Source organism: Aminobacter sp. NyZ550, assembly GCF_025628925.2.
GTDB classification, from domain to species: domain Bacteria; phylum Pseudomonadota; class Alphaproteobacteria; order Rhizobiales; family Rhizobiaceae; genus Aminobacter; species Aminobacter ciceronei.
Genome location: NZ_CP114190.1, coordinates 5,352,765 through 5,463,566 on the forward strand (window position 1 = coordinate 5,352,765; position 110,802 = coordinate 5,463,566).

The window sequence follows — 110,802 nt, forward strand, 5'->3', positions numbered from 1 at the left end:
TGACGGCGAGCGGAATGGTGCCCAGCACGATGGTCGGCAGGATCAGGTGGCTGACGGCCGACTTGAAGGCGCCTGCCTGGCCTGAAAGCAGCGAGTCGATCAGCATGAAGCCGGTGACGGGCGGGAAATAGAACATCAGCGAGATGCGACCGGAGACGGGCGTCCAGCCGAGCATGCCCGAAACAAGCATGATCAGCAGCAGGCCCCACCAGAAGATCGGCATCGAGAAGCCGACAAGGGCGGTGCCCATCATCGCCTGGTCGGCGAAGGAGCCGCGCTTGATCGCAGCGACGATGCCCGCGGGCACGCCGAGAACGATGGCGAAGACGATCGCGCAGAGCGAAAGCTCGACGGTCGCCGGGAACAGTTCGAAGAACTGGTCGACAACAGGCTTCTTGGTGACGATCGAGGTGCCGAAATCGCCGCGCACAACACCCCAGAGATAATCGAGATACTGGATGACGATGGGCCGGTCGAAGCCGAGCTCAGCGGAGATTTCCGCGTGGCGCTCCGGCGACATGACGCGTTCGCCGGAAAGCAGGGCGACAGGATCGCCGGGCAGAAGTCGGATGAATGAGAATGCGATGATGGAGACCCCGATGAATGTCGGGATCAGGACGGCGAGCCGTCCCAACAGGAACCGGAGCATGTCGAACCTTTAAGTGAATGTTCCGAGAAAAGGTAAGGGTAGCACAAAAAGTGCATTGGGGCGCTTGTGATCCAAGCGCCCCAACCCAAGGCTGGCCTGTTTAGGCAACCTTACTCCGTGATGTCAACACCGTCGAAAGCGAAGTCGCCGAGCGGACTCTGGACGAAGCCTTCGACGCCCTTGCGCATCGGAACGATCGACAGCGAGTGGTCGATGGTTGCCCAAGGAGCGTCCTTCTTGAACACGACCTGCGCCTGCTCATAGAGCTTTGTGCGCTCGGCGATATCCGAGGTTTCCTTGGCCTTCGTCACCAGATCGTCGAACTCCTTGTTGCACCACTGGGCGCGGTTGTTGCCGCCGACAGCGTCGCAACCGAGCAGGGTGTCAAGGAAGTTGTCCGGATCGCCATTGTCGCCGGTCCAGCCGAGCATGACGGCGCCGTCACGATCCTTGGCCTTCGACTTGTCGAGGTACTCGGCCCACTCGTAGGAGACGATCTCGACCGTCACGCCAACCTTGGCGAAATCGGACTGGATCAGCTCCGCCGCGCGGCGGGCGTTGAGCATGTAGGGACGCGAAACCGGCATCGCCCAGACCTTCATCTTGAGGTCCTTGACGCCAGCGGCTTCAAGGCCCTTCTTCGATGCTTCCGGATCATACTTGTCGTCTTCGACGGCCTTGTTATACGACCACATCGTCGGCGGGATCGGATTGGTTGCCGGCGTTGCAGCACCCTGGAACACGGCGTCGACGATGGCCTGCTTGTTGATGGCCTGGTTGAGCGCCTTGCGGACTTCCGGCTTGTCGAACGGAGCCTGGGTGGTGTTGTAGGCGAGGTAGGCGACGTTCAGGCCTTCCTGTTCCACGACCTTCAGGTTCGTATCGGCCTTCATCGCAGCCACGTCGGCAGCGTTCGGGAACGGCATCAGGTGGCATTCGCCGGCCTTCAGCTTCTGATAGCGAACCGATGCGTCAGGGGTGATCGCAAAGACCAGGTCGTCGATCTTCTGCTTGCCGCCCCAGTAATCCGGGTTGGCCTTGTAGCGGATGATGGCGTCCTGCTGGTAGGCGACGAAGGCGAACGGGCCAGTGCCGAGCGGCATCTGGTTCATCTGATTCATCTTGCCGTCAGCCTGCAGCTTGTCGGCATATTCCTTCGACACGATCGATGCGAACGGCATCGCGACGTTGGCGAGGAACGGAGCCTCCTTGCGGGTCAGGGTGATCTTGACGGTCAGGTCGTCGACCTTCTCGACCGACTTGATCACTTCCGGGAAGCCCATGCCGGCAGCGTATTCCCACGAAGCGCCGGTCACGTACTTGTTCCAGGGATTGTCGGCCTTCAGCTGACGGTCGAACGAGAACACGACGTCGTCGGCGTTGAAGTCGCGGGTCGGCGTGAAGAACTCGGTCGTCTGGTACTTGACCCCCGGACGCAGCTTGAAGGTGTACTCGAGGCCGTCGTCGGAAACCGTGTAGCTCTCGGCCAGGCCCGGCTCGGTCTCGGTGGTGCCCTTCTTGAACTCAAGCAGGCGATTATAGACGGTGTGCGCAGCGGCGTCGAAGGTCGTACCGGCGGTATAAAGGCCCGGATCGAAGCCTTCCGGCGAACCTTCCGAGCAGTAGACGAACGTCTTAGCGCTCGCCGCACCGCTGAGGACGGTTGCAGCCAGCAACGCGGCCGCAAAGGTCGTTTTTTTCAACATTGAACACTCCCTATGATTTTTCCCAAGCCCTACCCGTCAGGCTCGCAGGCGCGCATATAAGCACCGTTTATCCAGCTTTGGAACTCCCCGCCTACCTGCCCTTTGGTAAGCAGAATATTTTACCCACAGATGACTTCGAAATAGTCGAAAATTCGCAATTTCCATTGGCTGGCCAGCCATTTGCACTTCGCGTTAGATTCGACGGCGACAGGTTTTGTCATCGCGGCCGATGGCAATTGCGGCGCTGTTGCTGGACCGGGCCGATATAACTGCGAAACCTAAAATTCGTTCTGCGAGGTGACGTTGGGTGATACTTGCCGTTAACGTCAGGTGGCAATACAAACAACTACAACATGCCCCGACGCGGCACTGTTCTTGCGGCGCTGCGACGTGGACGAGGGCGAAAGCCGGCGGATCGTTGCCGCCGGAAACAAGAACAACAAGGGAGGATGCATTGGCCAAATCTACCGGCAAGGCGAGCACGGCGAAGTCCGCAACCACCATGGCGGCGGCCAAGCCAGCCGATACGACCAAGCCCGAAACCAAACCCGCAGCCAAGGCGACCGCCGCCAAGCCGGCACCTGCCAAGGCAGCGGCTCCAAAGCCGGCAAAGGCGGCCGCAGCGCCGAAGTCCGTGGCCCCAGTGAGCAAGCCGGCCGCCAAGCCGGCTCAGAAATCCGAAGCGAAGCCAGCCGCATCCAAGCCAGTAACCGCGAAGACCGAAGCCGTAGCGGCCAAGCCAAAGGCGGCAGCGCCAAAGCCTGTTGCAGCAAAGCCAGCGGCATCAAAGCCTGCGGCCACGAAGCCCGCAACCAAGACCGAAGCCAAGCCAAAAGCCACAGCGCCGAAAGCGGCTGCAAAGGCCGCTCCGGCCAAGGCGAAAAGCGCCGCCAAACCTGCCGCATCGAAGATCGCGGCATCGGCGCCTGCGGTCGCCGCACCGGCAAAAGTTGCTGAAACGCCCAGGCCTGTTGCCGAGGCGAAGCCTGCTGCAAAGTCAGCAGCGGCAAAACCTGCCGCCAAGGCTGCAGCAGCCCCCACCGCGAAGCCGACGCCAGCAGCCAAGCCTGCGGCACCTGCCAAGGCAGCAGCGAGGTCCGGCGACAAGCCGTGGCTGAAGAGCTACCCGGCCAACGTTCCGGCCGAGATGCCGCCGCTCACATACAGCTCGATCGGCGATCTGTTGACCGAAGCCTGCCGCCAATATGCCGGCCGCCCGGCGTTTTCGTGCATGGGCAAATCGCTGAGCTATGGCGAGCTCGAGCGCATGTCGACGGCGTTCGGCGCATGGCTTCAGTCGAAGGGCCTCGCAAAGGGCGCCCGCGTCGCCATCATGATGCCGAACGTGCTGCAGTACCCGGTCGCCATGATGGCTGTCCTGCGCGCCGGCTACACTGTGGTGAACGTCAACCCGCTCTACACACCGCGCGAACTCCAGCACCAGCTCAAGGATTCCGGCGCCCAGGCCATCATCATCCTCGAAAACTTCGCCACCACGCTGCAGGCCGTCATCGCCAAGACCGAGGTCAAGCATGTCGTCGTGGCCTCGATGGGCGAGATGCTCGGCCTCAAGGGCCTGCTGGTCAATCTCGTCGTGCGCAAGGTCAAGAAGCTGGTGCCGGCCTGGTCGCTGCCCGGCCATGTCAAGTTCATGGCGGCGCTCAAGGAAGGTGCAAGCCTCAGCTTCAAGCCGGCCACTGTCGCTGCCTCCGACATCGCCTTCCTGCAATATACCGGCGGCACCACCGGCGTCTCAAAGGGCGCGATGCTGATCCACTCCAACGTGCTCGCCAACGTCGCCCAGTTGGCGCTGTGGGTGGAGGACGCCTACACGGTGCGTCCGAAGCCGCCGCACCTGACCTTCGTCTGTGCGCTGCCGCTCTATCATATCTTCGCACTCACCGTGAACGCGCTGATGGGCATGCAGCAGGGCGCGCTCAACGTGCTGATCCCCAACCCGCGCGACATTCCCGGCTTCGTCAAGGAACTGGGCAAGTTCCAGTTCAACATCTTCCCCGGACTCAACACGCTGTTCAACGCGCTGACCAACAACGAGGACTTCCGCAAGCTCGACTTCTCGGGCCTGATCCTGTCGCTCGGCGGCGGCATGGCGGTTCAGCGGCCGGTGGCCGAGCGCTGGAAGAAGGCGACCGGCAACCACATCACCGAAGGTTATGGCCTGTCGGAAACCTCGCCGGTGGCGACCGCCAACAAGTGCTCGTCGCCCGACTTCACCGGCACCATCGGCCTGCCCCTGCCCTCGACCGACATCGCCATCCGCGACGAGAATGACAACGACATGCCGCTCGGCGAGGTCGGCGAGATCTGCATCAGGGGCCCGCAAGTCATGGCCGGCTACTGGAACCGCCCCGACGAGACCGCCAAGGTGATGACCTCGGACGGCTTCTTCAAGTCGGGTGACATGGGCTTCATGGACGAGCGCGGCTTCACCAAGATCGTCGACCGCAAGAAGGACATGATCCTGGTCTCGGGCTTCAACGTCTATCCCAATGAGCTCGAGGACGTCGTCGCCCAGCATCCCGGCGTGCTCGAGGTCGCCGCCGTCGGCGTGCCGGACGAGCATTCGGGCGAAGTGCCGAAGCTGTTCGTCGTGCGCAAGGATCCCGACCTCACCGTCGAGACGCTGATCGCCTACTGCCGCGAAAACCTGACCGGCTACAAGCGGCCCAAATACATCGAGTTCCGCACCGAACTGCCGAAGACCAATGTCGGCAAGATCCTACGGAGAGAACTCAGGGGCTGAGGCTCCGCTCGATCCGAACGACAACGGCCATCGTGGGAACACGGTGGCCGTTTTTGTGCCCCCGGCGGCTCGACGTGCCGATCGCATGCCAATCGGGGCGTATCGGTGCATCAGGCGACCAGCAGTGCCGCAACCCGATCAGCCGGTCAGCTTTGCAACCAGATCGGCATAGTCGTCAAACACCAGATCCGGCCCGTGGGCGCGCAAGGTGGCGCCCGCATTGTAGCCGAAGGTCACGGCGCCGGCCGCGATGCCTGCGCCTCGGGCCGCCTCGATGTCGCGAACCTCGTCGCCGATGGCAATGGCGCGCCGCCTGTCGGCGCCAATGCGCTTGATAACGGCCTTGAACATCGCGCTTTTGCCCCACAGCGACGCGCCGCACTGGAAGTGACTGACATGAGTCGCAGCCGGCCCAAGTGTCCGGCGAATGGTGTCTTCGTTGTTGGAACTGACGATGGCAACACTGATGTTGCTTGCGGCAAGGCTCGCAAGCATCGGCTCAACTCCGGGGAACAGTGCAACCGCATCGCCGCTTTCAGCGCTCAGCTTGCGCATGTGCATGGCTATGGCCGGCAGCTTCCATTTGGCGACGCCCAGGCGGGCAACGATCTCACGCGTTCCGAGCGCGCGCAATTCGTCGATCTCGTCCTCCGCCACCTCGCGAAAGCCAAACTGCCGCGCCGTCTGGTTGAGCACCGAGCAGAACCACGGAAAGCTGTCGGCCAGCGTTCCGTCATAGTCGAAGATCGCAAGGGAGAAGGAAGACATCGCACCGCCGCCGTAAACGCAGCGTCACTGCCCCAGTGTCATTGCGGCGTCAATGCGGGCCGGTCCGGCATCGGCCCCGGTCACGCCGGCATAAATGCTGGTTCCCTATCGATTCAGGCCCAGCCACCCGCCTACGTCCCCCGGCAGATGTCGACCAGCTATCACGCCCGGCCTGCCATCATCCGCGCCTCGTCGCGACGCAGCGTCAGCACTTCGACGCCGGTCGCGGTTACCGCGACCGTATGCTCGAACTGGGCCGAAAGCTTGCGGTCACCCGTCATCACTGTCCAGCCGTCGCTCTCGGTTACAACCCTGCGAGTGCCCTGGTTGACCATCGGCTCTATGGTGAAGACCATGCCCTCGCGCAGTTCCAGGCCGGTTCCCGGGCGTCCGAAATTCAGCACCTGCGGCTCCTCGTGCATCTCGCGGCCGATGCCGTGGCCGCAATATTCCCGCACCACCGAATAGCCGTTCCGCTTGGCATGTCGCTCGATGGCGAAACCGATGTCGCCGAGATGCGCTCCGGGCCGGACCTGCCTGATGCCTTTCCACATCGCCTCCTGCGCCACCCGCACCAGCCGCGTCGCCGTCGGCGCAGCATCGCCGACGAGATAGGTCTTGCTCGAATCGGCGATGTAGCCGCCCTTTTCCAGCGTGATGTCGAAGTTGACGATGTCGCCATCCCGGATGATTTCGTGGCCGTCGGGCACACCGTGGCAGACGACATGGTTGATCGAACAGTTCAGCACATGCTGGAAGCCATACTGCCCCTTGCTCGCCGGACGCGCGGCGAGGTCGACGGTGATGAAGCGCTCGACAAGATCATTGACCTGCAAGGTTGACATGCCGGCCAGTTCCTGCCCGTCCAGCATCTCGAATACCGACGCCAGCATCCTGCCCGCGACCCGCATCAGCGCCAGCTCGTCCGGTGTCTTGACCATGTCAGGCGACCGCCAGGTCCCTGATATGCACTTGTGCTGCCGCAAACTGCATCCTGACGATCTCGTTGAACGACAGCGTCGGATTGGCCTCCGCCAGCATGCCGACCTTCATCCAGAACTCGGCCTGGGCATTGATCGACCGGCACATCACCGTGCTCGCCCGCCTGACTTCCTCATGCAGCTCCTCGTCGATCTTTACGATGCCCATGAATGTCTCCTGAACTGAATATACGCATCATATACGTTTCATATATTCTTAGGTCAATTGGACTCGGCGACATGAGGGCCAGCGAGGCACGTCGCAAAGGACACCCTTGCCCGGCGCCGTCACGTAACGTAAAGGGAACCCGTCGCGAAAAGCGACCGCTTCCCTTGATCCGCCCAGTGGCGGAGTAAACAGGTGGACGAATAGTCGTCCAGGCGGTCAAGCATAAATACCCATGCCGTTTCGGGCGTGGGTCGCCAGCGTCTTCCGAAAATCATCCCGCCTGACATCGATCAGGCCCATCGCAAGCACCCCATCGGCGCCAGGCACCGCTGCACGCTTGCATCGATTGGAGTCCGCCATGAGCAAGCCGCTCATCGTCATCTTCGTTGCCATAGTCCTCGACGCCATCGGCATCGGGCTCATCTTTCCGATCCTGCCCGCGCTTTTGCGCGACGTCACCCATGCCGACAATGTCGCCGCCTATATCGGCATCATGACGGCACTCTACGCCGCGATGCAGTTCGTCTTCGCTCCAGTCCTCGGTTCGCTGAGCGACCGGCTCGGCCGGCGCCCGGTGTTCTTGATCTCGCTCGCCGGGGCGGCGGTCAACTACCTGTTCCTGGCCATTGCCCCCAGCCTCTGGATGCTGCTGCTCGGCCGCGCCATTGCCGGGCTGACCAGCGCCAACTTGTCGGTGGCGACTGCCTACATCACCAACATCTCCGCCGAGCATAAACGTGCCCGCCGCTTTGGCCTGTTCAACGCCATGTTCGGCATTGGCTTCATCATCGGGCCGGTGCTGGGGGGCGTGCTCGGCGACCACTGGCTGCGCCTGCCCTCATCGCGGCAGCGGTGCTCAACGCCTGCAACCTCCTGCTGGCATTTTTCGTCCTGCCGGAATCGCGAGAACCCAGCCGGGCGAAGATCGACCTCGCCGCGCTCAATCCGCTTAGGCCGCTGCGCTGGCTGTTTTCGATGAAGCACCTTTTGCCCGTCATTTCCGTCTTCCTCATCTTCAGCGCCACCGGCGAGGCCTACGGCACCTCCTGGGCGCTGTGGGGCAGCGATGCCTTTCAGTGGAACGGGCTGTGGATCGGCCTGTCGCTGGGCAGCTTCGGCGTCTGCCAGGCGCTTGCCCAGGCTTTTCTACCCGGTCCCGCAGTCAGGCTGCTCGGCGAGCGCACCGCCATCCTCGTCGGCATCGCCTGCGCCTGCACTGCACTGGTCGTCATGGCATTCGCCACCGCGAGCTGGATGATCTTCGCCATCATGCCGCTCTTCGCCCTCGGCGGCATCGGCGTGCCCGCCCTTCAGTCGCTCGCCACCCGGCAGGTCGACGAGAGCCAGCAAGGCCAGTTCCAGGGCGTGCTCGCCTCGGCGCTCAGCCTCGCCTCGATCGCAGCCCCGCTCGCCTTCTCCAGCTTCTACTTTGTCGTCCGCGCCCAATGGCCCGGCGCGATCTGGCTGTCCGTCATCGCCCTCTACGCGCTTAGCGTGCCGCTGGTGCTTGGCCTGAGATTTCGCGAGGCGGTGCCGGCAGCGGCGACGTGAAGGTGGTGGGTGGGTAGGGTGCGAGACGTGGAGGGCTTTTCCACTCTTTTCCTAGTTTTTCTGAACCGGAGCCGCCAAGCGGAACTCCCGCAGACCGCCTCCGTCTCATTCCTTCCCACCCCCCTCTGCCCTGCCGGGCATCTCCCCCACAAGGGGGGAGATCAGGCCTGCATCTACCCCGCGCCCAATCGCCAACGTCGCAAGCATGACAGTGCGGGATAGGCGCCGCCGGCGACGCGACTAATCTCCCTCCTTGTGGGGGAGATGGCCGGCAGGCCAGAGGGGGGTGGGAAGGATCGCGACGCCAAAGGTTGGCCTCGTAAAGAACGACCGCCAGCGCCACTGTCACCACTCCCCCGCGGACAGTCGCCAAGGGGAGAAGGAAAATTGCGCCTTACGCTCCGCCTACCTTCTCGCCAAAGGTCGAGAAGAACTGGCCGGCCAGCTTCTTCGAAGTCGAGGTGATCAGGCGGCTGCCGAGCTGGGCGATCTTGCCGCCGACATCGGCCTTGGCCTCGTATTTGAGGATCGTCGAACCGGGCCCATCCTCGGTCAGCGTCACGTCGGCGCCGCCCTTGGCGAAGCCGGCGATGCCGCCCTTGCCCTCGCCTTCGATGGTGTAGGAGTGCGGCGGCTTGAGGTTCTTCAGCGTCACCTCGCCGGAAAAGGTCGCCTTGATCGGACCGATCTTGAGCACCACCTTGGCGGCCATCTCGGTCGGCGAGGTCATCTCCAGGCTCTCGCAGCCGGGAATGCTCTCCTTGAGCACATTGGGATCGTTGAGCGCCTTCCACACCACCTCGATGGGGGCGGCGATCTTTTCCTCGCCTTCGATCACCAGGGCCATGCGTTATCCTCCCGAATGCCGATCCGATCGAGGCGTAACGCAGCGCCCGGCGATTGTCCATCGCCGCAGTTTTTGTCAGACCCCGTGGCCGATCGGGATCAGGCCTTGCGGCCGATCGGGATGATCTCGCCCGTGTCGGGCGCGTAGGGCGCGCCCTGCCAGCTGCCGAGCCAGCGGTCGACGACAAGCCCTGCCGCGGCTATCATCTCGGCGAGCGCCTGCTGCGCCGGAAAGGCGATGCGCGACTGGGCATGGAACTGCCGCCCGCCGGCCGGCACTCGATAGAAGGTGTCGTAGGTGACAATGCCCGTTACCGCGTCCTGGACGGCGTCGTTCCAGGCCTCGACGGCGCCGAGAGTGGGATGCGCAACGGTGCGCCTCGAGTCGTCGGGTCCCCACTCCTGCCACTCCCGGGCCAGCGGATTGCGGCTGTCGAAGATGAAGCGGCCGTCTGATGCCAGGTGGGCAGCGATGGTGTCGAGCACGGCGCGCTGGTCATCGGCGGTCAGGAACACCTGGAAGGCGTGGCCGGTCAGGATAACCAGGTCGAAGCTTTTGCCGAGGCGCAGCGACCGGGCATCGCCCTCGACCCATTCGACGCGATCGCCGCCGCGGCGCTTGCGGGCGACATCGAGCATGGCCGGCGCCGGATCGGCACCGGTGACCGCTCTGCCGTCGGCCAACATCGCCGTCAGCGCGCCGGTGCCGCAGCCGAGGTCGAGCACGCTCTTGGCGTCGCCAACGAAGCCCATGATGAAGTCGACATCGTCGCCGCCTTCGTTCTCGAGGTCGTAGAACTGGACAAGCTCGGGGTCGATGTAAAGGCGGTCGTCGATCAAGGCATTGCTCGCTCTGCTTGTTGAAGTCGCGCATCTTTGCGAAAGCCGGTTTCGGCTTTCCGACCGACGCGCCGGCGGCGCATTCTTATCACTTGAGCGTCACGAGAAAAGCCTCGCTGGCCGGATCAGAGGCCGTCGAAAGTTGCACCAGGGCATCGCCCAACGGCATCCCGCGCGTTGCGCCCTTCGTCGCTCTTGCAGCGCTTTGGTCCTTGCCATAACGATGCAGGTCCGGATTTCGGGAGGAATTGATGGCCGGCACAAAGACGACGAAGAAGCTCCGTTCGCAGGAGTGGTTCGACAATCCCGACAATCCCGGCATGACCGCGCTCTATCTCGAGCGCTACCTGAATTTCGGCCTGACGCGCGAGGAGCTGCAGTCGGGCAAGCCGCTGATCGGCATCGCCCAGACCGGCTCTGACCTGTCGCCGTGCAACCGCCACCACATCGAGTTGGCCAAGCGCGTGCGCGACGGCATCGTTGCCGCCGGCGGCGTGCCGTTCGAGTTTCCCTGCCACCCGATCCAGGAAACCGGCAAGCGCCCAACCGCCTCGCTCGACCGCAACCTCGCCTATCTCAGCCTCGTCGAAGTGCTCTATGGCTATCCGCTCGACGGCGTGGTGTTGACCATCGGCTGCGACAAGACTGCCCCCGCGCTTTTGATGGCGGCGGCCACCGTCAACATCCCGGCGATCGCGTTGTCGGTCGGCCCCATGCTCAATGGCTGGCACAAGGGCGAACGCACCGGCTCGGGCACCATCGTGTGGAAGTCGCGCGAGCGCCTGTCGTCGGGCGAGATCGACTACAACCAGTTCATGGACATCGTCGCCTCGTCGGCGCCGTCGGTCGGCTATTGCAACACCATGGGCACGGCGACGACGATGAACAGCCTGGCCGAGGCGCTCGGCATGCAGTTGCCCGGAGCGGCTGCGATCCCCGCGCCCTATCGCGAGCGCGGCCAGATCTCCTACGAGACCGGCAAGCGCATCGTCGACATGGTACGCGAGGATCTGAAGCCGTCCGACATCATGACCCGCGAAGCCTTCGAAAACGCCATCGTCATCAATTCGGCGATCGGCGGCTCGACCAATGCGCCGATCCACCTCAATGCCATTGCCCGTCATCTCGACGTGCCGCTCGACAATGACGACTGGCAGAGGGTCGGCCACCATGTGCCGCTGCTGGTCAATTTGCAGCCGGCCGGCGAATATCTCGGCGAGGACTATCACCACGCCGGCGGCGTGCCGGCGGTCGTCGCCGAACTGATGAAGGCCGGCCTGCTGCCGCACCCCGACGCGATCACCGCCAACGGCAAGTCGATGGGCGAGAACTGCGGCGCCACCGAGAACATGGACCCCAAGGTCATCAGGTCGGTTGCCGACCCGTTGAAGAAGGACGCCGGCTTCATCAACCTCAGGGGCAATCTGTTCGACAGCGCGATCATGAAGACCAGCGTGATCTCGCCAGAGTTCCGTGACCGCTATCTGTCAAACCCCAAAGACCCGGAAGCCTTCGAAGGCACGGCAAAGGTGTTCGACGGACCGGAGGACTATCACGCCCGCATCGACGACCCCGCCGAGAACATCGACGAGCATACGGTGCTGTTCATGCGAGGTGCTGGGCCTGTCGGCTATCCCGGCGGCGCCGAGGTGGTGAACATGCAGCCGCCAGCCTATCTGCTCAAGCGTGGCATCCACTCGCTGCCCTGCATCGGCGATGGCCGTCAGTCGGGCACATCGGGATCGCCCTCGATCCTCAACGCCTCTCCGGAAGCCGCCGTCGGCGGCGGGCTGGCGCTGCTGAAATCGGGCGACCGGGTGCGCATCGACCTGAGGAAGGGCACCGCCGACATCCTGGTGAGCGACGACGAGATCGCCCGCCGCCGCGCCGAGCTGCAGAACGATGGCGGCTATCACTTCCCGGCGCACCAGACGCCATGGCAGGAAATCCAGCGCGGCATGGTCGACCAGTTGGCGCAAGGCATGGTGCTGAAGCCGGCTGTCAAATACCAGCGTGTCGCCCAGACCAAAGGCCTGCCGCGCGACAATCACTAGGTACCCCCGGGAGCATCGTTGCCTAGGCACAATCACGCCTCGGGCACGGTCAGCCCGAGACGCAGTCAGTCGAGGCGGATCGCCGTTTGCTCGCCCGCCACATTTGCGGCTTCGCCGGAGCAGATCGGCTGCGCCAGCATCTCGGCGAGAATGCTGCGCTGGTTGATCTCGGCGCGCGCGACGTAATGACCGAGATGCTGCGCGGCGGCAGCTGTCCCGATACCTACGGCCAAGGCCGTGCCAACAACTGCACCCCAGCGCACGCCGTGATGCCAACCGGACGCCGCTCTCCACAAGCGGCGCCAGGCTGCCATCACGGCGAAGAGCAATGCTGTCAGGGCGCAGCACATCACCCGCTCAACCGTGCTTGCCGCAGCCGCAATCGGCCGGGTGGTAGCGGCCCGTCATCTCGACCATGCCGCCCTTGCCATACATGTCGTGCGGCCTGACCCAGTCGGCGAGCAGGTGGAACGGACCGTTCTCGGCACGGCCCTTGGGCATCACGTCGAGAAAACCATAGATGCCGAGAAACTGCTCCGCGCCGCGGCCGAAGGTCGAATAGGTCAGATAGATCTGGCCGTCGTCGTCCTTGTAGAAGACGCTGTCGCCGGAGAGATCCTCGATAGGGAAATCGAGTGGCTCGAAATTGTAGATGGCCTGCTTCGCCGCCAATTGCTCGGGCGTGTAGGAGACGTTGAAGTCGTAGTTGAAGTCGCTGCGGAAGGACGAGACGAAGCGCGCCTTCCAGCCCATGCGCGCCTTCAGCGCCTCGGCTTCGGCCAGCGGCGCACGGGTGACCGCAACGTAGCTGACGTCGTGGTTTTCGAGGTGGACGAGCACGCTGTCGACATTGTCCATCTCGAACGAGCAGCCGACGCAATGGTGCTGCTGGCCCGGCGCCATCATGAAGTGCTTGATGAACAGCTGGCTGCGCCCGTCGAACAGGTCGGACAGCGACAGCTGTCCTCCGGGGCCGTCGAAATAATATTGCTTGTCGATCCTGACCCAAGGCAGTTCGCGCCGCTCGGCGCTCAGCGCGTCGCGCGCCCTGGTCATTGCCTTTTCCTTGGCAAGCAGCGTCCGGCGCGCCGCAACCCACTCGTCTCGTGATACGGTTTCATGCTGCATGTCACTCTCCATCTTTTGGACACAGGCTTCCAATCGGCCGCCCCGTGGCGGCCGTCATGCACGGCTCGAAGGTCCGATGCTCGCTGCTAGAGGTAGGCGGTCACCACAGGTGGCCGGTCCCAGGCGTCGTTCTTGCCGTCCTCATAGGTGATTGGCACGGCAGCCAGTTCGTCGGCCGAGATGTCGTCGAGACAGGCGACGTTCACCGCAAAGAAGTCGCCGCCCATGATGTCGAAGCTGGCCGACGCAAAGGGATGGACGCCGCAGCGGCTGCAGAAAGTGTGGCGGATGGCTGACGAGTTGAAGCGGTACTCGGTCAGCATGTCGGCACCCGCGGTGACGCGGAAGCCGGCAGGCCGGGCAAAATTCTTCCAGAAACGGGTCTTGGCGCACCAGGAGCAGTTGCAGCGGAAGCTCGACGTCCACCAGACGCCGTCGAGCTCAGGCGTCGAGCGTTGGCCTTTGGGTGCCAGATCGAGCTGGCATTCGAAATGCACGGCCCCGCAATGGCAACTGCCGCGATAGGATTTCAGCATCTTCGTTTCTCCTCGCATGGCGTGTCGTTCCGATGATCGACAACGATCATCGGGGACAGCGGTTTCAATCGGGCAGTCGGCGCGCCGGCGGCTTCAGCCGGCGCGAAGCTTCACAGCACGGGTCGGCCGGCAAGCGCGTCGGCCAGGCGATCGAGGCATTCGCCCCAGCCGCCCAGATGCGAGTCGCGCGTTTCGACGTCGAGGAACGGCTCCTGGCGGAAGGTCAGCCGCGTGCGGTCTCCTTCAGGCTTCAACGTCACCGTCACCAGCGTCTGCCAGTCGGGGTCGTGATCCCAGGCAAAGGTGAAGACGATCCTTTCGTTCTCGACGACCTCGCGGAAGGTGCCGGTCATGCCATCCTCGACGTGGCCATGAATGAGCAGATGGTAGCTGCCGCCGTTACGGAACTCGTGCGTCTCGCAGCTCGACGTAAAGCCCTTCGGCCCCCACCAGCGGCAGAGATGCTCGGGGCTCGACCACATGCGGAAGACGAGCGCCGGCGGCGCATCGAAGACACGTGAAAATTCGAGGACGAGCGACTGGGCGGCGACGGTGTCAGTTCTTGCGGTCATCCTGGTTTCCCCTGGGCGTCTGCAGTTCCTTGAGATAGTCAGCCATGCGGTCGAAGCTCTGATCCCAGAAGCGGCGGTAGCGCTCGACCCAGTTGGCGATGTCCTTGAGCGGCCCGGCCTCCAGCCGGCACGGGCGCCACTGCGCCTCGCGGCCGCGGCTGATCAGACCGGCGCGCTCCAGCACCTTCAGGTGGCGCGAGATCGCCGGCAGGCTCATCTCAAACGGCTCGGCCAGCTCGTTGACGGTCGCCTCGCCCTGCGCAAGCCGGGCAAGGATGGCCCGCCGGGTCGGGTCGGCGAGGCTGGCGAATGTGGCGTCGAGGTGATCTTCGGTCATCTATTTAGCAGACTTGTTAATTAACTTATCTGTTAAGTACAACCGGAAAGCCACGCTGTCAAGCGAGGCCGAAAATAGCGGCCGGAAGGGTTGCATGACCACGCCATGGAATAGACGCCCTGCCCGCCCGTTCTCCCTGCCATCATCAAGGAGATGCAAGAATGTTCCTGACGCCCAAGACGCGCGCGATACGCTTTCTCTGCCGCCCCGAAGACGACGGCGTGATCCCGCCGCCGGTGTCGGCCAAGACCTTCATGCCCGACTGGTTTCGCAAGCTGCCGGCGGTCGATCCCGAGAAGCTGTCGACCGGCGACAGCGGGCTGACGGTCAAACGATGCATGCCGTTTCTCGACGCCATGACGGCCGGCTGGATCATCCGGCTGGCGGCAACCGTGCGCATGGAAATTTCGGACGGCGGCAAGAAGGTCGATACCGCCTGGGACTTCGACCGCACTCTGGTCAGCAATCATGGTGCCCATCAGGTGGCCGGCAATCCGCGCGCGCCGCTGCCGCCGTGCAAGTTCCATAACTACTGGAGCATCCGTACCCCACCGGGCTGGAGCTGCCTGTTCGTGCAGCCGCTGAACCGCCTCAATGGCATCTTCGAGATCATCTCGGGCGTCGTCGACACCGACAGCTATGCGGCCGAGATCCACTTCCCGTTCTTCGCCACCGGCGCGGACGGGCTGCACATCATCGAGAAGGGCGCGCCGATCGCGCAGGTCATCCCTTTCGAGCGCAAGGCGCTGGAGCTGTCAGCAGACATTCGGGCCGAGAGGGAAGACGAAAAGAAGGACCGCAGCCGCGTCTTCCGCAACACCATCTCCACCGACGGCTGGTATCGCCGCTTCGCCCGCAGCCAGCGCTGAGGCGCATGTTTTCAATGCACACAAAAAAGGGCCGGTGGTGAACCACCGGCCCTTTTTCTGCGTTTCCGTCGGGGTCAATCGTCGTCGGACGACGAGTTCGACGAGCTGTTGGAGCTCGAGTTGTTGGACGAGTTCGACGACCGGTTGAAACGCGAATTGCTCGATGCGTTCGACGAGCTGTTCGACCAGCTCTTGCCGTCGGATTTCTTGCCGCCGGCAATGACCGTCTTGAAGAAGCGGCTGATGTCGTCGTCGGCATGTGCAGGCGTCTGCGCCAGCGGTGCGGCGAAGATCAGGGCACCAAGAATGGCGAGGGTCTTTTTCATCTGTCATCTCCTGTTCGACAATCTTGCTGATTGCCGGGGAGGAACGGGAGACATCGGTGACTATTCCACAGCCGCCGGGAAATTCTGCCGATGAACGTCCGACGATGTTTGAATTCCCCCCTCGCCTCGCCTAACTGGAAACCGACGCAACGGACGCAAGCCATGGCCAGACGACGCTCATCCCTCGGTTTCCTCGGCCTGTTCGGCCGCTCCAGCGACCTGCGCGAACTTGATGGCGCATTGCGCGCGGTCGACCTGCATCCGGCGCTGGTGCCGGAGGGGGTGAAGCTCACCATCGTCAACCTGATGAAGGACCATTGGCCCGACGAGCCGCCTTCTTCAGCCTATCCGCCCATCGCCCAGTTGTTCGGCTACTGCATTGCTGGCGCCGACGCCTTTGCCGGCGCCAATGGCGGCGACATGGCCGTGCGGGCGGAACAGCGCATCGAGATCGCGCTCGATGCCGAGGACAGTTTCGACGCCCAGATCATCCTGCTGGCGCTGCATGCCAAGCTGATCAATCCCGACGTCGTCGAACGCTTCGGGTTGTCGTCCGACTAATCGGCAGCCTGCTCGACCAAAGGTTCCTTCATCAAGGTCGCCGGGTCCGGGCTGGTCAGCGCGAGCAGCGGCAGGGCCGCGGCGCCGATCAGGGCGCAGCTCTGGCCGAGACCGCTGACCTCGACTCGTGCCTCTGCCATATCCGAACGAACCGACGGGCCGGGATCACCCATTTTTTCTACCAGCCTATGCAACAGCCAGGCAGGTGCAGTGCCGCCGAGCACGATCGCCTGGGGATCGAAGATGTTCTCGAGGCTGACGAGCGCTCGAGACAGTGCCGAAGCTGCGCCATCCAGCCAGGATTGCGGAACGGTCTCCGGCGCGAGCGCAGCACCTACCGGCAACAGCCGCCTGAGGCCATCGAGCGCCAGAGAGCCATGCAGGCAACCGCGATTGCCGCAGTGGCACTTCGGTCCCTTGGGGTCGATGAGCATGTGGCCGAACTCGCCGGCATTTCCGCGTCCGCCATGCACCGGCACCCCGCCCTGCACGATCGCGCCACCCACGCCCTCACCGAGGAAAAGATAGAGGAAGTCGCCGCGCCCCTTGGCCCGGCCATGCGTGTACTCGGCCATGGCGGCGGCATTGGCGTCATTCTCGAACACCAGCGGGGTCGACGCAAACAGGGCCTCGAAGGGCTTGGCGAAGTCCGCCTGCGCCTCGGCCGACCCGCCCGTCGCCGACCAGCGGCTGGCAAGCGGACGCGAGACCACGACACCTGTGCCGAGCCGAGACAGCCCGTCGGCCGCGGAAGCCACCTCGCGCGCGATCGCCCCCAATGCGTCCAGTTGCTGGCCGTGATCGCCGCCGAAGGCGCGCGCCTCCGGCCGCGCCAGGACGTTGCCGGCGAGGTCGGTGGCGATGGCGTGGCAGGCGCCCGCCGCGACATGCAGGCCGAGGCAATAGCCGGCGCCTGGGCTGATCTCGATGTCGATCTGCGGCTGGCCGCGCTGGCCGCGCCGGCGGCCGGTCTCGCGCACCAGCCCGGTGTCGATCAAATCCTCGATGATGTTGCGGATGCCTTGCGGCGTGAGGCCTGAAAGCCGCGCCAGCTCGATGCGCGACAGGCTGCCGTGGCGGCGCAGCGCGTCGAGCACGACTGTGCGGTTGTAGCGCCGGGTCAGCGTCGCCGAATTGCCGTTGGCCATGTTTCCACCCTCGATTCCAGTCTCGCTAGCATATAAAAGTAAAACAACGAAATTTCTTTATTGACTCCAAACCAGCTTTCGCTAGCCTCGCGGCGGATCGAACAGGCCCGCCATGGATATGGGTCGCAAGCAAGGGAGATCAGTCGATGCAGTCGATCGACCGCGTGAAGCTGAGGGAGATGTTTCCGCCGCCCGGCGACCTGGTGGTGCAGAAGGTGCTCGATCGGCTCGACCAGCATTGCCTGCATTTCCTGTCCCTGTCGCCGTTCCTGTTGATCGCGACCCAAGGTCACAACGGCGCCGACGTGTCGCCGCGCGGCGACCCCGCCGGCTTCGTCAAGGCGATCGACAGGCAAACGATCCTGATCCCAGACCGGCCCGGCAACAACCGGCTCGATACGATGGAGAACATCCTCGACAACCCGCGCGTCGGCTGCCTGTTCCTGGTGCCGGGGCTGGGCGAGATCCTGCGCATCAATGGCGAGGCCGACCTCGTCGTCGGGCCGGAGCTGGAGCAGCTTGCCTTCCAGGGCAAGACGCCACCGGTCGCCATCCGCATCCGGATCGGCGAGGCGCTGTTCCACTGCGCCAAGGCGGTCATCCGCTCCAAGGTCTGGAACCCGGCGACCTTTGCCAGGCGCGAGGATTTTCCGCCGCTGGGCGCCGTTCTGGCCGACCAGATCGCCGGGCTCGACAAGGACGAGATGATCGAATGGATCCGCGTGGGCGACCAGCGGACGCTCTACTGAGGGTGTGACATGATCGAAATCAACTTCACCGAAGCCGACGGCAACAGGCGCATCCTGAGCGCCGATCCCGGCAGCACGCTGCTGAACGCCATCCTCGCCGCCGGCATCAAGGGCATCGTCGCCGAATGCGGCGGCGGCTGCTCATGCGGCACCTGCCACGTCCATGTCGCTCTGGACTGGACAGGCAGGCTGCCGGCGCCGGCCGACGACGAGACCGACATGCTTTCGCTGGCCGAGGACGTGACCGAACAGAGCCGCCTTGCGTGCCAAATCAGGCTCGCGCCCGAACTGAATGGCCTGAGCGTGGCGATCCCGGGAGCCGCCTGATGGAGTGCATTGTCATTGTCGGTGCCGGTCACGCCGGCGTGCAGGCGGCTGCCTCGCTGCGCGACGAGGGTTTTGACGGGGACATCGAGCTGGTCAGTGCAGAAAGCACCCTGCCCTATCATCGCCCGCCGCTGTCGAAGCGCTTTGCCGAGGGGCTGACCGACGAGGCGATCGCGCTCAGGCCGGCGGCGTTCTACGCGACGCAGGACATCGGGCTGCGGCGCGGTACGGCGGTGGAAGAAATTGACGCCAGGAGGCAGCGTTTGACGCTGGGAAGCGGCGAACAGCTTGCCTATGACCAGTTGATCCTCGCTACCGGCGCGCGCAACCGCCGGCTTGCGGTTCCCGGCGAGGAGCTGAACGGCATCGTCTCGATCCGCGATCTCGGCGACGCCTACCGGCTGGCCTCGTCTGTCGTCATCGGCACGAGGGCCTTCGTCGTTGGTGCGGGTTATCTCGGCCTCGAGGTGGCCGCCGTACTGGCGAGGCGCGGCGTGAAGGTGACCATCGCCGCGTCGCGTCCGCTGCCTCTGAGCCGCTCGGTGTCCGAGGGGACGGCCAAGGTGTTAGCGACGGCGCTGCGGGAGATGGGCATCGAGATCATCGTCGGCGCCGATGTTGCCGGTTTCGAAGGCAGCAGGCATCGCGTGACCGGCGTTCGGCTGGGCGACGGCAGGTTGTGCGCGACGGAGCTTGTTGTCATCGGCATCGGCGCCGTGCCCAGTATCAAGCTCGCCGACCATGCCGGGCTCGACGTCGACGACGGCATTCTGGTCGACGAAGCGTTGGCGACATCGGCTGCCAACATCTCGGCCATTGGCGACTGTGCGCGGCTGCGTGGCGGCGCCCGGCTGGAGAGCGTGGCCAATGCCACCTTCCAGGCACGCCGCATCGCGGCCCAGTTCTGCGGCAAGCCCGATCTGACACCGGAGACGCCCTGGTTCTGGAGCGATATCGGCGAGCTCAAGCTGAAAATGGTGGGAGTGAGGCAGCCTGACGATGTGGTGCAAACACTGGCAGTCAATGACGGTCATGTCGCGCTATGCTTCCGCGACCAGCAGTTGGCTGCCGTCGAGACGATCAACGCCAACCGCGTCCATGTCGCGGCGCGGCGTATTCTCGACGCGGGTGTCCCGCTCGGAATGGATGTGGCCAACGCGCCCGGCTTCGACATTGTGGCTCATGCGAAGGCACTTGCCGCGCGAGTGGCCGAGTCTTCACGCGCAGCCTAGGCCGCACAGCAGGTCTGTTGAAACACCGCCAGGAGTTTCTGGCGTTACCCGCCCATGCCCGAGCGCGGCAACTTGATCAGTTCGCCGAATTGGGCGCGCAGCCTGTCGTCGAGGGTGCGCGGGATATGTCGCGGAAAACGCTCGGCAAGGATGCGTCTCTTCTCCGCGATCGCCTTGCCCAGCAGATCCGGCTTGCCCTTTTCGTTCCATTCCTTGGGCGAGAAGCGGTCGGCCACGGCGGGATAGAAATATTCGGTCTGCATCAGCCGGAGCGTCTGCTCGTTGCCGAGATAATGGCCGGGGCCGTTGAGGCAGACTTCGGAGATGGTGGCGATGGAGAGTGCCTCATCGGAGACCTCGATGCCGCGCACGCAGCGCAAGCATTGGCCCAGCATGTCGTTGTCGATGATCAGGCTTTCCAGGCAAAAGCCGAGCAACGAGGCATGCATGCCGGCGGATTCATAGACCAGATTGAGCCCGGACAGCCCGGCCATGACATTGGTGATGCCCTTTTCGTAGCCGGACTGGATGTCGGGCAGCTTGGAGTCGGCCATGCCGGCGGCCGAGCCACCGGGCAGGTCATAGAACTGGGCCATCTGGGCGCAGGCTGAAGTCAGCAGCGCCTGCTCGGCCGAGCCGCCGGACATGGCGCCGGTGCGCAGGTCGGAGACGAAGGGCCAGGTGCCGAAGATGGCGGGGTGGGCGGGTTTCAGCGCGTTGACATAGACGAGGCCGGCCAGCACTTCGGCGACCGCCTGGACGACGGCGCCGGCGATGGCTGCAGGTGCGGTGGCGCCGGCCTGACCGGCGGAGAGCAGCAGGATCGGAATGCCGCCCTCGACGCAGGCTTCGAGCACGCCGCAGGCATCCTCGGCGAATTTCATCGGCGGCACGACGAAGCAATTGGAGTTGGAGACAAAGGGGCGGGCGCGGAAATTTTCCTCGCCGCCTGATATCTCGTAGAGCATCTGCAAGGCAGGCGCCACGTTCTCGCGCACGGTGAAGCTGGTGCCGACATGTTTGGAGGTGCCCGAGACACAGGCATAAAGCGTGTTGAAGTCCATCTCCAGCGGGTCTGGGATGTCGCGCGGCACCATCGGACGCTGGAAGAAGTGAATGTTGTCGAGCCCGTCGACGATGCGGGCGGCGTCGTAGATGTCCTGCAGCAGGCTTTCGCGGTATTCGCGCTTCTCGACGTCGACGAGGTGAACAGCGGCACCTGCGGTGCCGTAGTGGACCCGCCTGCCCTGAATCACCATGTCGTGCCTCGGGTCCTGGCCGCAGAGCGTGAAGTTGCGGGCGGCGTTCCTGATGGTCGACAGCACCAATTCCCTGGGGAAGCGGATGCGGCCGTCGTCGCCGTAGCTGGCGCCGACCCGCTTCAGCGCCTCGATGCAGCTCGGGATGGCGTTGGCGAAGCCGACGGTTTCGAGCAGGGTCAGGACCGCCTCGTGGATGCGTTCGAGATCGTTCTGGCCCAATGCCTTGAACGTGCCGCCTTCGAGACCGGCCCGCACGGGGCGGATGTCGTCGGCCAGCGGAGCGGCGCGCATCGCCCGTCGCGCCTCCCTGCCACCGGACCTTCGTGAGCGTTGTTCCGCAGACAGGTCATGGCTTTCGACGGCAACTGACATGCAGGTCCTCCGAATTCGTGTGAGGCTGGCCCGCAGTGATTATGCCACCGTCGTGTCGCCTCGTTCCCTTTGCGCGACTATGCAACGTCCATTGGCCCAGACTATGGGCCAGCAGATTGCGCCGGATATGCCAGAGCGCTCATATATGCGCGGCGGCACGAAGCGGCGGCCGGCATGGGCGACAGGCCTGAAATCGGAGCCGAAATCAGGCAGGGATCGGAAGCTTGGAAAAAGTGGTGCAACGCTACGCGCCAGGAGGGCGGGCAGCGCTGCTGAGGGATCACGCAGCCGCGGGCCGACGGCCGGCAGCGGTTGCCAGTTCGCGGATTCCAGGTTCGATGTGCTGGAGCGCGATCGAGGAGATGCCCAGCCGCATGAAGCGTGTCGGCTTGTCGGAATGCTCGAAGAAACGCTCACCCGGCTCGATGATGACCGAGCGCGCCGCTGCCGCTGCCGCAAGACCGCGCGAGTCGGTGCCGCGGGGGCCTTCCAGCCACAAAGACGTGCCGCCGGCCGAGTCGGTCGACTGCCATTCTGGCAGAAAAGCCGAGATCGCCTGGACCAATCGCTTGCGCCTCTCGCCAAAGGCGGTGGAGAGACGGCGCACCAGCGCCTCGTGGTGGCCTAGCGACAGGAACAGCGCGACGGCGCGCTGGTTGTTGGCCGGCGGGTGCCGCAGCATGAAACGGCGCAATGCGCGCAGTTCGGCGATCAGATCGGCCGAAGCGACGATGTAGCCAAGGCGCAGGCCTGGCGCGAGTGTCTTCGACATCGAGCCGACATAAACGACGCGGCCCGAGCGATCGAGGCTCTTCAAGGCCTGCTGCGGCGCTTCGTCGAGCAGTTGGCTGTCATAGCCATCCTCGATGATGATCTGGTTGTTGCGCGCCGCGCGCGCCAGCAGGTCCTGCCGGCGCTCGGCACTCAGCGGCACCATGGTCGGGCACTGGTGGCTCGGCGTGACGAAGACAAAGCCGGCGTCCGACGGGACCGCCGAGGTGACGATGCCCGAATGGTCGACCGGCACGGGCTCGATGTCGGCGCCGGCGAGGCGGAAGATCGAGCGCGCGTCGGGGTAACCCGGGTCTTCCATCGCCACCTTGGAGCCCTTGCTCATCAAGAGCGTGGCCAACATGTAGAGCGCGTTCTGGGCGCCGAGCGTGACGATGATCTCATCCGGATTGGCGAAGATGCCGCGCCGCGGCAGCAGACGCGCCTGGATCTGCTCGATCAGCAGCGGATCGTCGCGGTCGACCATGTCGGCCGCCCAGTTGCGAATCTCGAGCACGGCCAGCGCCATGCGGTTGCACTCACGCCATTCGGCGGTCGGGAACAAAGTCGGGTCGAACTGGCCATAGACGAAGGGATAGGACGACTTGATCCAGTTATCGAGCTTGGCCGGCGGCTGCATGTCGGAGGCGGCGATCTGGCGGCGCGCCTTCCAATCGATTTCATTGGCCTGATCGGGGCTCTTCTGCTGCGGCTTGGCCGGTGTCGCCAGAACTTCGGGATTGACGAAGTGGCCACGGCGCTCGCGCGCGACGAGGAACCCCTGGTCGACAAGCTGCTGAAACGCCAGCACCACCGTGCCACGCGCGACGCCGAGCTTTTCGGCAAGGATGCGGCAGGACGGCAGCGGCATCGACGCCGCGATCTGGCGGTCGAGAATGGCGGCAACGATCGCCTGTCGGATCTGGGCCTGGAGCGTCTGACCTGATTCCGCCGAAATTCTGAACAAGCCTGACCAGATAGCCGTATCGTTTCGCTGTGGCATGGGGACGTTTCCTGCATGTCCAGTCTTTTGACTTCGCTGGACCATAGAAAGCTATCCTTGGCACAAGCAGTTGCACCAATCAATTTTTCTAATCTTATAGATTTATGCCAGTGAACCTTTCCAGCGGCGGTTGCAAATGACACCGATTAAATCGATTGAAAGACATCTATTGAATCGATTGAAATTTGCGGCGATAGTCCACCGCGACGCCTCTCAATCAGCCCCAAGGTCTGCTAGGATGATGCCAGCAGCTGACATTTCCGGAGTTCCCAGGTGATCGACCAACCTTTCAAGGCGGCACTGGCCGCGCTTCGCAGCCACCATCAGGACGCACCCAGAAATCTCCGGGCGGCATTCGCTTCCGACCCGAAGCGGTTCCAGCATTTTTCCGCCTCCGACGACGACCTTTTGCTCGACTGGTCGAAATGTGCTGTCGACGCCGAGACCATGACGCTGCTGGAAAAGCTGGCACACTCGGTCGATCTCGAAGGCCGGCGCGCCGCGATGTTCGCCGGCGAGCGCATTAACGTCACCGAAGACCGCGCCGTGCTGCACACGGCTCTGCGCAATCCACGCGGCGAGCCGGTCATGCTCGACGGCCACGATGTGACGGCTGACGTGCACGCCGTGCTCGATGCCATGGCGGCCTTCGCCGACGACGTCCGCTCGGGCAAGGCGTCAGGTGCCACCGGCAAGAAGATCACCGACATCGTCAATATCGGCATCGGCGGTTCCGACCTTGGTCCGGCCATGGCGACGCTGGCGCTGGCGCCCTATCATGACGGGCCGCGCGCGCATTTCGTCTCCAACATCGACGGCGCCCATATCCACGACACGCTGAAGGGGCTCGACGCCGGCACGACGCTGTTCATCATCGCGTCGAAGACCTTCAGCACGGTCGAGACCATGACCAATGCCGCCACTGCGCGGCGCTGGGTGGAGGAGAAGCTGGGGGCCAAGGCGGTGGGCCACCATTTCGCCGCCGTATCGACGGCTCTCGACAAGGTTGCCGCCTTCGGCATCGAGCCGTCACGCGTGTTCGGCTTCTGGGACTGGGTCGGCGGGCGTTATTCGCTATGGTCGGCGATCGGCCTGCCGATCATGATCGCCATCGGACCGAAGAACTTCCGCGAATTCCTGGCCGGCGCGCATGCCATGGACAAGCATTTCGCCACGGCGCCGCTGCTCAAGAACATTCCGGTGCTGATGGGGCTGATCGGCTTCTGGCACCGGGTGGTGTGCAGCTATCCGGCCCGCGCCGTCATCCCCTACGACCAGCGCCTGTCGCGCCTGCCAGCCTATCTGCAGCAGCTCGACATGGAATCGAACGGCAAGAGCGTGACGATATCGGGCGGCGGCGTGGTGACGCCGACGGGTCCGCTGGTGTGGGGCGAGCCGGGCACCAACGGCCAGCACGCCTTCTTCCAGTTGCTGCACCAGGGCACCGACTTCATCCCCGTCGAGTTTCTCGCGGCGGCGGAAGGCCATGAACCTGAGTTGCAGGAACACCATGACCTGCTGCTCGCCAACTGCCTGGCGCAGTCGGAAGCGCTGATGAAGGGCCGTACGCTCGAGGAAGCACGGCGGCAGATGCTGACCAAGGGCATCAAGCCGGAGGAGGTCGACAAGATCGCGCCGCACCGCGTTTTCTCGGGCAATCGCCCGTCGGTGACGATCCTCTACCGTAAGCTCGACCCCTACATGCTCGGCCGGCTGATCGCGCTATATGAGCACCGCGTCTTCGTCGAGGCGCAGCTGTTCGGCATCAATGCCTTCGACCAATGGGGCGTCGAACTCGGCAAGGAACTGGCCACCGGCTTGTTGCCTGTCGTGGATGGGCGAGAAAATGCCGCGCGTCATGACTCCTCGACAGCCGGCCTCGTGGAGCATATCCACCGCCTCAGAGCGCCGCGCGGGCAATAGAAGCGGACGGCGCCCCTGGCATTGCACCTGCGCATTCGGCCTTCCGCCGGGGCGCATGGTCGGAGGAGTGAGTGATTTGAGGGGCATCAAGGGCATACTTTTCGACAAGGACGGGACCCTTGTCGATTTCCAGGCGACGTGGTTCGCCATCGGCGAAATGATGGCGCTGAAGGCGGCGGATGGCGACCAGGCGCAGGCAACCGCGCTGATGGAAGCAGCCGGCTACGATTTCAGCGCCCATTGCTTCAAGGCCGATTCGGTTTTTGCCGCCGGCACCAACGCCGATATCGTCGCGCTCTGGTATCCCGGCGCGACCGACAGCGAGCGCTCTGACCTGATCAGGATGTTCGACCAGGTATCGGCCGAGCAGGGCTCGGCCAAGGCCGTGCCGCTGCCGGGCAGCAAGGATGCGCTGGCGAGCCTGCACAGCGCCGGCTTCCGCCTCGGCGTCGCCACCAACGATTCGACCGGCGGCGCGGAGAAGACGCTGCTGTCGCTCGGCATCGCCCAGTTGTTCGACGCGGCCTATGGCTACGACGCCGTCGCCAACCCCAAGCCGGCGCCCGATGCGATCCATGCCTTTTCCGACCTCACCGGCCTCAAGCCGAAGGAGATCGCCATGGTCGGCGACAATCGTCACGACCTCGAGATGGCCAAGGCTGGCGGCGCCCTGGCCATCGCCGTGCTGTCGGGCACCGGCACGCGGGAATCGCTGACGCCGATGGCCGACGTGGTGCTCGATTCGATCGCCGACCTGCCCGCCTATCTGGCACGCGAGGCCTGAGCGGGGCCCATCGGCAACACCCGCAGGCATCCAGCCACTCCGAAGGAAAACCCATGACCGACGAGCTGACCATCCGCCGGGCGACCCGCGAGGATCTGCCCGAACTGGTACAGCTCTATCGTCATCTCGTGCCTGACGAGCCAGTCAGCACCGGACATGCGGAAGAGATCTGGGAGCGGTTCTCGCATTACGGGCCGAGCGGCATCTTGCTCGGCCTGGTCGACGGAAGGCAGGTGGCGACCTGCACGCTTGTGGTGGTGCCCAACTTCGTCCGCGGCGGCGCCAACTATGCGCTGATCGAGAATGTGGTGACCCATGCCGACTTCCGCGGCCGGGGCCATGGCAAGGCAGTGCTGCTCACGGCCGTCGAGGAGGCGTGGTCGCTCGGCTGCTACAAGGTGATGTTACTGACCAGCTCGAAGGAGCCGGCGACGCTGGGTTTTTACCGCAACGCCGGGTTCCAGACGACCAAGACGGGGTTTGAGATGAGGCGTATACCGTCGCGGGTGGGGTGAGGCGGAACTCGGTCGGGTAGCGATCTTTCGCACCCCTCTCTGTCCTGCCGGACATCTCCCCCGCAAGGGGGAAGATCAGCCGTCAAATCGACTTTCGCCAATCACCAGCGTTGCAGGATGTGCTGCGGCGTCCGAGCTGCCAATCTCCCCCCTTGCGGGGGAGATGTCCGGCAGGACAGAGAGGGGTGCGAAGGATGAGACAGTGGTCTCACGAGCCTCCTAACCCTCGCCTATTCGAACACGATCGTCGGCGTCGCCGCTTCGGCGGCACCCTTTTCCTCCCGCAGACGCTCCCAGACCTTGGCGGCGATGTCGCGGTAGGTCTGCGCCTGAGCGCTGTCGGGTTTGGCGACGGTGACCGGCGTGCCGGCGTCGGAGCTCTCGCGGATGCCCATTTCCAGCGGCACTTCGCCGAGGAAAGTGACGCCGAGGCGCTCGGCCTCACGCTTGGCTCCGCCATGGCCGAAGATGTCGTAGCGCTTGCCGGTGTCGGGAGCGATGAAATAGCTCATGTTCTCGACGATGCCGAGCAGCGGCACGTCGACCTTCTTGAACATGTTCAGACCCTTGCGCGCGTCGATCAGTGCCAGATCCTGCGGCGTCGAGACGATGACGGCACCCGCCAGCGGCACCTGCTGGGCCATGGTCAGCTGGGCATCGCCGGTGCCGGGCGGCATGTCGACGACGAGCACGTCAAGTGGACCCCATTCGACCTCGCGCAGCATCTGGGTCAGCGCCGACATGACCATCGGGCCGCGCCAGATCATCGGCGTTTCCTCGTCGACGAGGAAGCCCATCGACATGACCTTGAGGCCATAATTTTGCATCGGCTTGAGGATCTTGCCGTCGACAGTTTCCGGGCGGCCATGGATGCCAAGCAGCTTGGGCATTGACGGGCCGTAGATGTCGGCATCAAGCACGCCGACCTTGAGGCCGTTGGCAGCGAGGCCAAGCGCAATGTTGACGGCAGTCGTCGACTTGCCGACGCCGCCCTTGCCGGAAGCAACGGCGATGATCGAGGCGATGCCAGGAACTCCGCGCTTGCCCTGCGTCTGCGAAGCCGGTGCGTGCGGAGCAGGCCGTGCCGCCGGTGCGGGCGTCGGACGAGGTGCTGGCTTCTGCGGCACCGGCGCTTCCATGCCGCCGCCCTTTTTCTCTGCGGTCAGGGCGACGACGGCGCCGCTGACGCCCGGGATCGCCTTGACGACGCGTTCGGCCGCGGCACGCAGCGGCTCCATCTCCTGGGCGCGGGCGGCCGGCACGGTGATCGAGAAGAACACCTTGCCGTCGGCGATGAAGATGTCGGAAACCAATCCGAGATCGACGATGTTGCCTGAGAAATCCGGGCCATTGACCGTCTTGAGACGCTCGACAACGATTTCCTTGGTGACTGTCATGTGACGAACCTGCTGCTCTGTGTCGAGCCTGAGATAATGCAGTTTGGCGGAAGAACCAAGCTACCCGAAATGGCAGCCGGATCCTGACCGCTGGCAAGTGCCTGATCCGGCGCCATGTTACACCGGCAAAGAAACTTCAGCAGGGATGTAGGATCAGCGCTGCCTGCTGCGTCCTTGGGGCATACGGAGAGCAATCACCCGGAGAACCGTGATGAAATTCGTCAATTACCTCTTCTTCAACGGCAATTGCCGTGAGGCTTTCGAGTTCTACGCCGACGTGTTCGACGGACAGGTCGTCGGCCTGGTGACCTATCGTGACGAACCCGGCGAGAGCAGCATGCCTGCGGACTGGCAGGACAAGGTGATGAACGTGCAACTGTCGATCGGTGACCAGTCGCTGATGGCGTCGGACTCGCCGCCACAATATGCGAGCGAAATGGGCGGATTCTCGATCTCGGTCGACCTCGGCGACCTTGCCCGCGCCGAGCGCATCTTCGCAGCCCTTGCCGACGGCGGAACTGTCACCATGCCGTTTGCCCCGACCTTCTGGGCCAAGGGGTTCGGCATGCTGAAGGACAAGTTCGGAACACCCTGGATGATCAGCAGCGGCAACGCTGGCGAATAATTTCAAACTAGCGGCATTACGAGGAAACTGACAATGAATACTGCGGTTGCAACTCCCGCAATTTCCAATGGCGTCCTGTGGACCGGACGCGTTCTCAGCGGCCTGGTCATCGCCTTCCTTTTGTTTGACGGCGCAATCAAGCTGGTGCCGCTGCAGGTCGTGCACGACACCATGGCGACGCTCGGCCTGCCTTCGGAGCTCGCACGCACACTCGGCGTGCTGACCCTGGCATGCACGATCCTCTACGCCTGGCCACGCACTGCGATCCTCGGCGCGATCCTTCTGACCGGCTATCTCGGCGGCGCCATCGCCATCCACCTGCGCATCGGCAATCCGATGCTTTCGCACACCTTGTTCGGCGTCTATCTCGGGCTGATGGCCTGGGGCGGGCTGTATCTGCGCGATCCGCGTCTGCAGGCGCTGATCCCATTCCGCCGCTGAACCAGCCATACCCAGGAGACGACAATGCAGGTTCTTGCCATCATCCTCGGGCTGCTCGTGCTCGCGATCCTCATCATCCTGGCGATCGCCGCGACCAAACCCGCTATCTTCTCGATCCAGCGTACGACCGATGTCGACGCAGACCCTGATACCATCTTTTCGCTGATCAATGACTTCCACAATTGGCGCGACTGGTCGCCATGGGAGGCGCTCGACCCCGACCTCAAGCGCAAGATGAGCGGTGCGAGCACCGGCCGCGGCGCGGTCTACGAATGGGACGGTAACAAGAAGGTCGGCAGCGGCCGGATGGAGATCACCGAAGCTGTGGCACCGAACAAGGTTGTCATCAAGCTCGACTTCCTGAAGCCGTTCGAAGCGCACAATGAGGCCCGCTTCACCATGGAACCGAGGGCCGGAAAGACGCGCCTGAACTGGGAAATGACCGGTCCGTCACCGTTCATGTCCAAGGTGATGCAGGTGTTCATGAACTTCGACAAAATGGTCGGCAAAGACTTCGAAAAGGGCCTCGCGAGTATCAAGGCGATCGCCGAACGGAAACGCCTTGCCGGCTCGTGAGTTTACCAGTCTCAGCACAGCAAGACCTGCCGCCCAACCGGGTGGCACTATATTCAACCGGGGCTTTGCCCCAATGCGGGGGCAACAGAGAGGAGACTGACATGCTTGGTCAAATCAATGCCGTTGCCAATGTGGCCGTCAGGGACCTCGGACGCGCCAGGGCTTTCTACGAAAAGACGCTCGGTCTCAGCGAGGTCGAGCACATGGGCGACGAGGTGTCGGTGCTGAAGAGCGGCGACACTGTGATCAACGTCTACCGCTCGGACTATGCCGGAACCAACAAGGCGACCTCGGTCACCTGGGCCGTCGGCGACCGGATCGACGGCCTCGTTGATGAGCTGAGGTCGAAGGGCGTGGCGTTCGAGCACTACGACATGCCCAATGTCAGGCTCGAAGGCGACGTCCATGTCTTCGGCGACTTGCGGGTTGCCTGGTTCAAGGATCCCGACGGCAACATCCTCAACCTGATCAACCAGTGATTTTGATGCGGTAGTCCCTTGTGAAGACTGGCTAATTCGACCGACGCCGGATAGTTTTCCGGCATGATCGACAAGCTTGAGTTCTTCATCGCGCTCGCAAGGGAGCAACATTTCGGGCGCGCCGCCGAGGAATGCGGCGTCACCCAGCCGACGCTGTCGGCCGGCATCAAGCAGCTCGAGGACATCCTTGGCGTGATGCTGGTGCAGCGCGGCTCGCGCTTTCAGGGGCTGACGCCCGAGGGACGGCAGGTGCTGGACTGGGCGCGGCGCATCGTCGGCGACACTCGCGCCATGCGCGAGGAGATGCGTGCGGCTCGGCACGGCCTGTCCGGCCGAATCCGCATTGCCGCCATCCCGACAGCCCTCGCCATGGTGCCGAGGCTGACGACGCCGTTCCGCGACAAGCACCCCGGCGTCACCTTCTCGATCCTCTCGCGCACCTCGATCGAGGTTCTGTCGCTGCTCGGCAATTTCGAGATCGACGCGGGAATCACCTATCTCGACAACGAGCCGCTCGGCCGGGTGACCAGCGTGCCGCTCTATGCGGAGCGCTACCAGCTGATCACGGCGGCGGGGAACGAATATTCCGATCGTGACAAGGTGACATGGGAAGAGGTCAGCACGCTGCCGCTGTGCCTGCTCACCCCCGACATGCAGAACCGCCGCATCATCGACCAGCACCTGGCAGATGCCGGCGTTCAGGTGCGGCCGACGCTGGAATCGAACTCGATGATCGTGCTTTTCTCGCACATCAGGACCGGCAAATGGTCGTCGATCATGCCGCTCAACCTCGCGGAAACATTCGGTTTTGCCGAACCGATCCGTGCAATACCGATCGTCGAGCCCGATGCCAGCCACACGGTCGGACTGGTGGTCGCCAAGCGCGATCCGAACACCACGCTGGTGCAGGCGCTGCTTGACGAAGCCATGGCGCTGGCAGGCGATTTCCGCCGCAGGTCCTGACCTACACTACCCCCTGCTTTCGTCCACTCGATAGAAAATTTTTATCATACGACGAAACAGCTTTATTGATTCCGGCCCCTTGGATCGGTTCAATAGACATACTGCGCCAAGGGAACGGCGCGAAGTCAGGGAGGGCGCTGCGTGGTCATGCAGCCAGCAAGTACCGAACTCGCCGAGCGAACCGCTGCGGTGATAAGCGAATTGAAGAACCTCGAGGGTCCGCTGATCCCGATCCTTCATGGTGTCCAGGAAGAGTTTGGCTATGTTCCGCAGGAAACCCTGCCGATCATCGCCGAGGCACTGAACCTGTCGCGTGCCGAAGTGCACGGCGTCTTCACCTTCTATCACGATTTCCGCCACCACCCGGCCGGCCGGCACGTGCTCAAGGTCTGCCAGGCCGAAGCCTGCCAGTCGATGGGCAGCGACGCGATCGCCGCCCAGATCAAGCAGAAGCTCGGCATCGGTTTCCACGAGACGAGCAAGGATGGCGCAGTGACGCTGGAGCCGATCTATTGCCTCGGCCTGTGCGCCTGTGCTCCTGCCGCGATGCTCGACGGCGAAGTGATCGGTCGTCTCGACGCCGGCAAGATCGATGAAATCGCCGAGGAGATCCGCTCATGAGCGTGACGATCTACATTCCCGGCGATTCGGGTTCACTGTCGCTCGGCGCCGAAAAGGTCGCCAAGGCGGTCGAGAAAGAAATTGCTGCACGCGGCATCGACGCCAAGATCGTGCGTAACGGTTCGCGCGGCCTGTACTGGCTCGAGCCGATGGTTGAAGTAAGGACCGAAGCCGGTCGCGTTGCCTACGGCCCGGTCTCTGCCAAGGACGTCGCTTCGCTGTTCGACGCCGGCCTGGCCAATGGCGGCCAGCACAAGCTGTTGCTCGGCGATCCGGAAAAACTGCCATTTGTCGCCAAGCAGACGCGCCTGACCTTCGCCCGCTGCGGCATCACCGACCCGATTTCGCTGGAAGATTACGAAGCTCATGGCGGCCTTGCCGGCCTGCGCAAGGCCGTGTCAATGGCGCCGGCCGACATCGTCAAGCAAGTGACCGAGTCCGGCCTGCGCGGCCGCGGTGGCGCCGGCTTCCCGACCGGCATCAAGTGGAAGACCGTTCTCGATACCGCGGCCGATCAGAAGTACATCGTCTGCAATGCCGACGAAGGCGACTCGGCGACCTTCGCCGACCGCATGATCATGGAAGGCGACCCGTTCGTGCTGATCGAGGGCATGGCGATCGCCGGCCTCGCCACCCACGCCACCAAGGGTTACGTCTACATCCGCTCCGAATATCCTCACGCCATCGCCGTGATGGACAAGGCGGTGAAAGTTGCCCGTCGCGCCGGCGTGCTCGGCAAGAGCGTGCTTGGATCCTCCCAGGGCTTCGACATCGAAATCCGCTCGGGCGCCGGCGCCTATGTCTGCGGCGAGGAAACCTCGCTGCTCAACAGCCTCGAAGGCAAGCGCGGCGTGGTCCGTGCCAAGCCGCCGCTGCCGGCGATCCAGGGCCTGTTCGGCAAGCCGACAGTCATCAACAACGTGATTTCGCTCGCCTCGGTGCCGATCGTGATGGACAAGGGCGCGCAGTATTACAAGGACTTCGGTATGGGCCGCTCGCGCGGCACCATCCCGATCCAGATCGCCGGCAACGTCAAGCATGGCGGCCTGTTCGAAGTTGCCTTCGGCCTGACGCTGGGCGAGATTGTCGACGAGATCGGCGGCGGCACGGCGACCGGTCGTCCGGTCAAGGCGGTGCAGGTCGGCGGCCCGCTCGGCGCCTACTTCCCGCGCGCTCTGTTCGACACGCCATTCGACTATGAGGAGTTCGCCAAACGTGACGGCCTGATCGGCCATGCCGGCATCACCGTGTTCGACGACAGCGCCGACATGCTGAAGCAGGCACGCTTCGCCATGGAATTCTGCGCCATCGAAAGCTGCGGCAAGTGTACGCCCTGCCGCATCGGCTCGACGCGCGGTGTCGAAACGCTCGACAAGCTCAAGCAGAACATCGAGCCGGAAAAGCAGCTCGCGCTGGTGACCGACCTCTGCAACACGATGAAGTTTGGATCCCTTTGCGCTCTCGGCGGTTTTACTCCGTACCCTGTCATGAGCGCCATCCACCATTTCCCCGAAGACTTCCGGCCGGCAGCGGTCGCCCAGGCAGCGGAATAGGAGACGACATCATGGGTCTCATTCACGAAATCGACTTCGGCACCCCTGCCTCCAAGGCCGAAAAGCAAGTCACGCTGACCGTCGACGGCTTCGAGGTCACTGTGCCCGAAGGCACCTCGATCATGCGCGCTTCGATGGAAGCGGGCATCGCCATCCCGAAGCTCTGCGCCACCGACATGGTCGACGCCTTCGGCTCCTGCCGCCTCTGCCTTGTCGAGATCGAAGGCCGCAACGGCACGCCGTCGTCCTGCACGACGCCTGTCATGCCCGGCATGGTCGTGCATACCCAGACCGGCCGCCTCAAGGACATCCGCAAGGGCGTGATGGAGCTCTACATCTCCGATCACCCGCTCGACTGCCTGACCTGTGCCGCCAATGGCGACTGCGAATTGCAGGACATGGCGGGTGCCGTCGGCCTGCGCGACGTGCGCTACGGCTATGACGGCGACAACCATGTTCGCGCCAAGAATGACGGCGTCGCAAACTTCAAGTGGATGGCCAAGGACGAGTCCAACCCGTATTTCACCTACGACCCGTCCAAATGCATCGTCTGCTCGCGCTGCGTGCGGGCCTGCGAAGAGGTGCAGGGCACGTTTGCGCTGACCATCGAAGGCCGCGGCTTCGGCAGCCGTGTCTCGCCCGGCGCGCATGAACTGTTCCTCGACAGCGAGTGCGTTTCCTGCGGCGCCTGCGTGCAGGCCTGCCCGACGGCGACGCTCACGGAAAAGTCTGTGATCGAGATCGGCCAGCCCGAGCACTCGGTCGTCACCACCTGCGCCTATTGCGGTGTCGGCTGCTCGTTCAAGGCAGAGATGCGCGGCGACGAGCTCGTGCGCATGGTGCCGTGGAAGGACGGCAAGGCCAACCGTGGCCACTCCTGCGTCAAGGGCCGCTTCGCTTATGGTTATGCCACGCACAAGGAGCGCATCCTCAACCCGATGATCCGCGACAAGATCACCGATCCGTGGCGTGAAGTGTCGTGGGAAGAGGCGCTGACACACACGGCCAAGGAATTCCGCCGCATCCAGTATCAGTACGGCCGCGGCGCCATCGGCGGCATCACCTCGTCGCGCTGCACCAATGAGGAAACCTTCCTCGTGCAGAAGCTGATCCGCCAGGGCTTTGGCAACAACAACGTCGACACCTGCGCCCGCGTTTGCCACTCGCCGACCGGCTACGGCCTCGGCCAGACCTATGGCACGTCGGCCGGTACACAGGACTTCGACTCGGTCGAGGACACCGATGTCGCGCTGATCATCGGCGCCAACCCTGCCTCGGCCCACCCGGTGTTTGCTTCGCGCCTGAAGAAGCGCCTGCGCGCCGGCGCCAAGCTTATCGTCATCGATCCGCGCCGCACCGAAATGGTGAAGTCGGCCCATATCGAGGCCGAGCATCATCTGGCGCTGAAGCCGGGCACCAACGTCGCCGTGGTTACCGCGATCGCGCATGTCATCGTCACCGAAGGCCTGTTCGACGAGAAGTTCATCCGCGAGCGCTGCGACTGGTCGGAATTCCAGGATTATGCCGAGTTCGTCTCGGATCCGCGCCACAGCCCCGAGGAAGTCGAGAAGCTGTCGGGCGTTCCGGCCGAGACCATCCGCGGTGCGGCCCGCCTCTACGCCACCGGCGGCAACGGCGCGATCTATTACGGCCTCGGCGTCACCGAGCATAGCCAGGGTTCGACGACCGTCATCGGCATCGCCAACCTCGCCATGCTGACCGGCAATATCGGCCGCAGAGGCGTCGGCGTGAACCCGCTGCGCGGCCAGAACAACGTTCAGGGCGCCTGCGATATGGGCTCGTTCCCGCACGAACTGCCGGGCTACCGCCACATCTCGGGCGATGCCGTGCGCGACATCTATGACAGCCTGTGGGGCGTCAAGCTCGACAACGAGCCGGGTCTGCGCATCCCCAACATGCTGGATGCCGCCGTCGACGGCACCTTCAAGGGCATCTACATCCAGGGCGAGGACATCCTGCAGTCGGACCCCGACACCAAGCACGTGTCGGCCGGCCTGGAAGCCATGGAATGCGTCGTCGTGCAGGATCTGTTCCTCAACGAAACCGCCAACTACGCCCACGTGTTCCTGCCCGGTTCGACCTTCCTCGAGAAGGACGGCACCTTCACCAACGCCGAGCGACGCATCAACCGCGTGCGCAAGGTGATGGCACCGAAGAACGGCCTCGCCGACTGGGAAGTGACGCAGCGCCTCGCTCAGGCGATGGGCCTGAACTGGAACTACCAGCACCCGTCCGAGATCATGGACGAGGTGGCCAAGACGACGCCGAGCTTCGCCAACGTCTCCTACGAGTTCCTTGAGAAGATGGGCTCGGTGCAGTGGCCGTGCAACGACAAGGCGCCGGAAGGCACGCCGATCATGCACATCGACGGCTTCGTCCGCGGCAAGGGCAAGTTTATCCGCACCGAATATGTCGCGACCGACGAAAAGACCGGCCCGCGTTTCCCGCTGCTTTTGACCACCGGCAGAATCCTCAGCCAGTACAATGTCGGCGCGCAGACACGGCGCACCGAAAACGTTGCCTGGCACGCCGAGGACCTGCTGGAAATCCATCCGCACGACGCCGAACAGCGCGGCCTGCGCGACGGCGACTGGGTCAGGCTGCAGAGCCGTGCCGGAGAAACGACGCTGCGTGCGACGATTACCGACAAGGTGTCGCCTGGCGTGGTCTACACCACCTTCCACCACCCCGACACGCAGGCCAACGTCATCACCACCGACTTCTCGGACTGGGCAACCAATTGTCCGGAATACAAGGTAACGGCGGTTCAGGTCGGCGCCTCCAACGGTCCGTCGGATTGGCAGAAGGACTACAACGAGCAGGCCCAGCAGAGCCGCCGCATCGCCGGCCATCTGGAAGCGGCGGAGTAGCCTTGCGGTGACCGACCGCCCCGCCATCACCCAGACCAGCCGTCTCGCCCGCCGGGCGAGCGGCACCACGGTCGCCAACCGCATGGTGCCGGAGGAGACGCCGGTGGCGCTGTCCTATGGCGGCACCACCCATGCGGTGATGATGGCGAGCCCGGCCGATTTCGAGGATTTCGCGCTCGGCTTCTCGCTGACCGAAGGCATCATCAGCTCGGTCGAAGAGATCGAGTCCATCGAAGTGCTCGATGTCGAGGCCGGCATCGACATCCAGATCAGGCTCAAGGACAAGGCCAACAAGCGCTTCGAGCAGCGCCGTCGCCGGCTTGCCGGCCCGGTCGGCTGCGGCCTTTGCGGCATCGAGTCGATCGAGGAGGCGATGCGTTCGGTCGACGACGTCCACACATCGTCATCAGGGCTTTCCGCCGACGACATCGTGCAGGCGGTGAAACTGCTGTCCAAGGTACAGCCGCTGCATGCCGAGACGGGCGCGGTGCACGCCGCCGGTTTCTACGTGCCGGGCAAGGGTATCGTTGCGGCGCGCGAGGATGTTGGGCGCCACAACGCGCTCGACAAGCTTGCCGGTGCGCTGAACAAGGCAGGCATCGATGGCGCCTCGGGCGCCGTGGTGGTGACCAGCCGCGTGTCGGTGGAAATGGTGCAGAAGACAGCGGCCATAGGCGCCCCCTTCATCATCGCCGTTTCGGCACCGACGGCATTGGCCATACGCACCGCCGAGCAGGCGGGCATGACGCTTGTTGCGCTGGTGCGCGGCGACGATTTCGACATCTTTACCCACCCTGACCGTATAAATACCGGAGCCACGAAAAATGTCGCATGATGACGGCAGGATGAGCACCAAGGAAAAGCTCGTCTATATGGCGAACCAGATCGCCACCTTCTTCGATTCCAAACCGCATGACGAAGGCGTGGCGGGTGTCGCCGACCACATCAACAAGTTCTGGGATCCCCGCATGCGGCGCCAGTTCTTCGAGATGTTCGACGAAGGCGGCAAGGGCATGAAGCCGCTGGTCATCGAAGCGGCCGCTACCATCCGTCGCCCCAAGCAGGACGCAGCCTGATCGCGTCGGGGGCCGTCGACGCCCCCTCTCCTTCCTGCCGGAAACCTGCTAGTCTTAGCCAGACCTAATGCAATTCGCAGGCGGGATGGCTGTGCCAAGGCCGATCGCTACTCGATATGCGCGCAGCGGTGACGTCCGGATCGCCTATCAGGTGGTTGGCCAGGGTCCGCTCGACCTCGTCTTCGTTCCCGGCTTCATCTCCAATCTCGACCTGCACTGGGAAGACGAAGGCTACAGCCGGCTGCTATCCCGGCTGTCCGCCTTCTCGCGCCTGATCCTGTTCGACAAGCGCGGCACCGGGCTTTCCGACCGCGTCGACGCGAACGCGCTGCCGAGCCTCGAAACGCGCATGGACGATGTGCGTGCGGTGATGGATGCCGCCGGCTCCAACCGCGCGGCGATACTTGGTGCTTCCGAAGGCGCGCCGATGGCGATCCTGTTTGCCGCGACCTATCCCGAACGGACACGTTCGCTGGTGCTTTATGCCGGCTATGCCCAGTTCCACAAATGGGTGATGGACCCGGTACGGTTGCAGCAATTCATCGAGGCGGCCGAGACAGGCTGGGGCACGGGCGCGACGTTGCATAACTTCGCGCCGGGCCGCGTCGACGACGCCCGCTTCGCCGCCTGGTGGGCGCGCTTCGAGCGCCTGTCGGCGAGCCCGACGGCGGCGACGGCACTGGCCCGGATGAACGCCCAAATCGACGTGCGCGGTGCGCTTGCCAGCATCCGGGCGCAGACGCTTTTGATTCACCGCCGCAATGACGCCCGCGTCGACCCGGAGGCCAGCCGCTACCTTGTCCGGAACATTCCCGACGCGCGGCTCTGCGAGATTTCCGGGCGCGACCACCCGATCTGGACCGGCGACGTCAACCGCGTCGCCGACCTGATCGAGGAATTCCTGACAGGCACGCATGCGCCACCTGATACCGACCGGGTGCTGGCGGCGCTTCTGGTGACGCGCGTCTCTGATACGGCGCGGCTCGGCGACAGGATGTGGAGCGAACGCAGCCTGCGCTTTCAGGAAACGTTGCGCCTGCTGGTCGGCCGGCATGGCGGCCGCGTCGTCGACCAGTATGGCGACGTGGCGATTTCGCGTTTCGACGGACCGGCGCGTGCCATCAGATGTGCAGCCGCCCTGCGCGAGGCGGCCCAGGGCATCGGCATCGCCAGTGCCCAGGGCGTGCATGTCGGCGAGATCGACGCCCGCGGGCCACCATCTGGGTTGACGATGCGTGTCGCCGTCAAGATCGCCGAGCATGCCGGGCGCGGCGGCATTCTGGCATCGCGGCTTGTCTCCGAAATCGCAACCGGTTCGGGTCTGTATTTCGTCGACGCAGGCCGTCTGGCGCTCGACGATCTGGAGGCACCGCTGGCCCTGGTCGAGGCGACGTCGGAACAGCATCTCGAACCGGCATGCCGCAGCCGCGCGCCCGCCGCAGCCGAGCCTTCCACCTTGACGGCGCGCGAAAACGAAGTCGTGGCGCTCATCGCCGACGGCAAGAGCAATGCCGCCATCGCGATCGAACTCAGCCTCAGCGAACACACGGTGAAGCGCCATGTCGCCAACATACTGACCAAGCTCGACCTGCCTTCGCGCGCGGCGGCGGCGGCATTCGCGGTGCGGCAGACTGGCCCGGACGGGCCATAGGACCAGTGGCCTTTTCGGGCGAAGCGACATTGCTGCGCCCGGACTAGAGTTTTCCGATGCAGGCAGGCGGAGACAGCGCCTCGAAACTGCGAAGGAGGAAGACATGACCAAGGCAAGTGGAATGCTCACCACACTGGCGATGGCCGCCGGTTTCGCCGTTCTGGCCGCATCGACCGCCGGCGCCGAAGACGCCTCGGCCGAGGCGACCTATAAGGACATCGAAGCCACGCTCGGTTCGGTGCCCAGCTTCTTCAAGGCATTTCCGGAAACCGGCATCGCCGGCGCCTGGGCCGAGTTCAAGGGCATCCAGCTCAATCCCAAGACCGAGCTGAACGGCAAGACCAAGGAACTGCTCGGCCTCGCCGTCGCTGCCCAGATACCGTGCCAGTATTGCGTCTATTTCCACACTGCCGCAGCCAAGGCCAATGGCGCCACTGACGAGGAAATCCGCGAGGCGGTGGCGATGGCCGCCGTCGTCCGCCACTGGTCGACCGTTCTGAACGGCATGCAGGTCGACTACCCGCAGTTCAAGCAGGAGGTCGACACGGCGATGGCCGCCGCCAAGGCGAAGTCGCAATAGCTCGAGGTCGCGCCGGGACCATCACAACAAGAGGCCGCCCGAAAGGCCGGCCGACAGGAGGAAAAGATGCTTGCTACCAAGGAAGCCGTCACCGGTGCCTCGATCAAGAAGGCGATCGAAAGCCGCGACGGGCCGATGCTTTCCAGCTTCTACGCCGACGACGCACTGGTGCGGGTCATCGACCGTAACAATCCACCCAGCAAGCCGCGTGAAATCCGCGGCCGCGCGGCGATCACCACCTTTTGGGACGACATCTGCAGCCGCGCGATGAGCCATCGCGTCGACCTGACAATTGCGCAAGGCGACAACCTCGCCTTCTCGCAGGACTGCGCCTACCCGGACGGCACCAAGGTTTTCTGCGCTGCGATGCTGGAACTCAAGGACGGCAAGATCGCGCGGCAGACAGTCGTGCAGGCCTGGGACGAGTGATCGGATGCGGGCGAATGGTCGCCCGCCAGATGGGAGGAAGCCATGTTCGTCGCACGCTGGAAGATCGATGCCCGCTTCGGGCACAAGCAGAGTGCCATCGATCTGTTGCGCCAATGGGAACGGGAAATCGGTCCGCAGGCCGGGACCGACAAGATGGCCATGCAGATCCTGACCGGATCGATCGGCGCCAAGGAAGCCACAATCGAGGTCAACCACAACGTCGAAAGCCTGGCGCAGATCGAGGAGATGTTCGCCAAGCTGTCCAAGATCGACGCCCATGCCCAATGGGGAAAGAAGCTTGAGCCCTTCGTCGTCTCAGGCTCGTCCTACTGGAACTTCTACCGCGTTATCCAGGGCTGAGGCAGCCCGATCAAAAGCAGTGCCCGGCAGCAGGTTTCCTGGTGCCGGGCAACAACGTCATGGGTGCGTCTCTCCCGAGGGCTGGTCCTTGTCCTGCCCTCGTGCGTTGTGGCGCAGGGCGACGAGAAAGACGATCTCGGCGACGACGACGATGGCGATGATGCGAAAGCCGATCGTCACCGGGTCGTGGTCGCTGTCGCGCATCATATAGCCGCCGATCAGGAACGCGGCGTTCCAGATGAAGGCGCCGGTCATGGTGGCGATCGCGAAAGGCACGAACGCTAGCCTGAGCACGCCTGCTTCGAGTGCGAGATAGGTCCGCGCCACCGGCACCAGTTGGGCGATCAGCGATGCGCGGGCGTTGTTGCGGCGATAAGCCACCGTCAGCCGCTGATAGGTGGCGTGCTTGAGGAAGATGTATTTGCCGAACCGTCGGACCGCTGCATCGGCGCGGTCAGGCCCCAGCCAGTTGCCGCCGGTGTACCAGATCATCGATCCCAGCGTCGAACCGAAGGTCGTCGCAAACATCAGGGCGACCAACGTCTGGATGTCGGGCGCCGCCGTCATGCCGAGGAACAGCAGCAGCACATGCGACGGCGGGACAGGCGAGACCTTCTCGGTGAAGGCAAGACATGCCGCACCGAGCAGACCGAAACCCAGGAAAGATGGAATCATGAAAAGCGCCAGTCGTAACTCTTTGCCGGCTTCATCCTTGTGATCCGATAGACAGCTGCCGGCGGCAGGTTGCGGAAGGTATGGCCAATGCGCGTCACTTCGAGATCGAGCCTGTCGAGAAGCGGCTGATCAATAGGGCACCGGAAGCCGTATGTGAATAGGTACATCGCCCCCTCGGGCCGGAGATTTGCGAAAATGCCTTCGAGGATGGACAGTGTCTGGCGCGGCGGGATCGCCAGGAAGGGCAGGCCGCTGACGGCCGCACCGGCAACCGGGCCGTCATAGATCGGCCGGTAGCGAAGATCGGCCGCATCCATTTCCAGCACCCGTGACTTGGGGAAGCGGCACCTGAGCAAATGGGCGAAATCGCTGTTGAATTCGATCAGCGTCATGTCGCTTTCCCTGACGCCGCGCGCCAGCATGGCGCGGGTGAACGGGCCGGTGCCGGCGCCGAGTTCGAGGACAGGCCCGGTCTCGGGACCGAGCTCCTGGGTCATCAGCGTGGCCAGGCTGGAGCTGGACGGCGTTATCGAGGCGACCTTGAGTGGCGCCGTGGCCCATGCCATGAGAAAGGATAAAGTGTCATTTGCGGCCATTGCGAACCTCTTTCGAAATCGTCTGCCGGCGAATCGGTCGCCTGCCTTTAGCTGGAGCTGTTTGAGGCCGCTGGATTACACATGCATTGCGACAGAGCCTGAGAACCGGGCATTTCGACGGCTGCATTCGATCGTGGCCTCTATTGCGCAATGCTTCTGCAATGTTGAGGGAATAGCCGGGGCGGCACCGAGGGGCCCTTCGAGGACTGAAATGCGCATACTGCTTGTGGAAGACGAGCCAGAACTGGCTTCGGCTTTGAAAACGGCGTTGCGGCGATACGACATGGTGGTGGATCACGCCGCATCGCTGCTGGAGGCCGGCGACTTTGCCGCCAGCGAGAACTACGACGCGATCCTGCTCGACCGGCAGTTGCCCGACGGCGACGGCCTGACGCTGGTGCCGAAGATCCGCGCCCGCGGCAACGCGACGCCGGTGCTGGTGCTGACGGCACGCAGCGACACCTCCGACAAGGTCGACGGGCTCGACATGGGCGCCGACGACTATCTGGCCAAGCCCTTCGCCTTCGAGGAGCTGCTGGCGCGGTTGCGCGCGCTGTTGCGCCGGCCGGCCAATGTGCAGACGCAGGTCATCCGTGCCGGCGACCTGTCCTTCGATCTGGGCCATCGCGAGGTCATGGTCCGCGGCGAGCCGCTGACGCTGCCGCGCCGTGAGCTGCTGGTGCTGGAAGCGCTGTTGCGTCGGACGGGCCGCATGGTGCAGCGTTCGTCGCTGATGGAAGCGGTGTTCGGCCTCGACGACGAGATCCAATCCAATGCGCTCGACACCCATGTGTCGCGGCTTCGGCGCAAGCTGGCCGAGGCCGACGGCAAGGTCGAGATCAACGGCGTGCGTGGCGTCGGCTACCTGCTGCGCGAGATTTCATGACCATTCAGAAGATCATCCGCCTGCTGGGGCGCTTCTTCCGCCCGATCTCGCTGAAGTGGCGGCTGGTGTGGCGCCTGGTGGTGCTCCAGGTGATCCTGCTGACGCTGATGATCTTCATCCTGCTCGGCGGACTGACCATCGCCGGCGTCATTCCCGACAATTACGAAGGGCGCGCCATCGACGTCATCCGCAACACCATCACCAAGGATGGCAGCGGCAACCTGATGCTCAAGCAGGGCCCCCTGCTGACGGAATTGCGCAAGGAAGTTCCCAATCTCTGGTTCATAGCCAAAGATGAGCACGGGCATGAGCTGTCCGAAGGGACGGTCCCCCCGGAATTCAAGCACATCACCGAAGCGCTCGACTACATCGGCGATGCGCGCTTCGTTGCCGAGCCTGGCGGCAGCCGGACAACCGCCACCGTGCAATGGGCGGAAGACACCGCCGCAGGCAAGGTACAGATCTTCACCGGCGCCCAGGGCGAGTTCCACATTATGGCGCTGGTGTCGGTTACGCCGGAGCTGTTCCTCGAAATCATCCTGCCGGTCGGCGGGGTGATGGCGGTGGCAACGCTGCTGGTGATCCCTCTGGTGGTGCGCAGTGCCTTCCGAGGGCTCCGGCAAGCGGCCGCGCTGGCGCAAAAAATCGACATCGACGAACGCGGGGTGCGACTGCCGGTGGAGCGCATCCCGTCGGAAATCGCGCCGCTGGTCCGGGCCGTCAACGGAGCACTAGACCGTCTCGACAAGGGTTATGAGCGGCACAAACGCTTCCTGATCGACGCCGCGCACGAATTGCGCACGCCGGTCGCCATCCTCAACACCCGCATCACCTCGCTGCCGGCGACACCCGAACGGGCGCGGCTGCTGCAGGACACGGCGCGGCTGTCGACGTTGACGGACCAGCTTCTCGACATCCAGCGGCTCGGCCGGCAGACGCAGCAATTCACCCGCTTCGACCTGGTGGCGGTGGCCCGTGGGGTCGTCGTCGACCTGGCGCCGATGGCCTTTGCCGCCGGCTACGAGATGTCGTTCGAACCGGCACGCGGCGAGCTGTTTGCCAATGGCGACCGCACCGCCGTCGAGCGCGCCATCACCAATCTCGTCCAGAATGCCATCGAGCACGGCGGCAATGCCGGCAGGATCACCATCGGCGTCAACAGCCCGGCCACGATCGAGGTTTCGGACGAGGGCGACGGCGTGCCGGCGGCGGAACGGGAGAAGATCTTCGAGCCGTTCTATCGCCTGCGCCCGCGCGGCCATGGCGCCGGCCTCGGACTTAACCTCGTACACGAGATCATGCAGATCCATGGCGGCCGCATCGAGCTCGCCGGCAGCGACAGGAAAGGCGCCTGCTTCAGGCTGGTCTTCGCGCAGGCCTGAGGTCTGGTTCAACGCCCCGCGATGGTGAGCTGAGCCCCGGCGTCGGCCAGGGCTTGGGCAAGGTCGTCGGATGGCTGCTTGTCGGTGACGAGCTCGGTAAAGCCGTGGAAGCCGCATACCTGGACCAGGCCCTTGCGGCCGAACTTGCTGTGGTCGGTGACGACAACCGAACGCTGGCCGCGCGCCAGCACGACGCGGGCGAATTCGGCCTCCTCGAGATTGTAGTCCATGACGCCGTTTTCGGCATCGACAGCACCGGCCGAGATCACCGCATGGGTGACGGCGAAGCGGCTGACGAACTCGATCGCCGAGATGCCGAAGGCCGCACCACTGTCGCTGCGCAACTCGCCGCCGGCCATGTAGACCTTGTTGCCGTTCACCGTGGCGAGCGTACGGGCGATGTCGGAGGAGTTGGTCACCACCGTCAGGCGGCGATGGCCGAGCAGTTCGCGGGCGAGATAGCTGGTGGTGGTGCCGGTATCGAGCATGACCGACTCGCCGTCATGGATGGTGGTGGCGACAGTCCTGGCGATGGCACGCTTGGCGTCGGCATTGTCGCGCATGCGCCGCTCGAAAGGCGCTTCGCCGACGACCGAAGGAAGGCCGATGGCGCCGTGCATCTTGAGGATCGAGCCACCGTCGGCGAGCGGCTTGACGTCGCGGCGCACGGTTTCCAGCGAGACGCCAAGCTTGTCGGCGAGGTCTGCGATGGTGATCGTACCCTCATCCTCGAGCAGGCGCAGGATTTCGCTGTGGCGCTTGGAGTGATTCATCTTGCAGACCTGTTAGGAGACGTACAATGGCTTGACTTGTTTCGTGGTATGATGGCCGTTCCTTGACCAAAATTCCACATTCATCGGTCAAAAAAACACATAAAACCTCAAACACTCGTTGACAACGTGCATTACGCTGCGTGACACTCATGCAGTGACCTGGCAGGAGCCGCCGTCGCCAATGCCGTGCGGGCCTTCGGGTATACCAAGAAGAAACAACATCTTCAGAGGGTGATCAGGAGGCACGACATGTTCGCGCGCAACAAGGTTTTGCAGTCCGCAGCGGCAGCACTGGCGCTGTCTGCTGCGTTTGCCATGGCACCGGCCACGGCACAGGAATCCGCTGACCCGATCAAGCTGACACTACACGACTGGACCGGTCAGTTGATCACCACCGAGATCATGGGCGAAGTGCTGAAGAAGGCCGGATACAACGTTGAATACGTCCAGGCCGACTATCTCGCTCAGTTTGCCGGGCTTGAAGCCGGCGACCTGCATGTGGCGATGGAGATGTGGGAAACCACCGGACGCGACGCCATGGACGCGGCGACAGCAACCGGCAAGGTCGAGAACATCGGCCCGACCGGCATGAAGGCCAAGGAAGAATGGTGGTTCCCCGAATACATGAAGGAGAAGTGCCCGGGCCTTCCCAATTGGGAGGCACTGAAGGAAGCGTCGTGCGCCGAGGCATTCTCCACCGCTGAAACCGCGCCAAAGGGGCGCTACCTCGGCGGCCCCGTCACCTGGGGCGGCTTCGACGATGAGCGTGTACAGGCGCTCGACCTGCCCTTCGAAGTGATCCATGCCGGCACCGACGCCGCACTGTTTGCCGAACTCGAAAGCGCCTATCAGCGGCAGGCGCCGATCATGCTGTGGATCTACGCACCGCACTGGGCGCCGGCCAAGTACAAGGGCGAATGGGTCGAATTCCCAGCCTATACCAAGGAATGCTACGAGGACCCGAAATGGGGCTCGAATGCCGCAGCCCAATATGATTGCGGCAAGCCTTTCGGCGAAATCTGGAAAGTCGGCTGGTCAGGCGTCAAGGACAAATGGCCCGGCGCCTATGCCGCGATCAAGGCGTTCACGATCGACAATGACGAGATGGGCGCGATGATCACCAAGGTCGACCTCGACGGAAAGAGTGTCAGCGACGTGGTGGCGGAGTGGATGGGCGCTAACGAAGCCCGCTGGTCCGGCTGGATCAAGAAGTAGATCGGACTCCCGCATCGGGCGGAATGAACGACGCGTCGCCCCTTCGGCCCGATGGCCAAAGGGCAGACTGTCCGCAAGCCTTGTCAGCCGAATCGATGAACGATAGCCAACCTAAGCTCGTCTGCCGAAATGTTTGGAAGCTGTTCGGCTCCGGTTCGCGCGATTTCCTGCGATCGAGAGAACCGAAATCGATCACTGGCGACGATCTTGCGAAAGCAGGCCTCGTCGGCGCGGTACGCAATGTCAATCTTGAGGTGCGTGACGGCGAGATCTTCGTCATCATGGGGCTGTCGGGCTCTGGCAAGTCGACCCTGGTGCGCTGCCTGTCGCGCCTTGTCGAGCCGACCTCAGGCGAAATCCTGTTCAACGGCGAAAACCTGCTCGCCGCCGACGAAGCCCGGATGATCGAAATCCGCCGCCACCAGATGGGCATGGTGTTCCAGCAATTCGCTTTGCTGCCGCATTTGACGGTGCTTGCGAATGTGGCCTTTCCGCTAGAGGTTCAGGGCGTCAAGCGGCAGAAACGGGAGCAACTGGCGCGCCGCATGGTCGAACTTGTCGGCCTGTCTGGCAAGGAAGGTGTCTTCCCGCGCGAACTCTCCGGCGGCCAGCAGCAGCGAGTCGGCATTGCCAGGTCGCTGGCAGTGGAACCGGAACTCTGGTTCCTCGATGAACCCTTCTCGGCGCTCGACCCGCTCATCCGGCGCGAAATGCAGGACGAATTCATTCGCCTGCAATCGGTACTGAACAAGACTATCGTTTTCATCACACACGATTTCGACGAGGCGATCAGGCTGGCCGACCGCATCGCCATCATGAAGGATGGGGCAGTCGTGCAGATCGGCACGCCCGAGGACATCGTCCTTGCCCCGGCCACCGACTATGTCGCCGAGTTCACCCGCAACGTCCCGAAAGCCAAGGTGATCAAGGCGCAATCGATCATGAAACCGGTACAGGGTGCGCAGCCGAAAACATCTGTACCGGCGCGGGCCACCGTGTCGGATGCCGTCACACTTTTCGACGATTCCACCGATTGCGTCGGTGTCATCGACGAAGCAGGCAACATGTTGGGCCAACTGCTTCGGACCGACGTTGTCGATGTGCTGATGCGGGGATGACGATGACCGCCCCCGCCAACTCCAGCGTCGAAGCTGCCCATCCGATTGGCCTGCCACGCGGGCTCATCCCTTGGAGCGTCGCTGCCGCCGCCTTCATCGTACTTTGGCGGTTTGGTGGGGCCTATGACTGGGCGTTTGAATATCCCGGCACAGCGATCATCCCCGCTGGACGATGGATCGGCGATTTCATGAAATGGCTGATCAACGAGGCGCATTTCGGACTGTTCAGCTTCAAGGACCTGACCCGGTTCATTGCCGCCCTGATCGACCTGCCTTACCGCGGCGCGCTCAGCCTGCTGGCGACCGGCTTTCTCAAAGGCCAGGGCTCGGGCGCGGTCCAGATATTGCCACCGCTGTCATGGGTCGCAGTGACCGCGACCATTGGCCTGATCGGTTTTCATGCCGGAGGCCGCAAGCTCGCGATACTGGTGGTGCTGTGCTTTGGCTTTCTGGCAGCCTTCGGCCAATGGCAGAGCGCAATGGCAACGCTCGCCTCGATCCTGGTTGCGGTGCCGATCGGCGTGATTGGCGGGCTGCTGCTTGGCATTGCGGCCTATCGCTGGCACTGGTTCGAACGGGCACTCACCCCAGTCCTCGACCTGATGCAAACCATTCCGGTCTTTGCCTACCTGGTGCCGATCCTGTTCCTGTTCGGTTTCGGGCCGACAGCGGCGGTGGTGGCGACGGTGATCTACGCGATGCCGCCAATGACCCGCATTGCCACGCTCGCGCTGCGCGCGGTGCCTTCCGATACGCTCGACCTTGGCAGGATGATCGGCTGCACGCGCCGGCAGATGACATGGCGGGTGCTGGTGCCATCGGCCAAGGACGGCCTGATGGTCGGCGTCAACCAGGTGATCATGCTGTCGCTGAATATGGTGATCATAGCCTCGATGATCGGCGCCGGAGGTCTGGGTTTCGATGTTCTGGCGGCATTGCGGCGGCTCGACATCGGCGCCGGCCTGGAAGCTGGACTTGCCATCGTCGCATTGGCGATCGCGCTCGACCGTTTGAGCCAGGCGTTTGCCGCACGCGCCGGCACAATGACGCCGCCCGCCGTGTCGACCAGCCTCCCGGCTCGTCATCCCTACATCGTGGCGGCATTGGCAATGATCGTTCTGGCCGGTGTTGCCGGTCTCGCCATGCCGGCACTGCAAACCTATCCGCCGGCGCTCCAGCTCTCGACCGGCTCGTTCTGGTCCAATGTGGTCGGCTGGGTCAACGTCAACTACTTCGATACGCTGGAAGCGGCCAAGAACGCAGTCCTGCTGAACATACTGGTCCCGCTCAAGCGACTGCTGCTCGGACTGCCCTGGGCGGGAGTTACAGCACTCCTGGCCTTCGCCGGCTATCGCCTCGGTGGCCTTCGCCTGGCAACGCTCACCGGGGCGCTTGCTTTCCTTATCGCTGCAACGGGCCAGTGGGAAAAGGCGATGATCACGGTCTATCTGTGCGGAGTATCGGTCGTTCTGGCCTGCCTGATCGGCGTTCCCATCGGCATCGCCGCTGCCCAGCGCGACAGGCTGTGGAACTGGGTGCAGGTGATCATCGATACACTGCAGACGCTGCCATCCTTTGTCTACCTGATGCCTGCGGTAATGCTGTTCCGTGTCGGAGACTTCACCGCCATGATTGCGGTGGTGGCATATGCGGTCTCTCCGGCAATTCGCTACACCGTGCACGGCCTGCGCAAGGTCGATCCGCGCCTGATCGAAGCCGGCACCGCAATGGGCTGCACTCAATGGCAGTTGCTGACCAAGATCAAGATCAAGCTCGCACTGCCTGAAATCATGTTGGGACTAAACCAGACCATCATGTTCGCCCTGTCGATGCTTGTCATCACGGCGCTCGTCGGCACACGGGATCTCGGCCAGGAGGTCTACATCGCGCTGACCAAGGCCGATACGGGACGCGGGCTTGTTGCCGGTCTGGCGGTAGCCTTCATCGCCATCATCACCGACCGGCTGATCTCGGCTGCGGCCGCTCGGACAAAGGCACGGCTGGGATTGGGGTAAGGGGATGGATGCGTTGACAACAATGGACCGCATCCGCGACCTGCCATGCTGGAGGGGGAGCATCGACATCGCGCCACTCAAGGGCGGCATCAGCAACGAGAGCTGGCTGGTCGAGGACGGCAACGGCCGTCATGTCGTTCGCTTCGGCAAGGATTATCCGTTCCACCACGTCTTCCGCGACCGCGAGGCAATGGTGGCGCGCGCCGCCCACGAAGCAGGTTTTGCGCCTGAACTGCGCTATGCAGCGCCCGGAGTGATGGTCAGCGCGTTCCTCGGCGCCAAGACCTATGGCGCCGAGGATGTGCGGGCCAATGCCGGACGCATCGCCCATTTGGTCAAGCGCTTCCATGACGAAATGCCCGGGCATGTCTCCGGCCCGGGCTTCATGTTCTGGCCCTTCCACGTCATCCGCGACTATGCCCGCACACTCACAGCGGGCAACAGCCGGATGTGTCAGGAACTGCCGCGCTATCTCGACCTGGCCGAAAAGCTGGAAAAAGCGCAAGCGCCGCTGCCGATCATCTTCGGCCACAACGACCTTTTGCCGGCCAACCTCCTCGACGACGGCTCGAGGCTTTGGCTCATCGACTTCGAATATGCCGGTTTCTCGACCGCGATGTTCGACCTTGCCGGAACGGCCTCCAACGCAGGCATGACGGCGGAGGAGTCGGACGAGCTTCTGACCGTCTATTTCGGCGGCAGGCCGGACCAGGCGATCCGCCGCTCGCACCAGGCCATGCAATGCGCCTCGCTGCTGCGCGAGGCGATGTGGAGCATGGTCTCGGAACTGTACCTCACCGCCCCCGGCAGCGATTACGTCGCCTACACCGCCGAGAACCTCGACAAGCTCGAAAGAGCTCTCGAAACCTACCAGAACCAATACGGGAAACTGTAGCCATGGCCCTCCCCTCGCACGCGCAGATCGTCGTCATCGGCGGCGGCATCATCGGCTGCTCAACGGCCTATCACCTGGCGCGCGACCACAAGGCCGACGTGATCCTGCTCGAGCAGGGCAAATTGACCTCGGGCTCGACCTGGCATGCCGCGGGGCTGGTGGGGCAATTGCGCTCGTCGGCGTCGATCACGCGGGTGCTGAAATACTCTGTCGAGCTCTACAAAGGGCTGGAAGCCGAGACCGGCCTCGCCACCGGCTGGAAGATGACCGGCTGCCTCAGGCTTGCCACCAACCAGGATCGCTGGACCGAATACAAGCGGCTAGCGACAACGGCCAAGAGCTTCGGCATGGACATGCAGCTGGTGTCGCCTGATGAGGTCAAGCGCATGTGGCCTTTGATGGACACCTCGGACCTCGTCGGTGCGTCATGGCTGCCGACCGACGGCCAGGCGAGCCCATCCGACATCACCCAGTCGCTGGCCAAGGGCGCGCGCATGCATGGCGCCAAACTGTTCGAAAACGTGCGGGTCACCGGCTTCGAGATGAAGGACGGCCGCATCCTCAAGGTGAAAACCGACCAGGGCGACATTACCTGCGACAAGGTGGTGAACTGCGCCGGGCAATGGGCGCGGCAGGTCGGCGCGATGGCCGGCATCAACGTACCGCTGCAGCCGGTCAAGCACCAGTACATCATCACCGAGAAGTTGCCCGGTCTCGCCACCGATGCGCCGACCCTGCGCGACCCCGACCGCCGCACCTATTTCAAGGAAGAGGTCGGCGGGCTTGTCATGGGCGGCTATGAGCCAAACCCGCAGGGCTGGACCACTGCTGACGTGCCCAACGACTGGGAATTCCGCCTGTTCGACGACGATTTTGATCATTTCGAACAGCACATGATGCAGGCGATCGAGCGTGTGCCCGGACTGGCCGATGTGGGCGTCAAGCAGATGATCAACGGCCCGGAAAGCTTCACGCCCGACGGCAATTTCATCCTCGGCGTGGCGCCTGAATGCTCGAACATGTTCGTCGGCGCCGGCTTCAACGCCTTCGGCATCGCCTCGGGCGGCGGTGCGGGCTGGGTGCTGGCGCAATGGGTGGTCGACGGGGAGGCGCCGCTCGACCTCTGGGTGGTCGACATCAGCCGCTTCTCGGGCCTGCACCGCGACCGGCAATGGGTGTCAGACCGCACGCTCGAGGCCTATGGCAAGCACTACACGATCGGCTATCCGCACGAGGAATATGCGAGCGGGCGGCCCTACATCGTCTCGCCGCTCTACGAGCGGCTGAAGAGGCACCGCGCCGTGTTCGGCTCCAAGCTCGGCTGGGAGCGGCCCAACTGGTTCGCCCCGGAAGGCGTAGAGCCAAAGGACGTCTACGCCATGGGTCGGCAGAACTGGTTCGCGACGGTCGGCGACGAACACCGGCATGTGCGCGAGGCGGTGGGCGTGTTCGACCAGTCGTCTTTCGCCAAATACGAGATGACGGGCAAGGACGCGCAGAAAGCGCTCGACTTCATCTGCGCCAATGACGTGTCGAAGGCCGTGGGACGCCTGACCTACACGCAGCTCTTGAACACGCGTGGCGGCATCGAGGCGGATCTCACCGTTGCCCGGCTGGCCGACGACAAATTCTACATCGTCACCGGCACCGGCTTCCGCACCCACGATCTCGCCTGGATCAGCGACCACCTTCCTGCCGGGCTGGACGCCAGGCTGGTGGATGTCACCGAGCAGTTCGGCACGCTGTCGTTGATGGGGCCGAATGCGCGCAAGGTGCTCGAAGCGGTCACCGCGGCCGACGTCTCCAACGCTGCCTTCCCCTTCGGCCATGTCAGGGAGGTCGCAATCGCCGGTGCGACCGTGCGGGCGTTGCGCGTCACCTATGTCGGCGAGCTCGGCTGGGAACTGCATGTGCCGATCGGCGCCACCGGTGAGGTGTTCGACGCGCTGATGGCAGCGGGAAAGCCCCACGGCATCCGCCCTGTCGGCTACCGCGCGCTGGAATCGCTGCGCCTGGAAAAGGGCTATCGTGCCTGGGGTTCCGACATCACCCCAAACGACACGCCATTCGAGGCAGGCCTCGGCTGGGCGGTGAAACTCAAGAAAGACATCGACTTCCTGGGCCGCACGGCTCTGGAGAAGTTCGGCAACGCGGCGCTGACCAAGCGCCTCGCCTGCTTCACCGTCGACGACAAGGACGTCGTGCTTCTGGGACGCGAGACGATCCTGCGCGACGGCCAGCCGGTCGGCTACCTCACCAGCGGCGGCTATGGCTACACGGTCGGCAAGAACATCGGCTTCGGCTATGTCAAACATGCCGGCGGCGTCGACGACGCGTTCCTGAGCGGTGGCAGCTATGAGCTTGTGGTGGCCATGGAGCGCGTGGCAGCGAAGATTCATCTCGAGCCATTGTTCGATCCGGCAGCAGCAAGGGTGAAGGCATAGCTTCGACCGCCTAACCCGGGCTCGATCCTCGGAAACAGTTCCAAGGTCCCGTTCACGCCGAGACGCCATGCTCGCCAAAAAGCCATGATCTGCCTTATCAACGGTCGCCAACGACTGGAGATAAGGACGAGACCATGGCGCGACTGATGGGCACGGTGATGCGGGTGACCGCTCTTGGGTCCCTGCTGTTCCTGGCTGCCTGCCAGACGGGCGCGAACGTCGCCGGCGACGGCTCCGGTGCGTCGGCCACCGGCGTCACCTACCTGCAGACCATCCGCTCGGAGCATGGCCTGCCGCCGCTGCGCCCTGACTCGACGCTTGAGCGCGCCGCCCTGCAGCAGGCCGCCTACATGGCGCGCAGCGGCAAGATGGAGCACACCACCGGCTGGGGCAAGGATTTCGCTGCGCGCATGAAGGACGGCGGCGTCGAGGGCGCGGCGGCCGAAAACATCGCCCATGGCGGCATGGAGCCGGCCAAGCTGTTTTCAATGTGGATGAACTCCGCCGGCCACCGCCGCAACATGCTCGACCCGCGCTTCGGCAAGTTCGGCCTCGCCTATGTCCGCGAGAGCAAGGGCAGCGACAAGCGCTACTGGGCCCTGGTGCTCGGGCGGTAAAGCAGCGCCCAGCAGCCCTCAGTGGACGCTGGTCGGCACCGTCTCGGGCTCGGCCTTGTCCACCACCTTCTGGCGGTGGAAGATGAACAGGCCGGCGATGACGATGATTGCCGAGCCGATCAGGATCTGCGCGTCTGGATAGTCGCCGAAGAAGGCGATGCCCATCACCACGGCCCAGATCAGCAGGGTGTATTGCAGCGGCGCGAGCAACGAGGCGGGCGCGAGCTTGAGGGCGCGGGTGATCAGCAGATGCGCCGCGCAGGCGACGACGCCGAGCAGCAGCATGGCCGACCAGTCGATGGCGCTTGCCGGCTGCCAGTCGGATGCGGCCATGATGCCACCCATGATCAGCGCGCCGATCGTCTGCCATGTCACCAGCGTCGTGTCATTGGTGGCGCGCAGCTTGCGGCTGAGGATCAGGCTGATGGCAAAGGACATGCTGCCGACGACGGCAAACAACGACGGCCAGGACAGCGACGCGGTCGACGGGCGCAGCGCGATGACCACGCCGCAGAAGCCGAGCACGATGGCCAGCCAGCGGCGCCAGCCGACCTTTTCGCCGAGGAAGAAGTGCGACAGGGCGGCGATGTAGATCGGGCCGGCCATATAGAAGGTCATCACGTCGGCGAGCGGCAGATAGGCGACAGCGGCGTAGAAGAAGGCGGTGTCGGCCGTGGCGAGCACGACACGCAGCACCTGCAGGCCGGGGCGTTCGACATTGGTCAACGGACCGAGCCCCTGCCGGTAGATCATCGGGCCAAGAATGATGAAGGCGCCGATCGAGCGGATGAACAGCACCTGTCCGACCGAGAAACTCTCGACCAGCCATTTACCCATCGCGTCGTTGAGCGCGAACATGAAGTCGCCCAGCAACATGAGGAGAATGCCCGCAAGAACCATGTTGTTCTTCGGGAGGGCCAGGGCTTGTCGAAACGTCATGGTGCCAATCCGCCGGGCAACGGGCCCGGATTGAGGCTATCTATGCGGTTGGGCCGTCCGTGGCGAGAGCAATCTGGCCTGGACCATGCGTTGCCCTGTCGCAGTACCAGCGGTTACGGCTTGGGCGCCACCACGACAGGCCGATAGATCACGACGGGACGGTTCCAGTCGTCGAACGCCGACTTGCTCTGACGGAACTCGGCGAGGCGGTCGAGTTCGATGCGCTGCAGGCATTCGGCGAAGGCGTCGTTGCGCTTGGTGAAACCGTAGGAACGGCACTTGTCTTCATCGCGGGCGCGCTGTTCTTCCGCCGATACGCAGCCGGCAAGCAAAGCGGCCACGAACACCAGGAAAACCGACCTCGACAACATGACCTGTTCCTTCCGCCAACCGTGCGAATCTTGAGTTCTGTTGTAGACTTTTTTGTGACTTCTGGCCACGCGCTACGCCAGGTCAATTCGCCTGCGGCGGCACCACATGGCGGCGGTTGATGCTAGTCGGACGGCCCTTGATCGACAGCGCGGTGTCGCGCTTCGGACGTTCCGCCACGACCTTGCCCTTGGCAATCACGCAGAGGCGTTCGGCGCGCAGGCGCACAGCCTCGATCGGGTTGCCGGCGTCGAGCACGACGAGGCTTGCGGTCTTGCCGACTTCGAGCCCGAAATGGTCGAGCCCCATGATCTCGGCATTGACCTTGGTCACCATGTCGAAGCAGCGGCGCATGTCGGCAGGCGAAGACATCTGGGCGACGTGCAGGCCCATGAAGGCGACGTCGAGCATGTCGGCGGTGCCGAGCGAATACCAGGGGTCGAGCACGCAGTCCTGGCCCCAGCCGACGCGGATGCCTGCCTTCAGCATTTCCGGCACGCGGGTCATGCCGCGGCGCTTGGGATAGGTGTCGTGGCGCCCCTGCAGCATGATGTTGATGAGCGGGTTGGGGATCGCCGACACGCCGGCTTCCGCAATCAGCGGCAAGAGCTTCGAGACGTAATAATTGTCCATCGAGTGCATCGAGGTCAGGTGCGAGCCGGCCACCCTGCCCTGCAGGCCGAGACGCTGGGTCTCGTAGGCCAGTTGCTCGATGTGGCGCGACAGCGGGTCGTCTGTTTCATCGCAATGCAGGTCGACCATCAGGCCGCGCGCTGCCGCGATCTCGCACAGTTCGGTCACCGAGCGCGTGCCGTCGGCCATCGTGCGCTCGAAATGAGGAATGCCGCCGACGACATCGACGCCCATCTCCAAGGCGCGAATGGTGTTGGCGCGCGCATTGGGCGAGCGATAGAGACCGTCCTGCGGGAAAGCGACGAGCTGAAGGTCGATATAAGGCGCGATCTGCTTCTTGACCTCGAGCAGGGCCTCGACGGCCAGCAGCCGGTCGTCGCAGGTGTCGACATGGGTGCGAATGGCGAGCAGGCCCATCGACACGGCCCAGTCGCAATAGGCGAGCGCGCGCTCCTTGACCGCCTCATGCGTCAGCAGCGGCTTGAGTTCGCCCCAGAGCGATATGCCTTCGAGCAACGTGCCCGAGGCGTTGATGCGCGGCAAGCCATAGGACAGCGTCGCGTCCATGTGGAAATGCGGGTCGACGAAGGGCTGTGAGACGAGGTTGCCGGAGGCGTCGACGACGTTCTTGGCCGCTGCTTCGATTTTCGGCTCGATGGCAGCGATCCTGTCGCCCTTGATGCCAATATCGGCGACGGTTCCATCGGGCAGCGTACCGCCCTTGACGATCAGGTCGAAGCTCATCTCTCGCCTTTCTGATAGGGGATCATCAGCGCTTTCGGATAGGTAGCGCGGCGCGCCACCAGGATCAGGGCCAGGATTGACAGCGCATAGGGCATCATCAGGAACAGCTGATAAGGCACGACGCCGCCCGACATCTGCTGCAGGCGCACCTGATAGGCGTCGAAGGCGGCAAACAGGATGGCGCCGATTAGCGCCTTGCCCGGCCGCCACGAGCCGAACACCACCAGCGCGATGCAGATCCAGCCACGGCCGTTGATCATCTCGAAGAAGAACGAGTTGAACGCCGACATTGTGAGGAAGGCGCCGCCGACGGCCATCAGCGCGCTGCCGACCACCACCGCGCCCATGCGGATGCCGGTGACCGAGATGCCCTGCGCTTCCACGGCCGCCGGGTTTTCGCCGGCGGCGCGGACGGCAAGGCCGACGGGTGTTCGGTAGAGCACCCAGGCAACGACGGCGACGGAGAGGAAGGCGAGATAGGTCAGCGGCGTCTGCGAAAACAGCGCTTCGCCGACGATGGGGATCTTGGACAGACCAGGGATCGGCAATGGCTGGAATGGCTCGATCTTGGGCGGCGAGGTTACCTCAGGCAGCGCCAGGCGATAGGTGAAATAGGTCAGGCTGGTGGCGAGCAGCGTGACACCGATGCCGACGACATGCTGTGACAGGCCGAGCGGCACGGTCAGCGTCGCATGCAACAAGCCGAACATGGCCCCTGCCAGGGCCGCGACCAGCACGCCGGTCCACAGGTCGCCGCCGGCATAGACGGTGAACCAGCCGGCGAAGGCGCCGGCGGTCATAATGCCTTCGATGCCGAGATTGAGCACGCCGGCGCGCTCGCAGATCAGCTCGCCCATGGTGGCGAAGATCAGCGGCGAAGCAATGCGGATGGCGGCGACCCAGAAGGAAGCGGTAAAGAGGATTTCAAATGCGTCCATCAGAGGGCACTCCGCCTCGATACCAAACAACGCTGGCGCTCGACGTTGCCCCCCTCTGGCCTGCCGGCCATCTCCCCCACAAGGGGGGAGATCAGGACTTCGCCAGCGCCTCGCACAATCGTTCGCCTCGGAACTCCGTGTCGGCCAAAGCATCCCGGGAAACAACAGGAACTGGTGTGGCGTCGATGCGACTGATCTCCCCCCTTGTGAAGGAGATGGCCGGCAGGCCAGGCGCGAAGGATCTCAGCCATCACCTCCACCTCACCCTGAACCGCGTCAGCAGGATCGCCACCACCATCGTCAAGAGCGACGTGGCGACCATGACGTCGGCGATGTAGCTCGGCACCTTGGCAACACGGCTCATGGCATCGGCGCCGACGAAGATGCCGGCGACAAAGATGGCCGAGGCAATCACGCCGAGCGGGTTCAGCATTGCCAGCATGGCAACGACGATGCCCGAGTAGCCGTAGCCCGGCGACAGGTCGAGCGTCAGGTTGCCCTTGAGGCCCGAGACCTCGGAGAAGCCGGCGAGCGCTGCGAGGCCGCCCGACAGGAGTGCCGTCTTCATCAGCACGAGATTGACGGGAATGCCGACGAAGCGCGCGCCTTCGGGGTTGTGGCCGACGGCGCGCATCTCGTAGCCGAGCACGGTCTTCTTCATGATGACCCAGACGACAATGGCCGAGACGATGGCGATGACGAAGCCATAATGCAGGCGCTTGCCCTGGATGATGCGCGGCAGTTGCGCCTCGGCGATGACCTTCTGCGACTGCGGCCAGCCCAGCCCCATCGGGTCCTTGAGCACGCCTTCGAGCAGCATCGACACGAACAGCAGCACGATGAAGTTGAGCAGCAGCGTAGTCACAACCTCGTCGACGCCGAAGCGGGTCTTCAGCACGGCGGGTCCGAGCAGCAGCAACGCGCCCGCGGCCATGACGGCGACCATGATGATAGGGATGAGAATGGGCGCGGGCAGCGGCAGCGCGCCGGTGCCGAGCACCACGGTGATGATGCCGCCGACATAGAGCTGCGCCTCGGCCCCGATGTTCCAGAGCTTGGCCCGGAAGGCGACGGCAACGGCAAGCCCGGTAAAGATCAGCGGCGTCGCGCGCGTCAGGGTTTCCAGGAGCGCGAACTGCGAACCAGCCGCACCCTTGGCAACGAGGTAGAACACCGACAGCGGCGACGCACCGGCGACGAGCACCAGCAATGACGTGATAAGCAGCGTGGCGGCGATCGCTGCCAGCGGGAACAATAGCGTGACCGCCAGTGATGGCGCGGGTTTGGGCTCAAGCCGCATGGGTCTGCTCCGTGGCCTGAGATGTTTGCGGGACAGCACCCCCCTCTGTCCTGCCGGACATCTCCCCCGCAAGGGGGGAGATTGGCGGTGTCCGCGTCCACCCTCGTCCTGAGACCCTGGAAGTCTGCTTGAGCGTCAGCGGACGTCCTGCAACGTCAGTGATTGGCCTCAGAGGCCATGACGGCTGATCTCCCCCCTTGTGGGGGAGATGTCCGGCAGGACAGAGGGGGGTGGCGTGGAGCACTGACATCTGACCTCGCGCGTTCACGCCGGCTGCTCCCCACCATGGCCCGCCATCAGTTCACCCAGTTCGCGAATCGTCCGTTCCCCGCGCGCCGATGGCGCGGACAACCTCCCCTTGGACATCACGACGATGCGGTCGGAAAGCGCCAGGATTTCCTCCAGGTCCTCCGAGATCAGCAGCACCGCCGCGCCGCGCTCACGCGCGGCGAGCAGCATGCGGTGGACATAAGCGACGGCGCCGACGTCGAGGCCGCGCGTCGGCTGGCTGGCGAGGATGACCGCCGGTTCGGGGTCGAGCGCGCGGCCGAGGATCAGCTTCTGCATATTGCCGCCCGAAAGCAGGCGGATGCGCGCCTCGGGCGATGGGCATTTGACGTCGTAGTCGGCGATGATCTCCTCGGCGAAGCGGCGCGCCGCAGTCCAGTCAAGGAAGCCCATGCGGCTGAAACGTGAGCTGCCATAACGCTCGGCGATGACATTTTCGGTAACGCTCATGTCGCCGATCGTGCCGACGGCATGGCGGTCCTCGGGGATGCGGGCGATGCCATGGCCGAGGGCGGCGCGCGGGGACCAGTCGCCAACCGCGTGGCCGGCGATGGAAATCGCGCCGCCGGTCGGGCGCTGGGTGCCTGACATGAGTGCGGCGAGCGCTGCCTGGCCGTTGCCGGAAACACCGGCAAGGCCGATGATCTCGCCGGCGTTGAGTGTCAGCGACACCTCGTCGAGGCCGGCGCCGTTATGGCGCGCCGTCGAGACACGGTCGAGTGCCAGCAGGGCCGCACCTGCATGGACCGGACTGACCTCTGCCGGCTTGACCTCTTGGCCGACCATGAGGGCGGCAAGTTCCTTGCGGTCGGTCGATTTCGTCTCCCGTTCGCCGGCGAGCCGGCCGGCGCGTAGCACCAGCACGCGGTCACTGACGGCCATCACCTCATGAAGTTTGTGGGAGATGAAGATGATCGACAGGCCCTTGGCGACGAGCAGCTTCAGCGTGCGGAACAGCGCGTCGGTCTCGGCCGGCGTCAGCACTGCCGTCGGCTCGTCGAGGATCAGCACATGGGCGTCGCGGTAGAGCGCTTTGAGGATCTCGACGCGCTGGCGCTCCCCCACCGACAGTGTGGCCACGGTGGCCGCCGGGTCGACGGTCAGGCCGAAATCAGCGGACAACTGTTCGATGCGACGGCGCGCGGCTGCCCTGTCGAGCCTGGCTCGCCACAGGCCCTGGGTGCCCAGCGCGATATTCTCCAGCACGGTCATGTTGTCGGCGAGGGTGAAATGCTGGTGCACCATCCCGATGCCGGCATCGAGGGCCGCGCGTGGATCGCCCGGCGGCAGCAGCTTGCCGAACGCCTCGACAGTGCCTTCGTCGGCAACATAGTGGCCGAACAGGATGTTCATCAACGTCGTCTTGCCGGCGCCGTTCTCGCCGAGCAGCGCGATCACCTCGCTGTGCTTCAGCTCAAAGGAAATGGCGTCGTTGGCCGTCAGCGGGCCGAAACGCTTGGTGATGCCGGAGAGGCGAAGGACGGGGGTAGGCTCAGTTGTCATGAAGCGGCGACGGCAGCTGGAGGTCCCTTCCCCCCGCCTGCGGGGAGAAGGTGGCCCGAAGGGCCGGATGATGGGCAGTGCCGAAATCGGAGAGGATACGCTGCCCCTCATCGTCCTGTCGGCATCTTCTCCCTCGTAAACGGGGGAGAAGAACGCTGTCATCAGCTCGACTTCGGCTCGGCGTCGTTGATCTCGACAGTGAACGAGCCGTCCTTGATCGCCTTCTCCTTCTCGGCGACCTTGGCCTTGATGTCGTCGGGCACCTTGCCGTCGAAAGTGCCGAGCGGCGCAAGCGACGAGCCGCCATTCTTCATGAAGGAATAGACGCCGTAATCGTCAGCCTTGAAGGTGCCGGCCTTCACTTCGGCAATGGCCTTGTCGAGCGTCGGTTCGAAGTGCCAGAGCGCCGAGGCGACCACCGTTTCAGGATAGTCAGACTGGGTGTCGATGACGTTTCCGATGGCGAGCACCTTCTTTTCCTTGGCCGCGTCAGAGACGCCGAAACGCTCGGCGTAGAGCAGGTCGGCACCGCCGTCGATCTGGGCAAAGGCGGTTTCCTTGGCCTTGGGCGGATCGAACCACGAGCCAATGAAGGCGACCTGGAACTTGGTGTCTGGCGCCACTTCCTTCACGCCCGCCATGAAGGCGTTCATCAGGCGGTTGACCTCCGGGATCGGATAGCCGCCGACCATGCCGATGTTCTTCGACTTGGTCATCGCGCCGGCAACAAGGCCGGAGAGATAGGAAGCATCCTGGATGTAGTTGTCGAACACCGAGAAGTTCGGCACGGCGGCATCAGGCTTGAAGCTCGAGCCCATCAGGAAGGCGACGTCGGGGTAGTCCTTGGCGACCGCGCGAGCCGCGTCCTCGACGCCGAAGACCTCGCCGATGATCAGCTTGTGGCCGGCCTCGCAATATTCGCGCATGACGCGCTCATAATCGTTGTTGGCGGTGTTTTCCGAATAGACATACTCGATGTCGCCACGATCCTTGGCGGCGTTGGCCGCCTTGTGGATGCGGCTGACCCACTGCTGCTCGACCGGGACTGTGTAGATGGCCGCGACCTTGATCGGGTCGGCGGCGAAAAGCCTGCCGGGCAAGCCCATGGCCGCGACCGCGGCGGAGGCACCGGCGACCTTGATCAGGGTGCGTCTGGACATGCCTGAATTGCTGAAATTGCTGCGCATACGATCCACCTCTGGCTGGTTTTGGTCTTTTTGGCGAAGGCGACTTTTTATCGTTTGGTCAACGGTATGCGAAATCGCCGGAAGCGGCAATCTGGGGCACCCGACTGTCCACCGTACCGTGGCGGCTGCGACAGTACGCCCGGAGCCAAAGATCAACTGCAGTTTCCCTTCGCGGAGAGCTGCATTATACAGGCCGGCGCGGGGGATTAGCGCCCAAAGGACTTATTGATTTGCCTCGATTTTTTCGTCCGACGCAGAATCATCTCCTGATCTGGAGACTGGTCAGGGAGTCGTTCCGCCAGCATGCGCTTGGCTACGGCATCGCCATCGTTGCGATGCTTGTGGTGGCCGCCATGACGGCGGCCAGCGCCTGGATCATGCAGGACATCACCAACGAATTCGTCATCGGCAAGGATATCAACCGCGTCTACATGATCGCGGCGATGGTTGCCGGGATCTTCATCCTCAAAGGTGTCGCGACCTTCGTGCAGGCCTTTTTCCTGAGCCGCGTCGGCAACTCGATCATCGCCGACCGCCAGCGCAAGATCTATGACCGCATCCTGGCGCAGGGCATTTCCTTCTACCATTCGATCCCTTCGGCCGACCTCATCACCCGCGTCACGCACAATGCGCAAGCGGCGCGCGTTGTGCTCGACGTCATCGTCACCTCATTCGTGCGCGACCTGTTTTCGCTGATCGGCCTCATCGCCGTGATGGTCTACCAGCAGCCGGTGCTGTCTCTGGTCGCCTTCATCGTCGGGCCGATCGCCATCTTCGGCGTCAACCTGATCCTGCGCCGCGTGCGCAAGATCATGGAGGCCGAATTCATGTCGCTGGCCCAGATCGTGCAGGTGATGCAGGAAACGACCATCGGCGTCAGGATCGTCAAGTCGTTCAACCTTGAAGCGGCAATGCGCGTCCGCATGCATCGCGCCGTCTCCGACGTCGAGAGGCGCGCCAACTCCATCGCAGCCCTCGAAGCCGGCACCAGCCCGATCATGGAGACGCTGGCCGGCCTGGCCATTGCCGGCGTGGTTCTGGTCAGCGGTTATCTCGTTGTTCAGGGCGGCCAGACCCCGGGCAGCATCATGTCTTTCATCACCGCGCTGCTGCTGGCCTACGAGCCGGCCAAGCGGTTGGCGCGCTTCCGCGTCTCCTTGGAAGCAGGCCTTGTTGGCGTGCGCATGATGTTCGAGCTCACTGACCGACCGCTGACGCTCGCCGAAAAGCCCGGCGCAGAGGCTCTCGTGCCGGGTTCCGGCAAGATCGAGCTCAAGAATGTCAGCTTCTCCTATGCCGACGGCGAGCCGGTGCTGCGCGACCTCGACCTTACCTTCCCGCCCGGCAAGATGACGGCGCTCGTCGGCCCGTCGGGCAGCGGCAAGTCGACGATCATGAACCTGATCATGCGCATGTACGACCCAAATAGCGGCCAAGTGCTGTTCGACGGCCAGGACATCGCTCACGCGACGCTGCATTCGGTCCGCGATCGCATCGCCTATGTCAGCCAGGACACGTTCCTGTTCTCAGGCACGATCATGCACAACATCCGCCTTGGCCGCGACGGCGCCAGCGATGAAGAGGTGATCGCAGCCGCCAAGGCAGCCAACGCGCATGACTTCATCATGGCGCTCAAGGGCGGCTACGACACGCAGGTCGGCGAAAACGGCGCCCTGCTCTCAGGCGGCCAGAAGCAGCGCCTGTCGATCGCCCGCGCCATCCTGCGCGATGCCAATGTGCTGTTGCTCGACGAAGCGACCAGCGCTCTCGACGCCGAGTCGGAGGCGCTGTTCCGCGAGGCGCTGGAGAAACTCTCCGCCGGGCGTACGACCATTGCCATCGCGCACCGCCTGTCGACAGTTCACCAGGCCGACAACATCGTGGTGATGCAGGACGGCAAGGCCGTCGAGCAGGGCCGCCATGCCGACCTGATCGAGGCCGAAGGCCTCTATCGCAGGCTCTACGAATTCCAGCTGATGGACTGAATAGACTGCACACAGCCGAAAAAAGAGGCCGCGCCCGGCAGCCGGGCGCGGCTCTTTCGTTGCGGCCGCCCTCAATCGATACGGATGAACACGCCCTTGGTGTTGAGGTATTCGTCGAGATGATCAGTGCCGCCCTCGCGGCCGTAGCCACTCATCTTGTAGCCGCCGAACGGCACCGCCGGGTCGATCGCGTGATAGGTGTTGACCCATACCGAGCCGGCCTGCAGCCGCCGCGACAGCTGGTGCGCGGTGGCGAGATCGCGGGTGAAGACGCCGGCGGCCAAGCCATAGGGCGTGTCGTTGGCGCGCCGCACAACCTCGTCGAGTGTATCGAAGGGCAAGGCCGAAATGACCGGGCCGAAAATCTCCTCGCGCGCGATGCGCATGGTGTCGGAGACGCCGGCAAAGACGGTGGGGGCGACGAAGTTTCCTTCAGCCAGCGCGCCTTGCGACAGCCTGGCACCACCGACGACGAGCCGCGCGCCCTCCTCCGAACCGGCGCGCAGATAACCCTCGACGCGCTGCAGTTGGCGGGGCGAAATCAGCGGGCCGATCTCGGTCTCGGGGTCGATGCCGTTGCCAATGCGCAAGCCGGCTGCATAGGCGGCCAGCCGCGCGACGAACTCGTCGTGGATCTGTCGCGCGACAAACAGCCTGGAGCCGGCGATGCAGATCTGGCCGGAATTGGCGAAGACAGACATGGCGGCAACCGGCACCGCGCGCTCGAGATCGGCATCAGTGCAGACGATTACCGGCGACTTGCCGCCGAGCTCCAGCGACACGCGCTTGAGGTTGCCGGCCGAGGCGCGGACAATGCTCTGGCCGGTGGCCGTCGACCCGGTAAAGACGATCTTGTCGACGCCCATATGCTCGGCGAGCGGCGCGCCGGCCTCGGTGCCGGTGCCGGTCACGATGTTGACGACGCCGTCGGGGACGCCAGCCTCGGCCATCAGTTCGGCGATCAGAAGCGGGGTCAGCGGCGCCTCCTCCGACGGCTTCAGCACAACAGTACAACCGGTGGCCAAGGCCGGGCCGATCTTCCAGACCGACGCTGCGGTCGGAGCGTTCCACGGGATGATGGCGCCAACGACCCCGATCGGCTCCTTGCGGGTGTAGGAGACGATGTCACCCGGCAGCGAGTTGTCGATGGTCTGGCCGTGCAGCGCCGTCGCCATGCCGGCATAATAGCGCAGCATGCCAAGGACGCGGTTGGCATTGCCCCGGGCACGTGCGATGGGCAGGCCCATGTCAGTGGTGTCGGAAACGCAAATCTCTTCCCAGTGGCGCTCGAACAGCTCGGCGATCCTGAGCAGAAGTTTCTGCCGTTCATGCGGTTTGAAACGGCTCCACGGCCCATCAAACGCATTGCGGGCGGCGGCGACGGCGCGCTCGATATCCTTCTTGCCGGCGCGCGGCACCGTGGCGATTACGACGCCGTTGGCAGGATTGCGCGTTTCCATCGTCTGCCCGGACGCCGCCTCGACCCAGGCGCCACCGATGAACATGCGACGGTGACTGCCGTCGAGCAAATGACGGGGCTGGGCAGTTGTCATGGCTTGGCTCCTCGCCGCGCGGCCATGGAACAGGCGTCCAAGGCTCATGTGCAAAGCTAGGCCGGAGACGTCAGGCCATTCAAGTCTTTGAAATGAGGCCAGCGGCCAAGGTCAGGCGATGGAGGTGCGCTCGAAATCGCCGGTTTCGCGATCCATGACCCACAACTCGCCGGCCGAGATGTCGAACCAGGCGCCGAACAGCTCCAGCTTGCCCTTCTGCTCCAGAATCTTCACACACGGGAAGGTGCGCAGATTGGCGATCGAGTAGCGGATCGAGATGCGCTCGAGGGCCGTCTGGCGTTCGCCCTGGGTCATCATCGTGTTGCCGGTCACGGTCTCGGCGGCCGGTGCCACAAGGCTCATCCACTTGCCAATGAAGTCGCCGGGCGACAGCGGCGCCATGTTGGGGTCGAGAGCTGCACGGATACCGCCGCAACGGCCGTGGCCCATGACGACGATGTTCTTGACTTTCAGCGCCTGCACGGCGAACTCGAGCGCCGCCGAGGTCGAATGGAACTCACCATCCGGCGAATAAGGCGGTACGAGATTGGCAACATTGCGGACGACGAACAGCTCACCCGGACCAGAATCGAAGATGGTTTCGGGTGCGGCACGAGAATCGCAGCAGGCAATGACCAGGGTCTCGGGCGACTGGCCTTCGCGCGCCAGGGACTTGTAACGGTCCGTCTCGGCCGCGTAGCGACCGTTCATGAAGTTGCGATAACCGGCGAGCAGAGTCTCGGGCAAGTGCGACATGAGCTTGGCCTTAAACAAAATTTGCCGTGGCGGCAAATGCAAATGCAAGCGCGAGGCAACGCCGCCCTGCGGCATTGTTTCCTATCGTCAGGCAGCCGGATCGGGCTTTACCGCAATGCCACGTGCGCTATGCTGCCGTCACGGCAGCCTGATTGCCGCGTGACCTCGGTCATGCCGCGCCGACCGGCTACCAAGCCGGCATTCTGCCGCCCCAGCCACAAGGAGAGATGTCATGCGCCTGCTCCTTTTCGCCTTCTCGACCGCCATTCTTCTGGCCGCCTTCGGTGGGCCGAAAACAATCATTCGTGCCCAGGCCCAGGAATGCAGCGGCGAAAACTGTCCGCAGCCGAGCGGCCAGGGCAGCGGCAGGGACTGCGAGCACAAAAAGGAAAATACGGTCAGCTGACCGGCGGGCCGGCGAAATGCCTCAGGGCGAGCAGGCAATAGACAAGGCCCAGCCTGCCGAGTGAAGTGACCTGACTGCATTGGTGATGGGCGACCCAAGACATAGGTGACGTTTCGTACCGGACACATGGGTAACACTTTTGGCTTTTGGCCGGAGGTGTTGATGCCGTGGAAGGAGAGTTCGGTGATGGAGGAACGTCTTCGTTTTGTTGCGCGGCTTCTGGATGGCGAGGGCATGAGTGATGTGTGCCGAGAGTTCGGGATTTCCCGCAAGACCGGCTACAAGACCGGCTACAAGATCCTCAACCGCTACAAGGACGACGGCCTGGAGGCGCTGACCGACCGGTCACGGCGGCCGGTCCGCTATGCCAACCAACTGCCCTGTCAGATCGAGCAGGCGATTGTGAAGGCCAAGAAGGACAAGCCGCACTGGGGCGCCAGGAAGATCCGTGAGCTTCTGGTGCGCAAGCTGGCCGGCGACGTTCGGCTGCCGTCGACGAGCACGGTCCATGCCGTGCTCGACCGCCACGGCCTTGTCACGCGCGCCCGTCAGAGGCGGCGCTGCAAGGCCGAGGGCACGCCGCTGTCGGCGGCATGCTGCCCCAACGATCTGTGGTGTGTCGATTTCAAGGGCGAGTTCAGGCTCGGCAATCGCCAGTACTGTTACCCTTTGACGGTGACTGACCAGGCCTCGCGCATGATCCTTCTGTGCGAAGCCCTCGAATCAACGCGGGAGGTGCCCGTCGTCGAAGCCTTCGTGAGGTTGTTCAAGCAGCGCGGCCTGCCGGCGGCGATCAGAAGCGACAACGGGCTGCCCTTCGCCTCTCCCAACGGGCTCTACAATCTGTCCAGGCTCTCGGTCTTCTGGCTGCGGCTGGGCATCGACATCGAGCGCATCAAACCCGGCAACCCGCAGCAGAACGGCAGGCATGAGCGTATGCACCGGACCCTCAAGCAGGAGACGACCCGGCCGCCGGGCATGAACATTCTACAGCAGCAGGCCAGGTTCGATGCATTCGTCAGCGAATTCAATGCCGAACGACCGCACCAAGCGATCGGCATGAAGGTGCCGGACGAACTCTATAAGCCCTCTTCAAGAGCCTATGAGGGGCTGCCAGACCTGCATTACCCCTTCCATGACCGCGACATCCTCGTCACCGCCTGTGGCCGCATCTGCATGCACCGCAAGAAGATCAATATCTCGACCGTGCTCGCCGGCCAAAGGCTCGGAATCACTGAAGTCGATGACGCCATTTGGCTCGTCTCCTTCATGCACTATGATCTTGGCTATATCGACCTCGAACAGAGGACCCTGCAGACCATCGACAACCCGTTCGGCACGAGGTTGTCACCCATGTCTTAGGTACAAACTGTTACCTATGTCTTCGGGCTGTACATGAGGAGAATGGCGCGCCCGAAAGGATTCGAACCTCTGACCCCCAGATTCGTAGTCTGGTGCTCTATCCAGCTGAGCTACGGGCGCGCATCAGGCCGAGTGAACGGCCAACACGCTGCGATCAATCGACCGCAGCGACCGGCGCTAACTAGCCGCTGACTTGGCGAATTGCAAGCCGCCCTGTTCAAACTTTCTGGGAAAAGCTGTCGGCGCCGGATGACGCCAGGGGAGATCCGGTGGCAGGCCGAAACGTTGCCGATCGGCGGCGGCGATGCCGCCGGTGAGCAGCCGCATGAACAATCCTGTTCCGTCGTCGCGGCCAGAGCCGGTACCTTGCATGTCCTCGCCGCGATGGCGGCGCAGCCTCTGACATGCAGTTCGTCAGGATGAAACTGGTACCCAACACGACCTCCTCCATCGTCGAATCCTCCTTCAGCAAAGGGCAAGGTCAACAAATTCCGACACCGGCACAAGGAGGGAATAACTGAAATTTACCTCATGATATCAAAATATTAGATGACTATCGAGTTGCCCCTTGCATGCAGTCTGCTACGATCTCGAGGTTGCCGCCTCGACACTTCTCTACCGTGAGGAGAGCCATGACATCACAGATGCCCGAGCGGATACTTATCGATGGCAAGCCGCATTTATTACATGCCCTGCCGCTCTATCGCCTGCTTGCTTCCCGCCGGGTCAGAATAAGCGCGCCCGACGAATGGACGACGAATTGTCATCGTCAATACGTCGGCACTTGGGATGTTATCGATGGCAAGTTGTGCCTCGTCGCCTTGAGTACCTATGGTGACCGGGAGCGGCCACTCTCGGATGCTATGCGCAGTTGGTTTTTGCGGCTCGTGCCAGCGACCAGATTTCCAGTAAGCGCCGAGTGGTTCAGTGGTCACCTTCGCATCCCGACAGGACCGATGCTCCTGTGGGGCTTCCACGGTTGGTCATCGTGGTTCACCCGCGAGCGGGTCATCACTTGCCGGCGAGGCAGGGTCGTTCGCGACCGCGAGGTCGATACACTGGCCATGCTGGAATGGGCATTGCGCCGGTGCGAAGGCTTGAAACAACGTATTGACCCAGAGGACACGCGCGGGGAGCCGCTGACCTGGATTACCGACGACGACTACGAGCACCTGCGCGGAGACTGGTGGCCGCCTGATTGGGAGGGGCAGCGCATTCCAACCAGCCTCTAGTTCTTAGTCGGCCGCGGCGTCGTGCCCTGCGTCACCTCGATGGCCTGCCCCAGTGGCAGCGCCTTGGTGAACATCCATCCCTGGAGGTAGGGCACGCCGCAACTGGCAACGAATTCGAGTTGGTCGGTCCGCTCGCCCCCTCCGCAAGCACCCGGCGCAACAGCGTTTGCTCGAATGCAGCGCCACTCAGTCCAGGTCCGGCGTCGTGGACCTCGATGCTGTGGCCTGAGCCATGACGGCGTGCGCTGTCACAAGGTGAGCGACCCGAGCCATAGGTGACGTTTCGTACCGGACACATGGGTAACACTTTTGGCTTTTGGCCGGAGGTGTTGATGCCGTGGAAGGAGAGTTCGGTGATGGAGGAACGTCTTCGTTTTGTTGCGCGGCTTCTGGATGGCGAGGGCATGAGTGATGTGTGCCGAGAGTTCGGGATTTCCCGCAAGACCGGCTACAAGATCCTCAACCGCTACAAGGACGACGGCCTGGAGGCGCTGACCGACCGGTCACGGCGGCCGGTCCGCTATGCCAACCAACTGCCCTGTCAGATCGAGCAGGCGATTGTGAAGGCCAAGAAGGACAAGCCGCACTGGGGCGCCAGGAAGATCCGTGAGCTTCTGGTGCGCAAGCTGGCCGGCGACGTTCGGCTGCCGTCGACGAGCACGGTCCATGCCGTGCTCGACCGCCACGGCCTTGTCACGCGCGCCCGTCAGAGGCGGCGCTGCAAGGCCGAGGGCACGCCGCTGTCGGCGGCATGCTGCCCCAACGATCTGTGGTGTGTCGATTTCAAGGGCGAGTTCAGGCTCGGCAATCGCCAGTACTGTTACCCTTTGACGGTGACTGACCAGGCCTCGCGCATGATCCTTCTGTGCGAAGCCCTCGAATCAACGCGGGAGGTGCCCGTCGTCGAAGCCTTCGTGAGGTTGTTCAAGCAGCGCGGCCTGCCGGCGGCGATCAGAAGCGACAACGGGCTGCCCTTCGCCTCTCCCAACGGGCTCTACAATCTGTCCAGGCTCTCGGTCTTCTGGCTGCGGCTGGGCATCGACATCGAGCGCATCAAACCCGGCAACCCGCAGCAGAACGGCAGGCATGAGCGTATGCACCGGACCCTCAAGCAGGAGACGACCCGGCCGCCGGGCATGAACATTCTACAGCAGCAGGCCAGGTTCGATGCATTCGTCAGCGAATTCAATGCCGAACGACCGCACCAAGCGATCGGCATGAAGGTGCCGGACGAACTCTATAAGCCCTCTTCAAGAGCCTATGAGGGGCTGCCAGACCTGCATTACCCCTTCCATGACCGCGACATCCTCGTCACCGCCTGTGGCCGCATCTGCATGCACCGCAAGAAGATCAATATCTCGACCGTGCTCGCCGGCCAGAGGCTCGGAATCACTGAAGTCGATGACGCCATTTGGCTCGTCTCCTTCATGCACTATGATCTTGGCTATATCGACCTCGAACAGAGGACCCTGCAGACCATCGACAACCCGTTCGGCACGAGGTTGTCACCCATGTCTTAGGTACAAACTGTTACCTATGTCTTCGGGCTGTACATGAGGAGAATGGCGCGCCCGAAAGGATTCGAACCTCTGACCCCCAGATTCGTAGTCTGGTGCTCTATCCAGCTGAGCTACGGGCGCGCATCAGGCCGAGTGAACGGCCAACACGCTGCGGTCAATCGACTGCAGCGACCGGCGCTACCTAACGGCTCGAATCGGGAAATGCAAGCCGCCGCCGGCAAAGTTTTTTGATCAGGCCGGACGGCGCATGCCCTGGCGCGCCTCATCGAGGCGAACCGGCTGATCGGGGATGGTGACAGCGAACACGGTGCGACCGCCGGCGCTCTCGACAAGCTCCAGTTGGCCGCCATGGGCGCGCACCAGCTCGTAGGCGATGGCGAGGCCAAGCCCGGTGCCGCCGCTGCGGGCCGAACCGCGGAAGGCGGCAAACAGGTTCTCGCGCGCCTTTTGCGGCAGGCCGGGACCCGTATCGGCAACCAGGATGCGGCTGACGCTGCCCTCGCGTTCGGCATAAACGGTCAGGCGATTGACGATGGCGCTGTCGGCAGCACCGGCCATGGCCTGCACGGCGTTGCGGCACAGATTGGTCAACACCCTGAACAACTGGTCGGGATCGGCCTCGATCTCGAATTCGGTGTCGACCGCGTTGAAGAACTCGATGCCCTGCTCGGCCTCTAGGCCGAGCAGGCCGTGGACGTCATCGACCAACTGGCTCAGCCGCAGGCGGCGGCGCGCCGGCGCCGGCTCCTGGGCGCGGCCGTATGACAGAACGTTCTCGGAATAGGCAACCGCTCGGTCGAGCGTCCTGAGCAGCTTCGGCGCAAAAGCCTGCACGGCAGGATCCTTGACCATGCGCAAGCGGTCGGACATCAGCTGTGCCGAGGCCAGGATGTTGCGCATGTCGTGGTTGATCTTCGATACGGCAAGACCAAGGTCGGCGAGATGCTTCCGTTCGTGCAGCATCCGCTGCAGATGCGTCTGCATCGCCGCCAGTTCGCGCTCGGCCAGCCCGATCTCGTCGGAGCGGGCTTCGGGAACGATGACACCGGCGGGATTGTCCGGGGCATCGGAGAAGGTCAGCATCGAGCGTGTCATGGTGCGGATGGGCCTGATCATGATGCGGTCGATGGCGGCATAGACGAGTGCCGCGGTGAACAGCGAGATCAGCAGCGAGACGAAGACGATGTAGCGCGCATTGGCGAGCATGGCGCGGTGCAGCCGGTAGTCCGGGATGACCAGCTCGAACTCCTTGGCGCTCTCGCCGACCCGGCCATAGACGCGCAGCATGCGGTTGCCGCCGAACAGCAGCGTGTCGATGGCGTCGGGCATCGAGTCCAGCACGCCTTCCTTGGCGATGTCGATATGCTCGTCAACTTCGGGCGGCATGTCGGCGACGACAAGCAGGCGGGACACGCCGCCATCGCGAACGGCGATCGCCTTGGCGCCGATCGCCGCCAGCACGTCGTTCTGGGCGGCGCGGGAAAGTGTGGTCGGGTCGCCCTGTACCAGGATCGTGGCGACGGCGGCGGCAGTGGCCAGACGCTCCTCGAGCCAGCGGATGCGGAAGCTTGCGACAGAGGGCAGGAAGAACAGCACTTCAGCGAAGAGTACGAAAGCGATGGTCAGCAGCAGCAGCTTGGCCGACAGGCCGCGCGAAAGCGGAACCGCACGGTCCGCCTGTTTTCCGGGAAATACACCGGTATCGGCTGCTTCAGTCATGCTGTTCTTTGCTGCGAGGCCAGTGCGAGAATGATGCGCTTCGGACTAAAATGAGCACGAACTGCCTTGCATCCCCTTTATGGCAAAGATAGGTGATCACAACGCAGTTGCAAATTCCGCACTGCAAAATGTCAGAGCCGGGACGCTATCCCCTGTCTGCTGCTGACAGCAGGAAACAACCTTCGGTGGCGCCGGCACGGGCGGATTGACTTCGCGGTACCTTCTTTCTATAAGCCCGCACACGCTCGGGACCCGCTTCCGTCGCGGTTTTTGATCGCGTCGAAGCAAGCTGAGCCAAGCTCCTGTTACAAAGTGACAGAATCAAGAAGGGCCGCACGCCGCGGTGTAAAAACAAATGAAGCGTACCTATCAGCCGTCCAAACTCGTCCGTAAGCGCCGTCATGGTTTCCGTGCTCGCATGGCAACCAAGGGTGGTCGCGGCGTCGTCGCAGCTCGCCGCAACCGCGGCCGCAAGCGGCTTTCCGCCTAAGCCATAGGCGGGAACCTTGCCCGCTGACGGCAAGCCAGAGGGGTCTGCTCCGCATGGACGCGGCCCCGAACGGCTTCTGAAAAGAAAACAGTTTCTGGCCGTCCGCCGCGGTGACAAGCGGCGCGGGCGGTTTTTTCTCGTCGAGGTTCTGGATCGCGACGACAGTGCGGGGCCGCGGGTCGGCTACACCGTCACCAAGAAAGTCGGCAACGCGGTTGTCCGCAATCGCGTCAAGCGGCGCCTCCGGGAAGCCGTTCGTACACATGCCGCAGGTGACATGGCCGCCGGCAAAGACTATGTGATCGTCGGGCGCGAAGACGTGCTCACCGCCCCCTTCGGCCAGATAACGGCCGAACTTTCTCGGCGCATTCGCGGAACGCGATAAGGGCTTTCGATGGAAAACAACCGTAACTTCTTCATCACCATCGCCTTGTCGGTGCTGATCCTGACGCTCTGGCAGGTGTTCTACATGAACCCGCGCGTCGAATCGCAGCGCGAAGCCGCACGCATCGAAGCCGAGCGTGTGGCGCAGCAGCAGCCGGCAGGCACGGCACCCGGCACCAGCGCCGGCTTGCCAGCGACGCCGCAGGCCGGTGTCCCCGGCGCACCGACGACCCAGGTCGCCGTTGTCGACCGTGCCCAGGCGCTTGCAGCATCCGGCCGCATCCCGGTCGACACGCCGAGCCTCAAGGGCTCGATCAACCTGACCGGCGCGCGCATCGACGACATCAGCCTCAAGCACTACCGCGTCGCCGTCGAACCGAATTCACCCGTCATCGAGCTTTTGAACCCGCAGGCGCTGCCAGCCGGCTTCTACAGCGAAATCGGCTTCGTCGGCAGCGAAGCGACCGGCGCGGTTCCGGGTCCCGACACTGTCTGGACTGCCGAGCCCAATACGACGCTGACACCGGCAACGCCTGTCACGCTGACCTACACCAACGACAAGGGCCTGACCTTCAAGCGTACCATCGCCGTCGACCAGAACTACATGTTCACGGTGACCGATACGGTGGCGAATGCCGGCAGCACCGACGTCGCGCTGTCCAATTACGGCCGCCTCACCCGCTTCGACAAGCCGTTGCATGCCTCGACCTACGTGCTGCACGAAGGTCTGATCGGCGTGACCGGCACCGAGGGCCTGCAGGAAATCAACTACGCCACCATCGAGGACGACAAGCAGGTTCTGCCTGGCAAGTCGACCGACGGCTGGCTCGGCATCACCGACAAATACTGGGCTGCCGCACTGGTGCCTTCTGGAAAGCAGCCGTTCCAGCCGCGCTTCTCCTATTTCGAGGACGGCCGCCCGCGCTACCAGGCCGACTTCATGACCGATCCGATCACGGTCGCCGCGGGTCAATCGGCGACCGTCGAGACGCTGGTCTTCGCTGGCGCCAAGGAAGTGGCCAAGATCAACGCTTACGAAGCGGACCGCCAGATCCGCCAGTTCGAGCTTCTGATCGACTGGGGCTGGTTCTACTTCATCACCAAGCCGATGTTCTGGCTTATCGACACGCTCTACAAGTTGCTCGGCAATTTCGGTCTGGCGATCCTCGCCACCACCGTCATCGTCAAGGCCATCTTCTTCCCGCTCGCCAACAAGTCGTACAAGTCGATGGCGAACATGAAGATGGTGCAGCCCAAGATGCTGGAAATCCGCGAGAAATACGCGGATGACAAGATGAAGCAGCAGCAGGCGATGATGGAGCTGTACAAGACCGAGAAGATCAACCCGCTGGCCGGTTGCTGGCCGGTGCTGATCCAGATCCCGGTGTTCTTCGCGCTCTACAAGGTGCTCTACGTCACCATCGAAATGCGCCATGCACCGTTCTTCGGCTGGATCCACGACCTGGCCGCTCCGGATCCGACCTCGCTGTTCAACCTGTTCGGCCTGCTGCCCTGGGGCGTTCCCGCCTTCCTGATGATCGGCGTCTGGCCGCTGATCATGGGTGTCACCATGTTCCTGCAGATGCGCATGAACCCGACGCCTCCGGATCCAACCCAGGCGATGATCTTCACCTGGATGCCGATCCTGTTCACCTTCATGCTGGCATCGTTCCCGGCGGGCCTCGTCATCTACTGGGCGTGGAACAACTCGCTGTCGATCCTGCAGCAGGGCGTGATCATGAAGCGCCAGGGCGCCAAGATCGAGCTCTGGGACAATCTGATGGCATTGTTCAAGAAGAAACCGACACCGGCCGAATAGCCGAACAGCCCAGACGAAACGAAAAAGCCCCGCAATCCGGGGCTTTTCTGCATTGTGAGGAACCTGACTTTTCTTCAACCGGGAGCTGAAACTTTTTTCCAGGTGGCAGCGTAGCTGAGCGATGCCTCTCAAGCATCAGCCTGCGGGGTGGCGGTCTCTGACCATCCCCCCCGGTCAGAATTGAACCGTCTCGGCAAAGGCCGGGGTTCTGCAAGCCCTTGCAGAACCCCGGTTTTCAGCTCGGTCGAACAAGTCGGCCCTTTATCTGCGCAAGAACCATTTCCCTTGAGATCATCGCCCCCGATGTCTTCGTCGCGGATCACGCTATACTGGTAGAGAGGCGTATCAATGGGGACGAAATGCCATGCATGGACCTAACCCTTCGCTCAAGCATCCGATCCCGATGCACAGGCGCGTCGGCTTCCTCAAGTCGCTCGTCGACGCCGAAAACATCGAGATAGGCGATTTCACCTACTACGACGATCCCGACGGACCCGATCTGTTCCAGCAGAAATGCGTGCTTCACCACTACCCTTTCATCGGCGACAAGCTGATCATCGGCAAGTTCTGCGCGATCGCCGAAGGCGCGCGCTTCATCATGAACGGCGCCAATCACGCCATGTCCGGCTTTTCGACCTATCCGTTCAACATTTTCGGCCATGGCTGGGAGGAAGGCTTCGACCTTGCCTCCTGGCAGCAGGAGGTCCGCGGCGACACGGTGCTCGGCAATGATGTCTGGATCGGCATGGAAGCGGTGATCCTGCCTGGGGTTCATATCGGCCACGGCGCCATCATTGCTGCGAAATCGGTTGTCAGCAGACACGTACCGCCTTATGCGATCGTAGCCGGCAATCCTTCTGTCGTGGTCAAGAAGCGTTTCGACGACAAGACCATCGAACGGCTTCTGACGATTGCCTGGTGGGATTGGCCGGTGGACAAGATCGGCCGCAACCTCAAGGCCATTCGCGGCTCGGATATTTCTCTGCTGGAGGCAGCGGCTTGAACGAACATACGACCAATCGCACGGTGGATGCCGAGCTCTTCAAGCGCCCGTGGGTTTTCATCCGCGGCGTGCCGTCCATGAAGTTCCTGCCGCCGGAAGGGCCGCCGGAGATTGCCTTCGCCGGCCGTTCGAATGTCGGCAAGTCGTCGCTGATCAACGCACTGGTTCGCCACAGCGGCCTGGCCCGCACCTCGAACACGCCGGGGCGCACGCAGGAGCTCAATTACTTCGTCCCGGATGGCTTTTCCGGCGAGGCAGGCGACCTGCCGCCGATGGCGCTGGTCGACATGCCCGGCTACGGCTACGCCCAGGCGCCGAAGGAACAGGTCGACGCCTGGACAAAGCTGGTGTTCGACTATCTGCGCGGCCGGGTGACGCTCAAGCGCGTCTACCTGCTGATCGATTCCCGCCACGGCATCAAGAAGAACGACGAGGAGGTTTTGACCCTGCTCGACAAGGCCGCGATCTCCTACCAGATCGTCCTGACCAAGACTGACAAGATCAAGGCCGCAGGCGTGCAGCCGCTGATCGAAGACACATTGCTCAAGATCAAGAAACGCGCCGCCGCCTTCCCGACCGTTCTTGCGACCTCGTCCGAGAAGAACGAAGGCCTGGACGAACTGCGCGCGGCGATCGCGCTGGTGGTCAACGGCGGCTGATCACGGCCGCCGTCGCATGTTGCCTGAGGCAACCGGCCTCAGGCCTGCGTCACTTCGTGGACGACCTGGTAGTAGGCCGGCGTCACGCCTTCGATCAGTGGCCCGACCTTGGCGATGTGTTCGGCGAAGCCTTGCGTCTGATGAACCCGCTGGTGATCGGCAACCGTGTCGAAGGTGCTGATCATGATCGCTGTATCGCCGTCGATCGCCCGGTGCAGCCGGCTGCCGCGCCAGCCCGGCACATTGCCTATCGAACGGTCCAGGTTGATCTTCTGGAGGGCGATGAACTCGTCCAGCTTGCCCGGCTTCAGGGTGAAGATGTTGACGAACGCCACCGGGCCGTTCTGATCGTTCTCTATATTCTGGATCATTTCCGCTCTCCTTTTTCCATTCGGGATTTCGTGAGAGCGCATTGATGCAACCTCAATGTATCTTGAGGTCAAGAGGATTTTTCGAGAAAAGGTCAGGCCGCGACAGGGCGGAACGTCAGTGCCAGCCCATTGATGCAATGGCGCTTGCCGGTCGGAGGCGGGCCGTCGTCGAAGATGTGGCCGAAATGACCGCCGCAGCGGCGGCAATGCACTTCGGTGCGGGTCATCATCAGCGAGGTATCGACATTGGTGCCGATCGAATTGGGGAGCGCATCCCAGAAGCTCGGCCAGCCGGTGCCGGAATCGAACTTGGTAGCGGACGAATAGGCGGCCAGGTCACAGCCGGCGCAGTTGAAGGTGCCTTTGCGGTGCTCGTTGAGCAGCGGGCTAGACCCCGGCGGCTCGGTGTCCTCCTGGCGCAGCACGGCAAAGGCGGCGGGAGAAAGGATCGCGCGCCACTGGGCGTCGGTCTTGGTGACTTCGAAGTTTTCAGCCAATGCCTGGTCGGCGATGGTCAATCGCCTCGAGACGACAAAGCCGGCAAGAACGGCGATCGCGGCACTGCCCAGCAGGAATGTACGGCGGTCCATGGCATTTCTCCCAGCCGACCATAGGCCGGCGTCACATCACGGCGAAATCAACAGGGCTTGAGGGTTTGGCGCGAAAACCGACCAGCCTGCGCACAACAGGCCGCGCCCCGCAACGGTGACCCGTTGCGGGGCGCTTTGCCGATTGCGCGCGCCTCAGGGAGCGACAGCGTCGCACAACCACGCTGCCCCCCGGGCTTACATCTTGGGCAGCAGGACCTTGTCGATGACATGGATGACACCGTTCGACTGCTCGACATTGGCGATCGTCACATTGGCGACATTGCCGTTCTCGTCGGTTACAGTCACCTTGTCGCCTTCATATTTCGCGGTCCAGGTGCAGCCGCCAACGGTCTTGACCGGGTGTGCGCCCTTGTCGTCATAGACCATCTTCTTGATGTCTGCGGCCATCGCCTTGGCGCCAACGACATGGCAGGTCAGGATCTTGGTCAACTGATCCTTGTTTTCAGGCTTGAGCAGGTTTTCGACCGTGCCGGCCGGGAGTGCGGCGAAAGCTTCATTGGTCGGCGCAAAGACGGTGAACGGGCCCTTGCCCTGCAGCGTCTCGACCAGGCCGGCTGCCTTGACGGCAGCGACGAGCGTGGTGTGATCCTTCGAATTGGCCGCGTTTTCGACGATGTTCTTATCGGCGAACATCGCGGCGCCGCCAACCATCGGGTTTTCAGCATAGGCGAAGGTGGCGAGAGCGGAAAAGGCACCGGCGAGCAAAGCGAGAGAGATCTTACGCATAATGTAACTCCTTGGGTTGTTTCCCTAAATGGAAAGGCACAAGGAATTACGGATTTGAGATCAGGTAGTTTCACCTTCTGGAGAGAAATATTTCCTTTCTTTCACTCTAAGCTTTGGCAAAACTTATAGTTACGATCAACGCAGGGAAAAGTTTCAGCCCGCGGCGAATTCGGGCAAATTTTCGTGGATCAGATGTCGCGAAGGTCGCCAGCGGCTACGACCGGTCCGGTCGGCTGGCCGGTGGGCGAACCGCCCGTCGGCTCGAGGCTGACGGCAAGCACGGCGCCTGCGGCGAGCTTGTCACGCATCGCCTGATCGACGTCGATATGGATCGTCGATCCGACCGGGATGACGCCCATCGAGACCGGAGCGTTGCTGCCCTCGATCATCCAGAGTTCGAAATCCCTGCCGGTGGCGCGCTCGCCGGAGACGTGCGAAAGGCCGATCTGGCCACTGCCAGCGTCGTACATCGCCATGTACTTGACGTCGCTGCCATCGGCAGCCAGCGAGGCGACCATGCGCTCCTGCGGCAATTGGGCCGGCGGATTGATGTAAGGAACAGCAATGTAGATGGCCAGGGCTGCGACCGCCGCCGTTGCCAGGCCGCGCCAGAAGGCGAGGCTGGCCCACAAGCCCGCGGAGCCTTGCGCGCTGGGTGCCGACGACGTCGCGGTCCCCGAGAACAGCCTGCGGTCGATCGCCGGCTTCACCGAGGCCGGGGCCTCGATCTCCGGATAGGCCGCGGCGAGCGGGGCGAAATGTACTTCCCATTGATCGACCATGCGCGCAAAACCAGGCTCGCCGTCGATGCGGGCGCTGGCCTGACGCCGCTCGTCGGCAGGCAGGACGCCGAGAACGTATTCGGCTGCGACCAGATCGTCGCCTCCACGTTCCGGTCCATTGTCTTGCGCGAGCGTCATCTTTCCAGACATTCCCTGAGTTTGAGCAGGCTGCGGCGCAGCCAGGTACGCATGGTGTTCAGCGGCACGCCATGGCGGTCCGCGAGTTCGTTATAACTCTCCCCCTTGAGATAGGCACCGCGGACAGCGGCAGCCTTGTCCTTTTCAAGTTCCTCCAGGCAGCCATGGATGCGCTCGGCTTCACCGCCCGCCACTGCTGCAGCCTCTGGCCCCGGCCCCGGGTCCGCGACCTCGAGCGCCTCGTCGATCGCGAGAGGCGCCTGACGCCGCGCCCGTATGCGATCGATCGCATGATTGCGCGCGATTGCTACGAGCCACGAAATGGGGCTGAGATCAGAAACTGCGAAGCGGTCCGCTTTCGTCCAGATCTTGACGAAGACCTCCTGCAGCGCTTCCTCGGCATCTGCCCTGTCGTTCAATACACGCAGGCAGACGCCAAAAAGTTTCGCGCTCGTCTGCCGGTAGAGCAAATCGAAGGCCGCACGGTCCTTCATCGAGGTCCGAACAATCAGCTTGGTGATGTCCTGCGGCGTCATGCCCGCCAAGTTACGTGGCGCAAAACTATTTGCAACTGCTGTTTAGATCGTCGGGCGCCATGCAACCACATTCCGGAGCGCATCGGCAAAACAGCACGCCTGCCAGCCCATCGAACCATTTGCCCCCTGCCCGGTTTCCGGCTAAGACCGCGCCGACCTTTTCCACCTATCCGGGACCATGCCGATGACGACGAACGTCGCCGCCACCGCCGAAATGCAGGCTGCCCTGCTCTCCGCGGCCTTGCCCTACATGCAGCGCTACGAAAACAAGACGGTCGTGGTGAAGTATGGCGGCCACGCCATGGGCAATGTCGAGCTCGGCCGTGCCTTCGCCCGCGACATCGCCTTACTGAAGCAGTCCGGCGTCAACCCGATCGTCGTGCACGGCGGCGGCCCGCAGATCGGCGCCATGCTGACCAAGATGGGCATCGAATCGAAATTCGAGGGCGGCCTGCGCGTCACCGACCAGAAAACCGTCGAGATCGTCGAGATGGTTCTGGCCGGCTCGATCAACAAGGAGATCGTCGCCCTGATCAACGCCGAAGGCGAGTGGGCGATCGGGCTGTGCGGCAAGGACGGCAACATGGTCTTCGCCGAAAAGGCCAAGAAGACCATGGTCGACCCCGATTCGAACATCGAGAAGGTGATCGATCTCGGCTTCGTCGGCGAGCCGGTCGAAGTCGACCGCACGCTGCTCGACCTTCTGGCCCGTTCGGAAATGATCCCGGTGCTGGCGCCTGTCGCGCCCGGCCGCGACGGCCACACCTACAACATCAACGCCGATACCTTTGCGGGTGCCATCGCCGGTGCCGTCAAGGCGTCGCGCCTCTTGTTCCTGACCGACGTGCCCGGTGTGCTCGACAAGGACAAGAAACTCATCGACGAACTGACGGTTGCCGACGCCAAGGCACTGATCAAGGACGGCACGATTTCGGGCGGCATGATCCCCAAGGTCGAGACCTGCATCGAGGCGATCGAGCGCGGCGTCGAAGGTGTCGTCATCCTCAACGGCAAGACTCCGCATTCGGTGCTGCTTGAGCTGTTTACCGAGCACGGCGCAGGGACGCTGATCGTTCCGTAAGCAGCAGGACTGACCTGCCCAGTGCACAAAGACAGGCCGGCTTTTGCCGGCCTTGTCGTTTCAAGAGCAGGCCTCGTATTCACGAAGCCTTGAAGCGTTGCGGCTTTCATTTTCCCTGCGTTGACGCACACTGACCTCCGGGTCCCTCGGACGATGAACAATGCTGGCTGCGCTGGCGCTGATCCTGTGCACGGGTTGCGAACTGCCTGCCACGCCGACCATCGACGTGGACGACCGGACGGTGGATGTCGAACTGGTGCTGGCCGTCGACGTTTCGAGTTCGATGGACGAAGGCGAGTTTGCGCTTCAGCGTGCCGGCTACGTCAAGGCGCTGCGCCATCCCGACTTCATCAATGCCGTGCTGACGGGATCGAGAGGCCGTATCGCGGTCACCTATTTCGAGTGGGCAGGAACCGTGCGGCCAGAATCGGTCATCCCCTGGCAGATCATCGACGACGCTTCGAGCGCCGACGCCTTCGCCGCCCAGCTCGCCGTCAAGCCCATCGGCGGATCCGGCGGCACGTCGATCTCGAATGCGGTGGCGTTCGGTGCCAACCTGCTGGAGAAAAATGTCTTCCGCGGCGAAAAGAAGGTCATCGACATTTCGGGCGACGGACCGAACAACCTCGGAGCGCCGGTAGAGGTCGCCCGCAACAATGCGGTTGCAAAGGGCATCGTCATCAACGGCCTGCCGATCCTCGTCCGGCCGACGGGCAGCCTGGAAGACATCGACCGCTATTACGCCGAATGCGTCACCGGCGGGCCGGGCTCGTTCGTGCTGCCGATCCACCTCGCATCCGAGTTCGTCACGGCCATCCGCCGCAAGCTCGTGCTCGAAGTCGGCGGCATCGCGGATGCACCAGGCATGATGAAGATCCAGGCCTCGAAACCCGTCAATTGTCTCGTTGGCGAGCGCTACCCGCTCACCTATCCCGATCCCTAGTCGCCCCCTAGCCCCGCAAATGCGCGAGCGGCACGTGGCCGGGGCCCTTGATGTTCTGCAGCACCAGCTGGGTGTGAACGTCGCGGACGCCTTGCAGGCGCATCAGCCGGTGCATGACGAAGGCGTTGAGGTCGTCGACATTGGGCACCATGACATGCAGCAGGAAGTCGTAGTCGCCGGTCATCGTCCAGCAGGCCGAGACCTCGTCCATGCGTTGCACGGCGGCGATGAACTTTTCCGGCGAATCGTCGCTGTGGCTGACCAGCCTGACCTGGACGAAGACCTCGACCATGAGGCCGACGGCGCGGCGTCCGATGCGGGCGGAAAAGCCCTTGATGACGCCGGCTTCCTGCAGCGCCTCGAAACGTCGGGCACATGGCGTGTTGGACAGGCCGATCTCCTGCGCGATCTCGGAAACCGGCTTGCGCCCATCGCGCTGGAGAATGTCGAGCATCCTGATCTCGAACTCATCAAACTGAGGCATTTTCACCATCCATTTTGGAGATTTGGGTAAATATACCTCAAAACAACATCGAACGCTCGCAAAGAGGTGAATTCCGCTCGCTTCCAGCGCCTATGATTCCTCCATCGAAGCTGTTTCCGGGGAGGATCGGACATGAGCGTGAGCGTTCAAGACTATGCACGGGAGTGCGCGGACCAGGGGCTACGCGGCGACTACAGCGTCTGCCGTCCGGATTTCACCGTCGAGCAGAAATACGATTACAGCGCTGCCGAGCAGGATGTGTGGCGCACGCTGTGCGACCGCCAGACCAGGCTGACCCAGCGGCTGGCGCACAAATCCTATCTTGACGGCATGTCGGCGCTCGGCCTGGTCGACCGCATTCCGGACTTCCATGACGTCAGTGACAAGCTGCGCAAGCTCTCCGGCTGGGAGATCGTGGCGGTGCCCGGGCTGATCCCGGCGCAACCCTTCTTCGACCACCTGGCCAACCGTCGCTTCCCCGTCACCAACTGGCTGAGGACGCGCGACGAGCTCGACTACATCGTCGAGCCCGACATGTTCCACGACTTCTTCGGCCATGTGCCAGTGCTGAGCCAGCCGGTGTTCGGCGACTTCATGCAGATGTATGGCGAGAAAGCGACCGACCTGATCGCGCTCGGCGGCGACGAAATGATCACCCGGCTCTACTGGTACACGGCCGAATACGGCCTGATGCAGGAACCCGGCCAGCCGCTGAAGGCCTTCGGCGCCGGCCTGATGTCGTCCTTCACCGAGCTGCAATTCGCTGTTGAAAGCCCCGATGCGCACCAGGTGCCGTTCGACATCGAAACGGTGATGCGCACGACCTACGAGATCGACAAATTCCAGCGCGCCTATTTCGTGCTGCCGTCCTTCGACACGCTGAAGGATGCCTTCCAGAACAGCGACCTCGCCGGCATCATCAAGCGCTGGAAAGGCGACCCGCCGCGCGATCCAGCGACGGTCTAGGCTCTCAGCCCAGAGCTAGCAGCACCAGGATGCCGCCGACGATCAGCACACAACCGGCTATTTCGAGCCGGTTGATGCGCTCGCGAAAGAAGAAGACACTCGACGCGAAGGTGAACAGCATCTCGATCTGGGCGAGTGACTTGACGATCGCCGCCTGCTGCAACGTCATCGCCATGAACCAGCCGAACGAAGCCGAGGCGCCGACCAGACCGGTGAACAGCGCCGGCCGCCAGGCCCTGGCGATGCGTGGCAGCTCGTCGCGCTCCCTCCACAGAATCCAGCCCAGCATGATCAGCGTCTGGAAGACGATGACGACGGCGAGCGTGACCGCCGCCTGCATCATGAAGTTCGGCCCGCCGAGCGCCAGCGACGCCGCACGGTAGGCGACCGCCGAAATGCCGAAGAACGTACCGGAGGCCAGACCGATAAGCGCGTTGCGGCTGAGCACCGAGGTCACCAGCGTTCGCGCGGTGAATGCGGTGTGGGCGACAGAGATCAGCATCACGCCGAAGACGCTGATGGCAATGGCCGCGACAGCACCCGCCGTCGCGCGTTCGCCGAGGAACAACAGCCCGAACAACGCCGCTTGTGCCGGTTCTGTGCGCGAATAGGCGGTGCCGACGGCAAAGTTCCGGAACGAGAACAGGTGGATCAACAGGAAGGTCGCGGCGATCTGGCCCAGGCCGCCGACCACCGCCCAGGCAAAGAACGTCCTGTTCAGAGCCGGCAGTTCGTAGCCGACGACGAAATGCAGCACCCCGACAAAGGCAAGCGCGAAGGGAAAGCCGAAACCGAAGCGCACGAATGTGGCACCGGTCGTGCCCATCACCCCTTTCAGGTGCTTCTGCACCACCGACCGCAGGTTCTGCAGGAAGGCGGCGGCAATGGTGATGGGGATCCACAATGGCATGTCGGTTCAGTGTCGGCTTGAAGACGGCCGGAGCGGCCGCATGTCCGCGTCTACAGCATCACCCCGCAATTCGGAATCGATTTTCGGGGTGATGCATTGATCCAGCGGACCGCGCGTCCCCGTCACATCTCCACGGGCAGCGGCTGCCTGTCTTCGACGCTTTGGCCGCGGTTGCCTTGCGGGGTGGCCGGTTTCAGAAAGAACACCATCGCCGCCACCAGGACGAATGCCACCATCTCGTAGACAAGCGCATGCTCCATGGCGGAGACGAAGGCGATGTGCGGAAGCTCGCTCGCCTTGACGGCCAGGGTCGAGAAGAAGATCTGTCCGGTAACGGCAATGCCGAGGGCTGCGCCGATCTGCTGGAAGGCCTGCACGGCGCCCGAGCCCGAACCTGCATCGCGCGGCGGCACGGTAGACAGTACCGTCTGGAACAGCGACGAGATGGCGATGCCCATGCCGAAGCCGCACATCAAAAGCGGCAGGACGAAGTTCCAATGGTCGACAGCGTCGCCGACATTGGCGACGACGAAACGCAGCCAGCCCATGCCGATGCCCATGACCAGCGCGCCGGCAACGATGCGCCGCTGCGGCCAGCGGCTGCCCAGCCGCCCCGAGATCAGCGACGCGATCAGCACGCCGATCGGAAACGGCACCGTCGTCAGCCCTGACTGCAGCGGCGTCAGGCCGAAACCGGTCTGCAGGAAGACGGCAAGGACCAGGAAGAAGCCCGCCACGCCGGAGAAGAAGGTCATGGTCATCACCGAGCCGAGCATGAAGTTGCCGTTGGTCATCAGGGCTACCGGAAGCAACTGGCTTTTCTCCCCCTTCGCCCGCGACTTCTGGTGCAGGAAGAAGCTGACCATTGCGCCGATCGACAGTGCGATCATCACGAAGGTCCACTGCGGCCAGCCATAGGCATGACCCTCGATGAGCGGAAACACCAGCAGGAAGACCGCGGCACTGGCGATCAGAATGCCGAGCGGATCCTGCGTCAGCTCCGGCCGTCCAGGCATGTCCGGGATGAGCGCACGGCCGGCAATCACCGCCATGATGCCTATCGGGATGTTGACCAGGAAGATCGGCCGCCAGTCGAGGCCAAAAATGTTGGCACTGATCAGCATGCCTCCGGCGAGAGGACCGGCGACGGAAGCAAGGCCCGCCGACAGGCCGAAGAGCGAGAAGGCGAAGCCACGTTCCTGCGGCGGAAAGATCACCTGGGTGATCGCCAGCACCTGCGGCATCATCATGGCGCCGGCCAGGCCCTGCAGCACGCGCGCAAGGATCAAGGTCGTCATCGTCGGCGCCAGGCCGCACAGCGCCGAAAACACGGTGAAGCTCGCGACGCCGATCAGGAACAGACGCTTGCGGCCGACAACGTCGCCAAGCCGGCCAAACGGCAGCAGGCCGAGCGCGAAGGCCAGCACATAGGCCGCCACCACCCATTCGATCTGGCTGCTTGTCGCGCCAAGCCCGGATTGCAGGCGTGGCAAGGCAACATTGACGATTGTCACGTCGATCAGATTCATGAAGCCGGCCAGGAGCAGGATCGCCATCGCAATCCATCGCCTTGGATAGGCGTCCTCGGGCGTTGCCGGCGAGCTATGGGAAAATGTCATTTCCGGTTCCTTTGACTTCGAAAGCCGACCGTTGGACTGCCACTGCCGGTGAGGCCACCGAACGATTCCATGCAGGCATCTGCTTCGAGGTCGCATCATGCATGCGGACGTATGTCGTTCTGAACCGCCTGGTTTCGACAGATTCAGAGAAAACGTTGCGCCAGCGATGCCGGTTGCGTCAGAGACCTACGCGATCGATGTAGGGCGAATCGACGGGCTGTCTAAGACCATGTTCATTTCTTGGCCTTCGGTCGGCTGGAATGTACCGCGATTTTCGCGAAGGATCTTCGCCGCAGCGAGTGGTAACGGGCGAGCTCAAAAGCAAAATGGGCGACGGCAAACGCCACCGCCCCTGTCGCAAACCGTGTGACCGTTTTGCACGCCGTTACGCCGCTTCCGGAACGCCCATGTCGAAGATGGCCCGGTTGCGGCCACGGCGCTTGGCCTCATAGAGGCGCTTGTCGGCGTTGCGCATGAGTTCGGAAACATTTGCTTCCGCTTCGCAGTCGGTGCCGCCAATGCTGACCGTCAGCGGCACGGCACGCTCGTCGCTTGGCTGGAAGCGTAGTGCCTCGACCTCGCTGCGAATGCGTTCAGCCACCAGCTTGGCTTCGTCAACCGTCGCGCCGACGAGGAAGGCGCCAAACTCCTCGCCGCCGATGCGGCCAAGTATGTCGCCGCCGCGCACGCCACGGGTGATGGCGGCAGCGATCTGCAGCAACGCCTGGTCGCCAGTCAGGTGGCCGAAACTGTCATTGATCTGCTTGAAGTGGTCGGCGTCGATGATCAGCAGCGCGCCGCGATCGCTCTTGCGCCTGCTGCCGTCGAGCGCGGCAAAGAAGTTCTCGCGGTTGAGCATGCCTGTCATCTCGTCGCGGCTCGCCTTTTCCGACAGGCGGCGATGGGCGGCGGCGAGTTGAGCGTGGGCCCGTGTCAGGTCTTCGTGGGCAAGCTTGAGCTTCCTCTCCTGCATGAAGGTGAAGAAACCCAGCGGAGGCGCAATGAACAGTGGGCACAGCAAGCACATCAGCCAGGCGATGGCGCCAACTGTTCCTCCCAGCGCCGGCACGATCGTCAAGACCAGTGCAAGCGAACCCAAGATTGAAATCAAGGTCACAGCGGCTGTTTTAAGAACGACGATTTTCATTTCGACTCCCTGCCGGCTTTGGAATGCCAGCATCAACTGAAGGTCATCTTTCATCGGTAGTTAAAATTTGACCCACCATGTTGAATCTGGTGTCCAACGAATTTTGGCCATTGTCGAGAGCCAGACTGGCCTTATGCAGGTGCTTCCAAAATTCTCGAACCGTGGCATAAGGGCGGCATGACCGACACACCCGATCCCGCTCGCTTCGACCACGTCACCGACTGGGTCTTCGACCTCGACAACACGCTGTATCCGCACCACTCGAATCTGTTTTCGCAGATCGACGTGAAGATGACCGGCTATGTCGCAGAGCTCCTGACCTTGTCGCGCGAGGATGCGCGCAAGCTCCAGAAGGAGCTCTATCTGGAGTACGGCACGACGCTGAACGGGCTGATGCAGCGTCACGGCATCGACCCCGACGCGTTCCTCGAACACGTCCACGACATCGACTATTCCTGGCTTGTGCCGGACCCGGTGCTGGGTGCCGCCATCCGCCAATTGCCGGGCCGCAAGTTCATCTTCACCAACGGCAACCGCAGCCATGCCGAGCGCACCGCGCGCCAGCTCGGCATCCTCGACCATTTCGACGACATTTTCGACATCGTCGCCGCAGGGCTTACGCCCAAGCCGGCGCGCCAGCCCTACGAGACCTTCGCCGCCTTGCACAAGGTGACAGGCGCCAACGCTGTCATGTTCGAGGACCTGGCGCGTAACCTGTCGGTGCCGAAGTCGCTCGGCATGACCACGGTCTTGATCGTGCCGCGCAATTTCGAGCCGACCTTCTCCGAGATCTGGGAAAGCGATCCGACCCATGAGGACGACGTCGACTACGTCACCGACGATCTCGCAAGCTTCCTGACCACCATCGTCGAGGCCAACGCCGCTTGAGCCGTTTTACCTCCGTCGAGGCGCGGATCGATGCAGCGGCCCATGCCGTTCTCGACCGCCTGCCCGCCGGAGGCCTCTCTGGCGCGGTCGTCGAATTCCTCGTCTTCGGGCTGAAGCAGGCCTGGGCCTGTCTGTTCGGCGGTGCCATGCTGGCGCTGATCATGGCGACCAAGCTGTGGTGGCCGGACGGGGTCGCCCTTGCCCGCTACGACTTCCTGTTCCTCTCGGCCGTCGCCATCCAGCTGGCGATGCTGGCGCTCAAGCTGGAAAAGCCGTCGGAAGCCAAGGTTATCCTGATCTTCCACATCGTCGGCACGGCCATGGAGGTATTCAAGACACAGGCAGGTTCCTGGGCCTACCCGGAAGACAGCCTGTTCCGCATCGGCGCGGTCCCGTTGTTTTCGGGCTTCATGTATGCGGCCGTCGGCTCCTACCTCGCCCGCGTCAGCCGCATCTTCGACATGCGCTACACGCATTATCCGCCGTTATGGGCAACGATGCTTCTGTGCGCGGCGATCTACGTCAACTTCTTCGCCCACCACTTCGTCATCGACATCCGCTACGGACTGTTTGCCGTCACAGCAGTGCTCTATCTCCGCACCGTCGTGCACTACCGCGTCTTCCGCTTCCGCCACCGCATGCCGCTTTTGCTCGGCTTCCTGCTGGTTTCGCTGTTCATCTGGTTTGCCGAGAACATCGGCACCTGGTCGCGCGCCTGGATCTATCCCGGCCAGCACGATGGCTGGACGCCGGTCTCGATCCAGAAGCTCGGCGCCTGGTATCTGCTGATGATCATTTCCTTCGTGCTGGTGACGCTCGTCCACCGGCCGCTGCCGGTGGACGCCGGCTCAAAGGCTGTAGAATCTGGCGATGATGTCCCATGCCTCGTCGGCGGTGTCGACAAAGTCGATGATGTCCTGGTCGCCGGGCGTGATCGTGCCCTGATCGGCGAGGAAATCGAGGTCGATCGCCCGCTCCCAGAATGACTTGCCGAACAGGATGACTGGCACCCGCTCCATACGCCCCGTCTGGATCAGCGTCAGCGTTTCGAAGAACTCGTCCATCGTGCCGAAGCCGCCGGGGAACACGGCGACCGCCTTGGCGCGCATGACGAAATGCATCTTGCGGATGGCGAAATAGTGGAAATTGAAGCACAGCTCCGGCGTCACATAGGGGTTGGGCGCCTGCTCGTGCGGCAAGACGATGTTGAGGCCGATAGAGGGGGCTCCGACATCGTCGGCACCGCGGTTGCCGGCTTCCATAACGCCCGGCCCGCCGCCGGTGACGACGACGAACTCGCGATAGTAGGACGCGGCCGAATGCTGCGAGCACAGGCGGGCAAACTTGCGCGCCTCGTCATAATATCTGCTGTTGGCCTCGAGGTTCTTGCGCTGCGTCTCGTTCTTGGCAGCCCAGGCCTCGCCGCCCGGCTCCGGAATGCGCGCACCACCAAACAGGATGACCGTCGAACGTATGCCGCGCTCGGCGAGGATCATCTCGGTCTTGAGCAGTTCGAGCTGCAGCCGCACCGGGCGCAGGTCGCGCTGGGTCATGAAGTCTTCATCATTCCAGGCAAGCCTGTATGTCGAGGCGCGCGTCTGCGGCGTGTCGGGCACACTCTTGGAACGCTCGAGATCCTCGTCGGAGTGCGGCAGCGGCGTCCAGCCAGCCTTGTCCATTGGATTCATTATATGCTCGACCTCAAATTTCGTTGCCCGCGACATTCCGCGGCGTCACCGCGATTGACCCCCAGATAAGCCTGAAATAGGGTCCGCGCGATTTTATGCCAGCTTAGAAGCCTTAACCTTAACGGCCCGTAACGGAGATGTTTATGTCGAAGCCCGATCTCGCCAGCCTGGAAAAGACAATTGATCGGGCGTTCGAGGAACGCGACGGCATTTCGACGTCGACCCGCGGCGAAATCCGCGACGCCATCGAGACCGCACTCGACCTTTTGGACAAGGGTACGGCCCGTGTCGCCCAGCGCCAGGACGACGGCAAGTGGCAGGTCAACCAGTGGCTCAAGAAGGCGGTGCTGCTGTCCTTCCGCCTCAACCCGATGGAGCTGATCTCGGGCGCGCCCGGCGGCGGCTCGTGGTGGGACAAGGTGCCGTCCAAGTTTGACGGCTGGGGTGCTGTCGACTTCGAAAAGGCCGGCTTCCGCGCCGTGCCTTCAGCCGTCGTGCGCAAGTCGGCCTTCGTCGCTCCGGGAGCCGTTTTGATGCCGTCCTTCGTCAATGTCGGCGCCTATGTCGACACCGGCACCATGGTCGACACCTGGGCCTCGGTCGGCTCCTGCGCCCAGATCGGCAAGAACGTGCACCTGTCCGGCGGCGTCGGCATCGGTGGCGTGCTCGAGCCGATGCAGGCGGGCCCGACCATCATCGAGGACAACTGCTTCATCGGCGCGCGCTCGGAGGTCGTCGAGGGCTGCATCGTGCGCGAAGGCTCGGTGCTCGGCATGGGCGTATTCATCGGCCAGTCGACCAAGATCGTCGACCGCGCCACCGGCGAAGTGTTCTACGGCGAAGTGCCGGCCAATTCGGTCGTCGTCGCCGGCTCGCTGCCGGGCAAGCCGTTGCCGAACGGCGATGCCGGCCCAAGCCTCTACTGCGCCGTCATCGTCAAGCGCGTCGACGCCAAGACCCGGTCCAAGACCTCGATCAACGAACTGCTGCGCGATTGATCTTTCACTGAAACCGAAGCAACTTCGACCGGCGCACGAGAAATGTGCGCCGGTTGGCTTCGGAGGGGTGAAATGGACTGGAAGTATCTTCTGACCAGCTTCGATGGTCGTATCAACCGGGCCAAGTTCTGGGCCGGCATCGGCGTGATGATCGTCGTCAGCATCGTCGCCAACCTGCTCGACATGATGCTCGGCCTCGACATCGGCAACTCAGGCGCCGGCGTCATCTCCATCATCGTCACCATCGGCATGATCTATTTCGCACTGGCAATCTATGCCAAACGCTGGCATGACCGCGACAAGTCGGGCTGGTGGAGCCTGATCGCACTCGTGCCCGTCATCGGCGCCATCTGGATCCTGGTCGAACTCGGCATCCTCGAAGGCACCAGGGGCGCCAACCAATTCGGACCGGATCCGCTTGCCTAACAACGTCGATTTCTTCTGGTTGTTCTTTCGCTTTTCGGGCCGCGTCAACCGCGCGGCCTACCTGCTCGGCTTCCTGTTCATGCTGGTGGTGATGTCGTTCCCGCTCTACCAGTTCATGCGTGTGCACCCCGAAAGCGGTGCGGCGCAGGTCTGGTCGATGCTGTTCGGCGCAACCTTCCTGACCTTCCTGTGGGCGCATATCGCCTTCAGCGTCAAACGCCTGCATGACTTCGACAAACCCGGCCTGTTTGCGGTCGCGCTGTTCATCCCGGTGGTGTCGATCTTTGCCTTCATCGCGCTGTGCTTCTTCCCCGGCACGCCGGGCCCGAACCAGTTCGGTAACACCACCAACGCGCCGAAGTAACCGCGCAAAAAGGCCCGGGTTCGATGTCTTACAGAACGCTCGACCCGGCCAAGATCATCGCAACAGCCGAGACGTTGAGCCAGCGCGTGAGCGAACGGTTCCCCGATGCCGGCCTGTCCCGCGTCAGCCAGGAGCTTGTCCGCCTGGCACGCGACCTCGCCGCTTCGGCCAAGGCGCTGGAGCAGCCGATCTGGTGGCTGCGCATCCTGATCGGGCTTGCCATCGCGTCGGGCGCCGGCATCTTCCTGTTCATCGGCACGATCCTGTCCTTCGACCGCATCTCGACCGGCGCGTTCGATTTCGTGCAAGGCATCGAGGCCTCGCTCAACACGCTGATCCTCGCTGGGCTCGGTTTCCTCGCGCTGATCCGCGTCGAGGAACACATCAAGCGCAAGCGCACGTTCAGGCAACTGCACGGGCTGCGCTCGCTGATCCACGTCATCGACATGCACCAGCTGACCAAGGATCCGGCAACGCTGTCTGAAAGCTTCAGCCCGACCCCGCATTCGCCGGCACGCATCACCAAGTCGGCGGACCTTGCGCGTTATCTCGACTATTGCTCCGAAATGCTGTCGCTGACCGGCAAGCTGGCCGCCCTTTTCGCGCAATCGGTCAATGACGACGTCGTGCTGAAGGCGGTCAACGACATCGAGGAGCTCGGCTCGAACCTGTCGCGCAAGATCTGGCAGAAGATCACGATGATCGAAACAGCCCGGCGCTAGCTGCCGGCAACCTGCTCCGGCTTCAGCCTGGGCGACCCCTTGCCCCTGGCTTCCGCGTCGCGCACCAGGGCGACGATGCGCTCGGTCAGCGTGGCCGGGGTGCCGGCTTTTCGCGCGAGCCCGAGGATGGTGCCCTGAAGCGCATCGATCTCGGTCCCGCGCCGCCGTTGCAGGTCCTCCCACATCGACGAGCGCGCCGTCGGGTCGATGGCCAGCATGCGCCTGGCCAGGCGCAGGAACAGCCAGTCGGGCAGGCGCAGTACCGTCGGCAACAATGCGGGCGGCACTGCCGCTGCCTTTGCGGGAACGATGCCATTCGCCTTCATCGCCGCCAGCGCCTCGTCGATCTGCCCGGCGAGGATGCGGCGCCAGCTGGCGTCCGCCAGTTGTGCCGCCAGCGGCAATCCGGACAGCGCGACAAGCGCATTGTTGAGGTTCATCAAAAGCTTACCCCACTGGACGGCCGGCATGTCGGTGTGGGTGGCGACCGCAAAGCCCTCGACGTCGAGCAGCTCGCGCAGACGCTCGTCTCCGGCCTCGATCAGCACCGTCCCGGCACTGGCGCGGTGGACACGGAGCGGCAGCTCGCCTTCGGCCGACTGGACGACGTTGAACGGTACCATTCCGGCCACCACCCGGCGCCGGCCGAGCGCTGCGCGCAGCTTGGCTGCGTTGTCGATGCCGTTCTGCAAACTGACGACGACGGCACTTTCCGGCGCATGCCGGGCGACAAGCTCGGCCATGGCGGCTGTGTCGCCGCTCTTGACGGCAACCAGCACGACATCGGCGTGGGACAGCACCGAGGGGTCGATCGTGACTGCGATGGCGCCGGCGGCAAGCAGGCGGTCGAAGCCGTCGATGTCGCTGACCCGCAGGCCGCCGGCCTTGATCGCGGCAGTGACGCGAGGCCGCGCCAACAGGCTCACGTCGCGCCCGGCCAGCGCCAGGCACGCCCCGGCGTGGCAGCCGATGCTGCCGGCACCAGCGACGACGATCATCCGATGATCCTTGGCCATGCGCCCTCCCGAAGTCCACTATAAGCGACAGCAGACCCGGCGTGGCAATGCCTGCCAGACCGGGGAGCATGGCATCATGGCGGTCGCCGGCAGGGAGCCGACCTGCGCCTCAGGCCGATTTTCTGATGTTGCTTGCAGCAATCGTCCGGTTGCGGCCGCCGGCTTTCGCCTCCAGCAGGGCCGCGTCGGCACGCGTCACAAGTGTCTCGACCGAACCGCCCGCCGGGGACACCGCCACGCCGACGGAGACGGAGACGGCGCCGAGACGCTGGCCGGCATAAGAGAGTGCGACGCCGCCGATCTTGTCGCGCAGCATGTCGGCAAGCACCATCGCGTCCGCCTCGCCGAAGGACGGCAGAAGGGCGGTGAATTCCTCGCCGCCGAAGCGGAAAGCATCGCCGGACGACGCACAGGCTTCGCGCAGCGACTGCCCGACGAATTGCATGACGAGGTCGCCGGCGTCATGGCCGAACTGATCGTTGAAGCGCTTGAAATGGTCGATGTCGATCATCAGGCAGGCGAGCGGCTCGTCCCGGTGGTCCCGGGCGTGCCGCCGCAGCGTCTCGTCGAGGAACCGACGATTGAACAGGCCGGTGAGCGGATCGCTCACCGCAAGTGCCGTCAGCTTTGCCTGCAATTGCAGATTGGCAATGGCAAGGCCGACATTCTCGGCAATGAGTTCGAGGTAAAGCCGCGGCCCTGCCGGCTCGAGCGCGCCATCGACGCGCTCTTCGAGATAGAGCAGCCCGATCATGTCGCCCTGGGCCGTCAGGGGCACGCAGAGCGTCGCGACGCCAGGCGGATCCACGTGCTGGCAGGGAACGTCGGCGCCGCTGCCGCCGCTGTGATGAGTACGGCCGCGCCGCAGACCCCAGCAGGCCGTGGCCGGGAACTCCGCCGCGGAGTGATCCGGATCGAGCCAGAGGCCGACACGTGCCAGCGCTGTCTTGCCTTCGTTGAGGACATAGAGGCCGCCGGCAAGGTCGGGGAAAATCTGTGGCGCGAAGCGCACGACCACGTCCGTCAGCTCCAACTGGTCACGGCATGCCTGCACGCGGTGCATCATCTGGAGGATGAGGTCTTTCATATGCTGGTCGGCACGCCGTTCGGCGTCGAGTTTTTCACGCTCGATCAGGTTCGTGCGGAAGCCCTCGATGGCATCGCTCATCTCGCCGATTTCGTCGGCCCGACGATTGACCGGAACCTCGACGCTGTAGTCCTGCTTGGCCAGCCGGCTGACGATCCCGGTCATGTGGCGCAACGGCGTCGCTACCCGGCGGCTGAGAACGAAATAGAGCACGGCCACGAACAGCGCCCCCGTGGTCGCCAGCATGACCTTGGCGACAAGGCTCCACCAGTTGCTGCGGTCGCGAGCCGCATCGAGTGCCGCAGTCGTGCGCGCTGCGGTCAGGTCGCGGAAATGGGTGACCGTCTGAAGCAGCGCATTCTGGACCCGTTCGTGTTCGGCGCCGAAAAGAGCTTCCTGCGCGGTCGTCTTGTCGCCGTTCTGATAGGCCGTTATGGCGGCTGCCTCGAGCTTGTCCAGCTCGTCCGCGTGAGCATTGATCGCACGCAGCGCCGCAGCTTCTGCCGGCGCGGGATCGCGGGCCGCCAGGTCCGACGCAACGGTCTCCAGCCGCCGTTCCGCAGCCTCTTGCACGCGAAACGCCTGGAGATGGCGCACCTCACCGCGCATCACGTAAAGCCTCGCTTCGTCGCTGCGCATTTCCGCACCAAGGGCAAGATCTTCGGCCAGCGTGTCGAGCGTGAGATGCTCCTCGGCCGCAGCGCGCTCCTGGAGGGCGCTGTTGGACGACAGGATGAACGAAACGCCGGAAAGCGCCGTCAGGACGACAGTGATGCCGTAGGCCCAGTGGGTGATCGTGGCAATTCTCATGCCGCGACAATGCCAGCAGCTGATTGCAGGAGACTTAAGGACCGACTTAAAAATCGTAGGTGACGTCGTCTCACCCGTTGCCGCGTTCAATCTCGACATCGACGCTTGCCCGTTGCGGCGCTCGTGACCAGGGCCGCGCCTGATCGCCCCACGCTTTTGCGAAGCTGGAGGCCGATGTCGCTGGTACAAACGACCGTCGTGACAGGAACCGGCGATTCGATTATCGCTGTCGCCATGAAACTGCCGACAGATCCCGCCGAAAACCTCGCCGCCCTCATCCGCTGCCCGTCGGTTACGCCGACCGAAGGCGGTGCGCTGTCCGCACTTGAGACCATGCTGAAGCCGCTCGGCTTCGCCGTCGACCGCCCGACCTTTTCCGAGGACGGCACGCCTGACGTCGAGAACCTCTATGCCCGCCGCTCGGGCAACGGGCCGCATCTGATGTTTGCCGGCCATACCGACGTGGTGCCGATCGGCGACGAGGCGGCGTGGAAGCATCCGCCGTTTTCGGCAGCCATCGACAATGGCGAAATGTATGGCCGCGGCGCCGTCGACATGAAGGGCGGCATCGCTTGCTTCATCGCCGCCGTCGCCCGCCACGTCGAAGCCCATGGCGGCCCGAAAGGTTCGATTTCGCTGCTGATCACCGGCGACGAGGAAGGCCCGTCGATCAACGGCACGGTCAAGCTGCTCGAATGGGCGGCCTCGCGCGGCGAAAAGTGGGACGCATCGCTGGTCGGCGAGCCGACCAACCCCGATGCGCTCGGCGACATGATCAAGATCGGCCGCCGGGGTTCGATCTCGGCCACCATCACCGTCAACGGCAGGCAAGGCCACGCCGCCTATCCGCATCTCGCCGACAACCCGGTGCGCGGGCTGATGACCCTGGTCGATGCGCTGCTCAACCCGGTCTTCGACAAGGGCACCAAGGATTTCCAGCCATCGAACCTGGAGGTCACCACCTTCGACGTCGGCAATCCGGCGACGAACGTCATTCCGGCCAAGGCTACCGCCAGCTTCAACATCCGCTTCAACGACAGCTGGACGGCCGAGACGCTGCAGGCCGAGATCCATAACCGGTTGGACAAGGCGAGCGGGCGCAAGAAGTACCGCAAGGGCCGCAAGGAGCCGGTCGAGTTCGAGCTCGTCTGGCGCGACCGGCCGAGCCACGTCTTCCTGACCCGCAACGACAAGCTGATCGATGCGCTTGCCGGCTCCATCAAGCGCGTCACCGGACGCAAGCCCAAACTATCGACGACGGGCGGCACCTCCGATGCACGCTTCATCAAGGACTACTGCCCGGTCGTCGAGTTCGGGCTCGTCGGCAAGACCATGCACATGGTCGACGAGCGCGTGCCGCTTGCCGAGCTCGAACAGCTGACACAGGTCTACCAGCAGTTCCTCGCAGACTGGTTCGGATGACGAATGGCCCTGATGCTGGCAAGCGATGAAATCGAGCAGAATCTGGCGGGCGCCTGGCGGCTGATGCTGGGCAAGGCCGACGGCCTGCGCCAGCTCGATCTCAGCGCCGACGGCTTCTGGAATTCGTTCTTCGCAATCCTGGTTGCCGTTCCCGCCCTCGTTGTCGGCTGGGCCGGGGTGTCCAATGACGTCGCGCTGGAGACGGCGACGTTCGCCAGCCGCTTCGGGATCGTCGTCCGACTGGCGATGGTCGACATCGGCGCCTGGGTCTTGCCGCTCATCGTGCTGGCACTGGTGGCGCCACGCGTCGGCATCGGCGACCGTTTCGTCCATTACGTCGTCGCCAGCAACTGGACGTCCGCGATCATCGCCTGGCTGATGCTGCCGGCAGCGCTCGCCCGCATGCTGTTTCCGGCGGCTGACAACGTTGTTTCGCTGCTGTCGTTGGCGGTGTTCGCACTCGCGATGGTGTTCACCTGGCGCATGACCAACGCCACCATCGGCAAGGGTGCGGCGATCGGGTCGGCCGTCTTCGCCGGCATGTTCTTCGTGTCGCTGCTGGTGCTGTTTGCGCTGCAGGCCCTGTTCGGCATCCAGTTGCCGGCCTGAACGCCCCGCGCCCGCAGCTCAACGCCAGGCAGCAGCGGCAGCACCTAGCATCAGTACGGCCGCAACGACTGCCGAAGCGGCAAAGCCGTAATTGGCGTAGAGCGGACCGAAGGCGGTGGTGCCGACCGACACGGCAAGATAGGTCACCGCGCTGTTCAGCCCCATGATGGTTCCACGCCTGCTAGGGTCGAGCGCGGACAGGCGCATGACCAGCACGTTCAAGCCGAAATGGTTGCCCAAGCCCCACAAGGCCATGGTGGCGATCAGGATGGTGAAAGTGCCGGCGACTGCCGCGATGAGCACATAGATTGCTGCCACGCCGAGATAGGCTATCGGCATGACGCGCCGGGCGCCGAGGCGGTCGACAATGCCGTCCAGCAGTGCGGCGGCACCGAAACCGATGCCGTAGGAAATGGCGGCGAGGCCATTGGCGCTGACCGGCCGGCCGAGCGCCTGATGCAGATGATCGCCGAGATAGCCATAGACGCCGTAAAACGCCGTCATGAAGGCGCCACAGGCGATCAACAACGGGACGATGCCGGGCGTCGCCAGCGCTCCCAGCGGCGCTGGAGCGACACCGCCGGCCGGCTTGTCGTCGGCCGACATCGCCGAAATCGCTGCCAGCGCAATGGCAGAAAGCAGCGCCACCGCGCCGAATACCGCGCGCCAGTGAACGAGGTCGGCGAGCACGGCAGACATCGACACGCCGGCGACCATCGACAGCGTCCAGCCGGTCAGCACGACGCCGATGGTTCCGCTTTCGCGGCCGGGTGGAGCAACGGCCGCGGCGCTGGCATAGATCGCCGGTAGGGCTATTCCGGCCGCGATGCCGGCCAGCAATTGCGCTGCGACCAGCACAATGACCTGGGGTGCCGCGGCACTGGCCAAAAGGGCTACGGCCAGCAACGCCAGCGCCCGCTGCAACATGCGCTTGGCGCCGAAGCGGTCGATGTAGCGGGCAAGGAAGAGGGCACTTGCCGCGGTGCCCAACCCGAAGGCTGAGGCCGCCGTCATGACCACCGGCACGGAACTGCCGAAGCCTGCCGCAACCTCGGGCGCGATCGGGCCGAGGACCAGCGAATTGGAACCGATGACGGCAATGCAGCCGGTCAATAGATAGGCAGCCCGGGGAATGCGGGCCACGGGTTCGGCAGCAGCGGGAAGTGTTTGATCAACGTTCGACATTGGCGCATATTCTCCGAATGATGTTCGGCTTCAACGGAGAATTTCCGGATGGATGAAGAAACAGACGGCATTCGGCAGAACCGCCTGCCGGAGCGCTCGATCGATACCGCCGACCGAAGGCTGTTAGGCGTGCTGGTCGAGGACGCGACGGTCTCCTACGCCGAACTGGGCGAAAAGGCAGGCCTGTCGGCGCCGGCGGCGCATGAGCGGGTCAAGCGCATGCGCCGGTCCGGTGCCATCCGCCAGACCGTGGCCATGGCCGATCCGAGGTCTGTCGGCAAGCCGCTGCTGGCCTTCGTCCATGTCGACACCAGGGGTTGGGGCAAGACGCCGGAACTGATGGCGGTCTCGTCGTTTCCGGAGGTCGAGGAAATCCACACGGTTGCCGGCGACGCCTGCATCCTGCTCAAGGTGCGGACCGAGGACACGCGCGCGCTGGAGGGGCTGCTCGCCCGCATCTACGACACGCCAGGCGTGACCTCGACGCGCAGCTATGTCGTGCTGTCGACCTATCTCGAACGGCCTGTACAGCCCGGGATCACCCAGGACTGGCCGGCGCCGAAGCTCGGAACCAATCCGATCTACTGAAGCAATTCAAGGACAAGTGCGCCGCGGCTTTCCGCCCCAAGCAGCGCAACTCTAGAGATCAATAATCGACGCCGCTGAGATAGAGCCCGTCGGGCGGCGCGACCTGGCCGCAGGCGGCGCGGTTGCGTGCGTCGAGGGCTGCCTTGAGGTCGTCGGCAGTCCAGCCGCCCTCGCCGACGCGTTTCAGGCTGCCGACCATCGAGCGGACCTGATTGTGAAGGAACGAGCGCGCCGACGTCCTGACTTCGATCATGTCGCCGCTGCGCGTCACGTCGAGTTGGGCAAGCGTCCTGAGCGGGCTGTTCGCCTGGCACTGCGTCGAGCGGAAGGTGGTGAAATCATGCCGGCCGAGCAGGAGCTTGGCGGCGTCCGCCATCGCCTCGTGGTCGAGGCGCTTGGGCACCCACCAGACCTTGCCACGCTCGAGCGCTGCCGGCGCGCGTCGGTTGAGAATACGGTAGATATAGTGCCGCCCGGTGGCGGAGAAGCGGGCATCGAACTCGTCAGGCACTTGCCGGGCGGCGATGATGGCGACGGTTTCGCCGGCCATCTGCAGATGCGCGTTGACGGCGTCGCGCACCTTGTCGTCGGCCCAGGCCTTGGTCAGGTCGGCATGAGCGACCTGAGCCGTGGCATGCACGCCCGCATCGGTGCGGCCGGCGCCGCGCAGCGAGATTTCGTCGCCCGAGAACTTCAGGATCGCCTGCTCGATCGCCGCCTGCACGGTGTGCAGGCCAGCCTGCCGCTGCCACCCGGCATAGGCGCGACCATCATATTCCAGATCAAGGCGATAGCGCGGCATGTGCAGTCAAAGCTCCGGCCGCTTTACGCGGCAAGAGCAGTACCGAAGGCCGAGGCATAGACCAGCTTGCCCGTCTCGGGCGCCTCGCCCCAGGCCAGGGCCTGCAGCGCGTCGCACTGGTAGTCGCTCTCGAACCCTGCTGCACGCTCGTGGCTGTAGCCGAAGCGGCCATAATAGGCCGGATCGCCAAGCACCACGGCGATCGTCTCGCCGGCATCCTTGAGCCGGATGTGGGCTTCGCGGACCAGCGCGCCACCGATGCCGGTGCCGTGGAAATCGGGCTCGACCGCCAGCGGGGCGAGCGCCACCGCCGGAACCGTCTTGCCGCCGTTCTGGATGTAAAGCCTGGAAAACAGGATGTGGCCAACCACATCGCCATCCTCTTCAGCCACCAGTTCGACGACCGCATCGCCTTCGGCAACCAGCGCATCGACGAGACCAGCCTCGGCCTGCTGCCCGAAGGCGTGTTCTTCTACGAGGCGGATCGCCTCGCGGTCGCGGGGCGTAGCTGCCCTAATCGACATCATGCTCATGACAACTTCATTCCTTTTTCGATCTTGGCACCGCGCAGGAATTCATCCGCGGTGACGGGTTTTCCTCCCGCCCTTTGTACCTCGACCAACCTCACGGCAGCGTCGCCGCAGGCAATCTCCAACCGGTCGTCGAGAACCGTTCCCGGCTCTCCTTGTCCAGCGGCGCGTTGCGAGCGCAGTATTTTCAAGCGCTCGGTTCGTCCGCCGATTTCGATTTCGCACCATGCGCCGGGGAATGGCGATAGGCCGCGGATATTGTTGTCGACCGCCGTCGCCGGCAAGGTCCAATCGATCCGCGTCTCCGCTTTATCGATTTTTTTGGCGTAGGTCACGCCTTCCGATGGCTGCGGCACCGTTTCCAGCTTGCCCGCTTCGAGCTCTGCGAGAGCGTCCACCATCAGCAAAGCGCCTGCCGCCATCAGGCGATCGTGCAGCTCACCGGCCGTCATGTCGGGTCCAATCGCGACTTTTTCAAGTCGAGCCACCGGTCCGGTGTCCAATCCCTCTTCCATCCGCATGACCATCATGCCGGTTTCCGCATCGCCCGCCATGATGGCGCGCTGGATCGGAGCCGCCCCGCGCCAGCGCGGCAGCAGCGAGGCATGGCCGTTGTAGCAGCCAAGCCGCGTGCCCTGAAGAATGGCCTTGGGTAGCAGCAAACCGTATGCAACGACCACTGCGACGTCGGCCTTAAGCTGGGCAAAGGCCGCCTGTTCGGCCTCCCCCTTCAGCGACAGCGGCGTGCGCACCTCGATGCCCAGCCGCTCGGCCTCGCGCTGCACCGGCGACGGCGTCAGCTCCAGCCCGCGGCGCCCTGCGGCGCGCGGCGGCTGCGAATAGACGGCAACGACCTCGTGGCCGGCTTCTGATATCGCACGCAGCGTCGGCACGGAAAAATCCGGCGTGCCCATGAAGATGACGCGAAGGCTCATTCTGTTCCGGCTATCCCGCACAGCCCCGGACGGCGCCGGCCGACCGTTCAGGCCATCGCTTCAAACGGGTTTACGAGCTTCAGGTCAAGCCCGTCGAAGTCTCCGGTCGGCCAGGCTCTCACCCCACCATGCGGCTCGGCGGACGGTCCTTGGCAAGCTTCTTGAACTTCTTCATCACCATGTCGCGCTTGAGCTTGGAGATGTAGTCGATGAACAGCACGCCATCGAGATGGTCGATCTCGTGCTGCAGGCAGGTGGCCAGCAGACCGTCGGCCTCGACTTCCTGCTCCTTGGCGTTCTCGTCGAGATATTTGACCCGCACCTTGGCCGGGCGCTCGACCTCGGCGTAATAGTCCGGGATCGAGAGGCAGCCTTCCTCATAGATCGAGCGATCGTCGCTACGCGAGACGATCTCGGGATTGATGACCGTCATCGGCGCCGGCTCTTCGCCTTCCTTGGCAAGGTCGATCACCAGCATGCGCAGCGGCTCGCCGACCTGGATGGCGGCAAGGCCGATGCCCGGCGCGTCATACATGGTGTCGAGCATGTCGCGCGCGAACTTGCGGGTGGCGTCGTCGATGCGCTCGACCGGCTTGGAAACCAGGCGCAGGAGCGGATCGGGCAGGATGATGAGCGGCTTGATGGTCATGCGCATCAACTAGGATGTCAGGCGAAAACCGTCAACAGGGCTCGATCCAGGATGTTCCCGTTTTGATCTGAACCTTTTGTGCGAATCGGCTATGGTGCGCGCCATGAACGAGCTTTCCAGCATCCTGTCCGCCCCCATCGCCCAGCTTGGCGCCTCCGTGCTCACGCTCGGGCAGGCGCTGCTGTTTGCAGCCGTGCTGTTCGTCGCACTTGTCGTCGTCCTGATGGTGGCGCTGTGGCGCTCGGCCAAGGCGCGCGCGGTTGCAGCCGCCGAGGCCGCCGACCACGCCCGCGATGCCGAGGCCCGCATGGCGGGTATCCTGCAGGCGCAGGCGGAGATGCAGGGCCGGCTCGGCACGGTGGCCGAAATCTTCGGCTCGCGCCAGGCGGAGCTGACCCAATCGCTGAGCCAACGTCTCGACGCCATGACCGGCCGCCTTGGCCAGACAATGACCGAGCAGACCAAATCGACGCATGAGAGCCTGGCCAAGCTGCAGGAGCGGCTGGCGGTCATCGATACCGCACAAGGCAACATCCAGTCGCTTGCCGGCCAGGTGGTGCAACTGCAGGCGATCCTCTCCAACAAGCAGACGCGCGGCGCCTTCGGCCAGTCGCGCATGGAGACGATCGTCGCCGACGGCCTGCCGCTCGGCGCCTACGAATTCCAGGCGACGCTGTCGAACAACAACCGGCCGGACTGTCTTGTCAGGATGCCGAACGGCGCGCCGTCACTTGTCATCGACGCCAAGTTTCCGCTCGAGGCGTGGAACGCCATTCGCGCGGCAGCCGATACCGAAGGCGCGGTTGAAGCGCAGAAATATGCCGCCCAGGCCTTCCGGCGCGATCTCGAAGTCCACATCAAGGCGATCGCCGACAAGTACCTGATCTCGGGCGAGACCCAGGACACCGCCTTCATGTTCGTGCCCTCGGAATCGATCTTCGCCGAAATCCACGAGAACTTCGAATCGCTGGTGCAGCGTGCCCACCGCGCCCGCGTCGTCATCGTGTCGCCGTCACTGCTGATGCTGTCGATCCAGGTCATCCAGGCGATCCTCAAGGACGCCCGCATGCGCGAACAAGCGCACCTGATCCAGGGCGAGGTCATCCGCCTGATGGAAGATGTCGGCCGCCTCGACGAACGCGTGCGTAAACTCAAGACGCATTTCGATCAGTCGAGCAAGGACATCGACGACATCCTCGTATCGTCGTCCAAGGTCACCAAACGCGGCGAAAAGATCGAGGCGCTGGAATTCGGCACGGGCCATGCCGGCGAGGCGGAAGTTACGGCCAAGCCCCAGCCTCCGGGCGCCCGGGCTGCCGATTCCAAGACTGGGCAGCTCAGGCTGCGCGTCGTCGAGGAAAGCGACTAGCGCAGCAAAGCACTGCCCTCAGGACTGTTTCTCCACCGTCTCCATGCCGTCGAACTCCGGCAGCCAGTGCAACGCCGATCGGTGCCAGACCTGTTTGCGGGGCACCAGTTGCTCGCGCTGGTCCGAAGTTCCGGTCCTCAACCCATAGACCTTGGGTCCGTCACCGACCGAAGTGGCGAACAGGTGCGAGCCACATTCGGGGCAGAAGCCCTGCGCGCGTTTGTTGCCGCTGTCGCCTGTCTTGACGTAAATCTTCGGCGCTCCCGAAAACGCGATCTTGTCCTCCGGCACCGGAACGGTGACGCGAAAGGCCGTTCCGGTCAGTTTCTGGCAATCGGTGCAATGGCAGATCGCCGTCTTGTCCGGGTCGACTTCGGCCTTGTAGGTAATGGCGCCACAATGGCACCCGCCTTCGATCTTCACTTCGAACTCCTCCTGTCCTGCAGTGCGTGATTCCCGGGCACACTAGCCGCCTTCGGGCATCGGCGTCCCTGCCTTCGGGTTCACGATCCGGTCATGACGCAGCTTCCATCGCTGCGACGTCTGCGGCTTGACGAACACCGACGTCACCTCGGGAACTTCGGCCTTGAGCTTCGCCTCCAGTCTTTCGACGCAGGCTTCGATCTTCGCCGCCGAGATGTGGTCGACGAAGTCGAGGCTGAGCCCGGCAACCACCTGCTCCGGCCCCAGATGCACTGTCAGCACGCCATTAGCTTGCTCGACGGCGGGATCGGCCTGGGCGATCGCCAGTATCGCCGCCTGCACGTCCGCCGAAGCCGGCTCGCCCATCAGCAAACCCTTGCTCTCACGCGCCAGGAACACCGCCGTGGCGCCAAGGATCAGGCTGATGCCGATCGAGGCGGCACCGTCGAGCCAGGGCTGCTCGAAATAATGCGCGGCAAAGATGCCGGCAAAGGCAATGACCAGGCCCAGCAAGGCGGCACTGTCTTCAAACAGCACCGTGTAGACGCTCGGGTCCTTGCTCCGTCGCACCGCCTGGATGTAGCCGAAACTGCCCTTGCTGCGGCGGAATTCTCTGAGCGCAACCAACCACGAGCCGCCCTCGAACACCATGCAGGCGCCAAGCACCACATAGTTGACGAGCGGATTCTCGATCGGCGCAGGGTGGAGAATGTGGACGATGCCTTCATAGAAGGCCACGCCGGCACCAAGCGCGAAGACCAGCAGGGCAACGATGAAGCTCCAGAAATAGAGCTCGCGGCCATGGCCGAGCGGGTGAGTAAGATCAGGCGGCCGGGCGGCGCGATGCAGCCCGTAGAGCAGCAAAAGTCCATTGCCGGTGTCGACGAGCGAATGCACGCCTTCCGACAGCATCGCCGAACTGCCGGTGAAGGCAGCGGCGACGAACTTGGTGACGGCAATCAGCAGATTGCCGGCAATAGCCGCAAAGATCACTAGCCTGGAGCCGGAGTGTCCTGCCATCGGTCCCTCACCGCAGCGACTTTAGCGAGCGTGAGGTCCCGCTCAAGTCATTTTCGCGGCCTTGGCGTCCGGCGCTCCCGGCGCTCAAGACCCCTCTTGCAAGCCGGACAACTTCGCGTTTCACTCCACTTCTCAGCAGCGGGAGAAACGAATCATGGCCAAGGGTGCGATGAAAGCCGGGAAAGAAGCCCGGAAACCCAAGAAAGACGCCAAGAAGCCAGCACCTGCGCCGGCTTTCAAGGCGCCTCCGGTGCAAGCGACCAAGCTTAAGGACAAGTAGTCCTCACGGGCACGACGCAGACCCCGCCCGGCTGTCGCGGCCGGGCGCGGGTTGAACTTCTCTCGCGAAAGTCCTATCTGAGCGGGCGCAGGGACGGCCCTGCGCTTCCCCTAAAAACCGGCCGGGACGACCCGCCATCCCATTGGAGCGTTCCATGGCTTGGACTTATCTGTTTTTCGCGGGAATTTTCGAAATCGGCTGGGCCATCGGCCTGAAATACACCGAAGGCTTTACCAAACCGATGCCGACGGTGCTCACTATCGCCTCGATGATCGTCAGTCTCGGCCTGCTCGGCCTGGCACTGAAGACGCTGCCGGTCGGCACGGCATACGCGATCTGGACCGGTATCGGCACAGTCGGCACCGCGATGCTTGGCATCTGGCTGCTCGGCGAGCCCGCCACAGCACTTCGCCTCGCCTGCATCGGCCTGATCGTCTCGGGCATCGTCGGCCTCAAGCTGGTCGCCTGATCCGCAGACTTGCGGCGGCCCGCCCGAAACGGGCGGGCTTCACCTTTCCCAATTTCTCATCTGGCACGCCCTGACATCCACAGGGGTCGACGCATTGTGCGTCGGACGCACAAAAGCGATCCGCGCCCGGGGCTTGGCAAGTCCCCGGTCGCGAATCGCTGACGATGTGAGTTTTGCGCTATCGAGCCCGACTAACGGGCCGATGCGTCATTCCGGCGAGTGCAGGCGAAGGTCGACCTGCGTTCAGCCGTAGTTGGCCGAAGGCGGCATGCGCTTGCCACGCGCCTTGCGCGCGGCGTAACGCGCGTCGCGCTTGGCCTTGCGCTCGGCTTCGTCGGCGAGCAGGCGGGCGATGCGATCGCCTTCCTCTGCCTCGCGCGCCTTTGCTTCAGCCTGTGCGGCCTCTTCGGCGGCGAGACGTTCTGCTTCAGCCTTGGCTTCGCGTTCGGCCTTTTCAACGGCTTCGCGGGCCAGGCGCTCTTGCCTCAGCTTTTCCTTCTCGGCTTCACGGATGGCGCGAGCCTCGAGGATTGCCTTGCGCTCGGCCTGACGGGCCAGAACGGCCGGATCGTCAGCTGCGGGGCGTGCCTTGTACTTTTCGAGGAGGGCTTTCTTTGCGTCATTGGCGGCGTTCCGCCGCTCAAAGGCGTCTTTTTCTCGGTAGATTGCCAATTTGATTTCCCTAGAGTCACTTCGCGCCGCTTACATACGCGCGCGAAGGCATAGTTCAAGCGCCAAAAAGGCATGTCTCCCATGAATTCGCGTGATGTTGCGGATAGGAAACGCTCTTTGACGCCAATCTCGATATGGATTGTTCACTAGATCGCGTCTGGCGACCTCGTGGAGCGATGGCTACCTCTAGCACAAACAATAGCGACAGGACCAGAGATCATGGAACTTGGCCTCTACACTTTTGCAGACGTTAGCCCAGAGCCGGGGCCTGGTGCCATCGGAGCCCACCAGCGGTTGCGCAATCTGATCGAGGAAATCGAGCTGGCCGACCAGGTCGGGCTCGACGTTTTCGGCCTGGGTGAACACCACCGCCCCGACTATGCCGCCTCGGCACCCGTCATCGCACTTGCCGCCGCTGCCGAGCGCACCAAGCGCATCCGCTTGACCAGCGCCGTCACCGTGCTGTCTTCGGACGATCCGGTGCGTGTGTTCCAGCAGTTCGCCACCCTCGACCAGTTGTCGGGTGGCCGCGCCGAGATCATGGCCGGTCGCGGCTCGTTCATCGAATCGTTTCCGCTGTTCGGCTACAACCTCGAGGACTATGACGAGCTCTTCGCCGAGAAGCTCGATCTGCTCCTGGCATTGCGCGACAGCGAACGCGTGACCTGGCAAGGAACACACCGGGCGCCGATCAACGATCGCGGCGTCTATCCCCGCCCCTATCAGGAGCTTTTGCCGATCTGGATCGCCATTGGCGGCACGCCGCAGTCGGCGGCACGTGCCGGCGTGCTCGGCCTGCCGCTGGCGCTCGCCATCATCGGCGGCGAGCCGGCCCGTTTCGCGCCGCTCTTCGATCTCTACCGCGAGGCGGCGCGCCGCGCCGGCCAGGATCCGGCCAAGCTCGCCACCAGCATCAACGTGCATGGTTTCATCGGCGAGACCACCGAACATGCGGCCGACGACTTCTACCTGCCGCAGGCCGAGGTGATGAACCGCATCGGCCGCGAGCGTGGCTGGGGCCCAACGTCGCGGGCGCATTTCGACCAGTCGCGCGGCGCCAACGGCGCGCTGTTCGTCGGCAATCCGGAGCAGGTGGCAGAGAAGATCGTGGCCCAGCACAATGTCTTCAAGAATGACCGCTTCCTGCTGCAGATGGCGATCGGCATCATGCCGCACGACAAGATCATGAAGGCGATCGAGCTCTACGGCACCAAGGTGGCGCCGCTGGTGCGTAAGGAACTGGGCGTTTCCGCTATCGGCACGGCGGCGTGACGGAGCAGCCGAAGAGCACTCCAGAGCGCTTCAACCACTGGACCAAAACATACCTTCGGCGGGAAGGTTTGTTTGCGCAGGTGACGCTCCCTATATCCGGCGGGTCCTCACCCGCCGGAGCTGCCTCATGACCACCTTGTCCGTCCTCGACCTTTCGCCGGTCACCGAAGGCAGCACTGCCGCCCAATCGCTGAAGAACACGCTCGACCTCGCCCGCCACGCCGAGAAGCTCGGCTTCCACCGCTACTGGCTGGCCGAACACCACAACATGGCCGGCATCGCCAGTGCTGCGACCTCGGTCGTCATCGCCCATGTCGCGGCCGGCACCAGCACCATTCGCGTCGGCGCCGGCGGCATCATGCTGCCCAACCACGCGCCGCTGGTCATCGCTGAACAGTTCGGCACGCTTGCCGCCCTGCACCCCGGCCGCATCGACCTCGGCATCGGCCGGGCGCCCGGCACCGACATGCTGACCGCGCGCGCCCTGCGCCGCAATCTCGAGGCCGGCGTCGACAATTTCCCGCAGGATGTCGTCGAGCTGATGAGCTATTTCGATCCGGCAACGCCCGAACAGCGCATCCGCGCCGTGCCCGGCGAGGGCGAGCAGGTCGAAGTCTGGGTGCTGGGATCAAGTCTCTATGGCGCGCAGCTCGCCGCCATGCTTGGCCTGCCCTACGCCTTCGCTTCGCACTTCGCCCCTTCGGAGCTCGACCATGCGATCGAGATCTACCGCTCGCGCTTCCAGCCGTCGGAGCGATTGGCCAAACCCTATGTCATGGCCGGCATCAACATCGTCGCCGCCGACACCGACGCCGAGGCGAAGCTTCTGTTCAGTTCGGTACAGCAGGCCTTCGTCAACCTGCGCAGCGGCCGCCCCGGCCGCCTGCCCGCGCCGCTCGAGGGCTATGAGCGCGAGCTCGACCCCGTCGCGCGCCAGATGTTGTCCCAGACGCTTGCCTGCGCCGTCGTCGGCTCACGCGACACGGTCCGGCGCGGCGTCGAGGCATTCATCGCGCGTACCGGTGCCGACGAACTGATGGTCACCGCCCAGGTGTTCGACCATCAATCACGCAAGCGTTCGTATGAGATTCTTGCGGAAGTCGGTGCCAGATTGGCGAAGGCGGCGTAGCCGTTCCTTCGCCCCGTTTACGAGGAGAGGGAAGCCAAGCGAGCTTGCGAGCACAGCAGAGTGAGGGGCAGGGCTGAACTCGGAAGTTGGCACCGTCCCCTCATGCGGCCCTTCGGGCCACCTTCTCCCGTAAACGGTGCGAAGGAAATTACCGCATCGCCTCGAGGAGGCCCTTGTCGGGAAAACATGTCGCCGCACGGCCATTCTTCGCCTGCCAGTCGCCGATCGACCGGCGCGTCTTGAAGCCCGGCAGACCGTCGGCGCCGCCGACGTCGTAGCCGAGCTTTTCCAGGCCGCGCTGCATCGTGGCGACGTCAGAGCGGTAGAGCCCGTCGACCTTGCCCCAGTTGCCCACGAAACGTCGGTCGCCGGACGCGATCCGGTCGGCGCCGTGGCCGATGAACAGCGCGTAGACGTCGCTCTCGTTGTATTCCTTGAGCACATAAAAATTGGGCGTGACAATGAAGGCCGGGCCGTTGCGCCCCGCCGGCATCATCAGGAAACCCTCGGCCCGTGCCTCATTCTGAGGGAACGGCTTGCCGCCAACGCGGGTGATACCCATCGCGGCCCAGTCCGAGATCTTCTTGCCTTGGTCGGGGCCTTCCAGAGCACAGGTGACGCTCTCCGGCAGCGACACCTCGAAACCCCAGTCGCGGCCCTTTGCCCAGCCATAATGGACGAGATAGTTGGCGATGGAGGCCAGCGTGTCAGGCGTCGAGTTCCAGATGTCGGCGCGGCCGTCGCCGTCGAAATCCACGGCATGCTTCAGGAACGAGGTCGGCAGGAACTGCGGCTGGCCGAGTGCACCAGCCCAGGACGAGCGCATTGCCTTGCGACTGACCAGCCCGCGTTCGACCATCTCCAAACCGGCCAGCAACTCCTTGCGGAACATCTCCTTGCGGGTCGCCAGGAAGGCCTTGGTGCCGAGAACCTCGAAGGCATCGTACGGCATCTTGGCGGCACCGAAGCCCGACTCGCGCCCCCAGATCGCCAGCACCACGCCGCCTGGCACGCCGAAACGCTTTTCGATCGCAGCGAGTGTCTTCGCATTTGCGCCCGCCCGCGCGCGCCCGCCTGAGGTGACGGCACCGAGCGTCTTTTCGGAGAAGTAGTTGCCGGGCGAGCCGAACTCGGCCTGGTGCTGTTTCTTCGGTGTCTTCGGCTTTTCGCCGGGGAGCACGAGATCGGGCAGTTTGAGATTGGGCGACACGCCCTGGAACGCAGCGTCGAACGTCGCTTTGGAGATTCCCTTGGCCTTGGCTTCGGGCCAGAGGTCCTTGGCGAGCCAGGCCTGGAACTGGTCGTCGATCCTGGCGGCGGAAGCGGGGGCGGCGAAGGCGATTAGCGCGGCGGCAAGGGTAGCCAAGACGGAAACGGCGCGCCTCTTCGCACCCCCATCTGGCCTGCCGGCCATCTCCCCCGCAAGGGGGGAGATCGGCAGCTTCGGGCTCGCCGCTCTTTCTGCGATGTTGGTGAATGGCGGAGACGGTGGCGACAGCTGTTCTCCCACCTTGCGCGGGAGGCCGGCAGGCCAGAGGGTGCGAAGAGGCGAATACAATGCCGAAAGTCTCATCCAGCCTCCCTGCAAGCCAATTACGTCAAAACACAGTCCGCGACTTCAATGCGGCCGACAGCGTGCCCTCGTCGAGATAATCGAGCTCGCCGCCGACCGGCACACCATGCGCCAGCCTCGTCACCTTGACGTCGAAACCGGAGAGCTGGTCGGTCAGATAATGCGCGGTCGTCTGGCCCTCGACGGTGGCGTTGACGGCCAGGATCACCTCGCTGACCCCGCCCTCGGCGATGCGGGTGACCAGTTGCCTGATGGTCAGTTGGTCGGGGCCGACGCCGTCGAGCGGCGACAGCGTGCCGCCGAGCACATGGAATTTCGCATTCATCGCGCCGGCCCGCTCCAGCGCCCAGAGGTCGGACACGTCCTCGACGACGATGATGGTGGTGGGGTCGCGGCGTGGATCGGTGCAGATCATGCACGGATCGGAGGTGTCGACATTGCCGCAGGTCGAGCACACCCTGACCTTGTCGACCGCCTCGCCCATGGCGGCGGCCAACGGCGCCAGCAGTTGTTCTTTCTTCTTGATCAGGTGAAGGGCGGCGCGGCGGGCCGAACGCGGGCCGAGCCCCGGCACCTTGGCCAGAAGCTGGATCAGGCGTTCGATCTCGGGACCGGCGATTCGCTTGGACATGGAAGCGATATAAAACGACTAGGCAATGGTGAGTAGTGAATAGTGGGCCGAGGAGCGGCCGCCGCCTCTTTCCTCCACTCGCTACTGACTATTCGCTATCCCTCATTCCATCGGCCGTTCCTGGCTCGCAATGAGCGCGCCGATCGCGTCGGCGTTTTCCGGTGTCGCCTGAAACGACATCGCGCTGGCCAACGCCGCGTCGGAGCCGGCAGAAGCGACCGTGGTCGGCTGCTGCTCGACGACGCCCGGCAGCGTCGGCTGTGCGGCGGAAGCGACCATCGTGTCCGGCTCGGCCACGGGCAGCTTGCGCCGGCTACGCTTCTCGTAAAACGCATTGCCGCCGGCAACTGTGGTGTAGTGCATGTTCTTGTAGGGGAACTTCAGCCCGGCGGTATGGAAGAACATCACCTCTGGCTTCACCTTGGGGTGGCGCTCGCCCTTGAGCACGGATTCTGCTGCCGCCTGCACGTCGGGCAGTGCCTGCGAATTCATCGGCCGCGACAGCACGCCGGGCGCGAACTGGCCCTTCTGGCCGACGACGCCGCAGACAGTGTCACCATATTCGCCCGACTTGAGCCGGTTCATGACGACACTGCCGACGGCAACGAGGCCATCGCGGCTCGAGCGGTTGGATTCGAAGAACATCGCGCGCGCCAGGCATTCCTTGTCCTTCGCCGAATAGGCGTAGGAACCCGAACGGACCGAGCTCGTGGTGATCCCGTCAGCGAGCTTGCTGGTGGTGCACCCGGAAACGATGAACGGCGAGGCGACGACGCCGACCAAAATCGGCATCTTCCAATTTTTGGCGATCAAAAGCGCCCCTCTCGTAAGCCCGCCACGTCCCCAGATTGCAGCAAGAATGCGCCCGTTTCGGGCAAAATGATGGCCGAGCGGCAGACAGCGCCTCCTGGCCGGGCTCGCCTCTGCGACGGCCGGTCGTTATGGTCAGGTCAATGACAGGCAAAGGCACGCATCGTGGCGGCCGAAAATCAGTTGGAGGCGACCATGAAAGCCGTGCTGTTCGAACAATTTGGGCAACCGCCGAAGGTCCAGACTGTCGCCGAACCAGCGCCTGCACCCGGCGGCGTGGTGATCAAGGTCGAGGCCACCGGGCTCTGCCGCAGCGACTGGCATGGCTGGAT

115 protein-coding genes, 2 tRNA genes and 2 pseudogenes (2 of these 119 running past the window's edge) are annotated in these 110,802 nt (G+C 63.7%); 61 read left to right on the forward strand and 58 right to left on the reverse strand.

What is annotated here, in order from left to right:
* The 4 genes from N7E70_RS26555 to N7E70_RS26570 form a co-directional block, all read right to left on the reverse strand.
* On the reverse strand, positions 1–649 hold the 5' portion of the coding sequence (locus N7E70_RS26555) for an ABC transporter permease subunit (protein ID WP_067965490.1). 356 nt of this gene lie to the left of the window's left edge; 649 of the gene's 1,005 nt are visible here — the first part of the coding sequence; the start codon lies at positions 647–649; its stop codon lies off the left edge, out of view.
* A gap of 110 nt (positions 650–759) precedes the next feature.
* Complete coding sequence (locus N7E70_RS26560) at positions 760–2,355, reverse strand: ABC transporter substrate-binding protein (protein ID WP_067965492.1); 1,596 nt, start codon at positions 2,353–2,355, stop codon at positions 760–762.
* 192 nt (positions 2,356–2,547) lie between these two features.
* A complete protein-coding gene (locus N7E70_RS26565; RefSeq protein ID WP_263008120.1) occupies positions 2,548–3,006 on the reverse strand; it encodes a hypothetical protein in 459 nt (152 codons plus the stop codon).
* Positions 3,007–3,024: 18 nt separating this feature from the next.
* Positions 3,025–3,378, reverse strand: coding sequence for a hypothetical protein (locus tag N7E70_RS26570; RefSeq protein ID WP_263008121.1), 354 nt, complete (start codon positions 3,376–3,378; stop codon positions 3,025–3,027).
* Positions 3,379–3,469: 91 nt separating this feature from the next.
* On the opposite strand from N7E70_RS26570, the gene N7E70_RS26575 reads away from it, so the two are divergent.
* Entirely contained in the window at positions 3,470–5,119 is a 1,650-nt protein-coding gene (locus N7E70_RS26575; protein WP_263008117.1) for a long-chain fatty acid--CoA ligase, read from the forward strand.
* A 138-nt stretch (positions 5,120–5,257) separates the two neighbouring features.
* Here the strand turns inward: N7E70_RS26575 and N7E70_RS26580 are convergent, their stop codons facing one another.
* The 3 genes from N7E70_RS26580 to N7E70_RS26590 form a co-directional block, all read right to left on the reverse strand.
* A complete protein-coding gene (locus tag N7E70_RS26580) occupies positions 5,258–5,887 on the reverse strand; it encodes an HAD-IA family hydrolase (RefSeq protein WP_263008091.1) in 630 nt (209 codons plus the stop codon).
* A gap of 161 nt (positions 5,888–6,048) precedes the next feature.
* Positions 6,049–6,828, reverse strand: a complete 780-nt coding sequence (gene map, locus N7E70_RS26585; protein ID WP_263008092.1) for a type I methionyl aminopeptidase — start codon at positions 6,826–6,828, stop codon at positions 6,049–6,051.
* Between the two features lies 1 nt (position 6,829).
* On the reverse strand, positions 6,830–7,036 hold the full coding sequence (locus N7E70_RS26590; protein ID WP_067965500.1) for a ParD-like family protein: 207 nt from the start codon (positions 7,034–7,036) through the stop codon (positions 6,830–6,832).
* Between the two features lie 358 nt (positions 7,037–7,394).
* On the opposite strand from N7E70_RS26590, the pseudogene N7E70_RS26595 reads away from it, so the two are divergent.
* Positions 7,395–8,587: pseudogene (locus tag N7E70_RS26595) on the forward strand (TCR/Tet family MFS transporter).
* A 394-nt stretch (positions 8,588–8,981) separates the two neighbouring features.
* On the opposite strand, the gene N7E70_RS26600 reads toward N7E70_RS26595, so the two are convergent.
* Together N7E70_RS26600 and N7E70_RS26605 are read right to left on the reverse strand one after the other, a co-directional pair.
* Positions 8,982–9,434, reverse strand: a complete 453-nt coding sequence (locus N7E70_RS26600) for an SRPBCC family protein (protein ID WP_154386903.1) — start codon at positions 9,432–9,434, stop codon at positions 8,982–8,984.
* Between the two features lie 98 nt (positions 9,435–9,532).
* Complete coding sequence (locus N7E70_RS26605; RefSeq protein WP_263008118.1) at positions 9,533–10,270, reverse strand: class I SAM-dependent methyltransferase; 738 nt, start codon at positions 10,268–10,270, stop codon at positions 9,533–9,535.
* Positions 10,271–10,524: 254 nt separating this feature from the next.
* Here N7E70_RS26605 and N7E70_RS26610 point away from each other — a divergent pair, with 254 nt between their 5' ends.
* Positions 10,525–12,327, forward strand: coding sequence for an IlvD/Edd family dehydratase (locus N7E70_RS26610; RefSeq protein ID WP_154386901.1), 1,803 nt, complete (start codon positions 10,525–10,527; stop codon positions 12,325–12,327).
* Between the two features lie 65 nt (positions 12,328–12,392).
* Here the strand turns inward: N7E70_RS26610 and N7E70_RS26615 are convergent, their stop codons facing one another.
* The 5 genes from N7E70_RS26615 to N7E70_RS26635 form a co-directional block, all read right to left on the reverse strand.
* A complete protein-coding gene (locus tag N7E70_RS26615) occupies positions 12,393–12,560 on the reverse strand; it encodes a hypothetical protein (RefSeq protein ID WP_157097172.1) in 168 nt (55 codons plus the stop codon).
* A gap of 124 nt (positions 12,561–12,684) precedes the next feature.
* On the reverse strand, positions 12,685–13,455 hold the full coding sequence (locus tag N7E70_RS26620) for a DUF899 domain-containing protein (protein ID WP_263008093.1): 771 nt from the start codon (positions 13,453–13,455) through the stop codon (positions 12,685–12,687).
* Between the two features lie 86 nt (positions 13,456–13,541).
* Entirely contained in the window at positions 13,542–13,991 is a 450-nt protein-coding gene (locus tag N7E70_RS26625) for a GFA family protein (protein ID WP_067965510.1), read from the reverse strand.
* A 110-nt stretch (positions 13,992–14,101) separates the two neighbouring features.
* Entirely contained in the window at positions 14,102–14,563 is a 462-nt protein-coding gene (locus N7E70_RS26630; RefSeq protein WP_067965512.1) for an SRPBCC family protein, read from the reverse strand.
* Entirely contained in the window at positions 14,547–14,900 is a 354-nt protein-coding gene (locus N7E70_RS26635) for an ArsR/SmtB family transcription factor (RefSeq protein WP_263008094.1), read from the reverse strand. The genes N7E70_RS26630 and N7E70_RS26635 overlap by 17 nt, the downstream gene beginning before the upstream one ends.
* Positions 14,901–15,061: 161 nt before the next feature.
* On the opposite strand from N7E70_RS26635, the gene N7E70_RS26640 reads away from it, so the two are divergent.
* Positions 15,062–15,769, forward strand: coding sequence for a DUF6065 family protein (locus N7E70_RS26640; protein ID WP_263008095.1), 708 nt, complete (start codon positions 15,062–15,064; stop codon positions 15,767–15,769).
* 74 nt (positions 15,770–15,843) lie between these two features.
* On the opposite strand, the gene N7E70_RS26645 is transcribed toward N7E70_RS26640, so the two are convergent.
* The gene (locus tag N7E70_RS26645) at positions 15,844–16,095 is read right to left on the reverse strand and encodes a hypothetical protein (RefSeq protein ID WP_263008096.1); all 252 of its coding nucleotides are present in this window, start codon (positions 16,093–16,095) and stop codon (positions 15,844–15,846) included.
* 162 nt (positions 16,096–16,257) lie between these two features.
* Between N7E70_RS26645 and N7E70_RS26650 the strand changes: the two genes are divergently transcribed.
* Positions 16,258–16,656, forward strand: coding sequence for a hypothetical protein (locus N7E70_RS26650; protein WP_263008097.1), 399 nt, complete (start codon positions 16,258–16,260; stop codon positions 16,654–16,656).
* Here the strand turns inward: N7E70_RS26650 and N7E70_RS26655 are convergent.
* Complete coding sequence (locus N7E70_RS26655) at positions 16,653–17,804, reverse strand: ROK family transcriptional regulator (protein ID WP_263008098.1); 1,152 nt, start codon at positions 17,802–17,804, stop codon at positions 16,653–16,655. The two genes, N7E70_RS26650 and N7E70_RS26655, sit on opposite strands and share 4 nt — an antisense overlap.
* 146 nt (positions 17,805–17,950) lie before the next feature.
* Between N7E70_RS26655 and N7E70_RS26660 the strand changes: the two genes are divergently transcribed.
* From N7E70_RS26660 to N7E70_RS26670, 3 genes are read left to right on the forward strand one after another with little or no spacing between them, the layout of a single operon-like run.
* Positions 17,951–18,553, forward strand: coding sequence for an MSMEG_1061 family FMN-dependent PPOX-type flavoprotein (locus N7E70_RS26660; protein WP_192318521.1), 603 nt, complete (start codon positions 17,951–17,953; stop codon positions 18,551–18,553).
* Positions 18,554–18,562: 9 nt separating this feature from the next.
* The gene (locus N7E70_RS26665; RefSeq protein WP_263008099.1) at positions 18,563–18,880 is read left to right on the forward strand and encodes a 2Fe-2S iron-sulfur cluster-binding protein; all 318 of its coding nucleotides are present in this window, start codon (positions 18,563–18,565) and stop codon (positions 18,878–18,880) included.
* Complete coding sequence (locus tag N7E70_RS26670; RefSeq protein ID WP_263008100.1) at positions 18,880–20,112, forward strand: NAD(P)/FAD-dependent oxidoreductase; 1,233 nt, start codon at positions 18,880–18,882, stop codon at positions 20,110–20,112. The genes N7E70_RS26665 and N7E70_RS26670 overlap by 1 nt, the downstream gene beginning before the upstream one ends.
* Positions 20,113–20,156: 44 nt before the next feature.
* On the opposite strand, the gene N7E70_RS26675 is transcribed toward N7E70_RS26670, so the two are convergent.
* Positions 20,157–21,746, reverse strand: a complete 1,590-nt coding sequence (locus N7E70_RS26675; RefSeq protein ID WP_263008101.1) for a trimethylamine methyltransferase family protein — start codon at positions 21,744–21,746, stop codon at positions 20,157–20,159.
* A gap of 280 nt (positions 21,747–22,026) precedes the next feature.
* The gene (pdxR, locus tag N7E70_RS26680) at positions 22,027–23,520 is read right to left on the reverse strand and encodes a MocR-like pyridoxine biosynthesis transcription factor PdxR (protein ID WP_067965532.1); all 1,494 of its coding nucleotides are present in this window, start codon (positions 23,518–23,520) and stop codon (positions 22,027–22,029) included.
* A 273-nt stretch (positions 23,521–23,793) separates the two neighbouring features.
* Here pdxR and pgi point away from each other — a divergent pair, with 273 nt between their 5' ends.
* From pgi to N7E70_RS26695, 3 genes are read left to right on the forward strand one after another with little or no spacing between them, the layout of a single operon-like run.
* A complete protein-coding gene (pgi, locus tag N7E70_RS26685) occupies positions 23,794–25,443 on the forward strand; it encodes a glucose-6-phosphate isomerase (RefSeq protein ID WP_442866482.1) in 1,650 nt (549 codons plus the stop codon).
* A gap of 55 nt (positions 25,444–25,498) precedes the next feature.
* Positions 25,499–26,227: an HAD family hydrolase gene (locus N7E70_RS26690; protein WP_182575542.1), complete on the forward strand. Its 729-nt coding sequence runs from the start codon at positions 25,499–25,501 to the stop codon at positions 26,225–26,227.
* A 53-nt stretch (positions 26,228–26,280) separates the two neighbouring features.
* Positions 26,281–26,742, forward strand: coding sequence for a GNAT family N-acetyltransferase (locus N7E70_RS26695; RefSeq protein WP_263008102.1), 462 nt, complete (start codon positions 26,281–26,283; stop codon positions 26,740–26,742).
* 230 nt (positions 26,743–26,972) lie between these two features.
* Here N7E70_RS26695 and N7E70_RS26700 read toward each other — a convergent pair whose 3' ends face one another.
* Positions 26,973–28,139 (reverse strand): Mrp/NBP35 family ATP-binding protein, encoded by a 1,167-nt coding sequence (locus tag N7E70_RS26700; RefSeq protein ID WP_263008103.1) that lies wholly within the window; start codon positions 28,137–28,139, stop codon positions 26,973–26,975.
* Positions 28,140–28,350: 211 nt separating this feature from the next.
* On the opposite strand from N7E70_RS26700, the gene N7E70_RS26705 reads away from it, so the two are divergent.
* The 14 genes from N7E70_RS26705 to N7E70_RS26770 all read left to right on the forward strand — a co-directional run bounded on the left by N7E70_RS26705 (position 28,351) and on the right by N7E70_RS26770 (position 40,384).
* Positions 28,351–28,764: a VOC family protein gene (locus tag N7E70_RS26705; RefSeq protein WP_067965541.1), complete on the forward strand. Its 414-nt coding sequence runs from the start codon at positions 28,351–28,353 to the stop codon at positions 28,762–28,764.
* A gap of 33 nt (positions 28,765–28,797) precedes the next feature.
* Entirely contained in the window at positions 28,798–29,205 is a 408-nt protein-coding gene (locus N7E70_RS26710; RefSeq protein ID WP_067965544.1) for a DoxX family protein, read from the forward strand.
* Between the two features lie 24 nt (positions 29,206–29,229).
* Positions 29,230–29,781: an SRPBCC family protein gene (locus tag N7E70_RS26715; RefSeq protein WP_154386885.1), complete on the forward strand. Its 552-nt coding sequence runs from the start codon at positions 29,230–29,232 to the stop codon at positions 29,779–29,781.
* 101 nt (positions 29,782–29,882) lie between these two features.
* On the forward strand, positions 29,883–30,260 hold the full coding sequence (locus tag N7E70_RS26720; protein ID WP_263008104.1) for a VOC family protein: 378 nt from the start codon (positions 29,883–29,885) through the stop codon (positions 30,258–30,260).
* A gap of 63 nt (positions 30,261–30,323) precedes the next feature.
* On the forward strand, positions 30,324–31,223 hold the full coding sequence (locus tag N7E70_RS26725) for a LysR family transcriptional regulator (RefSeq protein ID WP_067965550.1): 900 nt from the start codon (positions 30,324–30,326) through the stop codon (positions 31,221–31,223).
* Positions 31,224–31,364: 141 nt separating this feature from the next.
* Positions 31,365–31,844 (forward strand): formate dehydrogenase subunit gamma, encoded by a 480-nt coding sequence (locus N7E70_RS26730; protein WP_263008105.1) that lies wholly within the window; start codon positions 31,365–31,367, stop codon positions 31,842–31,844.
* Positions 31,841–33,397, forward strand: coding sequence for a formate dehydrogenase beta subunit (locus N7E70_RS26735; RefSeq protein ID WP_263008106.1), 1,557 nt, complete (start codon positions 31,841–31,843; stop codon positions 33,395–33,397). Before N7E70_RS26730 ends, N7E70_RS26735 begins: the two co-directional genes overlap by 4 nt.
* Before the next feature lie 11 nt (positions 33,398–33,408).
* Positions 33,409–36,288, forward strand: coding sequence for a formate dehydrogenase subunit alpha (gene fdhF, locus N7E70_RS26740; protein WP_263008107.1), 2,880 nt, complete (start codon positions 33,409–33,411; stop codon positions 36,286–36,288).
* A 7-nt stretch (positions 36,289–36,295) separates the two neighbouring features.
* Positions 36,296–37,123: a formate dehydrogenase accessory sulfurtransferase FdhD gene (gene fdhD / locus N7E70_RS26745; RefSeq protein WP_263008108.1), complete on the forward strand. Its 828-nt coding sequence runs from the start codon at positions 36,296–36,298 to the stop codon at positions 37,121–37,123.
* A complete protein-coding gene (locus N7E70_RS26750; RefSeq protein ID WP_263008109.1) occupies positions 37,113–37,364 on the forward strand; it encodes a formate dehydrogenase subunit delta in 252 nt (83 codons plus the stop codon). The genes fdhD and N7E70_RS26750 overlap by 11 nt, the downstream gene beginning before the upstream one ends.
* An 85-nt stretch (positions 37,365–37,449) precedes the next feature.
* Complete coding sequence (locus tag N7E70_RS26755) at positions 37,450–39,015, forward strand: alpha/beta fold hydrolase (RefSeq protein ID WP_263008110.1); 1,566 nt, start codon at positions 37,450–37,452, stop codon at positions 39,013–39,015.
* 103 nt (positions 39,016–39,118) lie between these two features.
* On the forward strand, positions 39,119–39,595 hold the full coding sequence (locus N7E70_RS26760; RefSeq protein ID WP_263008111.1) for a carboxymuconolactone decarboxylase family protein: 477 nt from the start codon (positions 39,119–39,121) through the stop codon (positions 39,593–39,595).
* A gap of 66 nt (positions 39,596–39,661) precedes the next feature.
* Positions 39,662–40,024, forward strand: a complete 363-nt coding sequence (locus tag N7E70_RS26765) for a nuclear transport factor 2 family protein (protein ID WP_067965564.1) — start codon at positions 39,662–39,664, stop codon at positions 40,022–40,024.
* Between the two features lie 42 nt (positions 40,025–40,066).
* Positions 40,067–40,384: a hypothetical protein gene (locus N7E70_RS26770; protein ID WP_067965566.1), complete on the forward strand. Its 318-nt coding sequence runs from the start codon at positions 40,067–40,069 to the stop codon at positions 40,382–40,384.
* Between the two features lie 57 nt (positions 40,385–40,441).
* Here the strand turns inward: N7E70_RS26770 and N7E70_RS26775 are convergent, their stop codons facing one another.
* Both N7E70_RS26775 and N7E70_RS26780 read right to left on the reverse strand, forming a co-directional pair.
* A complete protein-coding gene (locus N7E70_RS26775; protein ID WP_263008112.1) occupies positions 40,442–41,059 on the reverse strand; it encodes a DedA family protein in 618 nt (205 codons plus the stop codon).
* Positions 41,056–41,655, reverse strand: coding sequence for a class I SAM-dependent methyltransferase (locus N7E70_RS26780; RefSeq protein ID WP_263008113.1), 600 nt, complete (start codon positions 41,653–41,655; stop codon positions 41,056–41,058). The genes N7E70_RS26775 and N7E70_RS26780 overlap by 4 nt, the downstream gene beginning before the upstream one ends.
* Positions 41,656–41,866: 211 nt before the next feature.
* Here N7E70_RS26780 and N7E70_RS26785 point away from each other — a divergent pair, with 211 nt between their 5' ends.
* Positions 41,867–42,541, forward strand: coding sequence for a response regulator transcription factor (locus tag N7E70_RS26785; RefSeq protein WP_067965571.1), 675 nt, complete (start codon positions 41,867–41,869; stop codon positions 42,539–42,541).
* The gene (locus N7E70_RS26790; RefSeq protein ID WP_269441430.1) at positions 42,538–43,923 is read left to right on the forward strand and encodes a sensor histidine kinase; all 1,386 of its coding nucleotides are present in this window, start codon (positions 42,538–42,540) and stop codon (positions 43,921–43,923) included. Before N7E70_RS26785 ends, N7E70_RS26790 begins: the two co-directional genes overlap by 4 nt.
* Positions 43,924–43,931: 8 nt before the next feature.
* Here N7E70_RS26790 and N7E70_RS26795 read toward each other — a convergent pair whose 3' ends face one another.
* The gene (locus N7E70_RS26795; protein ID WP_192318537.1) at positions 43,932–44,696 is read right to left on the reverse strand and encodes a DeoR/GlpR family DNA-binding transcription regulator; all 765 of its coding nucleotides are present in this window, start codon (positions 44,694–44,696) and stop codon (positions 43,932–43,934) included.
* Between the two features lie 249 nt (positions 44,697–44,945).
* On the opposite strand from N7E70_RS26795, the gene N7E70_RS26800 reads away from it, so the two are divergent.
* The 6 genes from N7E70_RS26800 to N7E70_RS26825 all read left to right on the forward strand — a co-directional run bounded on the left by N7E70_RS26800 (position 44,946) and on the right by N7E70_RS26825 (position 53,000).
* Positions 44,946–45,911, forward strand: a complete 966-nt coding sequence (locus N7E70_RS26800) for an ABC transporter substrate-binding protein (RefSeq protein ID WP_263008123.1) — start codon at positions 44,946–44,948, stop codon at positions 45,909–45,911.
* Between the two features lie 95 nt (positions 45,912–46,006).
* Positions 46,007–47,029 carry a quaternary amine ABC transporter ATP-binding protein gene (locus N7E70_RS26805; protein ID WP_263008124.1) on the forward strand — a complete coding sequence of 341 codons (1,023 nt, stop codon included), beginning with the start codon at positions 46,007–46,009 and terminating at the stop codon, positions 47,027–47,029.
* Positions 47,026–49,044: an ABC transporter permease gene (locus N7E70_RS26810; RefSeq protein WP_263008125.1), complete on the forward strand. Its 2,019-nt coding sequence runs from the start codon at positions 47,026–47,028 to the stop codon at positions 49,042–49,044. The genes N7E70_RS26805 and N7E70_RS26810 overlap by 4 nt, the downstream gene beginning before the upstream one ends.
* 13 nt (positions 49,045–49,057) lie before the next feature.
* Positions 49,058–49,939, forward strand: a complete 882-nt coding sequence (locus N7E70_RS26815; protein WP_263008144.1) for a phosphotransferase family protein — start codon at positions 49,058–49,060, stop codon at positions 49,937–49,939.
* 2 nt (positions 49,940–49,941) lie between these two features.
* Positions 49,942–52,383 (forward strand): GcvT family protein, encoded by a 2,442-nt coding sequence (locus N7E70_RS26820; RefSeq protein ID WP_263008126.1) that lies wholly within the window; start codon positions 49,942–49,944, stop codon positions 52,381–52,383.
* Positions 52,384–52,517: 134 nt separating this feature from the next.
* Positions 52,518–53,000 carry a CAP domain-containing protein gene (locus N7E70_RS26825; protein ID WP_263008127.1) on the forward strand — a complete coding sequence of 161 codons (483 nt, stop codon included), beginning with the start codon at positions 52,518–52,520 and terminating at the stop codon, positions 52,998–53,000.
* A gap of 18 nt (positions 53,001–53,018) precedes the next feature.
* Here the strand turns inward: N7E70_RS26825 and N7E70_RS26830 are convergent, their stop codons facing one another.
* The 7 genes from N7E70_RS26830 to N7E70_RS26860 form a co-directional block, all read right to left on the reverse strand.
* Positions 53,019–53,939, reverse strand: a complete 921-nt coding sequence (locus N7E70_RS26830) for a DMT family transporter (protein WP_263008128.1) — start codon at positions 53,937–53,939, stop codon at positions 53,019–53,021.
* 113 nt (positions 53,940–54,052) lie between these two features.
* Positions 54,053–54,310 carry a hypothetical protein gene (locus tag N7E70_RS26835; RefSeq protein ID WP_263008129.1) on the reverse strand — a complete coding sequence of 86 codons (258 nt, stop codon included), beginning with the start codon at positions 54,308–54,310 and terminating at the stop codon, positions 54,053–54,055.
* Positions 54,311–54,392: 82 nt separating this feature from the next.
* Positions 54,393–55,685, reverse strand: coding sequence for an amidohydrolase family protein (locus tag N7E70_RS26840; RefSeq protein WP_263008130.1), 1,293 nt, complete (start codon positions 55,683–55,685; stop codon positions 54,393–54,395).
* Positions 55,682–56,623, reverse strand: coding sequence for an ABC transporter permease (locus tag N7E70_RS26845; RefSeq protein WP_263008131.1), 942 nt, complete (start codon positions 56,621–56,623; stop codon positions 55,682–55,684). The genes N7E70_RS26840 and N7E70_RS26845 overlap by 4 nt, the downstream gene beginning before the upstream one ends.
* Before the next feature lie 250 nt (positions 56,624–56,873).
* Positions 56,874–57,923 (reverse strand): ABC transporter permease, encoded by a 1,050-nt coding sequence (locus tag N7E70_RS26850; protein ID WP_263008132.1) that lies wholly within the window; start codon positions 57,921–57,923, stop codon positions 56,874–56,876.
* A 264-nt stretch (positions 57,924–58,187) separates the two neighbouring features.
* Positions 58,188–59,714 carry an ABC transporter ATP-binding protein gene (locus N7E70_RS26855; protein ID WP_263008133.1) on the reverse strand — a complete coding sequence of 509 codons (1,527 nt, stop codon included), beginning with the start codon at positions 59,712–59,714 and terminating at the stop codon, positions 58,188–58,190.
* Between the two features lie 161 nt (positions 59,715–59,875).
* Positions 59,876–60,901 (reverse strand): BMP family protein, encoded by a 1,026-nt coding sequence (locus N7E70_RS26860; protein ID WP_263008134.1) that lies wholly within the window; start codon positions 60,899–60,901, stop codon positions 59,876–59,878.
* A 377-nt stretch (positions 60,902–61,278) separates the two neighbouring features.
* Between N7E70_RS26860 and N7E70_RS26865 the strand changes: the two genes are divergently transcribed.
* A complete protein-coding gene (locus N7E70_RS26865) occupies positions 61,279–62,886 on the forward strand; it encodes an ABC transporter ATP-binding protein (protein ID WP_442866530.1) in 1,608 nt (535 codons plus the stop codon).
* A gap of 71 nt (positions 62,887–62,957) precedes the next feature.
* Here the strand turns inward: N7E70_RS26865 and N7E70_RS26870 are convergent, their stop codons facing one another.
* Complete coding sequence (locus tag N7E70_RS26870) at positions 62,958–64,439, reverse strand: aldehyde dehydrogenase family protein (RefSeq protein WP_263008136.1); 1,482 nt, start codon at positions 64,437–64,439, stop codon at positions 62,958–62,960.
* Positions 64,440–64,550: 111 nt separating this feature from the next.
* Positions 64,551–65,195 (reverse strand): carbonic anhydrase, encoded by a 645-nt coding sequence (locus tag N7E70_RS26875; protein WP_067967126.1) that lies wholly within the window; start codon positions 65,193–65,195, stop codon positions 64,551–64,553.
* 232 nt (positions 65,196–65,427) lie between these two features.
* On the opposite strand from N7E70_RS26875, the gene N7E70_RS26880 reads away from it, so the two are divergent.
* Positions 65,428–65,601 (forward strand): hypothetical protein, encoded by a 174-nt coding sequence (locus N7E70_RS26880; RefSeq protein WP_263008137.1) that lies wholly within the window; start codon positions 65,428–65,430, stop codon positions 65,599–65,601.
* Between the two features lie 162 nt (positions 65,602–65,763).
* Complete coding sequence (locus N7E70_RS26885; RefSeq protein WP_263005391.1) at positions 65,764–66,963, forward strand: integrase core domain-containing protein; 1,200 nt, start codon at positions 65,764–65,766, stop codon at positions 66,961–66,963.
* Between the two features lie 43 nt (positions 66,964–67,006).
* Here N7E70_RS26885 and N7E70_RS26890 read toward each other — a convergent pair.
* Positions 67,007–67,083, reverse strand: a tRNA-Arg gene (locus N7E70_RS26890).
* A gap of 57 nt (positions 67,084–67,140) precedes the next feature.
* Positions 67,141–67,290, reverse strand: a complete 150-nt coding sequence (locus N7E70_RS26895) for a hypothetical protein (RefSeq protein ID WP_154385906.1) — start codon at positions 67,288–67,290, stop codon at positions 67,141–67,143.
* Between the two features lie 305 nt (positions 67,291–67,595).
* On the opposite strand from N7E70_RS26895, the gene N7E70_RS26900 reads away from it, so the two are divergent.
* The gene (locus tag N7E70_RS26900) at positions 67,596–68,195 is read left to right on the forward strand and encodes a hypothetical protein (RefSeq protein WP_263008138.1); all 600 of its coding nucleotides are present in this window, start codon (positions 67,596–67,598) and stop codon (positions 68,193–68,195) included.
* 332 nt (positions 68,196–68,527) lie between these two features.
* The gene (locus N7E70_RS26905; protein ID WP_067956582.1) at positions 68,528–69,715 is read left to right on the forward strand and encodes an IS481 family transposase; all 1,188 of its coding nucleotides are present in this window, start codon (positions 68,528–68,530) and stop codon (positions 69,713–69,715) included.
* A gap of 43 nt (positions 69,716–69,758) precedes the next feature.
* Here the strand turns inward: N7E70_RS26905 and N7E70_RS26910 are convergent.
* Positions 69,759–69,835: transfer RNA gene (locus N7E70_RS26910), tRNA-Arg, on the reverse strand.
* A gap of 111 nt (positions 69,836–69,946) precedes the next feature.
* The gene (locus tag N7E70_RS26915) at positions 69,947–71,434 is read right to left on the reverse strand and encodes a sensor histidine kinase (protein WP_067965604.1); all 1,488 of its coding nucleotides are present in this window, start codon (positions 71,432–71,434) and stop codon (positions 69,947–69,949) included.
* Positions 71,435–71,789: 355 nt separating this feature from the next.
* Here N7E70_RS26915 and rpmH point away from each other — a divergent pair, with 355 nt between their 5' ends.
* From rpmH to yihA, 5 genes are all read left to right on the forward strand, one after another.
* Entirely contained in the window at positions 71,790–71,924 is a 135-nt protein-coding gene (gene rpmH, locus N7E70_RS26920) for a 50S ribosomal protein L34 (protein WP_008833937.1), read from the forward strand.
* Positions 71,925–71,940: 16 nt separating this feature from the next.
* Positions 71,941–72,309 (forward strand): ribonuclease P protein component, encoded by a 369-nt coding sequence (gene rnpA, locus N7E70_RS26925; protein ID WP_067965606.1) that lies wholly within the window; start codon positions 71,941–71,943, stop codon positions 72,307–72,309.
* A 9-nt stretch (positions 72,310–72,318) separates the two neighbouring features.
* Complete coding sequence (yidC, locus tag N7E70_RS26930) at positions 72,319–74,127, forward strand: membrane protein insertase YidC (protein WP_192318643.1); 1,809 nt, start codon at positions 72,319–72,321, stop codon at positions 74,125–74,127.
* Between the two features lie 364 nt (positions 74,128–74,491).
* Positions 74,492–75,130 (forward strand): CatB-related O-acetyltransferase, encoded by a 639-nt coding sequence (locus N7E70_RS26935; protein ID WP_067965610.1) that lies wholly within the window; start codon positions 74,492–74,494, stop codon positions 75,128–75,130.
* A complete protein-coding gene (yihA, locus tag N7E70_RS26940; RefSeq protein WP_067965613.1) occupies positions 75,127–75,789 on the forward strand; it encodes a ribosome biogenesis GTP-binding protein YihA/YsxC in 663 nt (220 codons plus the stop codon). Before N7E70_RS26935 ends, yihA begins: the two co-directional genes overlap by 4 nt.
* Before the next feature lie 38 nt (positions 75,790–75,827).
* Here yihA and N7E70_RS26945 read toward each other — a convergent pair whose 3' ends face one another.
* The 5 genes from N7E70_RS26945 to N7E70_RS26965 all read right to left on the reverse strand — a co-directional run bounded on the left by N7E70_RS26945 (position 75,828) and on the right by N7E70_RS26965 (position 78,953).
* On the reverse strand, positions 75,828–76,160 hold the full coding sequence (locus N7E70_RS26945; RefSeq protein ID WP_263008139.1) for an antibiotic biosynthesis monooxygenase family protein: 333 nt from the start codon (positions 76,158–76,160) through the stop codon (positions 75,828–75,830).
* A gap of 92 nt (positions 76,161–76,252) precedes the next feature.
* Positions 76,253–76,750: a peptide-methionine (R)-S-oxide reductase MsrB gene (msrB, locus tag N7E70_RS26950; protein WP_067965617.1), complete on the reverse strand. Its 498-nt coding sequence runs from the start codon at positions 76,748–76,750 to the stop codon at positions 76,253–76,255.
* A gap of 195 nt (positions 76,751–76,945) precedes the next feature.
* Positions 76,946–77,497, reverse strand: coding sequence for a fasciclin domain-containing protein (locus N7E70_RS26955; protein ID WP_263008140.1), 552 nt, complete (start codon positions 77,495–77,497; stop codon positions 76,946–76,948).
* A 188-nt stretch (positions 77,498–77,685) separates the two neighbouring features.
* A complete protein-coding gene (locus tag N7E70_RS26960; protein ID WP_154385912.1) occupies positions 77,686–78,417 on the reverse strand; it encodes an anti-sigma factor in 732 nt (243 codons plus the stop codon).
* Positions 78,414–78,953: a sigma-70 family RNA polymerase sigma factor gene (locus tag N7E70_RS26965; RefSeq protein WP_067965623.1), complete on the reverse strand. Its 540-nt coding sequence runs from the start codon at positions 78,951–78,953 to the stop codon at positions 78,414–78,416. Before N7E70_RS26965 ends, N7E70_RS26960 begins: the two co-directional genes overlap by 4 nt.
* Positions 78,954–79,131: 178 nt before the next feature.
* On the opposite strand from N7E70_RS26965, the gene argB reads away from it, so the two are divergent.
* Positions 79,132–80,034, forward strand: coding sequence for an acetylglutamate kinase (gene argB / locus N7E70_RS26970; RefSeq protein ID WP_172582946.1), 903 nt, complete (start codon positions 79,132–79,134; stop codon positions 80,032–80,034).
* A gap of 160 nt (positions 80,035–80,194) precedes the next feature.
* Complete coding sequence (locus tag N7E70_RS26975; protein ID WP_263008141.1) at positions 80,195–80,977, forward strand: DUF1194 domain-containing protein; 783 nt, start codon at positions 80,195–80,197, stop codon at positions 80,975–80,977.
* Between the two features lie 7 nt (positions 80,978–80,984).
* Here the strand turns inward: N7E70_RS26975 and N7E70_RS26980 are convergent, their stop codons facing one another.
* On the reverse strand, positions 80,985–81,461 hold the full coding sequence (locus tag N7E70_RS26980; RefSeq protein WP_115733974.1) for an Lrp/AsnC family transcriptional regulator: 477 nt from the start codon (positions 81,459–81,461) through the stop codon (positions 80,985–80,987).
* A gap of 132 nt (positions 81,462–81,593) precedes the next feature.
* Here N7E70_RS26980 and phhA point away from each other — a divergent pair, with 132 nt between their 5' ends.
* The gene (gene phhA, locus N7E70_RS26985) at positions 81,594–82,427 is read left to right on the forward strand and encodes a phenylalanine 4-monooxygenase (RefSeq protein ID WP_263008142.1); all 834 of its coding nucleotides are present in this window, start codon (positions 81,594–81,596) and stop codon (positions 82,425–82,427) included.
* A 4-nt stretch (positions 82,428–82,431) separates the two neighbouring features.
* Here the strand turns inward: phhA and N7E70_RS26990 are convergent, their stop codons facing one another.
* The 3 genes from N7E70_RS26990 to N7E70_RS27000 form a co-directional block, all read right to left on the reverse strand.
* Positions 82,432–83,337, reverse strand: coding sequence for a DMT family transporter (locus N7E70_RS26990; protein WP_182575138.1), 906 nt, complete (start codon positions 83,335–83,337; stop codon positions 82,432–82,434).
* A 122-nt stretch (positions 83,338–83,459) separates the two neighbouring features.
* Entirely contained in the window at positions 83,460–84,956 is a 1,497-nt protein-coding gene (locus N7E70_RS26995; RefSeq protein ID WP_263008143.1) for an MFS transporter, read from the reverse strand.
* 385 nt (positions 84,957–85,341) lie between these two features.
* Positions 85,342–86,103 (reverse strand): GGDEF domain-containing protein, encoded by a 762-nt coding sequence (locus N7E70_RS27000; RefSeq protein WP_067967133.1) that lies wholly within the window; start codon positions 86,101–86,103, stop codon positions 85,342–85,344.
* Positions 86,104–86,280: 177 nt separating this feature from the next.
* Here N7E70_RS27000 and N7E70_RS27005 point away from each other — a divergent pair, with 177 nt between their 5' ends.
* Together N7E70_RS27005 and N7E70_RS27010 are read left to right on the forward strand one after the other, a co-directional pair.
* Positions 86,281–86,991, forward strand: a complete 711-nt coding sequence (locus N7E70_RS27005) for a pyrimidine 5'-nucleotidase (RefSeq protein ID WP_067965631.1) — start codon at positions 86,281–86,283, stop codon at positions 86,989–86,991.
* Positions 86,988–87,836: pseudogene (locus N7E70_RS27010) on the forward strand (DUF817 domain-containing protein); the annotation flags it as partial. The gene N7E70_RS27005 and the pseudogene N7E70_RS27010, both read left to right, overlap by 4 nt.
* Positions 87,837–87,839: 3 nt before the next feature.
* On the opposite strand, the gene N7E70_RS27015 reads toward N7E70_RS27010, so the two are convergent.
* Positions 87,840–88,679, reverse strand: a complete 840-nt coding sequence (locus N7E70_RS27015) for an LOG family protein (RefSeq protein WP_154385914.1) — start codon at positions 88,677–88,679, stop codon at positions 87,840–87,842.
* Between the two features lie 143 nt (positions 88,680–88,822).
* Here N7E70_RS27015 and dapD point away from each other — a divergent pair, with 143 nt between their 5' ends.
* From dapD to N7E70_RS27035, 4 genes are all read left to right on the forward strand, one after another.
* Positions 88,823–89,677, forward strand: a complete 855-nt coding sequence (gene dapD / locus N7E70_RS27020; RefSeq protein ID WP_067965635.1) for a 2,3,4,5-tetrahydropyridine-2,6-dicarboxylate N-succinyltransferase — start codon at positions 88,823–88,825, stop codon at positions 89,675–89,677.
* A 72-nt stretch (positions 89,678–89,749) separates the two neighbouring features.
* Positions 89,750–90,103: a DUF805 domain-containing protein gene (locus N7E70_RS27025; RefSeq protein WP_067965636.1), complete on the forward strand. Its 354-nt coding sequence runs from the start codon at positions 89,750–89,752 to the stop codon at positions 90,101–90,103.
* Positions 90,096–90,467, forward strand: a complete 372-nt coding sequence (locus N7E70_RS27030) for a DUF805 domain-containing protein (RefSeq protein ID WP_067965639.1) — start codon at positions 90,096–90,098, stop codon at positions 90,465–90,467. The genes N7E70_RS27025 and N7E70_RS27030 overlap by 8 nt, the downstream gene beginning before the upstream one ends.
* A 23-nt stretch (positions 90,468–90,490) precedes the next feature.
* Positions 90,491–91,189, forward strand: coding sequence for a hypothetical protein (locus N7E70_RS27035; RefSeq protein WP_154385915.1), 699 nt, complete (start codon positions 90,491–90,493; stop codon positions 91,187–91,189).
* On the opposite strand, the gene N7E70_RS27040 is transcribed toward N7E70_RS27035, so the two are convergent.
* Together N7E70_RS27040 and N7E70_RS27045 are read right to left on the reverse strand one after the other, a co-directional pair.
* On the reverse strand, positions 91,186–92,205 hold the full coding sequence (locus tag N7E70_RS27040) for a 2-dehydropantoate 2-reductase (RefSeq protein ID WP_067965643.1): 1,020 nt from the start codon (positions 92,203–92,205) through the stop codon (positions 91,186–91,188). The genes N7E70_RS27035 and N7E70_RS27040 overlap by 4 nt on opposite strands.
* Before the next feature lie 109 nt (positions 92,206–92,314).
* The gene (locus N7E70_RS27045) at positions 92,315–94,102 is read right to left on the reverse strand and encodes a diguanylate cyclase (RefSeq protein WP_067965645.1); all 1,788 of its coding nucleotides are present in this window, start codon (positions 94,100–94,102) and stop codon (positions 92,315–92,317) included.
* 234 nt (positions 94,103–94,336) lie between these two features.
* Here N7E70_RS27045 and dapE point away from each other — a divergent pair, with 234 nt between their 5' ends.
* Together dapE and N7E70_RS27055 are read left to right on the forward strand one after the other, a co-directional pair.
* Positions 94,337–95,524: a succinyl-diaminopimelate desuccinylase gene (dapE, locus tag N7E70_RS27050; protein WP_067967139.1), complete on the forward strand. Its 1,188-nt coding sequence runs from the start codon at positions 94,337–94,339 to the stop codon at positions 95,522–95,524.
* A 12-nt stretch (positions 95,525–95,536) separates the two neighbouring features.
* Positions 95,537–96,133 (forward strand): transporter, encoded by a 597-nt coding sequence (locus N7E70_RS27055; RefSeq protein WP_067967141.1) that lies wholly within the window; start codon positions 95,537–95,539, stop codon positions 96,131–96,133.
* 18 nt (positions 96,134–96,151) lie between these two features.
* Here N7E70_RS27055 and N7E70_RS27060 read toward each other — a convergent pair whose 3' ends face one another.
* Positions 96,152–97,318 (reverse strand): MFS transporter, encoded by a 1,167-nt coding sequence (locus N7E70_RS27060; RefSeq protein ID WP_067965647.1) that lies wholly within the window; start codon positions 97,316–97,318, stop codon positions 96,152–96,154.
* Positions 97,319–97,366: 48 nt separating this feature from the next.
* Between N7E70_RS27060 and N7E70_RS27065 the strand changes: the two genes are divergently transcribed.
* Positions 97,367–97,906 (forward strand): Lrp/AsnC family transcriptional regulator, encoded by a 540-nt coding sequence (locus N7E70_RS27065; protein ID WP_067965650.1) that lies wholly within the window; start codon positions 97,367–97,369, stop codon positions 97,904–97,906.
* A gap of 58 nt (positions 97,907–97,964) precedes the next feature.
* Here the strand turns inward: N7E70_RS27065 and truA are convergent, their stop codons facing one another.
* The 4 genes from truA to def form a co-directional block, all read right to left on the reverse strand.
* The gene (truA, locus tag N7E70_RS27070; RefSeq protein ID WP_067965652.1) at positions 97,965–98,708 is read right to left on the reverse strand and encodes a tRNA pseudouridine(38-40) synthase TruA; all 744 of its coding nucleotides are present in this window, start codon (positions 98,706–98,708) and stop codon (positions 97,965–97,967) included.
* A gap of 23 nt (positions 98,709–98,731) precedes the next feature.
* Complete coding sequence (locus N7E70_RS27075) at positions 98,732–99,241, reverse strand: GNAT family N-acetyltransferase (protein WP_067965654.1); 510 nt, start codon at positions 99,239–99,241, stop codon at positions 98,732–98,734.
* A complete protein-coding gene (gene fmt / locus N7E70_RS27080; RefSeq protein ID WP_154385917.1) occupies positions 99,238–100,173 on the reverse strand; it encodes a methionyl-tRNA formyltransferase in 936 nt (311 codons plus the stop codon). The genes N7E70_RS27075 and fmt overlap by 4 nt, the downstream gene beginning before the upstream one ends.
* Before the next feature lie 118 nt (positions 100,174–100,291).
* Positions 100,292–100,822, reverse strand: a complete 531-nt coding sequence (gene def / locus N7E70_RS27085) for a peptide deformylase (RefSeq protein WP_067967142.1) — start codon at positions 100,820–100,822, stop codon at positions 100,292–100,294.
* 103 nt (positions 100,823–100,925) lie between these two features.
* Here def and N7E70_RS27090 point away from each other — a divergent pair, with 103 nt between their 5' ends.
* The gene (locus N7E70_RS27090; protein WP_067967144.1) at positions 100,926–102,191 is read left to right on the forward strand and encodes a DNA recombination protein RmuC; all 1,266 of its coding nucleotides are present in this window, start codon (positions 100,926–100,928) and stop codon (positions 102,189–102,191) included.
* A gap of 18 nt (positions 102,192–102,209) precedes the next feature.
* On the opposite strand, the gene N7E70_RS27095 is transcribed toward N7E70_RS27090, so the two are convergent.
* Positions 102,210–102,614, reverse strand: coding sequence for a GFA family protein (locus N7E70_RS27095; protein ID WP_263008146.1), 405 nt, complete (start codon positions 102,612–102,614; stop codon positions 102,210–102,212).
* Positions 102,615–102,656: 42 nt separating this feature from the next.
* Complete coding sequence (locus tag N7E70_RS27100) at positions 102,657–103,634, reverse strand: cation diffusion facilitator family transporter (RefSeq protein ID WP_154385918.1); 978 nt, start codon at positions 103,632–103,634, stop codon at positions 102,657–102,659.
* 154 nt (positions 103,635–103,788) lie between these two features.
* Between N7E70_RS27100 and N7E70_RS27105 the strand changes: the two genes are divergently transcribed.
* Entirely contained in the window at positions 103,789–103,914 is a 126-nt protein-coding gene (locus tag N7E70_RS27105; RefSeq protein ID WP_018426265.1) for a hypothetical protein, read from the forward strand.
* 154 nt (positions 103,915–104,068) lie between these two features.
* Entirely contained in the window at positions 104,069–104,383 is a 315-nt protein-coding gene (sugE, locus tag N7E70_RS27110; protein ID WP_067965664.1) for a quaternary ammonium compound efflux SMR transporter SugE, read from the forward strand.
* A gap of 243 nt (positions 104,384–104,626) precedes the next feature.
* Here the strand turns inward: sugE and N7E70_RS27115 are convergent, their stop codons facing one another.
* Positions 104,627–105,055 carry a DUF6481 family protein gene (locus tag N7E70_RS27115; RefSeq protein ID WP_067965665.1) on the reverse strand — a complete coding sequence of 143 codons (429 nt, stop codon included), beginning with the start codon at positions 105,053–105,055 and terminating at the stop codon, positions 104,627–104,629.
* Positions 105,056–105,274: 219 nt separating this feature from the next.
* Between N7E70_RS27115 and N7E70_RS27120 the strand changes: the two genes are divergently transcribed.
* Positions 105,275–106,327 carry an LLM class flavin-dependent oxidoreductase gene (locus N7E70_RS27120; protein WP_067965667.1) on the forward strand — a complete coding sequence of 351 codons (1,053 nt, stop codon included), beginning with the start codon at positions 105,275–105,277 and terminating at the stop codon, positions 106,325–106,327.
* Positions 106,328–106,454: 127 nt separating this feature from the next.
* The gene (locus N7E70_RS27125; protein WP_067965669.1) at positions 106,455–107,456 is read left to right on the forward strand and encodes an LLM class flavin-dependent oxidoreductase; all 1,002 of its coding nucleotides are present in this window, start codon (positions 106,455–106,457) and stop codon (positions 107,454–107,456) included.
* Between the two features lie 148 nt (positions 107,457–107,604).
* Here the strand turns inward: N7E70_RS27125 and N7E70_RS27130 are convergent, their stop codons facing one another.
* From N7E70_RS27130 to N7E70_RS27140, 3 genes are all read right to left on the reverse strand, one after another.
* Entirely contained in the window at positions 107,605–108,870 is a 1,266-nt protein-coding gene (locus tag N7E70_RS27130) for a lytic murein transglycosylase (protein WP_154385919.1), read from the reverse strand.
* Positions 108,871–109,054: 184 nt separating this feature from the next.
* Entirely contained in the window at positions 109,055–109,660 is a 606-nt protein-coding gene (gene recR / locus N7E70_RS27135; protein WP_067965671.1) for a recombination mediator RecR, read from the reverse strand.
* Between the two features lie 102 nt (positions 109,661–109,762).
* Positions 109,763–110,452, reverse strand: coding sequence for a cell wall hydrolase (locus N7E70_RS27140; RefSeq protein ID WP_246340908.1), 690 nt, complete (start codon positions 110,450–110,452; stop codon positions 109,763–109,765).
* A gap of 213 nt (positions 110,453–110,665) precedes the next feature.
* On the opposite strand from N7E70_RS27140, the gene N7E70_RS27145 reads away from it, so the two are divergent.
* Positions 110,666–110,802, forward strand: partial view of a zinc-dependent alcohol dehydrogenase family protein gene (locus N7E70_RS27145; RefSeq protein ID WP_154385921.1) — the start only. 904 nt of this gene lie beyond the right edge of the window; only the first 137 of its 1,041 coding nucleotides appear in the window; its start codon is at positions 110,666–110,668; the stop codon falls past the right edge of the window.

Bases quoted from the DNA above. Each gene is read 5' to 3' on its own strand.
- N7E70_RS26560 (WP_067965492.1), bottom strand. From the start codon at position 2,355: ATGTTGAAAAAAACGACCTTTGCGGCCGCGTTGCTGGCTGCAACCGTC.
- N7E70_RS26580 (WP_263008091.1), bottom strand. From the start codon at position 5,887: ATGTCTTCCTTCTCCCTTGCGATCTTCGACTATGACGGAACGCTGGCC.
- map (WP_263008092.1), bottom strand. From the start codon at position 6,828: ATGGTCAAGACACCGGACGAGCTGGCGCTGATGCGGGTCGCGGGCAGG.
- N7E70_RS26590 (WP_067965500.1), bottom strand. From the start codon at position 7,036: ATGGGCATCGTAAAGATCGACGAGGAGCTGCATGAGGAAGTCAGGCGG.
- N7E70_RS26600 (WP_154386903.1), bottom strand. From the start codon at position 9,434: ATGGCCCTGGTGATCGAAGGCGAGGAAAAGATCGCCGCCCCCATCGAG.
- N7E70_RS26610 (WP_154386901.1), top strand. From the start codon at position 10,525: ATGGCCGGCACAAAGACGACGAAGAAGCTCCGTTCGCAGGAGTGGTTC.
- N7E70_RS26620 (WP_263008093.1), bottom strand. From the start codon at position 13,455: ATGCAGCATGAAACCGTATCACGAGACGAGTGGGTTGCGGCGCGCCGG.
- N7E70_RS26625 (WP_067965510.1), bottom strand. From the start codon at position 13,991: ATGCTGAAATCCTATCGCGGCAGTTGCCATTGCGGGGCCGTGCATTTC.
- N7E70_RS26630 (WP_067965512.1), bottom strand. From the start codon at position 14,563: ATGACCGCAAGAACTGACACCGTCGCCGCCCAGTCGCTCGTCCTCGAA.
- N7E70_RS26635 (WP_263008094.1), bottom strand. From the start codon at position 14,900: ATGACCGAAGATCACCTCGACGCCACATTCGCCAGCCTCGCCGACCCG.
- N7E70_RS26640 (WP_263008095.1), top strand. From the start codon at position 15,062: ATGTTCCTGACGCCCAAGACGCGCGCGATACGCTTTCTCTGCCGCCCC.
- N7E70_RS26645 (WP_263008096.1), bottom strand. From the start codon at position 16,095: ATGAAAAAGACCCTCGCCATTCTTGGTGCCCTGATCTTCGCCGCACCG.
- N7E70_RS26650 (WP_263008097.1), top strand. From the start codon at position 16,258: ATGGCCAGACGACGCTCATCCCTCGGTTTCCTCGGCCTGTTCGGCCGC.
- N7E70_RS26655 (WP_263008098.1), bottom strand. From the start codon at position 17,804: ATGGCCAACGGCAATTCGGCGACGCTGACCCGGCGCTACAACCGCACA.
- N7E70_RS26660 (WP_192318521.1), top strand. From the start codon at position 17,951: ATGCAGTCGATCGACCGCGTGAAGCTGAGGGAGATGTTTCCGCCGCCC.
- N7E70_RS26665 (WP_263008099.1), top strand. From the start codon at position 18,563: ATGATCGAAATCAACTTCACCGAAGCCGACGGCAACAGGCGCATCCTG.
- N7E70_RS26670 (WP_263008100.1), top strand. From the start codon at position 18,880: ATGGAGTGCATTGTCATTGTCGGTGCCGGTCACGCCGGCGTGCAGGCG.
- N7E70_RS26675 (WP_263008101.1), bottom strand. From the start codon at position 21,746: ATGTCAGTTGCCGTCGAAAGCCATGACCTGTCTGCGGAACAACGCTCA.
- pdxR (WP_067965532.1), bottom strand. From the start codon at position 23,520: ATGCCACAGCGAAACGATACGGCTATCTGGTCAGGCTTGTTCAGAATT.
- N7E70_RS26690 (WP_182575542.1), top strand. From the start codon at position 25,499: ATGGTCGGAGGAGTGAGTGATTTGAGGGGCATCAAGGGCATACTTTTC.
- N7E70_RS26695 (WP_263008102.1), top strand. From the start codon at position 26,281: ATGACCGACGAGCTGACCATCCGCCGGGCGACCCGCGAGGATCTGCCC.
- N7E70_RS26700 (WP_263008103.1), bottom strand. From the start codon at position 28,139: ATGACAGTCACCAAGGAAATCGTTGTCGAGCGTCTCAAGACGGTCAAT.
- N7E70_RS26705 (WP_067965541.1), top strand. From the start codon at position 28,351: ATGAAATTCGTCAATTACCTCTTCTTCAACGGCAATTGCCGTGAGGCT.
- N7E70_RS26710 (WP_067965544.1), top strand. From the start codon at position 28,798: ATGAATACTGCGGTTGCAACTCCCGCAATTTCCAATGGCGTCCTGTGG.
- N7E70_RS26715 (WP_154386885.1), top strand. From the start codon at position 29,230: ATGCAGGTTCTTGCCATCATCCTCGGGCTGCTCGTGCTCGCGATCCTC.
- N7E70_RS26720 (WP_263008104.1), top strand. From the start codon at position 29,883: ATGCTTGGTCAAATCAATGCCGTTGCCAATGTGGCCGTCAGGGACCTC.
- N7E70_RS26725 (WP_067965550.1), top strand. From the start codon at position 30,324: ATGATCGACAAGCTTGAGTTCTTCATCGCGCTCGCAAGGGAGCAACAT.
- N7E70_RS26735 (WP_263008106.1), top strand. From the start codon at position 31,841: ATGAGCGTGACGATCTACATTCCCGGCGATTCGGGTTCACTGTCGCTC.
- fdhF (WP_263008107.1), top strand. From the start codon at position 33,409: ATGGGTCTCATTCACGAAATCGACTTCGGCACCCCTGCCTCCAAGGCC.
- N7E70_RS26750 (WP_263008109.1), top strand. From the start codon at position 37,113: ATGTCGCATGATGACGGCAGGATGAGCACCAAGGAAAAGCTCGTCTAT.
- N7E70_RS26755 (WP_263008110.1), top strand. From the start codon at position 37,450: ATGGCTGTGCCAAGGCCGATCGCTACTCGATATGCGCGCAGCGGTGAC.
- N7E70_RS26760 (WP_263008111.1), top strand. From the start codon at position 39,119: ATGACCAAGGCAAGTGGAATGCTCACCACACTGGCGATGGCCGCCGGT.
- N7E70_RS26765 (WP_067965564.1), top strand. From the start codon at position 39,662: ATGCTTGCTACCAAGGAAGCCGTCACCGGTGCCTCGATCAAGAAGGCG.
- N7E70_RS26770 (WP_067965566.1), top strand. From the start codon at position 40,067: ATGTTCGTCGCACGCTGGAAGATCGATGCCCGCTTCGGGCACAAGCAG.
- N7E70_RS26775 (WP_263008112.1), bottom strand. From the start codon at position 41,059: ATGATTCCATCTTTCCTGGGTTTCGGTCTGCTCGGTGCGGCATGTCTT.
- N7E70_RS26780 (WP_263008113.1), bottom strand. From the start codon at position 41,655: ATGGCCGCAAATGACACTTTATCCTTTCTCATGGCATGGGCCACGGCG.
- N7E70_RS26785 (WP_067965571.1), top strand. From the start codon at position 41,867: ATGCGCATACTGCTTGTGGAAGACGAGCCAGAACTGGCTTCGGCTTTG.
- N7E70_RS26790 (WP_269441430.1), top strand. From the start codon at position 42,538: ATGACCATTCAGAAGATCATCCGCCTGCTGGGGCGCTTCTTCCGCCCG.
- N7E70_RS26795 (WP_192318537.1), bottom strand. From the start codon at position 44,696: ATGAATCACTCCAAGCGCCACAGCGAAATCCTGCGCCTGCTCGAGGAT.
- N7E70_RS26800 (WP_263008123.1), top strand. From the start codon at position 44,946: ATGTTCGCGCGCAACAAGGTTTTGCAGTCCGCAGCGGCAGCACTGGCG.
- N7E70_RS26805 (WP_263008124.1), top strand. From the start codon at position 46,007: ATGAACGATAGCCAACCTAAGCTCGTCTGCCGAAATGTTTGGAAGCTG.
- N7E70_RS26810 (WP_263008125.1), top strand. From the start codon at position 47,026: ATGACGATGACCGCCCCCGCCAACTCCAGCGTCGAAGCTGCCCATCCG.
- N7E70_RS26820 (WP_263008126.1), top strand. From the start codon at position 49,942: ATGGCCCTCCCCTCGCACGCGCAGATCGTCGTCATCGGCGGCGGCATC.
- N7E70_RS26825 (WP_263008127.1), top strand. From the start codon at position 52,518: ATGGCGCGACTGATGGGCACGGTGATGCGGGTGACCGCTCTTGGGTCC.
- N7E70_RS26830 (WP_263008128.1), bottom strand. From the start codon at position 53,939: ATGACGTTTCGACAAGCCCTGGCCCTCCCGAAGAACAACATGGTTCTT.
- N7E70_RS26835 (WP_263008129.1), bottom strand. From the start codon at position 54,310: ATGTTGTCGAGGTCGGTTTTCCTGGTGTTCGTGGCCGCTTTGCTTGCC.
- N7E70_RS26840 (WP_263008130.1), bottom strand. From the start codon at position 55,685: ATGAGCTTCGACCTGATCGTCAAGGGCGGTACGCTGCCCGATGGAACC.
- N7E70_RS26845 (WP_263008131.1), bottom strand. From the start codon at position 56,623: ATGGACGCATTTGAAATCCTCTTTACCGCTTCCTTCTGGGTCGCCGCC.
- N7E70_RS26850 (WP_263008132.1), bottom strand. From the start codon at position 57,923: ATGCGGCTTGAGCCCAAACCCGCGCCATCACTGGCGGTCACGCTATTG.
- N7E70_RS26855 (WP_263008133.1), bottom strand. From the start codon at position 59,714: ATGACAACTGAGCCTACCCCCGTCCTTCGCCTCTCCGGCATCACCAAG.
- N7E70_RS26860 (WP_263008134.1), bottom strand. From the start codon at position 60,901: ATGCGCAGCAATTTCAGCAATTCAGGCATGTCCAGACGCACCCTGATC.
- N7E70_RS26865 (WP_442866530.1), top strand. From the start codon at position 61,279: ATGCAGGACATCACCAACGAATTCGTCATCGGCAAGGATATCAACCGC.
- N7E70_RS26870 (WP_263008136.1), bottom strand. From the start codon at position 64,439: ATGACAACTGCCCAGCCCCGTCATTTGCTCGACGGCAGTCACCGTCGC.
- N7E70_RS26875 (WP_067967126.1), bottom strand. From the start codon at position 65,195: ATGTCGCACTTGCCCGAGACTCTGCTCGCCGGTTATCGCAACTTCATG.
- N7E70_RS26880 (WP_263008137.1), top strand. From the start codon at position 65,428: ATGCGCCTGCTCCTTTTCGCCTTCTCGACCGCCATTCTTCTGGCCGCC.
- N7E70_RS26885 (WP_263005391.1), top strand. From the start codon at position 65,764: ATGCCGTGGAAGGAGAGTTCGGTGATGGAGGAACGTCTTCGTTTTGTT.
- N7E70_RS26895 (WP_154385906.1), bottom strand. From the start codon at position 67,290: ATGCGGCTGCTCACCGGCGGCATCGCCGCCGCCGATCGGCAACGTTTC.
- N7E70_RS26900 (WP_263008138.1), top strand. From the start codon at position 67,596: ATGACATCACAGATGCCCGAGCGGATACTTATCGATGGCAAGCCGCAT.
- N7E70_RS26905 (WP_067956582.1), top strand. From the start codon at position 68,528: ATGCCGTGGAAGGAGAGTTCGGTGATGGAGGAACGTCTTCGTTTTGTT.
- N7E70_RS26915 (WP_067965604.1), bottom strand. From the start codon at position 71,434: ATGACTGAAGCAGCCGATACCGGTGTATTTCCCGGAAAACAGGCGGAC.
- rpmH (WP_008833937.1), top strand. From the start codon at position 71,790: ATGAAGCGTACCTATCAGCCGTCCAAACTCGTCCGTAAGCGCCGTCAT.
- yidC (WP_192318643.1), top strand. From the start codon at position 72,319: ATGGAAAACAACCGTAACTTCTTCATCACCATCGCCTTGTCGGTGCTG.
- N7E70_RS26935 (WP_067965610.1), top strand. From the start codon at position 74,492: ATGCATGGACCTAACCCTTCGCTCAAGCATCCGATCCCGATGCACAGG.
- N7E70_RS26945 (WP_263008139.1), bottom strand. From the start codon at position 76,160: ATGATCCAGAATATAGAGAACGATCAGAACGGCCCGGTGGCGTTCGTC.
- msrB (WP_067965617.1), bottom strand. From the start codon at position 76,750: ATGGACCGCCGTACATTCCTGCTGGGCAGTGCCGCGATCGCCGTTCTT.
- N7E70_RS26955 (WP_263008140.1), bottom strand. From the start codon at position 77,497: ATGCGTAAGATCTCTCTCGCTTTGCTCGCCGGTGCCTTTTCCGCTCTC.
- N7E70_RS26960 (WP_154385912.1), bottom strand. From the start codon at position 78,417: ATGACGCTCGCGCAAGACAATGGACCGGAACGTGGAGGCGACGATCTG.
- N7E70_RS26965 (WP_067965623.1), bottom strand. From the start codon at position 78,953: ATGACGCCGCAGGACATCACCAAGCTGATTGTTCGGACCTCGATGAAG.
- argB (WP_172582946.1), top strand. From the start codon at position 79,132: ATGCCGATGACGACGAACGTCGCCGCCACCGCCGAAATGCAGGCTGCC.
- N7E70_RS26975 (WP_263008141.1), top strand. From the start codon at position 80,195: ATGCTGGCTGCGCTGGCGCTGATCCTGTGCACGGGTTGCGAACTGCCT.
- N7E70_RS26980 (WP_115733974.1), bottom strand. From the start codon at position 81,461: ATGCCTCAGTTTGATGAGTTCGAGATCAGGATGCTCGACATTCTCCAG.
- phhA (WP_263008142.1), top strand. From the start codon at position 81,594: ATGAGCGTGAGCGTTCAAGACTATGCACGGGAGTGCGCGGACCAGGGG.
- N7E70_RS26990 (WP_182575138.1), bottom strand. From the start codon at position 83,337: ATGCCATTGTGGATCCCCATCACCATTGCCGCCGCCTTCCTGCAGAAC.
- N7E70_RS26995 (WP_263008143.1), bottom strand. From the start codon at position 84,956: ATGACATTTTCCCATAGCTCGCCGGCAACGCCCGAGGACGCCTATCCA.
- N7E70_RS27000 (WP_067967133.1), bottom strand. From the start codon at position 86,103: ATGAAAATCGTCGTTCTTAAAACAGCCGCTGTGACCTTGATTTCAATC.
- N7E70_RS27005 (WP_067965631.1), top strand. From the start codon at position 86,281: ATGACCGACACACCCGATCCCGCTCGCTTCGACCACGTCACCGACTGG.
- N7E70_RS27015 (WP_154385914.1), bottom strand. From the start codon at position 88,679: ATGAATCCAATGGACAAGGCTGGCTGGACGCCGCTGCCGCACTCCGAC.
- dapD (WP_067965635.1), top strand. From the start codon at position 88,823: ATGTCGAAGCCCGATCTCGCCAGCCTGGAAAAGACAATTGATCGGGCG.
- N7E70_RS27025 (WP_067965636.1), top strand. From the start codon at position 89,750: ATGGACTGGAAGTATCTTCTGACCAGCTTCGATGGTCGTATCAACCGG.
- N7E70_RS27035 (WP_154385915.1), top strand. From the start codon at position 90,491: ATGTCTTACAGAACGCTCGACCCGGCCAAGATCATCGCAACAGCCGAG.
- N7E70_RS27040 (WP_067965643.1), bottom strand. From the start codon at position 92,205: ATGGCCAAGGATCATCGGATGATCGTCGTCGCTGGTGCCGGCAGCATC.
- N7E70_RS27045 (WP_067965645.1), bottom strand. From the start codon at position 94,102: ATGAGAATTGCCACGATCACCCACTGGGCCTACGGCATCACTGTCGTC.
- dapE (WP_067967139.1), top strand. From the start codon at position 94,337: ATGAAACTGCCGACAGATCCCGCCGAAAACCTCGCCGCCCTCATCCGC.
- N7E70_RS27055 (WP_067967141.1), top strand. From the start codon at position 95,537: ATGCTGGCAAGCGATGAAATCGAGCAGAATCTGGCGGGCGCCTGGCGG.
- N7E70_RS27060 (WP_067965647.1), bottom strand. From the start codon at position 97,318: ATGTCGAACGTTGATCAAACACTTCCCGCTGCTGCCGAACCCGTGGCC.
- N7E70_RS27065 (WP_067965650.1), top strand. From the start codon at position 97,367: ATGGATGAAGAAACAGACGGCATTCGGCAGAACCGCCTGCCGGAGCGC.
- truA (WP_067965652.1), bottom strand. From the start codon at position 98,708: ATGCCGCGCTATCGCCTTGATCTGGAATATGATGGTCGCGCCTATGCC.
- N7E70_RS27075 (WP_067965654.1), bottom strand. From the start codon at position 99,241: ATGAGCATGATGTCGATTAGGGCAGCTACGCCCCGCGACCGCGAGGCG.
- fmt (WP_154385917.1), bottom strand. From the start codon at position 100,173: ATGAGCCTTCGCGTCATCTTCATGGGCACGCCGGATTTTTCCGTGCCG.
- def (WP_067967142.1), bottom strand. From the start codon at position 100,822: ATGACCATCAAGCCGCTCATCATCCTGCCCGATCCGCTCCTGCGCCTG.
- N7E70_RS27090 (WP_067967144.1), top strand. From the start codon at position 100,926: ATGAACGAGCTTTCCAGCATCCTGTCCGCCCCCATCGCCCAGCTTGGC.
- N7E70_RS27100 (WP_154385918.1), bottom strand. From the start codon at position 103,634: ATGGCAGGACACTCCGGCTCCAGGCTAGTGATCTTTGCGGCTATTGCC.
- N7E70_RS27105 (WP_018426265.1), top strand. From the start codon at position 103,789: ATGGCCAAGGGTGCGATGAAAGCCGGGAAAGAAGCCCGGAAACCCAAG.
- sugE (WP_067965664.1), top strand. From the start codon at position 104,069: ATGGCTTGGACTTATCTGTTTTTCGCGGGAATTTTCGAAATCGGCTGG.
- N7E70_RS27120 (WP_067965667.1), top strand. From the start codon at position 105,275: ATGGAACTTGGCCTCTACACTTTTGCAGACGTTAGCCCAGAGCCGGGG.
- N7E70_RS27125 (WP_067965669.1), top strand. From the start codon at position 106,455: ATGACCACCTTGTCCGTCCTCGACCTTTCGCCGGTCACCGAAGGCAGC.
- N7E70_RS27130 (WP_154385919.1), bottom strand. From the start codon at position 108,870: ATGGCCGGCAGGCCAGATGGGGGTGCGAAGAGGCGCGCCGTTTCCGTC.
- recR (WP_067965671.1), bottom strand. From the start codon at position 109,660: ATGTCCAAGCGAATCGCCGGTCCCGAGATCGAACGCCTGATCCAGCTT.
- N7E70_RS27140 (WP_246340908.1), bottom strand. From the start codon at position 110,452: ATGCCGATTTTGGTCGGCGTCGTCGCCTCGCCGTTCATCGTTTCCGGG.